The organism is Paenibacillus sp. JT31N11 (genome assembly GCF_056269285.1).
The window spans coordinates 863,412-978,754 of the sequence record NZ_JBWDNQ010000002.1 but is presented as its reverse complement, the minus strand read 5'-3'; the positions used below and the strand labels follow the sequence as shown (position 1 = coordinate 978,754).

Annotated in this window: 77 protein-coding genes and 1 pseudogene (2 of these 78 cut by a window edge); 58 read left to right on the top strand and 20 right to left on the bottom strand. The window is 51.3% G+C overall.

What is annotated here, in order from left to right:
* The 3 genes in view from AC0YNV_RS12340 to AC0YNV_RS12330 are tightly spaced (at most 30 nt apart) and all read left to right on the top strand, a layout consistent with a single transcriptional unit that may run on beyond the window.
* A protein-coding gene (locus AC0YNV_RS12340) for a type 2 periplasmic-binding domain-containing protein (RefSeq protein ID WP_475768357.1) crosses the window boundary here: on the top strand, positions 1-932 show its 3' portion. 667 nt of this gene lie to the left of the window's left edge; only the last 932 of its 1,599 coding nucleotides appear in the window; its start codon lies off the left edge, out of view; it ends in the stop codon at positions 930-932.
* A 30-nt stretch (positions 933-962) separates the two neighbouring features.
* A complete protein-coding gene (locus AC0YNV_RS12335) occupies positions 963-1,919 on the top strand; it encodes an ABC transporter permease (RefSeq protein ID WP_475768356.1) in 957 nt (318 codons plus the stop codon).
* 12 nt (positions 1,920-1,931) lie between these two features.
* Complete coding sequence (locus AC0YNV_RS12330) at positions 1,932-2,822, top strand: carbohydrate ABC transporter permease (protein WP_210037903.1); 891 nt, start codon at positions 1,932-1,934, stop codon at positions 2,820-2,822.
* Positions 2,823-2,881: 59 nt separating this feature from the next.
* Here AC0YNV_RS12330 and AC0YNV_RS12325 read toward each other — a convergent pair whose 3' ends face one another.
* The gene (locus tag AC0YNV_RS12325; protein WP_475768355.1) at positions 2,882-4,261 is read right to left on the bottom strand and encodes an extracellular solute-binding protein; all 1,380 of its coding nucleotides are present in this window, start codon (positions 4,259-4,261) and stop codon (positions 2,882-2,884) included.
* 216 nt (positions 4,262-4,477) lie between these two features.
* On the opposite strand from AC0YNV_RS12325, the gene AC0YNV_RS12320 reads away from it, so the two are divergent.
* The 3 genes from AC0YNV_RS12320 to AC0YNV_RS12310 are packed head-to-tail and all read left to right on the top strand — an operon-like array spanning position 4,478 to position 10,883.
* A complete protein-coding gene (locus AC0YNV_RS12320) occupies positions 4,478-5,683 on the top strand; it encodes a DegT/DnrJ/EryC1/StrS family aminotransferase (protein ID WP_475768354.1) in 1,206 nt (401 codons plus the stop codon).
* Positions 5,676-6,971, top strand: a complete 1,296-nt coding sequence (locus AC0YNV_RS12315; protein ID WP_475768353.1) for a hypothetical protein — start codon at positions 5,676-5,678, stop codon at positions 6,969-6,971. Before AC0YNV_RS12320 ends, AC0YNV_RS12315 begins: the two co-directional genes overlap by 8 nt.
* A gap of 48 nt (positions 6,972-7,019) precedes the next feature.
* On the top strand, positions 7,020-10,883 hold the full coding sequence (locus tag AC0YNV_RS12310; RefSeq protein WP_475768352.1) for a heparinase II/III domain-containing protein: 3,864 nt from the start codon (positions 7,020-7,022) through the stop codon (positions 10,881-10,883).
* 134 nt (positions 10,884-11,017) lie between these two features.
* Here AC0YNV_RS12310 and AC0YNV_RS12305 read toward each other — a convergent pair whose 3' ends face one another.
* Positions 11,018-11,683, bottom strand: coding sequence for a FadR/GntR family transcriptional regulator (locus tag AC0YNV_RS12305; RefSeq protein ID WP_475768351.1), 666 nt, complete (start codon positions 11,681-11,683; stop codon positions 11,018-11,020).
* A 371-nt stretch (positions 11,684-12,054) separates the two neighbouring features.
* On the opposite strand from AC0YNV_RS12305, the gene AC0YNV_RS12300 reads away from it, so the two are divergent.
* The 8 genes from AC0YNV_RS12300 (at position 12,055) to AC0YNV_RS12265 (ending at position 23,284) form a co-directional block, all read left to right on the top strand.
* Entirely contained in the window at positions 12,055-12,699 is a 645-nt protein-coding gene (locus AC0YNV_RS12300; RefSeq protein ID WP_475768350.1) for a bifunctional 4-hydroxy-2-oxoglutarate aldolase/2-dehydro-3-deoxy-phosphogluconate aldolase, read from the top strand.
* A gap of 13 nt (positions 12,700-12,712) precedes the next feature.
* Complete coding sequence (dgoD, locus tag AC0YNV_RS12295) at positions 12,713-13,864, top strand: galactonate dehydratase (RefSeq protein ID WP_475768349.1); 1,152 nt, start codon at positions 12,713-12,715, stop codon at positions 13,862-13,864.
* A 131-nt stretch (positions 13,865-13,995) separates the two neighbouring features.
* Complete coding sequence (locus AC0YNV_RS12290; RefSeq protein ID WP_475768348.1) at positions 13,996-17,010, top strand: glycoside hydrolase family 2 TIM barrel-domain containing protein; 3,015 nt, start codon at positions 13,996-13,998, stop codon at positions 17,008-17,010.
* 133 nt (positions 17,011-17,143) lie between these two features.
* Complete coding sequence (locus AC0YNV_RS12285) at positions 17,144-18,853, top strand: sensor histidine kinase (protein WP_475768347.1); 1,710 nt, start codon at positions 17,144-17,146, stop codon at positions 18,851-18,853.
* Entirely contained in the window at positions 18,811-20,013 is a 1,203-nt protein-coding gene (locus AC0YNV_RS12280; RefSeq protein ID WP_475768346.1) for a response regulator transcription factor, read from the top strand. Before AC0YNV_RS12285 ends, AC0YNV_RS12280 begins: the two co-directional genes overlap by 43 nt.
* Positions 20,014-20,170: 157 nt before the next feature.
* Positions 20,171-21,493: an ABC transporter substrate-binding protein gene (locus AC0YNV_RS12275; RefSeq protein ID WP_475768345.1), complete on the top strand. Its 1,323-nt coding sequence runs from the start codon at positions 20,171-20,173 to the stop codon at positions 21,491-21,493.
* A gap of 23 nt (positions 21,494-21,516) precedes the next feature.
* Positions 21,517-22,401 carry a carbohydrate ABC transporter permease gene (locus AC0YNV_RS12270; protein ID WP_475768344.1) on the top strand — a complete coding sequence of 295 codons (885 nt, stop codon included), beginning with the start codon at positions 21,517-21,519 and terminating at the stop codon, positions 22,399-22,401.
* Positions 22,402-22,417: 16 nt separating this feature from the next.
* The gene (locus AC0YNV_RS12265) at positions 22,418-23,284 is read left to right on the top strand and encodes a carbohydrate ABC transporter permease (RefSeq protein ID WP_475768343.1); all 867 of its coding nucleotides are present in this window, start codon (positions 22,418-22,420) and stop codon (positions 23,282-23,284) included.
* Between the two features lie 115 nt (positions 23,285-23,399).
* On the opposite strand, the gene AC0YNV_RS12260 is transcribed toward AC0YNV_RS12265, so the two are convergent.
* The 4 genes from AC0YNV_RS12260 to AC0YNV_RS12245 all read right to left on the bottom strand — a co-directional run bounded on the left by AC0YNV_RS12260 (position 23,400) and on the right by AC0YNV_RS12245 (position 27,896).
* On the bottom strand, positions 23,400-25,034 hold the full coding sequence (locus tag AC0YNV_RS12260; protein ID WP_475768342.1) for an extracellular solute-binding protein: 1,635 nt from the start codon (positions 25,032-25,034) through the stop codon (positions 23,400-23,402).
* A 47-nt stretch (positions 25,035-25,081) separates the two neighbouring features.
* A complete protein-coding gene (locus AC0YNV_RS12255; protein WP_210037888.1) occupies positions 25,082-25,975 on the bottom strand; it encodes a carbohydrate ABC transporter permease in 894 nt (297 codons plus the stop codon).
* Between the two features lie 21 nt (positions 25,976-25,996).
* Positions 25,997-26,920 (bottom strand): ABC transporter permease, encoded by a 924-nt coding sequence (locus AC0YNV_RS12250; protein ID WP_475768341.1) that lies wholly within the window; start codon positions 26,918-26,920, stop codon positions 25,997-25,999.
* Positions 26,921-27,005: 85 nt separating this feature from the next.
* Complete coding sequence (locus AC0YNV_RS12245; RefSeq protein WP_475768340.1) at positions 27,006-27,896, bottom strand: helix-turn-helix domain-containing protein; 891 nt, start codon at positions 27,894-27,896, stop codon at positions 27,006-27,008.
* Positions 27,897-28,245: 349 nt separating this feature from the next.
* Here AC0YNV_RS12245 and AC0YNV_RS12240 point away from each other — a divergent pair, with 349 nt between their 5' ends.
* Positions 28,246-28,545, top strand: coding sequence for a MazG-like family protein (locus tag AC0YNV_RS12240; protein WP_210037885.1), 300 nt, complete (start codon positions 28,246-28,248; stop codon positions 28,543-28,545).
* 14 nt (positions 28,546-28,559) lie between these two features.
* On the opposite strand, the gene AC0YNV_RS12235 is transcribed toward AC0YNV_RS12240, so the two are convergent.
* The gene (locus tag AC0YNV_RS12235; RefSeq protein ID WP_475768339.1) at positions 28,560-28,982 is read right to left on the bottom strand and encodes a DUF1801 domain-containing protein; all 423 of its coding nucleotides are present in this window, start codon (positions 28,980-28,982) and stop codon (positions 28,560-28,562) included.
* A gap of 234 nt (positions 28,983-29,216) precedes the next feature.
* Here AC0YNV_RS12235 and AC0YNV_RS12230 point away from each other — a divergent pair.
* From AC0YNV_RS12230 to AC0YNV_RS12200, 7 genes and pseudogenes are all read left to right on the top strand, one after another.
* Positions 29,217-31,132 (top strand): annotated as a pseudogene (locus AC0YNV_RS12230) (rhamnogalacturonan lyase); the annotation flags it as partial.
* A 537-nt stretch (positions 31,133-31,669) separates the two neighbouring features.
* Positions 31,670-33,448: a sensor histidine kinase gene (locus AC0YNV_RS12225; RefSeq protein ID WP_475768338.1), complete on the top strand. Its 1,779-nt coding sequence runs from the start codon at positions 31,670-31,672 to the stop codon at positions 33,446-33,448.
* 27 nt (positions 33,449-33,475) lie between these two features.
* Positions 33,476-34,492 carry a response regulator transcription factor gene (locus AC0YNV_RS12220; RefSeq protein WP_475768337.1) on the top strand — a complete coding sequence of 339 codons (1,017 nt, stop codon included), beginning with the start codon at positions 33,476-33,478 and terminating at the stop codon, positions 34,490-34,492.
* Positions 34,493-34,745: 253 nt separating this feature from the next.
* Positions 34,746-36,044: an ABC transporter substrate-binding protein gene (locus AC0YNV_RS12215; RefSeq protein WP_475768336.1), complete on the top strand. Its 1,299-nt coding sequence runs from the start codon at positions 34,746-34,748 to the stop codon at positions 36,042-36,044.
* An 88-nt stretch (positions 36,045-36,132) separates the two neighbouring features.
* Positions 36,133-37,002, top strand: a complete 870-nt coding sequence (locus tag AC0YNV_RS12210) for a carbohydrate ABC transporter permease (protein ID WP_475768335.1) — start codon at positions 36,133-36,135, stop codon at positions 37,000-37,002.
* A 64-nt stretch (positions 37,003-37,066) separates the two neighbouring features.
* The gene (locus AC0YNV_RS12205; RefSeq protein ID WP_475768334.1) at positions 37,067-37,933 is read left to right on the top strand and encodes a carbohydrate ABC transporter permease; all 867 of its coding nucleotides are present in this window, start codon (positions 37,067-37,069) and stop codon (positions 37,931-37,933) included.
* 31 nt (positions 37,934-37,964) lie between these two features.
* Positions 37,965-41,405 (top strand): glycoside hydrolase family 2 TIM barrel-domain containing protein, encoded by a 3,441-nt coding sequence (locus AC0YNV_RS12200; protein WP_475768333.1) that lies wholly within the window; start codon positions 37,965-37,967, stop codon positions 41,403-41,405.
* A gap of 228 nt (positions 41,406-41,633) precedes the next feature.
* Here the strand turns inward: AC0YNV_RS12200 and AC0YNV_RS12195 are convergent, their stop codons facing one another.
* Together AC0YNV_RS12195 and AC0YNV_RS12190 are read right to left on the bottom strand one after the other, a co-directional pair.
* On the bottom strand, positions 41,634-43,940 hold the full coding sequence (locus tag AC0YNV_RS12195) for a serine hydrolase (RefSeq protein ID WP_475768332.1): 2,307 nt from the start codon (positions 43,938-43,940) through the stop codon (positions 41,634-41,636).
* A gap of 72 nt (positions 43,941-44,012) precedes the next feature.
* Positions 44,013-45,611, bottom strand: a complete 1,599-nt coding sequence (locus tag AC0YNV_RS12190) for an amidase family protein (RefSeq protein ID WP_475768331.1) — start codon at positions 45,609-45,611, stop codon at positions 44,013-44,015.
* 386 nt (positions 45,612-45,997) lie between these two features.
* On the opposite strand from AC0YNV_RS12190, the gene AC0YNV_RS12185 reads away from it, so the two are divergent.
* The 6 genes from AC0YNV_RS12185 (at position 45,998) to AC0YNV_RS12160 (ending at position 59,445) form a co-directional block, all read left to right on the top strand.
* Positions 45,998-47,596, top strand: coding sequence for an amidase family protein (locus AC0YNV_RS12185; protein ID WP_475768330.1), 1,599 nt, complete (start codon positions 45,998-46,000; stop codon positions 47,594-47,596).
* 215 nt (positions 47,597-47,811) lie between these two features.
* Positions 47,812-49,032, top strand: a complete 1,221-nt coding sequence (locus AC0YNV_RS12180) for a threonine synthase (protein ID WP_475768329.1) — start codon at positions 47,812-47,814, stop codon at positions 49,030-49,032.
* Positions 49,033-49,327: 295 nt separating this feature from the next.
* Positions 49,328-51,022 carry a M3 family oligoendopeptidase gene (locus tag AC0YNV_RS12175; protein ID WP_475768328.1) on the top strand — a complete coding sequence of 565 codons (1,695 nt, stop codon included), beginning with the start codon at positions 49,328-49,330 and terminating at the stop codon, positions 51,020-51,022.
* Between the two features lie 232 nt (positions 51,023-51,254).
* A complete protein-coding gene (locus AC0YNV_RS12170; protein WP_475768327.1) occupies positions 51,255-55,319 on the top strand; it encodes a bifunctional 2',3'-cyclic-nucleotide 2'-phosphodiesterase/3'-nucleotidase in 4,065 nt (1,354 codons plus the stop codon).
* A gap of 320 nt (positions 55,320-55,639) precedes the next feature.
* Positions 55,640-57,355, top strand: coding sequence for an extracellular solute-binding protein (locus AC0YNV_RS12165; protein ID WP_475768326.1), 1,716 nt, complete (start codon positions 55,640-55,642; stop codon positions 57,353-57,355).
* A gap of 113 nt (positions 57,356-57,468) precedes the next feature.
* Complete coding sequence (locus AC0YNV_RS12160; RefSeq protein ID WP_475768325.1) at positions 57,469-59,445, top strand: beta-galactosidase; 1,977 nt, start codon at positions 57,469-57,471, stop codon at positions 59,443-59,445.
* A gap of 61 nt (positions 59,446-59,506) precedes the next feature.
* Here AC0YNV_RS12160 and AC0YNV_RS12155 read toward each other — a convergent pair whose 3' ends face one another.
* A complete protein-coding gene (locus AC0YNV_RS12155; RefSeq protein ID WP_475768324.1) occupies positions 59,507-60,385 on the bottom strand; it encodes a carbohydrate ABC transporter permease in 879 nt (292 codons plus the stop codon).
* Between the two features lie 36 nt (positions 60,386-60,421).
* A complete protein-coding gene (locus AC0YNV_RS12150; protein ID WP_379114116.1) occupies positions 60,422-61,279 on the bottom strand; it encodes an ABC transporter permease in 858 nt (285 codons plus the stop codon).
* A gap of 262 nt (positions 61,280-61,541) precedes the next feature.
* Here AC0YNV_RS12150 and AC0YNV_RS12145 point away from each other — a divergent pair, with 262 nt between their 5' ends.
* The 3 genes from AC0YNV_RS12145 to AC0YNV_RS12135 all read left to right on the top strand — a co-directional run bounded on the left by AC0YNV_RS12145 (position 61,542) and on the right by AC0YNV_RS12135 (position 66,898).
* A complete protein-coding gene (locus tag AC0YNV_RS12145) occupies positions 61,542-63,263 on the top strand; it encodes a sensor histidine kinase (RefSeq protein WP_475768323.1) in 1,722 nt (573 codons plus the stop codon).
* Positions 63,264-63,284: 21 nt separating this feature from the next.
* Complete coding sequence (locus AC0YNV_RS12140) at positions 63,285-64,895, top strand: response regulator transcription factor (RefSeq protein ID WP_475768322.1); 1,611 nt, start codon at positions 63,285-63,287, stop codon at positions 64,893-64,895.
* 281 nt (positions 64,896-65,176) lie between these two features.
* Positions 65,177-66,898, top strand: a complete 1,722-nt coding sequence (locus AC0YNV_RS12135; RefSeq protein WP_475768321.1) for a cellulase family glycosylhydrolase — start codon at positions 65,177-65,179, stop codon at positions 66,896-66,898.
* 159 nt (positions 66,899-67,057) lie between these two features.
* On the opposite strand, the gene AC0YNV_RS12130 is transcribed toward AC0YNV_RS12135, so the two are convergent.
* Complete coding sequence (locus AC0YNV_RS12130; protein ID WP_475768320.1) at positions 67,058-68,140, bottom strand: threonine aldolase family protein; 1,083 nt, start codon at positions 68,138-68,140, stop codon at positions 67,058-67,060.
* A 274-nt stretch (positions 68,141-68,414) separates the two neighbouring features.
* On the opposite strand from AC0YNV_RS12130, the gene AC0YNV_RS12125 reads away from it, so the two are divergent.
* The 8 genes from AC0YNV_RS12125 to AC0YNV_RS12090 all read left to right on the top strand — a co-directional run bounded on the left by AC0YNV_RS12125 (position 68,415) and on the right by AC0YNV_RS12090 (position 80,202).
* Positions 68,415-68,891, top strand: a complete 477-nt coding sequence (locus AC0YNV_RS12125) for a MurR/RpiR family transcriptional regulator (RefSeq protein ID WP_475768319.1) — start codon at positions 68,415-68,417, stop codon at positions 68,889-68,891.
* A gap of 155 nt (positions 68,892-69,046) precedes the next feature.
* On the top strand, positions 69,047-69,373 hold the full coding sequence (locus AC0YNV_RS12120) for an iron chaperone (RefSeq protein WP_475768318.1): 327 nt from the start codon (positions 69,047-69,049) through the stop codon (positions 69,371-69,373).
* A 213-nt stretch (positions 69,374-69,586) separates the two neighbouring features.
* Positions 69,587-70,447 (top strand): AraC family transcriptional regulator, encoded by an 861-nt coding sequence (locus tag AC0YNV_RS12115; RefSeq protein ID WP_475768317.1) that lies wholly within the window; start codon positions 69,587-69,589, stop codon positions 70,445-70,447.
* Between the two features lie 80 nt (positions 70,448-70,527).
* A complete protein-coding gene (locus tag AC0YNV_RS12110; RefSeq protein ID WP_475768316.1) occupies positions 70,528-71,952 on the top strand; it encodes an apolipoprotein N-acyltransferase in 1,425 nt (474 codons plus the stop codon).
* A 223-nt stretch (positions 71,953-72,175) separates the two neighbouring features.
* Positions 72,176-73,093, top strand: coding sequence for an NAD(P)/FAD-dependent oxidoreductase (locus AC0YNV_RS12105; RefSeq protein WP_475768315.1), 918 nt, complete (start codon positions 72,176-72,178; stop codon positions 73,091-73,093).
* A gap of 364 nt (positions 73,094-73,457) precedes the next feature.
* Positions 73,458-74,633, top strand: coding sequence for an MGH1-like glycoside hydrolase domain-containing protein (locus tag AC0YNV_RS12100; protein ID WP_475768314.1), 1,176 nt, complete (start codon positions 73,458-73,460; stop codon positions 74,631-74,633).
* A 171-nt stretch (positions 74,634-74,804) separates the two neighbouring features.
* Positions 74,805-74,969 carry a hypothetical protein gene (locus tag AC0YNV_RS12095; protein WP_475768313.1) on the top strand — a complete coding sequence of 55 codons (165 nt, stop codon included), beginning with the start codon at positions 74,805-74,807 and terminating at the stop codon, positions 74,967-74,969.
* Positions 74,970-75,177: 208 nt separating this feature from the next.
* On the top strand, positions 75,178-80,202 hold the full coding sequence (locus AC0YNV_RS12090; RefSeq protein WP_475768312.1) for an InlB B-repeat-containing protein: 5,025 nt from the start codon (positions 75,178-75,180) through the stop codon (positions 80,200-80,202).
* A 165-nt stretch (positions 80,203-80,367) separates the two neighbouring features.
* Here the strand turns inward: AC0YNV_RS12090 and AC0YNV_RS12085 are convergent, their stop codons facing one another.
* Positions 80,368-80,541, bottom strand: a complete 174-nt coding sequence (locus AC0YNV_RS12085; RefSeq protein WP_475768311.1) for a hypothetical protein — start codon at positions 80,539-80,541, stop codon at positions 80,368-80,370.
* A 288-nt stretch (positions 80,542-80,829) separates the two neighbouring features.
* Between AC0YNV_RS12085 and AC0YNV_RS12080 the strand changes: the two genes are divergently transcribed.
* From AC0YNV_RS12080 to AC0YNV_RS12070, 3 genes are all read left to right on the top strand, one after another.
* Positions 80,830-81,351, top strand: a complete 522-nt coding sequence (locus AC0YNV_RS12080; RefSeq protein ID WP_475768310.1) for a DoxX family protein — start codon at positions 80,830-80,832, stop codon at positions 81,349-81,351.
* Between the two features lie 164 nt (positions 81,352-81,515).
* On the top strand, positions 81,516-81,695 hold the full coding sequence (locus tag AC0YNV_RS12075; protein ID WP_475768424.1) for a twin-arginine translocase subunit TatC: 180 nt from the start codon (positions 81,516-81,518) through the stop codon (positions 81,693-81,695).
* A gap of 34 nt (positions 81,696-81,729) precedes the next feature.
* A complete protein-coding gene (locus tag AC0YNV_RS12070; RefSeq protein WP_475768309.1) occupies positions 81,730-81,825 on the top strand; it encodes a hypothetical protein in 96 nt (31 codons plus the stop codon).
* Between the two features lie 280 nt (positions 81,826-82,105).
* Here AC0YNV_RS12070 and AC0YNV_RS12065 read toward each other — a convergent pair whose 3' ends face one another.
* Positions 82,106-83,269: a glycosyltransferase family 4 protein gene (locus AC0YNV_RS12065; protein ID WP_475768308.1), complete on the bottom strand. Its 1,164-nt coding sequence runs from the start codon at positions 83,267-83,269 to the stop codon at positions 82,106-82,108.
* A gap of 19 nt (positions 83,270-83,288) precedes the next feature.
* Positions 83,289-84,437 (bottom strand): NAD-dependent epimerase/dehydratase family protein, encoded by a 1,149-nt coding sequence (locus AC0YNV_RS12060; protein WP_475768307.1) that lies wholly within the window; start codon positions 84,435-84,437, stop codon positions 83,289-83,291.
* Positions 84,438-84,706: 269 nt separating this feature from the next.
* Here AC0YNV_RS12060 and AC0YNV_RS12055 point away from each other — a divergent pair, with 269 nt between their 5' ends.
* The 3 genes from AC0YNV_RS12055 (at position 84,707) to AC0YNV_RS12045 (ending at position 87,393) form a co-directional block, all read left to right on the top strand.
* On the top strand, positions 84,707-85,720 hold the full coding sequence (locus AC0YNV_RS12055; RefSeq protein ID WP_475768306.1) for a serine hydrolase domain-containing protein: 1,014 nt from the start codon (positions 84,707-84,709) through the stop codon (positions 85,718-85,720).
* 265 nt (positions 85,721-85,985) lie between these two features.
* Positions 85,986-86,939, top strand: coding sequence for a cation diffusion facilitator family transporter (locus AC0YNV_RS12050; RefSeq protein WP_475768305.1), 954 nt, complete (start codon positions 85,986-85,988; stop codon positions 86,937-86,939).
* A gap of 61 nt (positions 86,940-87,000) precedes the next feature.
* A complete protein-coding gene (locus AC0YNV_RS12045) occupies positions 87,001-87,393 on the top strand; it encodes a MerR family transcriptional regulator (protein ID WP_210037842.1) in 393 nt (130 codons plus the stop codon).
* Positions 87,394-87,444: 51 nt separating this feature from the next.
* On the opposite strand, the gene AC0YNV_RS12040 is transcribed toward AC0YNV_RS12045, so the two are convergent.
* A complete protein-coding gene (locus tag AC0YNV_RS12040; RefSeq protein WP_475768304.1) occupies positions 87,445-88,386 on the bottom strand; it encodes an NAD(P)-dependent oxidoreductase in 942 nt (313 codons plus the stop codon).
* A 152-nt stretch (positions 88,387-88,538) separates the two neighbouring features.
* Here AC0YNV_RS12040 and AC0YNV_RS12035 point away from each other — a divergent pair, with 152 nt between their 5' ends.
* The 3 genes from AC0YNV_RS12035 (at position 88,539) to AC0YNV_RS12025 (ending at position 91,734) form a co-directional block, all read left to right on the top strand.
* Positions 88,539-89,282, top strand: coding sequence for an MBL fold metallo-hydrolase (locus tag AC0YNV_RS12035; RefSeq protein ID WP_475768303.1), 744 nt, complete (start codon positions 88,539-88,541; stop codon positions 89,280-89,282).
* A 226-nt stretch (positions 89,283-89,508) separates the two neighbouring features.
* Complete coding sequence (locus AC0YNV_RS12030) at positions 89,509-90,567, top strand: hypothetical protein (RefSeq protein ID WP_475768302.1); 1,059 nt, start codon at positions 89,509-89,511, stop codon at positions 90,565-90,567.
* 210 nt (positions 90,568-90,777) lie between these two features.
* Positions 90,778-91,734 carry an NAD-dependent epimerase/dehydratase family protein gene (locus tag AC0YNV_RS12025; RefSeq protein ID WP_475768301.1) on the top strand — a complete coding sequence of 319 codons (957 nt, stop codon included), beginning with the start codon at positions 90,778-90,780 and terminating at the stop codon, positions 91,732-91,734.
* A gap of 227 nt (positions 91,735-91,961) precedes the next feature.
* Here AC0YNV_RS12025 and AC0YNV_RS12020 read toward each other — a convergent pair whose 3' ends face one another.
* Positions 91,962-92,933: an aldo/keto reductase gene (locus AC0YNV_RS12020; RefSeq protein WP_475768300.1), complete on the bottom strand. Its 972-nt coding sequence runs from the start codon at positions 92,931-92,933 to the stop codon at positions 91,962-91,964.
* 164 nt (positions 92,934-93,097) lie between these two features.
* Between AC0YNV_RS12020 and AC0YNV_RS12015 the strand changes: the two genes are divergently transcribed.
* The 9 genes from AC0YNV_RS12015 to nfsA all read left to right on the top strand — a co-directional run bounded on the left by AC0YNV_RS12015 (position 93,098) and on the right by nfsA (position 109,954).
* Entirely contained in the window at positions 93,098-93,775 is a 678-nt protein-coding gene (locus AC0YNV_RS12015; RefSeq protein WP_475768299.1) for a TetR/AcrR family transcriptional regulator, read from the top strand.
* 303 nt (positions 93,776-94,078) lie between these two features.
* Positions 94,079-97,156, top strand: coding sequence for a hypothetical protein (locus AC0YNV_RS12010; protein ID WP_475768298.1), 3,078 nt, complete (start codon positions 94,079-94,081; stop codon positions 97,154-97,156).
* 50 nt (positions 97,157-97,206) lie between these two features.
* Positions 97,207-101,256 (top strand): fibronectin type III domain-containing protein, encoded by a 4,050-nt coding sequence (locus tag AC0YNV_RS12005; RefSeq protein WP_475768297.1) that lies wholly within the window; start codon positions 97,207-97,209, stop codon positions 101,254-101,256.
* Positions 101,257-101,334: 78 nt separating this feature from the next.
* Positions 101,335-103,410, top strand: a complete 2,076-nt coding sequence (locus AC0YNV_RS12000; RefSeq protein WP_475768296.1) for an S-layer homology domain-containing protein — start codon at positions 101,335-101,337, stop codon at positions 103,408-103,410.
* Positions 103,411-103,817: 407 nt separating this feature from the next.
* The gene (locus AC0YNV_RS11995) at positions 103,818-105,221 is read left to right on the top strand and encodes an ABC transporter substrate-binding protein (protein ID WP_475768295.1); all 1,404 of its coding nucleotides are present in this window, start codon (positions 103,818-103,820) and stop codon (positions 105,219-105,221) included.
* Positions 105,222-105,249: 28 nt separating this feature from the next.
* Entirely contained in the window at positions 105,250-106,581 is a 1,332-nt protein-coding gene (locus tag AC0YNV_RS11990) for an LLM class flavin-dependent oxidoreductase (protein ID WP_475768294.1), read from the top strand.
* Complete coding sequence (locus tag AC0YNV_RS11985; protein ID WP_475768293.1) at positions 106,578-107,918, top strand: LLM class flavin-dependent oxidoreductase; 1,341 nt, start codon at positions 106,578-106,580, stop codon at positions 107,916-107,918. Before AC0YNV_RS11990 ends, AC0YNV_RS11985 begins: the two co-directional genes overlap by 4 nt.
* A gap of 311 nt (positions 107,919-108,229) precedes the next feature.
* On the top strand, positions 108,230-108,919 hold the full coding sequence (locus AC0YNV_RS11980) for an HAD family hydrolase (protein WP_475768292.1): 690 nt from the start codon (positions 108,230-108,232) through the stop codon (positions 108,917-108,919).
* A 285-nt stretch (positions 108,920-109,204) separates the two neighbouring features.
* On the top strand, positions 109,205-109,954 hold the full coding sequence (gene nfsA, locus AC0YNV_RS11975; RefSeq protein WP_475768291.1) for an oxygen-insensitive NADPH nitroreductase: 750 nt from the start codon (positions 109,205-109,207) through the stop codon (positions 109,952-109,954).
* Between the two features lie 460 nt (positions 109,955-110,414).
* Here nfsA and AC0YNV_RS11970 read toward each other — a convergent pair whose 3' ends face one another.
* From AC0YNV_RS11970 to AC0YNV_RS11960, 3 genes are read right to left on the bottom strand one after another with little or no spacing between them, the layout of a single operon-like run.
* The gene (locus AC0YNV_RS11970; protein ID WP_475768290.1) at positions 110,415-111,551 is read right to left on the bottom strand and encodes an NAD(P)-binding domain-containing protein; all 1,137 of its coding nucleotides are present in this window, start codon (positions 111,549-111,551) and stop codon (positions 110,415-110,417) included.
* A gap of 7 nt (positions 111,552-111,558) precedes the next feature.
* Complete coding sequence (locus AC0YNV_RS11965; RefSeq protein WP_475768289.1) at positions 111,559-112,785, bottom strand: LLM class flavin-dependent oxidoreductase; 1,227 nt, start codon at positions 112,783-112,785, stop codon at positions 111,559-111,561.
* Positions 112,786-112,821: 36 nt separating this feature from the next.
* The gene (locus AC0YNV_RS11960; protein ID WP_475768288.1) at positions 112,822-114,162 is read right to left on the bottom strand and encodes an LLM class flavin-dependent oxidoreductase; all 1,341 of its coding nucleotides are present in this window, start codon (positions 114,160-114,162) and stop codon (positions 112,822-112,824) included.
* 490 nt (positions 114,163-114,652) lie between these two features.
* Between AC0YNV_RS11960 and AC0YNV_RS11955 the strand changes: the two genes are divergently transcribed.
* Positions 114,653-115,343 carry the 5' portion of an ABC transporter ATP-binding protein gene (locus AC0YNV_RS11955; protein ID WP_475768287.1) on the top strand. 416 nt of this gene lie beyond the right edge of the window, so the window shows 691 of its 1,107 coding nt (coding positions 1-691); it begins with the start codon at positions 114,653-114,655; its stop codon lies off the right edge, out of view.

Sequence of the window (115,343 nt, the reverse complement as noted above, 5' to 3'; positions counted from 1 at the left end):
GGAACGGCACATCTCTCTCCTTTGATTTCCCCCAATGGATCGAGAACGGATTGATCGGAGCGCTTATGGTTCGGGACAACAAATATGTTGACGTTCAAAGCGATCTGGCTGTTGAGCAGGTGCTGCAGGGTGTGAAGGACATGATGAAGGAAGGCACGGTGGATCCGGACTGGTTCCTGCTCAAGGGTACCGAGAATGTGGATAAGGCTGTCGGCGGCAAAGCAGGTATTATTGTCGGAGGCAGCAAATCATTCGCTTATGACAGCGAGCCGACGAGTATCCAGAACAAAACGTTAGCCTTAAACCCCAAGGCTAATTGGATGCCGTTCCATCCTTTTGCCCAAACCGGCACATGGACGGAGAACCTGCCTGACCAGCCGTTTATGTTCTCCCGCGAAACAGCAGAGAAAGACCCTGCGAAGATCGACCGGATGGTGCAAATTCTGGACTGGATGGCAAGTGAGGAAGGCTTCCTGCTGATCAATTACGGGATTGAGGGCAAACATTATACGCGTGCCGGCAATACGATTACCGTGACGCAGTCTGACCTGGATGCGTACAGCAAGGATGTCATTGAACAGGGTAATTTCCAGGAGGTATACCGTTTCTTCTACTCGCATAACCCGGAATATGAGCCGCTTGGACTTGAAGTCGTCGATGAGAGACTGTCGGACCGCGACCGTGAAATCGGCAAAACGATTCAGTCGTATAAGCTGTATCCTTCAATCGGAACGAATGTTGCTCCGCCAGTTGGCTTCAACCTTGCCGATTTCCGCAAAAAAATGAGGGAATACCAGGTACAAGTGCTGTTCGATGAGCCGGATGCGTCCAACTGGCCGAAATACGAGGAAGAGCTGATGACAAAGTACGGCGGTCAACAAATGATCGATACCTACACCGAACAGATCAAAAAGGCCGGAGTCATCAAGTAAATCACGCAAGCGCAGAGGGGGAATACACGGATGAAGCAAAACGCGGCTCTCGGGCGTTCCCCGGCGGGCAGTGAACCTATTCGCCATCGGATTGCAAGAGCCTTATACCGATACCGCTGGTTTTATCTGATGATGGTTCCAGGCTTGCTCTATTATGCGGTTTATCACTACGTCCCGATGGCAGGCATGATTATTGCGTTCAAGGATTACAGCCTGGGTAAAGGGATCCTGGGCAGCGAGTGGGTGGGCCTGGACAATTTCAGAATCATATTCCATACACCTGATTTCTACGAACTGCTTCGCAATACACTGCTGATCAGCTGCTACAGGATCCTGTTCAATATGCTGCCTGACGTCTTGCTGGCCCTCATGCTGAATGAGGTACGCATCCTCTGGTTTAAGCGGCTCATCCAAACCGTTACTTACGGCCCTTATTTTCTGTCCTGGGTAATCGTATACGGATTGGCTGTTGCTTTCCTGGCCCAGGATTCCGGGATTGTGAATTACTATACCCGCGAGCTGGGCGGGAACGCGGTCAATTACCTGGCAAGCAACGAATATTTCCGGCCAATCATTCTGCTTACCGACATCTGGAAAAATACGGGCTTCGGAGCGATCATCTATCTTGCCGCGCTGGCCACGATTAATCAGGAGCTTTATGAAGCCGCGGTTGTGGACGGCGCAGGAAGATGGCGGCAGATGTGGCATGTCACGCTTCCGGGAATCCGGGACGTATTCGTGCTGCTGCTGATTCTGAGGATCGGCCATATCATGGATGCCGGCTTTGAACAAATTTATATTTTTCTGAATGCGCGCGTATACGAGGTTGGAGACATTATCGATACATGGGTATTCCGCCGTGGGCTCGAGGAGCTTGAGTTCAGCATTGCCATCGCAACGAATTTGTTCAAATCCGTGATCGGCTTCATCCTTATTATCGGAGCCAACAGGATGGCCAAAAAACTTGGTGGATCGGGAATCTGGTAGGAGGTCGAACGTATGTCCCATTCTCTGTATAAATCGAAATCGGATCGGATCGTAGATGCCGGGATCTACGCGCTGCTTGGCATCTTCGGCTTCCTTACCCTTTTTCCGCTGTACTATGTGTTTATCGTATCGATTACCCCTTACTCGGAAGTGCTGCGAAACGGCGGCTTTATCATCCTGCCGTCCTCGCTTACGCTGGAGGCCTTTCAGGCGATTTTCTCAAGCCGGACCGTTCCGCAGGCACTTAAAATTACGATATTCATCACGTTAGTCGGGACCTTCCTCAATCTTGCCGTAACGACCCTGCTGGCGTATCCGTTATCCAAGAAATTTATTCCCGGCCGGAATGTCGTCCTCATAGTCATTGTGTTTACGATGCTGTTCTCCGGCGGCCTCATTCCGCTGTACCTGGTCGTAAGGGCAACAGGCCTGATGAATACGGTCTGGGCGCTCATCATCCCCGGTCTGGTCTCTACCTTTAATATGCTGATCATGAAAACCTATTTTGAGAATTTGCCCGCCGAAGTGGAAGAAGCGGCCAAGGTGGACGGCTGCGGCGATGTCGGAACCTTATTTCGTATCGTACTGCCTCTGTCAGCCCCTATTATGGCGACGATCGGGTTATTCTACGGAGTTGGCCATTGGAACGCATATTTCCAGGGGATTATGTATCTGAACGACAAGGCGCTGTATCCGATACAGGTTGTCCTGCGGAATATGATCCAGACGCCCAACGTGAGTCAGGAGCTTGCGATATCCAATCCCATGCTGCTGCAAACGCTGCCCCCGGAGACAATCAAGATGGCAACGGTCGTGGTCGCTATCATTCCAGTATTGGTGATTTATCCGTTCCTGCAGCGGTATTTCGTTAAAGGGATGCTGCTGGGTTCGATTAAGGGATAAGAAAAAGACTGTCATCAGGAGCGGCAGAATTTCTCCGGAGCTGTCGGATCCGTATGGAATTATGGCTTCGTTAAAATAAGCTTCATCCTCTCAGCCAATTCCGAAGCGGACTCCATACCGGCCCAGAACAGGGTCATTTCGGCTTCCAGCTCATCGACGAGATGCGCATCTTCAAAGATTTCATACAGAAAAAGGCTGTTCTCGATCGTGTCGTCATAGATATGGAGCGACTCCAGTCCAGGTTGGCTCCATATCGCTTCATTAATCTGATTGCGGACTGAAATAAAGCCCGTTGTCGCACTCAACTGCTCCTGCACTTCCGGACTTACCGCTGTTTGCAGAAACTGCAGAGCCAACTCCGGTTCTTCGCTGTTCTTGGGCAGCATGAGAACATTGGCGATAAGCATGGTCTTCTTTTGCTTCCCGAATGGCAGCGGGGCAATCTTAGGAGTGAAAGGCATCGTCTGATGCTTCCAGCCGGCAAGCTCTATCGAGGTTGTCAGGACCATCGCCGCCTTCTCCCGCGTGAACGATTCGGAGTTGAGCGCATTTCTGGGTGAGAGTGCCGCAGAGCGATGCTTGTATAACAGGTGATGAAGGAATTTCAGAGTATTCAGGATCGGGTCCGTGCTGTCAATCGCCTTAAAATTCACGCCATTCTGCAGTGCAATGACGGGCCAGCGGCTGAGGGATGACGATAAGGACAAACCGTATACGTCGTTAATGCCATCGCCGTTCAAGTCCATAGTCAGCTGCCCGGCGGCTTCCAGGAAATCATCACGGGTCCAGGATGGGGAAGGTTCGGTTACGCCATACCGCTGAAATAAATCCGGATTATAGGCAAGATACACGGTGGAAAAAGTAACGGGCAGCGCCTTTAACCTGCCCGAATCGCTGAAAGATTGCCATAATCTCGGGTAAATGGCTTCCCGGCTGCCGCCAAGCTTGTCCTGTAGATCCGTAAATTGTTCCAAATTTTCCGCTTCGCCGAACTGGCGGTCTGATACGAGTATAAGATCAGGCTTTAAGCCCAGATCCATGCTTGTATTGATAGAGTCCCAGAAATCACCGCCAGAGAAGCTCATGCACTTGACTTCCACATTCGGATTTCTCTTCTGAAACGCCTCAATGAGCAGGGGCATGCATAGATCATAGAAGTTGGAGGGCGAGGTGGTGAAAATGCGCAGAACTTTATTGGGCGATGCCTCCACAACGAGGTCAGGGGAGACGATGGTGCCTTGTCCGACCTTCTTGACAATCAGCTTCTCCAGCAGAAGCTGATCCAGCGATTTGCGCACAGAGGTTCTGCTCATGCCGTAATGCTTGCAAAGCTCATTCTCGGATAAAAGAAATTCTCCTGGCTTGATAAAGCCGGAATGGATTTGCTCACGAAGAATATTGGCTAATGTTAAATATCGGAATTCATTCTCTCTTCTCAATGTAATGACTCCTATCCCTGTCTAAACTGCTTATTACTTCAATATTGTAATGCAACGAAAAAAAGAATACAAGTGAAATACAGATGTAAGATTGTTGTTAATAAACCGGTCATAAATCCTACAAATATCGGTCACGAAGAACGGTCTGTTTTGCGCATGCACATAGAATACAGGTATGATACGTATATTTAAATGGTAAGGAAAGGGGACTTGGAAATGGAGACATTAGCATTCAAAGGTGGAAGCCCTGTTCGAACAACGCCGTTCCCGGAATGGCCCATCTACGGAGAACAGGAGGAGCGCCATCTCCTGGAAGTTCTGCACTCGGGAAAATGGGGCGGTGTCGGGCGCATCAAGCTGCCTGAATTTGAGGAACAGTTCGCCGCTTATCATGGGGCATCGCATGCAGTTACTGTCGTGAACGGTACGATCGGCATTACGATTGCCCTGCAGGCTGCCGGGGTTCAGCCTGGCGACGAAGTGATTATGCCGCCATACACGTTTATTGCAACGGCAACCTCCGCCTTGATGTTTGGCGCTATCCCTGTATTTGCCGATGTAGAGCCGGATTCGCTGCTGCTTGATCCGGAAAGGGTAGAAGAGGCGATTACGCCGAAAACAAAAGCGATCCTGACCGTTCATCTCGCGGGGGCACCCTCGGACATGACGCGGCTGCGGGAAATTGCGGACCGTCATGGGATACGTCTGATCGAGGATTCGGCGCAAGCCGTCGGTGCGCAGTGGGAGGGGAACAGTGTCGGGACCATCGGAGATATGGGGACGTTCAGCTTTCAGTCAAGTAAAAACATTAATGCCGGAGAGGGCGGTATTATCCTGACGAATAACAAGGCACTTGCCGATCAGGCATGGTCGCTGACCAATGTCGGCCGGATTCGCGAGGGCGCCTGGTACCAGCATGAGCATATCGGCTGGAACCTGAGAATGACCGAGTTTCAAGCTGCCGTGCTGCTTGGACAAATGACGAGACTCGACGAACAGATGGCAAAGCGGGAGCGCAACGGAAAGCTGTTGACGGAATTGCTTGACGAGATAGAGGGCATTCGCACGATTCGAAGGGATCCGCGGATCACCCGCCACGCCAATCATTTATACATGTTCAAGCTGGAACCTGCGATTACGATGGATAAGAGCCTGATAATCAGGCATATCAACTCTGAGGGGATACCGGTCGGTTACGGCTATATTTCCTTGAACCGCAATGAGGCGGTTATCCGCGAGATTGAGAAGTGGACCGGCGAGCACCGCATCAAGCCTTGTCCGGTAAGCGAAAGAGCGAGCGAGAAGGAAGTACTCTGGCTGCACCAGAACGTTCTGCTGGCGGAGGAACAGGATATGTACGATATTGCAAAGGCGGTTAAGAAGGTGACGAATTCCATACTGGCCGGGAGGGAACATGCTTAGGCTGGGCGTCGTAACGGTTGATATTACACCGGAAAGACCGCTGCCGCTGGCCGGGTTCGCGCACCGGCATTCCGTATTCGAATCCATTGACCGCCCCTTGTTCGCCAAGGTTTGGCTGTTCGAAAACGGGGGTGCCGCCGGTCTTGAACCGGAGCGGGCACTGGTCGTTCAAGCCGATTTGATCTGGTGGGGCTCCGAACGGGTAACCAAGCTCGCTCTGGCCATACGGGAGCGTTGGGGCTTGCCGGAATCGTCCGTCATTCTGCATGCAAGCCATACCCACTTCGGTCCGCAAACGAGCTGCCTTTTCACACCATCGCTCGGTCTTCCCGATGTCCGGTATATACGCTTGCTGGAAATGAAGCTCATGGACGGCATTGCAGAAGCCTTCGGACGGTTGGAGCCCGTGACCATCGAGCGCGGGAGCGGGGAGTGCCGCATCGGTATCCATCGCCGGCGGCGGAACGGAGTGAAGATGATGATGGCGCCAAACCCGGAAGGACCTTCCGATCCGGAAGTCGTTGTGATCCGGTTTCGTGCATCTTCAGGGAAGGTGGCAGGGGTATGGTTCCATTACGCATGCCATCCTACCACTACGGGAGACAACAGCGTCACCTCCGAGTTTCCCGGTGTTGCTATGGAGATAGTGGAACGCGCAATCGGAGAAGGGGCCGCCGCCTCTTTCCTGCAGGGCTGCTGCGGCGATATTCGTCCGGCACTCATTCGTGACGCCCAATTTTACCGGGGAGACACGACAGACATATTGGAGCTGGGCCGCACGCTGGCTGATGAGGTGATACATGTTCTTCAATCCCCGATGGAAGTGCTGCCATGCTCATCCATTCGTTCGGAGCGCCTGGCAATTGCGCTGCCGTTTCAGCGCGTGCCCGGTATCGAAGATTTGCAAAACGAGGCAGCCCGTGGAGGCATATCCGGAGAATGGAGCAGGCTGCTTCTGTCTTATCCGGAACGGCTTCTGCCTTCTATAACATTAGAGCTCAGTTGCCTGAATCTCGCCCAGGGATTGTCTCTGCTCGCCATTAATGCCGAAACCGTCGTCGAATACGGATTATTCGCTAAATCACTTGCCGGCGGAGTTCTGCCGCTGCCGTACAGCAACGGCATGATCGGCTATTTGCCTACAGAGAGTCAGCTCAGAGAAGGCGGATACGAGTCCGAGGAATCCGGCTATTACTTCGGATTGCCATCGCCTTTCGCGCATTCCGTGGAGCAATTGGTCAAGGGGGGTGCTGCTTTACTGCTGCAAAGGGGAATATCACAATTATAGGAGGAACCTTGATGCGTAAATCGTTTCCAAAACCGAGGAGGGATATGAATGATTGTACAGATTCGCAGGCGGCTATCAACGGTGCTGTGCTGTTTGATTATGCTTTCGTTATTTCCATTAGCAGAACCGCGCATCTCCAATGCGTCGGATGAGACAGAGGAATTCATTATGCCGGACACAACCGTGTACCACTTCGGAACAGAGCCTGCTTCCGGCACTGCCGTTGCGCTTGTCGGCGATCCGAATGCTGCGCCCCGGGTAACGTCTGCCGCCAGCGGAGTGCAGATTCATTCGACCCTGGCCGAGCCGTCGCGGACGTTCGAGTTCATGGTGGCGCAAGCCGGTCGTTACAGCGTGAAGCTGGGCGGAATGACCGCTTCGGACGGCGGCACGGCTGATCTGAGCATAGACGGGGTCCGTCAGGGCCAGTACAGTTTCTACAGTGTAACGGGTCAATATCCCAGAGCGGATCTGTATATTGACCAGCTGCAGTTAGCAGAGGGCAAGCATACCTTCCAGATCACGGTGAAATCAAAGGGCAGCGGGATGGGAAACGGCGAAGGGACATTCATGTATCCCTCACGGCTTGTCTTGACCGATCTGGACGCTGTCACAAGCAGCAAGACGCGCAGCACCCTTTACAACCAGATTAAACTCGACGCCGCGAGAAATAATGTCCGGCAGTTCGACTGGGCGGCATCGCTCCTGAACACCGTGAAGATGAAGGCGGACACTTATGCGGCATTGGGTTATGAGGAATTGTGGAGCCTTGTGCCGACGCAGGCTGTCCCGCGCAGCTATAACACGAATCAGCTGACGGGGAATTTCAGCCCGGTGTCGGGTGATCTGAAGTCCTACGGGAATTATCCCTGGAAGGCGGACCCTCTTACCGAGCCGTGGAAAATCACGGACCCGGCTAGCGGGTATAAATTTCCCACCAATGACTTCGGCGCCTATTATCGCAGCGGCTTGGATGAACATAACAATTTCGATCCTTCTATGGCCGATCGCAGTCTGCTCGTAAACACGCTTTATCCCGAGAAAGGTTCGGATTGGGGAGTTGACGACGGTTACGGTTGGGTCGATCCGGCAACGAATAAACGGTATACGTTTATCGCCTATTACGCCCACTGGTTCGCCTGGTATGGAGGTCCGGCAAATATTCAGGGCGGTTTGAATGCGCTTCGGGATGCTTACATCTATACAGGGGACATGAAATATGCGCGTGCGGGAGCCATTCTGCTCAATCGGATCGCCGATGTCTACCCCTCATTGGATGTCGCTCAATTCAGCAATGCCATCTATGTGAATTCGCATGGCGGAACGGGCGACGGCAAAGCAGTTGGCTCGATCTGGGAAAGCGGACTTGTCAAATCGTTTATCACCGCTTATGACGTCTTTTTCCCTGTATACGACGACCCAGAAGTTGTCCAATTCCTGAGATCCAAGGGAGAGCAATTCGATCTGCCTTTTAAAGAAAACGGTACCGGGCTCCGCCGCAGCATCGAGGATAATATTTTGCGCCAGGTGCAGCCAGGCGTTTATTGGGATCAGCTCCGGGGCAATAACGGTTTCCATCAAAGCGCTGTCGCCATGGCGGCCGTCGTTCACGATACGCTGCCCGAAACCAAGTTGTGGCTGGATTATACTTTCCAGGCAGGCGGCTTTATTAACGAAATCCCCCGCCGTGTGACGGGCGGGAACGTGCTGTACAGCCTGGTGAACGATGTTGACCGGGACGGGCATGGCAATGAAGCGGGCCCGGGTTATAACCGCTTATGGCTGAGCACCTATCTTGAAGCGGCTAATGCCCTCGAGGGTTACGACAAATATCCGGCGGCCGACTTGTACGAGAACGTCAAGTTCCAAAAGATGTTCCAGGCGATGTATCCGCTCCTGATGCTTGACAAATATACGCCTTCCATCGGCGACAGCGGAACGACGGGTCAACCCGGCATCCTGGTCGACAAGTCCCAATCCATACGAGCCTTCGAGAAGTTCAACGACCCTGTTTACGCCCAACTGGCTTACATGCTTAATGGCGGCAGCACAGAGGGGATTCACTCGGATGTTTACACTCCCGAACCTGATAAGGTGGCAAGCAGCATTGAGTCGGTAATAGAGACACAAGGCCCGCTTAAGCTCGGGAGCAGCAATTTGACCGGATATGGGTTTACGGGCTTGCGCGATGGAGCGAGTCCGGATACGGACCGCGCCGCATGGCTCTACTACGGACGAAGCGGCGGACACGGGCACAGGGATACGCTGAACCTGGGGTTATATGGCTTCGGGCTGGATCTTGCACCGGATCTGGGCTATCCCGAGCAGGCGAACGCAACCGATGTGAACCGGTTCGAATGGGTTCAAAACACGATCAGCCATAATACAGTGCTTGTCGACAAGCAGAAACAACAACCGCAATGGGACGGTACGCCCAAGCTGTACGATAACAGCTCCATGGTGAAGCTGATGGATGTCGAAGCACCTGAGCCTTATCCTCAGACACAATTATATAAGCGTACGACAGCGATGGTCCGCGTGGATGAAACCAATTCTTACCTCGTCGACTTCTTCCGGGTCAAGGGCGGCAGCGAGCATCACTTCAGCTTTCATGCTGCGGAAGGTCCGGTTACGGCAGTCGGGCTGAACTTGACGCCGCAGGCAGCGGGGACGTATGCAGGTCCGGATATTGCGTTTGGCCAGCGTCCTCCGGACGACAGCGTCTCCGGCGCCGGATATTCGGGTGCGGGCTTCCACTGGCTTAAAAATGTGGAGCGCGACGACAATCCGGCAGATTCATTCAGCGTCGATTATGATGTGATGGACACATGGAAGGTGCTGCCTCAGCCGGAGGATCTGCATGTGAGGCTGACCATGGTTGGGGATGTGGATGATGTCGCGCTTGCCGACGGAGTTCCGCCTCAAAACAAGCCGGGAAATCCGCAGAGCATTAAATACCTGATCGCCCATCGCAGCGGAACAAATCTGCAAAGCACGTTCACATCGGTCATCGAGCCTTATAAGGAGCAGCGCTTCATCCGCAGCATTTCCCCGGCGGCGGTAGTATCGGAAGAGGACTCCGTGATTGAGGGCTTGAAGGATGTTCGTGCCGTCAAAGTCGAATTGATGGATGGCCGGATCGATTATATCGTCAGTTCCTTGAACCGGGACGCCGTTTATACGATTGACGGATCAATTCGATTCCAGGGCACGTTTGGGATTTATTCGGAAAAAGACGGTCAGCCTCTTTATTCCTATGTCAATGACGGTGCTTATATAGGCAAGGTAGGAATGCAGGGGACATCTTTTGCCAATGCAGGCATAAGCAGGCTTCAAGGCACTGTCGTTGATTTCACGAAAGACCTTTCCCGGCAGAACCGGATGACGGTGCAGCTCGATTTGCAGGGATTGAATCCAGACAGCTTGCCCGGGACCATGATTTACGTTCAGAACGATGGAGTGCGCAGCGCGGCTTATATGATCCGCGGGATTAAGGCGCTGAGTGAAGGACTGTACGTCCTCGATATAGGCGACACAACGTTCGTCCGTTCTTACGCCGATTCGACGGATATGTCGCAGGGTTTCCTCTACGACTTGGCCGCAGGCAACGCATTTACCATTCCACTGGCCAGACAGAAGCGGTGGCTCTCGGAGGTAAAGATCATAGCCGACAAGACGCAATTATTCAGAAACGAATCAGTCAAGCTGGAGGTCAAGGGGTTTTACCCGGATGGCACCAATGTAGATTTGTCCGGTTATGATGCGAAGTATAAAAGCAGTCACAATCAGGTCGCTAGCGTCAACGGGCAGGATGTCTTGAAGGCGCATAACAAAGGCACCGCTGTCATTGGCACGACCGTAGAGTCAGGCGGTATACGCATTGCGGGTACGCTGCAAATTGTAGTGAACTGAATAGGCGAGAGGTGTATATGGATCGAGGGGATACATCTCAGGGAGGGCAACAAAGTCTTTCATGACTTTGTTACCCTCCCTTTTTATTTGCCAATCTGCAATTGACCATTTCGGGATATCGTTTACCCCCATTGTTATTTCTTTAATGCCTCAAGCATGTCGTAGATATGACTATGCATAAGCTGCCTTGCCTGCTCACTGTGTCGTTCCTCAATGGCAATCGCAATTAAGATGTGATAATTGGATGCCTTGGTACGCATATGAGGCAAGGTGTTAGTTTGCTTCCGACCTTCGGAGAGAAGTGGATAGATTGACTCCATCATGCGAAATAGGACAGGGTGTTGTGCTGACTCTGCAATGAGATGATGGAAGGAAAGATCGGTATCCAGAAATGGACCCCCTTCTTCCATCTGGTTAATCATAGAGTCAGCCAGCGTACGCAGCTGCTTGACTTGGGAGCGCGTGGCATGCTCTGCGCTTAGGGCAGCCAGTTTGGGCTCAATGAGCAATCTGGCTTCCAGCAATTTGACAAGAGAAATATCCCCCAATTCCTTAAGATCTGCTGTAGGATCTTCCAACAATAATGGATCGTTGCGTACATACATTCCCCGTCCATGCTCGATACTGACGTTTCCTTGGCTTTCCAGAGTCCGCAGCGCTTCTCTTATAGTAGATACGCTAACTGCCAGATCTTTGGAGATTTCTTGCAAGGTTGGAATGCGTGATCCAGGCGGCCATTCCCCACTTCTAATTTTCTGCTCAAGCACATCAACTGTCATTGCGAATGTCGTTTTTTTCATCGTAACAATCCCCTGTATACCTTCATATTAGGTTTATACTAACACAATCGTATAAGCTTCTCCTAATAATAAAACGTATTGACATCTAGAAATAAAGATACTATGATACCTTCATAAAGATCCGATCTATAAACAATGTGTTATGATTTTTTCAGTTATTATAGTTGTAAATCGCTATTATAGACCGGATTTATATACATGTTTAATAGATCAATTAAATATAGATACGATCTATATTGCCTGCCGTTGTGGCGGAGGAGGAGGATAGGAGGTTGATCCGGTGGATGCGGGAGACGGCTTCGCCGCCGGATTTATGAATAGATTGATACAGGATGAACAAAAAATGCGACACGTTAAGAGGTGGAATTATCATGAACAAAACGGAGCAGCTGCAGCAGTTAAAGGATTCCGGCATCGTTGCAGTTATTCGACGACCCCCGTATAACAAGGTTATCCCTATTACGGATGCACTGGTGGCAGGCGGCGTAGAAGCGCTGGAGGTTACGGTTGATACAGACCGGGCATATGAAATTATTGCCTGCTTGAAAGAGAGATACGAAGGGAAGGTCCTGGTTGGCGCAGGTACCGTATTAGACGAACAAACAGCGAAGACAGCGATCGAAGCAGGCGCTGATTTTATATTCTCTCCGATCCTGGATGAAGCTACGATCCGTCTAACCAATCAATATGGCAGGATCTCGATTCCAGGAGTTATGACGCCGACCGAGATCGTGAAGGGATATCAATATGGTGCGGACATGCTCAAAATTTTTCCGGGCTCCTCACTGGGCATCAATTATATAAAAGAGCTGTCGGCTCCATTAGGACATATACCGATGATGCCAACAGGTGGAGTTACCTTGGACAATGCGGGCCAATTTATTCGTGCAGGCGCTGTGGCCGTCGGCATCGGGAGTTCTTTAACGAACAAGAGTGCGATTGAAGAGGAACGGTACGATGAGCTTACAGATTTAGCTCGGCAATTCAAATTGGAAATCCAAAAAGCGAGAGAATAGGGAGAGGTTAAATTTGAAAATTACAAAGTTTGAAACTTTTATCGTACCGCCCCGGTGGCTGTTCTTGAAAATTGAAACGGATGAAGGAATAGTTGGATGGGGAGAGCCCGTAATCGAAGGCAAGGCTCATACGGTGCAAGCGGCTGTAGATGAACTCATGGATCATCTGATCGGGAAAGATCCGCTTCGCATTGAGGATCATTGGCAAGTCATGTACCGCGGCAGCTTCTACCGCGGCGGCCCCATACTGATGAGCGCGATCGCCGGAATTGACCAGGCGTTGTGGGATATCAAGGGGAAATATTACAATGCTCCAATATATCAGCTGCTTGGCGGGGCATGCCGGGATTCGATGCGTGTCTATTCCTGGATCGGCGGGGATCGACCGAGTGATGTTGGACAAGCGGCGTTGGACAAACAGCATGCAGGCTTTACAGCAATCAAGATGAACGCTACGGAAGAGATGCAGTATATCGATAGCTATCACAAGGTGGATCAGGTCGTGGAACGGGTAGCAGCGATCCGCGCTGCCACCGGTCCGGACTTTGGCATCGGCGTAGACTTTCACGGCCGTATTCATAAACCCATGGCAAAGGTGCTTGCCCAGTCACTCGAGCCTTACAGGCTGATGTTTATCGAAGAACCTGTGCTTCCGGAGAATAACGAGGCACTCCGGGATATTGCCAGTCATACAAGTACGCCGATTGCGACGGGAGAGAGAATGTTCTCTCGCTGGGACTTCAAATCATTGCTGGAAGACGGTTACGTGGATATCATTCAACCGGATTTATCGCATGCAGGCGGAATTACAGAGTGCAAGAAAATCTTCGCGATGGCGGAAGCTTACGATGTTGCAGTAGCCCCTCATTGTCCACTGGGCCCGATTGCACTTGCTGCCTGTCTGCAGGTTGACGCAACCGCTCATAATGCAATCATTCAGGAACAGAGCCTCGGGATACATTACAACCAGGGAAATGATCTGCTGGATTATGTAACGGACCCCGGCGTATTCTCCTATGAGGATGGTTTTGTGAAGATTCCGCAGGGTCCGGGTCTCGGTATTACAGTTAATGAGGAGTATGTCCGCAAGATGGCGTCGGAATCTCCGCACAGGTGGAGAAATCCGATATGGAGACATAAGGACGGGTCGGTCGCCGAGTGGTAGGATGAAAAGACCATCACTTCAAACAAAATGACACTGCAATCAAACAAGTGTCGGTATGAGAGCCCTTTACTATCGATTACAATGGATGGTGCGTATACCTAACCTAATTCGATGTTATGAGGAGAAAAGGCATGATTAATGTACCGAAGTATTGGGAAGATTTGAGCGTGCTGCAGAAGAGCAGAGAAGCGGCAAGAGCTTATTATATACCTTACGGGGATGCGGAATCCGCTTTGAGACAAAAGCGGGGAAAGTCTCCATTTTACCGTACACTTAATGGCAGCTGGAAATTTAAATATCATGAGTCGGTTCAACATGTAGAGAATGGATTCTATCAGATGGATGCAGATGTCAGCAGTTGGGATGACCTGATTGTCCCTTCATGCTGGCAGGTCAAAGGGTATGACCAGCTTCACTATACGAACGTGAACTATCCGTTTCCTTGTGATCCGCCGTATGTACCGAATGCTAACCCGGCAGGTTTATACGTAAGGGATTTTAATCTGTCAAGCGATTGGGATGGCAAACAAAAGTATATCGTGTTCGAAGGTGTGAATTCCTGTTTTTACCTCTGGATCAACGGAAAATGGGTGGGGTATAGTCAGGGTAGCCGCATGCCTGCGGAGTTTGATATTTCACCCTATGTGCAAGCTGGAACTAACAAGATTGCTGTGATGGTCTTGAAATGGTGTGACGGCTCTTATATCGAGGATCAGGATTTGTGGAGATTCTCAGGGATTTTTCGGGATGTCTATTTGCTGGCACGCAATCAGACCCATATTCGGGACCTGTTCAATCGTATGGAATTGGCAAGCGATTATCAAGTTGGAACAATAACCTGTGAGCTGGATACGATCGGTGCGCTGGAAGCTCAAGTGAAGCTTACTGACAGAGAAGGCCATGTCCAGGCATCGGGAGCGGTTACCGTAGATGGCAAGAGGAGCATCGAACTCCAGATAGACAAGCCTAAGCTGTGGTCTGCCGAAACCCCATATTTGTATCAATTATATATTTATGCTGCAGACGAAGTGCTTCATTTTGCAATCGGCTTCAGACGGGTGGAGATTATTGACGGGGTATTCAAGATTAATGGCATGGCTGTGAAGCTAAAGGGAGTAAATCGTCATGATTCTCACCCGCAGCTGGGACAAACGATACCGGTCAATCATATGATTCGAGACTTGAAGCTGATGAAATCCCACAATATTAATACGATAAGAGCGTCACATTACCCGAATGATTCACGCTTTCTGCAGCTCTGCAATGAATATGGCTTCTATGTGATAGATGAAGCGGATTTGGAGTGTCACGGGGTGTTTCATGCAGTAGGCAATTTCAATATGCTGACGCGTTTGCCGGAATGGGAACATGTATTTGTCGAACGGGCAGAGCGTATGATAGAGCGTGATAAAAACCATCCTTCTGTCGTGATCTGGTCCATGGGTAATGAATCCGGGTACGGCGCCAATCATATGTCGATGGCTAAATGGACGAAGGCAAGAGACAATTCCAGACCTGTTCATTATGAAGGCTCCGACCCGAGACATTTGGGAAGTCCCGATACGGCTGTGCTGGATATGGAGAGCCGAATGTATTCCTCCCCGGCTTATATTGAGGCCTACGCCAAGGATGAGAACAGTACGAAGCCGATGTTCATGTGTGAATACAGCCATGCTATGGGAAATGGTCCCGGCGATTTAAAGGATTATTGGGATGTCATCTATAAATATCCAAAGCTGATGGGCGGTTGTGTATGGGAATGGTCCGATCACGGTATTTTGACAACCAATAATGATGGAACGCGTTATTTCGCCTATGGCGGTAATTTTGGAGATCAGCCCAATGACGGCAATTTTTGTATTGATGGGCTTGTCTCACCCGATCGAATCCCTCACACCGGTCTTCTCGAATTGAAGAAGGTGATAGCCCCGATTCGACTGGAAGCGGGGAACCTGGAGGAAGGCTGCGTCCAGGTAACGAACTTATATGATTTTATTGATCTTTCTCACTTGACTCTGTATTGGAAGACGGAGAAAGATGGAGAACTCGCCGAGCAAGGCCAGCTGGAGCTGGAGCTGATCGCTCCGCATACCTCGAAGGCAGTGAGGCTGGACTATTCATGGCCAGAGGCATCCAATGAAACCTATCTGCTGACCTTGTCCTGTCGGTTGAAGCAGGATACGGTCTGGGCGAGTGCGGGTCATGAAGTGACTTTTGAACAGTTTGAGCTGCCCGTTGAAAGGCTGGCGCTGCCGGTACCTGCGGTTAATTATCCGCCAATCAAGTTGATGGAAGCCGATCAACAATTGATCATCGAAGGCTTTGATTTCCGTCATGTGTTTGATTTATACAATGGGACCTTCATCTCCGTGTCCAGGCATGGCGTAGATATGATCAAGAAGCCGCTGAGCTTCAACATTTGGAGAGCTCCAATTGATAATGACCGTAAGATTAAGGCAAAGTGGCTGGAAGAAGGCTATGATCGCGCACATATGCATATATACGAGGCAAGTGTGACAGATCAGGGGGCGTCATCTGTAGATATTAAAGTTAACTTCTCTTTGGGCGGTCACACTAAACCGCCTGTGCTGAACGGATTAGCATACTGGCGTGTGACCGGCAATGGCGAGATCAAGATGAAGGTTGAAGCTCAAGTTCGGGAGGATCTCTTATTCTTTCCCCGATTCGGAGTGCAGCTGACGATGCCGGCAGGAACCGAGGAAGTGGAGTATTTCGGAAATGGTCCTCATGAGAGCTATATCGATAAACAGCAAAGCACGCGAAAAGGGAAATATTTAACGTCAGTTGACGATTTGTTTACGCCATACATTATGCCGCAAGAGAACGGATCCCATAATGGCACCGACTGGGTGACCGTATCCAATGAGCAGGGGATGGGGTTGAAGTTCTCGGGAGCTAAACCATTCTCATTTAATGCTTCCCACTATACTCCGGAGGATCTGACCCATGCGATGCATGCCTATGAACTCGTCCGCCGTGACGAGACCATCGTTCACCTGGACTATAAAATGAGCGGTGCAGGCTCCAACTCCTGCGGTCCGGAGCTTCTGGAAGTCTACCGGCTGGACGAGAAGCAGTTTACATTTGAGATTAGTATTATGCCTGTATTTAAGGAAGATGAATAAGCACGAGATAGAAGGTGTCCCCGAAGCGAAAACTTTAGGGACACCATTTGTTCAAATTAAAGGTGTTTTTTGATATACTGTGATGGTTCAATATTCAGCATATAAAATGACTAGCTAGAAGAGGGTATTGATTATGAGCGGCTTTAAGGGAAGATTGTCTTGGATCAGGATGGCTGGAAATGTCCGAACTAAGCTTCTGCTCATCTTTTTCATTGTTGCTGTACTGCCGTTGGGCACGCTTGGCTATTTTTCTTATCATAAATCGTCCAAAGTCGTTAATTCACAGTTTGGCAGCTATGGCATGTATGCAGTGGAGCAGCTAAAGCTGCATTTTGATTCCAATATCAAGCAGATGGATCAAATTACAGGCAATATCTTAGCTTATATGATTGCCTCATCCATATTCATTGGTGACAAGCCTCCAACAACCTATGCACAATACGTTGAAGAAAGAGATTTTCAAAACTATCTGTCCTCTATTGAAAGTACCAACATTTTCAAAGTGGCGGTTATTACTCCTTCGGGAAGAGTCATCGGAAATAGCTCAGTGAGTATGGATAACCTGGCAAGTTCGTCCTTTTGGTCGTATGTATCCGCTTACAATAATAGACATGTTGTGATCCATATTCCGGATTACTATTCGCCGCCTAATGATGATTATGCGATCAGCCTGATCGTGCCGCTTAAGAATGGTCTTGGATTTCCCAGCGGGAGCCGGATATTGATTGATATGAAAGCGGATACGATACTGAGCTTGATCAGAGCTTTTGAGAAGGATATGCAGTCCCATTTGCTGATCATGGATGCGTCGGGGGAGATTCTGCTGCAGACGTCCTCCGATTATGTGAATAAGGATGATGATATTGTCTGGTCCCGCTCCTTGGATACGGAAGACTGGATTGTGGAAGCGAGAATTCCTTATGCCACTTTCTACGAATCCTCCACAGTTATTTTGCGATACTCGCTATTTATTGCTGTATTGGCTGTCATCGCGGGGGTTATAATGGCAGGCTTCTTCTCGTTCCGATTTACAAGGCCGATTATGAAGCTGGCCCAATCGATGCGTAGATTTGGTGATGGAGATCTGTTGATACGCACACCGGTGATGTCATCGGATGAGCTTGGTTATCTAAGTGAAACCTTCAACAGGATGACCGGCCAGATACAAGGCCTGGTTCACGAGATTAGCCGGACGGAGAAGCTGAAAAGCGACGCAGAGCTCAGGGCGCTGCATTACCAGATCAATCCGCATCTCTTATTCAATACATTGAATTCTATACAGTGGAAAGCAAAGTTAGCCCATCAGCCGGAAATCCTTAAAATGCTGCAGCATTTAATCGTGGTTCTGGACGGAAGCTTTAACTTCAAACAGACGCTTGTCCCTCTTCACAAGGAACTGGAGATCGCCCGCCATTTCATAGAGATTCAGCGGTTCCGGTACGAAGATGTTTTCACCTGCGTGTTTGACATACAACCGGGGCTTGACGATTGTCTGGTTCCCCGGATGGTGTTTCAGCCATTACTTGAAAATATATTTTTCCATGGATTTCGGGATGGTCTTGGTCGCATTAACATGAGAATTTTCACTGTCAATTGTGAATTATATATGGAGCTTGAGGATGATGGGGTCGGGGTCAAGCTGGAGCATATGGAGTTCATAAGTTCCGGGATGAAGATTCCGGGTAAGCAGGGCGGGTTGGGTCTAAGAAATGTGGATGAACGGTTTAAACTTCATTTCGGTAATGCATACGGCCTAACGTTGGAATCAAACAGAAATATAGGAACGAAGGTGACGTTGGCATGGCCAATAACGAGAGAGCTCAATCCCCACTCAAAGTATTAATTGTAGACGATGAACAACTCGTGCGTAAAGGCCTGCGCATGACCATTGATTGGGAGAAGCATCGGATGACCGTTGTAGACGATGCGCCAAATGGGAGCCTCGGCTGGCAGAAATTTTTGAAGTATCGTCCCCAGCTGGTGATTACCGATATTGTCATGCCGGAGATGGATGGAATAGAGCTGGCCCAGAAGATAAAAGAAGAAGCGCCAGAGACTGCCATTCTGTTTCTGAGCTGTCATCGGGATTTTGCGTATGCCAGGCATGGGATTCAAATTGGGGTGAGCGATTACATTGTTAAGACGGATATGGACGATGAGCATATTGATAACTCCCTGAACCGTGTACGCATAGAGATTGAGAAGATGACCGCGAAGCAGCAGACCTCTCTGTCTGTGGTGAAGAATCAACAGGATCAGTCTGCAGAAGCTCTGGGTACATGGCTTCATCATCGCGGTCATGCGTCAAAAGAGCATCTTATGCAGCATCTTCGGCTGCAGTGGAATTGGATGCTGTCCGGGGCTTATATCTTTCACCTATACATCCCCAAGGAGAAAGAAACCGTTAATCGATCCTATCAGAAACAATGGAAGGACCTGTCTATGGCTCACCAGGATCAATTGAAGACGTTAGAAATAGACGCCTATACGGACCTCATTGTGTGTGATCAACAATTACTGGGTATCGTACAATCCAAACTGGTAGAAATGAAATTTCAGGACAATACGATCGAGTGGCGGCAGGCAGGTCCCATTACAAGCGTGGAGGTCTGGTTCACTGCCGTAAGCAAGTTGTATCGGTTATGGGAAGTGGAGTGTCATAACAAGCTGTTAAGTACGGCGCATAAGGAAGATATTATTGAAGCTATCGACTATATTGACCAGCATCTGGATTCAGACCTTCGAGCTGCGGATGTGGCGACATATATCGGAGTTAGCCGGAGTTATTTCAGCACGATATTCAAGGAAGCTACAGGCTGCAGTATTATATCCTTTATTTCTGAGCGCAAGCTGGAGAAAGCCAAGGAACTTCTGACGGCTACCACCATTCGGACAGAGGAAGTGGCGGAGAAGATAGGTATTAACGATGTTAAATATTTCTCGAAATGGTTTAAGAAGCGTGCTGAGCTTACGCCAGGGCAATATCGGACACTAACAAAATGACGATTCATTCAAACAAATAGACGATAATGGCCTGGGTTCTCCGGGCTTTTTTTTATTTATCGGAAAAGATCACACTAATATCAAACGTCTGTCGGTATGAAATCCCTTACAAAATATTTATGATAAGAATGAAGAAATGACTAGGGGGTTACGACTTATGAAAAGAAAAAGTACGCTGTATGTACTCATTGCTTGTCTCATGATTTCTTTACTGGCCAGCGCTTGCTCCAGCTCCACCAAGCAGGCTGCATCGAATGATCCGGGAACAAGCGATGAGAAGGTCAAGCTGGTTGTATGGATTTGGGAAACGGCAAAAGATGGATTGGATCTGAATATGGAAGCTTTCAAAGCCAAGTATCCGAATATCGAGATTGAGTTTCAAACCATGAAGTCTACCGACTTGTACTCCAAATATTTAATTACTTCAAGTACGGAAGATGAGGTACCGGATATTGTAGCTGTGGAGTCCACCAATCTATCTCAAATCGTACAAATCGATTCCTTGCTGGACATTACCTCGCGCGTGGAGCCTTACAAGGATAAGATGAGTGCTTATAAATGGGAAGATGCCACTCGGGATGGAAAAATATACGCAATGCCCTGGGATAGCGGTCCAGTCGTGATGTTCTATCGTAATGATCTGTTTGCCCAAGCTGGTCTTCCTACCGATCCCGAAGAGGTCGCCAAGAAGATTCAGACCTGGGATGACTATTATGAGGCTGCCAAGCTGGTCAAAGAGAAAACAGGAGCTTTCATGTACGGGGATTCCAAGACAAATTCCAGCAGCCGGATGTTTGAATCGATGCTGTGGCAGCGTGGCTTGTGGTACTTCGATGACCAGGGGAAGGTAGCCGTGGATTCTCCGGAAGTGAAGGAATCGGCAGACTTCCTGATCAAGATGCAGAAAGATGGGCTTGTTTTCGATGCTCGTGCGAACACCGATCAATGGGGTAACGGTATTCGTGATGGGAAGATCGCTACGGTTGTTGGGGGCTCATGGCATGATGCGATAATCGAGAATCAGTATTCTCCGTCTGACAAGGGGAAATGGTCCGTAACGATGATGCCGAAATGGTCGAAGGATGACACCTATACGGGTGCTAACCAGGGTGGAGCGAATCTGGCAATCAACAAAAACTCCAAGCATCCCGAAGAGGCTTGGGATTTCATTGAATTCATGCTTAGCAATGAAGAATCGCAAGTGAAAATGATGACGGGTGCAGGCCTGTTTCCGGCTCTGATGGTGGATGATGATGCATCAATGGAAGAAACGTCAGCCTACTTCAATAATCAAGCGATTCGTAAAGTGTACGCCCAATCTCTCGCAAATACGTATCCGCTCGCATATACGTCCGATTTTCCAATGGCAAACAAGCTGATGACTGATGTATGGGCTAAAGTATTTCTCAATAATGTTAGCTCTGAGCAGGCGCTGAAAGAAATGGCGGATGAGCTTCGCAGCAAGACGAAGAGAAATTAATTAACATGTCAGGAGGGGACGATATGAAGACTTCCAAATGGAACAAGCAGTTATTGTTTGCTCCCTATATATACATATCACCCTATTTCATATTGTTTTTCATCTTCTCTTTGTATCCCATTCTGTATTCGTTCTATATCAGCTTTACGGACTGGAATGGTTCTGGCGAGAAGACGATGATCGGATTTGATAATTATATTGAGCTGTTCGGGGATAAGAACTTTTGGTTATCCCTCTGGAACAGCTCGATTATCTTCTTGATGTACGTGCCGATAATGCTGTTTCTTGGACTTATCTTTGCTTCCATTCTGAATTCCAATTGGATGGTTGGAAAAGGCTTTTTTCGGATGGCTCTGTTTGTGCCCAACTTTGTATCGGTAGTGGCTGTATCATTCGTGTTCGTCTTGCTGTTTAATACCCAGGATGGTTTGATCAACACTGTACTTGACAATATGGGGCTGATCGATAGTCCGATACCTTGGCTGGAATCCCCCTGGTGGGCCCGCATTTCCGTAGCGGTGATGGTGTTGTACCGTTGGATTGGCTACAATATGCTCCTGCTTATGACGGGGCTGCAGAGCATATCTAAGGATTTGTATGAAGCGGCTTATGTGGATGGATCAACCAAATTGAAGAGCTTTTTTCTTATCACGATTCCTTTGGTCAAAAAAATGCTCCTGTTCTGTACCGTGCTCTCTACGATTGGAACGTTCTCGCTGTTTACAGAGCCGTTTATCCTGACTCAGGGCGGGCCGCTTAATTCGACATTGACCCCAATTCTAATGCTGTATAATGAGAGTTTCCAAAACTTTAATTTCGGATACGCATCTTCGATTGCCGTCTGCTTTTTTATTCTGATGATGGCGATTTCATTAATACAGATGCGCGTATTCGATGATAAAGATTAGGAATGGGGGAAAATTCATGGAAAAAACGGTGACAATGCGTCGAGCAGCTGCCGCATCCAGTACGAAGCGGGGCTGGACATCGACGCTGGCCTTCATACTGATGACCTTAATTTCACTGGCAACACTATTTCCGCTGTTCTGGCTGTTCAGTTCTTCACTTAAGGACATCAGTGAAATATTTGTGAATCCGCCGATCTGGATTCCATTAACACTACACTGGGAGAATTTCACGGAGCTATTTGTAAATCGGAAATTCGGCATCATCACATGGAACAGCTTCTTGCTGTCTTCGACTTCGACGCTGATTGCATTACTGTTCTGCGGTTTGGGTGGTTTTGCCTTCGCGAAGTATCATTTCAAAGGTAAGAAGATTTTGTTTATATTCGTACTTGCCTCTCTTATGATTCCTCACGAGGCTACGATGGTCCCGTTATTCTCAATATATAAAGGCTTACATTTAATAGATAACATCTGGGGAGTAATTTTACCCGACCTGGCAAACGCTTTCGGTATATTTTTCATGCGTCAATATTGTACATCGCTTCCGGATGAGATGCTGGAAGCAGCACGTATTGACGGCTGCAGTGAATTCAAGCTTTTCCGTCGAATTGTATTGCCGAATTTAAAATCGGGCTTTGCGGGATTAGGCATTATCCTGTTCGTCAAGCAGTGGAACAACTTTCTGTGGCCTTCCGTTATCTTGAGATCTCAAGAGCATATGACATTATCTGTTGCGCTCAAGGCACTGGAAGATAGTAATAATACGCCCTACCATCTCATCATGGCCGGTTCGGTCATAAGCGTGCTTCCCCTGTTGATCATTGTCTTGATCTTTCAGAAGCAATTGATTGCAGGAATGATTGAGGGAGCCGTAAAGGGCTAGTTAAAGCGGAGCGTGGAGATCAAGAATACTTTGGACTAAATAAGTTGAACGAACTGGACCCCATTCGCTTTGCAAAAGTCGCACAAAGGTGCGACTTTTGCACCATGGAGATTACTTATTCAAGCTTGCTCTTGTTTTCCTGCCATTTTTCCGTCTTATACTGCAGAAGCTTCCCGTAGCCCGCTTGCTGCGCATCGGCTTCGGCCTGATCCAGGACGGCGGATACTTCCTCGTCGGTTTTCGCATTCATGATGGCACTTGCTCTCGCTTTTTCATAAATGTCGAATACGCTTTGCTGGGCAATGCCTTCTTCCGTATCGCCTGCCGGAGTCAGGTTTACAAATTCCGTTGTATTAAACTGGGTTTTCCACGTTATTTCTGACTGCCAGTACGTATCCCAGCTGCGCTTTTCAGGCGGAAGGGTGGACTCGAATTTCATTTTGGATTTATCGACATATACGGTGTTGCCGTTCCATTGAAAGTTCACAATAGCAGACATTAATTTCTCGCGATCAGCCGCTTTCGTTACAAACGCATCGTTGAAGAGAGGATATTCATTCTCATCCGTGCCTTCCCAGTATAAGCCTTCAGGTCCCCACATAATGATGCGCTGGCCTTCAGGGCCGGTAAACCAGTCGAGGAATGCGAAGATGGCCTCCGGATCTTTGGCCGCTTTTGTTATGACGCTGACGTTCCAGCCCAGCTGTGTGTAGTCGCCAGGGAAAATCTTGTTGCGGTCAAGACCCTCCTTATGCACCGGCCAAACCATAATGTAACCGGCGTCAGGGTCCTGCTCCTTCAGGAGCGTGTTGCCAATTGATCCGAATTCGGTTGGACTGGATGCGATGAACACTGCGATTTTGCCGGTCAGCACCTTTTGCTCGACCTGCTCCAGCTTTTGCGTGAAGGAGTCCTGTGAAATCAGCCCTTCCCGGTACAGCCTGCTGGCAAATTGGATGAATTCCCGGTAGACCGGATCGGTGAAAAGGGAAGTCAGCTTATCGCCGGACGGTACCGCCATCATAGCGTTGAATGTAGGTGGGCGGTTTTCCGCGAAGGCCGATACCAGAATGTCGATACCCGAAGCGCTCTGCCCGACTTCAAGCGGTACGACATCCGGATACTTTTCCTTAACCAGCTTCAGATAATCAAACAGCTCATCGGTCGTTTCCAGGCTGGGGGAACCAAGCTCCTCATAAATTTTCTTGTTTACCACATAGCCTGCATTGCCGTTAGGCTGCGTCGTATACCAGTTCGGGAATTGATAAAGCTTGCCGTCTGGGGACCGCAGCATGTCAATCGCATCTTCTCCGGCCCATTTTTTCAAATTGGGGTATTTCTCCAGGTACTCATCGAACGGCACGAGCATACCCTCGGAACGAAGCTTCTCGACATCGGCATCGCGTTCCATCCAGATGACGTCGGGCAGCTCGCCCGAAACGATCATCGTATTGAACTTTTGCTGGGCGTTGCCGCCCGAGCTGATCGGGGTAATGTTGATTTTTTTGTTGTCCTGGATCCACTTGGTAGCGGAATCCTCGCCCCAATTCGGCATCGTATACCAGTCATAATGCCCATAGAAGGAAAAATCGAGCGGCGTCTCGCCTAACACAAAGGAAGTTTCCGCAGGGGGATCCCCTTCGTTTGTCCCCGGGGACGGCTCGTTGCTGCCGGAGCATCCCGTTATAACCATTGCGGCAGCGAGTACGGATGACAAGGCGGCTTGATACGTTCTTTTGATTTTTTGCATCTCCAAACTCCCTCCCCTTGATTACTGGCAATAATCGTTAACCTCGCTTATTCTTTCAAAGAGCCGATAAGAACACCCTTCACAAAGTATTTCTGCACTAAAGGATAGACGCATAGAATCGGTACGGTCGCGACCATCATTGTAGCCATCGACAAGGATTTGGTCGTTACGGCCTTCATCGAGTTTAACCGGCCCTGCGCCGCTGAATCCATCTGGGCCATCTGCTCCGCCATAATATTGGAGTTCAGAATTTGCTGAAGCTTCGTTTGAATAGGGAGAAGATCCACATTCGATATATACAAGCCTGGCGTAAACCAGTCATTCCAGTGATACACGGCTGTGAACAGCGATAATGTCGCAATGACCGGGCCGGATAAGGGGAAGATGATGCGAAACAGGATGCCCCAGTTGGAGGAGCCGTCAATTTGCGCCGATTCCTCCAGACCGCTTGGAATGCCCGCAAAAAATGTACGGAAAATAATCATGTTCCAGACGCTGATAATGCCCGGGATGACCATGACCCAGAAGGTGTTCATTAATTCCAGCTCACGGATGAGCAAATAGCTCGGAATCAGGCCACCGCTGAAGTACATCGTGACAATACACATAATCATGTAATATTTGCGTCCTATCAGCTGCTTTTTGGTCATGCCGTAGGCGAATATGGCGGTGGCGGAAATCGACAAGGCCGTTCCGACCGCCGTGCGGAGCACGGAAATGATAAAGCCATTGACCAGCCGTTCGTCCTTGAATACGACCTCGTAATTTTGCAGGGAGAACACACGGGGCCAGAACGTAATGCCGCCGAGCATGGTATCTGTACCGGAGTTGAATGAAATAACGGCAGCGTTCCAGAATGGATAAAAGGAGGAAAAGCCAAGCAGCGTCAGCAAAAAATAATTGATTCCGACGAATGTTTTGTCGCCTAATGACAGTTTCATAGCTTTACCCTCTCTTTCCCGCTACCATAAGCTGTTGCCTGACTTTCGGGCCAGATAGTTAGCGCCTGCCAAAAGTCCGACACTGATAACGGCTTTGAAGAGCCCGGCGGCCGTTGCATACGAGAACCTGGAATTGTTAATGCCGACGCGGTATACGTAAGTTTCAATGACATCGCTGACGTCGCGGAGCACAGGGTTTGCGGCTAACAGGAGAATGTCCTCGAAGCCGGCGTTCAACAGATTGCCGATTGCCAGAATCGAGAATACGATAATGACCGGCATAATTGAAGGGAGGGTGATGGCATAGATCTGCCTGATCCTGCTGGCTCCGTCTATAGCGGCGGCCTCGTATAAATGAGGGTTTATGCCTGCAATCGCGGCTAAATAAACGATAGAGGCAAAACCGATTTCCTTCCATACTCCTGTCGCCACGAGAATGGCCCAGAAGTATTCGGGAATCGACAGGAAATTCAGCGGCTCATCAATAATGTGAAGCGCCTGCAGCAGGATGTTGATACTCCCATTGTCCGTAGACAGCATGGAAATGACGAATCCGGACACGATCACCCATGACAGGAAGTGGGGCAAATAGCTGATGGTTTGCACGATGCGCTTGAAGGTGCGGTGACCGACTTCGTTCAGAATTAATGCCAATAGAATGGGGGCCGGGAAACCGATGCCAAGCTTCAGCATGCTGATGACTAATGTGTTGCGCATGATGGTCCAGAACTCAGGTGCCTGAAAAAACATCTCAAAGTGCTTAAAGCCTACCCAGGGGCTGTTCAGAAAACCTTTGAAGATGCTGTAGTCCTGAAAGGCCATTAATACTCCGTACATGGGGATGTAACTGAACACAAATATGAAAAGCAATGCCGGCACTACCATGAGTTGAATATCCCATTGCCGCCACAAACGTGTCAGTCTGGAGGTTTTCGTCTGCAGCATCTGATTCCCCCTTAAATATTCCTTATTTCCTTATTATAGAGGGACAAATGCCGTTATTCTCCATCAAATCGCTTATAAAGCAACACTATCTTACTGTTTGTTTCCACTCTTGGTTCTTGAGTTTTTTAGGCGAGGCTCCGATATGCTTCTTAAACAGGCGATTGAAATTGGATAAACTGCGGAAGCCGCATTCATGGGCAACATCCATAATTTTCATCGTATTGCTTTCAAGCAGCTCAATAGCGCGTTCCAGGCGGATATGAATCAAATAAAGCAAAGGCGGAGTGTCGACCGCGTACCGGAATAGATCGCTGAAGCGGGAGGGGCTGAGGTAAACGAGCGAGGCAAGCTCTTCCAGCGTCCATGCATGGGTATAATTTTCCTCCATCGCATGAATGACGTTGCGTATTTTCTCTAATTGCTGGGCGTTGATGGCCTGTTTGGCGCGGTTCATGCTTGTATTGCGGAAGTGTCTGTTAACGGTAGCCAGGAAACGGAGCATAATGGAGTAAACGATGGATTCATAGGAGCTTTCTTTGCGGTTATGCTCATCCTGAATTTCCAGCAGAAGCGAGCGAAGCATCCCGATTTGCTGATTATTCCGGTCGAGCAGATTCGTAAAACTAACCCCCATCTCCTTAAATGGCGACAGGATGACGGGATCGTACCGGAGGCTGCTCATAAACCAGGAAGCATCGAACGATATGACCTGCATGACCAGATCTTTTGTCTCGTAAGCGCGGTGAAGATCATTTGAATTAATGAGCAAAATATCTCCCTGCTGAAATTCAAACGTCTGTCCGTTAATGATGTAATAGCCTGTCCCGGCTTTAATGAAGTTGATTTCCAATATATCATGCCAATGAAGCCTCTGATAGTGGGCGTTGACGCCAATCGTGTCGACAACCTGAACAGGATATTTTTTAGCTAATATCAGTTTTTCCTTCGGGATTTCCGCAGAATACGCTTGTGCCATGCCCATCGCTCCTTACTATTTATTCAAATTTGTTGAATAATAAGGTTCTCCCATAATGGAGCAGTCTTTACAGCTTTTTTATATTTAGAGTATACCATTGTTAACCATATTTGGTTTCTGTAAATAAGCGGGCTAATAATGGCTTCCATTCTGTTGATCTATTCAACTAACACGGCGTTAATAGTATAATGTATCGTGTGTTTCTACAATAAATGGGATAGAGCTTTAAGAGGCAGCCCGACAGAAAAAAAGCGAGGCCGCTCCTTATAATGGAGTGCCTCACTTTATCAACGGGTTAAATTTCAGTGCTTCATGCATAAATAATGATGATAAGGAAGGTTGTTCAATCATGCAAATATCCGAGATGCAAAAACATACCAAAGAATTCAGTATCGAGAAGGGATTCGACAAGTCTACCATTGAACAAAGATCGCTTTTTCTGGTTACCGAAGTAGGAGAGATGGTTAGGGAGCTATTGCATATTTCCTATCATCCGGATCATGAGAAGATGGAAGAAATCAAAGATCGTCTTGGTCTGGAAATGTACGATATAGTGTGGAATATCTGCGACCTTGCCAATAAGCTGGATATCGACCTGGAACAGTCTTTTCAGAAAAAGACAGAGATCAATAAGACCAGAACATGGTAATGTGATAGATCACTTTATTGTTTTGGGTAGGTCTCATTCAGAAACTTTACAGATTGGTTAATCAATGCCTTCAAAACTTCATGATTAATGTCATCTGCTTTGTTAATGTAGACGCAGGCTTTCCCTGATGTATGTTTTCCGAGCTTCTGCAATAGCGCCTCCCGCTCCGTGTCGCCTGTCGCAAAATACAGGCTGATCTTGGCTTTTCGGGGTGAAAAGCCAACGAGCGGGGCATCACCCTCGTGACCAGAATCGTATTTGTAGTGATACGAACCAAACCCAATGATACTGGGTCCCCACATTTTCGCAGGATAACCAGTCGTTTCTGTAAATATATCCAGCAGCTTATAGGCGTCTTCACGTTTCTTAAGATTCTCGACAGATTCAATAAACTCAATAACAGAGTTGTCGGTTTCTTTTGTTTTCTGTTCATACATAGCAGGATCTCTCCCTTACTTTACACAGTGCTAGACTTAAAGTTACAGTATCATGTACGCAGACAGGCTGTCAAAATCGGAAATGCTGATGCCGAAAATTTAACTTGAACTATTCTATTGAATTAATACTATCTTGTTTGCAAAAAAATCCTATTGCTGTAAAACTGCCAATGAATTAGGTTTAAGGAGTCACAATAATTGTGATAAATAACCAATTATAGGAGGCTCTAGTTAATGGGAAACGTACGGAACTGGAAGCGATCTATGAAGAAAACCGGATTGTGCTTGCTTGGCTCCATTCAAATTGCGGCTGTTTGCTCACCTTTGCAAACGGTTACAGCAAATCCCGCGGATGCTGTAACCGGGCAAGCGCAAGAGAAGAGACAGATGGAATATTTGGACCGCGGACTGGTGGCGGTTAAAACCGATGGGGGGGTCTTCGTCAGCTGGCGGCTGCTGGGTACAGAACCGTCTGATATTTCATTTAATCTTTACCGTAACGGAAAAAAAGTGAATAACACTCCGATCTTCACCAGCACCAACTATCTGGATGCATCAGGAACGACAAGTGCCGCATACACGGTTCGAGCCGTCTTGAACGGCAGGCAGCAGCCAGCGTCTGATGAAGTGAGCGTTTGGGGTGGATCATATCTCGATGTTCCCCTGCAAAAGCCGCTGACGGGACCAATCAGGATGGCTCTGTGTACACGTATAACGCTAACGATGCAAGTGTCGGAGATGTGGATGGGGACGGTCAATACGAGCTTATTCTGAAATGGGATCCTTCCAATTCCAAGGACAATTCGCAAAGCGGTGTAACCGGTGAAGTATATATCGACAGCTATAAGCTGGACGGTACCTTTCTGTGGAGAATATCACTCGGCCGCAACATTCGCGCCGGAGCTCATTACACGCAGTTTATGGTTTATGATTTGGATGGTGACGGTAAATCGGAAGTGGCCATGAGAACGGCTGACGGTGCCGTAGACGGCACGGGAAAAGTCATAGGCGACCCGAACGCGGACTTCCGGACTGCTGAAGGTTACGTGTTATCCGGTCCGGAATATCTCACCTTGTTTGAAGGCGCAACCGGGAAAGAAATGATTTCCGTACCCTTTGAACCAGCGCGGGGAAATGTCACCGATTGGGGTGATGATTACGGCAATCGTGTCGACCGTTTTCTTGCAACTATCGCCTACCTCGACGGCAAAAGACCGAGTCTGGTCATGGCTCGCGGCTACTACGCTAAAACCTCATTGGCAGCCTACAATTGGAGAGACGGCAAGCTCACCAAACAATGGTCCTTTAACAGCAACGGCAATCCCGCCTATGAAGCCCAGGGAAATCATAATTTGACTGCGGCCGATGTGGATGGCGACGGGAGGGATGAAATTGTTTACGGTGCCATGACCTTTAGCGAGGACGGTCAAGTTCTGTATGGCACAGGGTTGGGTCATGGCGATGCGCTTCATGTAGGGGATCTGGATCCCGACAGGCCGGGTCTGGAAGTATTTAAAGTCATGGAGCATAAGGATTCCCCTTATGGCGCAGCGGTTTGGGATGCCTCTACGGGCCAAACCATCTGGGGGATATATACAGGTACAGATACGGGCAGGGGGATGTCGGCCGATATCGATCCTACCTATTTGGGCGAAGAACAATGGGCCGGCTCCGGCGTTGGCCTAAATACCGTAAAAGGCCAAAAAATAAGCAGCTCTACGCCATCTTCTACTAACTTCGGCATCTGGTGGGATGGTGATCTGCTTCGTGAGCTTCTGGATCATAATTACAATTCGGCCATAGGAGCAGGTCCCGGCAAGATTGACAAATGGGATTATGTAAATGTCAAGACCAACAACCTATTGACTGCGGAAGGGACGCTGTCCAATAATTCTACGAAAGGCACTCCAAACCTGCAGGCCGATATTCTGGGCGACTGGCGGGAAGAAGCGATCTGGAGAACAGCCGACAGCAGCGCGCTGCGAATTTATACGACGACAGCGATTACGGAGCATCGCCTTCCTACGCTCATGCACGACCCGCTTTACCGTCTGGACGTGGCTTGGCAGAATGTAGCTTACAACCAGCCTCCGCATACCAGCTATTATTTGGGAGAAGGTATGATACAGCCTCCAGCGCCTGACATTTATGTAACGTATATTGCGGATGTAAACGTAAATCCCGGCTCGCTGAATCTGAAGAGCCATGGAGGAGATCATTCTGTGACGGTTCATATAAATATCCCGGAATATGATAGATACTCCAATATAAGCTTGTCATCCGTTTCCATGAGCGTGAATGGCGGCACTTTGCAAGGGGGAGATGCCAAAGGGGATAGTTCCAAGGGATTTACGGTTAAATTTGACCGGCAACAGCTGATTAACCTCCTTTCGGGGCAAACCGGCGAGGTCCAAGTGAAGGTTAACGGAGTGCTGGAGGATGGAAACCATTTTACCGGCAGTGACAGCATTAAGGTACACTAATCATATCTTGCAACCGGTTGGCTCGCCCTTGTGCTTGCCGAGTGCTCTTCTTAGATCGAATCCCCTGCGGCTTATGGCCGGCAGGGGATTTTGTCTTTTCCATCCTGTACATATCCCTAAGCTGCAATTACAATGACTATTGAAGATTATTCATTATGAACTCAGACAGCACAGAGCCGTTTGGTACAACATGGAGGTGTCAGCTTGCCAGCGCTAAAAAATTATTGGGAAACCCGTACGTTTAAAAAAAAGTTGATTATTACCTTTATGCCTCTGGTCCTTATTCCGATGATATTCCTGACCGTGCTGTCAAGCTGGATCTATAGCAATCAAATTACCAAGAGCATGGATAACAATGTGGTCAATACTGTAAATCTGGTCAATGAACATTTGGACACCTATCTGGATGAGCTTACCAGGCTGTCGGTTCTCCCCTATTATAACAGCCAAATTTTGAATATTATGCAGCAAACCGGGAATATCGGCGATTCGGATTTTAAACAAATTCAAGGGCTTCTATCGCAGGCGATCCGCAACCCCAGGGAGGACCTGCAAAGCGTATCCATTTACAGGAGAGACGGACAGATTTTTTCAAGCTCCATCTATGATGCAGCCATTAATTATCAGTATGACTTCAAAAGCTCGCCCTGGTACAAGAAAGCGATTGCATCGAATGGAAAGGTCGTTTTCACCGGAAAAGTCAATGATTCACGTATTATTAACCGTCCGGAGCCCGCTTTTTCAGTCGTCAGAGCGATCAAGATCTATAATGGGCCGATCCTTGGCGTTATTATCATCGATGTGAACTTTACCGGTCTGGAAAGTATTTTCAAGCCTGTGGATCTGGGCAAGGATTCGAATATTATTGTACTGGATGACCACCATCAGACCATCTACAGCAAAAATAACCGTTATATGGAAGCGCTGCCGAATATCGATGCCTCGAATGACAGGATACAGGATATTAAGACGGCCAGCGATAAACTGATTGTTCATCATATCGATTCTGCGGATACGGGGTGGAAGATCGTCGGAATGGTGTCCGAATCCGAGATGAATCAAGGGAAAGCCATATTATATAAAACCATTCTCACGGTAATGGCCCTTATTGTTCTGGTCATCGTCATTGTTTCGGTGTTATTGTCCGATACGATCACGAAGCCTTTAAAGACGCTCCGCATGCTGATGGGCAAGGTGGAGAAGGGTGATTTCAACGTGGCCTATCATTCCTTGAACGGTAATTTGGAAATCAGCCTGGTCGGAAGAGCGTTCAATAAAATGAATCAGAAAATTGATGAGCTGATCAACCAGGTGCTTGAAATTCGTTTTAAGCAAAAGGAAGCGGAGCTCAATAATCTCAAGCTTCAAATCCGGCCTCATTTTTTGTTTAATAACCTTGAGGCGATCCGGGCTTTGGCGGAAATCGGTGACCGGGAGGGGATCGTGGAGATTACCTCAGCCCTCGGCGGCATGCTTCGTTACAGTCTGAATAAACAAGATTCGAAGGTCGAGCTTCGCGACGAGATTCATCAGATCCGGAATTATCTCAAAATAGAGCAGATTCGTTCGGGAAATTCCCTGATCGTCGACTATGACCTGGAACAAGAGCTTTTGAACTGCATGACGATCCCTATTCTGCTGCAGCCCGTGGTCGAAAATTGCATTCATCACGGGTTTGATCAAGTGAACGGACCGAAAAAAATCAAGATTGCGGTTCAGCCGTATGAAAGCGGTATATTCATCATGGTGCAGGATAACGGAACGGGCATGACGGCCAGCGATCAAATGGAATTGAACGCCTATCTGGCCGCTGAGGCAGCTGAGCTGACGTTTGGCAGCTCGGGAATCGGCCTTAAAAACCTGCATTCAAGAATTCAGCTGGAGTACGGGCCGCAGTTCGGTTTATCCATAATCAGCGAGTACGGGGAGGGGATGACCGTTCAAATCAAAATCCCCAGAGTCGAGCTCCGAACACGGATTTGATGGATCAAGGGAAGGGAGGAAACGGATATGCATCGTTTATTGGTGGTCGATGATGAATGGCTGATTCGTACGGGTATCGTTCGAATGGTAGAGAGGCTGAGTCCCGAATGGTTGGTCGAACAAGCGGCAAACGGTATAGAAGCGATAGAGCGGATCAAGCAAGCTTCCTATGATTTGATCTTTTGCGATATCAAGATGCCCGGATTGGACGGCATTGAAACATTGGATGAATTAACCCGGAAGGGCTATCGGATTCCGGTTGTCTTTCTGACCGGGTACGATGAGTTTGCCCTCATGCAGAGCGCGCTCCGTTTAAGGGCTTATGATTATCTATTAAAGCCCATTCATGACCAGGACATACTGGCCGTTTTCACAAGCTTCAAGAAGGATTTTTTAAGCATCAACATGCGTTCCGATGTACAGCAGGCCAATCTTCAGCAGTTTGAGTTCCAGCTTCTGAATGCGCTGGATTCGTTTGACGCCGACCGTGTTTTTGGCGCAATAGAGGAAGGACAGGCTTTGTTAAGCGGTCAGATGACCATCACGGAGTATGTGGATGAAATCCTGCGGATTACAAATCATTTTTTCAGTAAGTACCGCATCCAGGGCTTCGATAAGGATTTACCTATTACATCGAATGATCTGAGCAATCTATCCCATATCCGGCATGCGATCCAAATCCGGTTTTCCTATATCAAGCAGATCGAAGGAAACGAGAAAGGCGAGCATAAGATCATTAAATTGGTCAAGGAATTCATCAATACTCATCTGCAGAAGCAGCTGACGCTTGCCGAGGTCGCGGATTATGTTCATTTTAACCCTACTTATTTCAGTGAATACTTTAAGGAAAAAAGCGGGGAAACCTTCATACAATACGTAACCCGCATAAAAATCGAAAAAGCCAAAACCATGCTGATGGACCCAACCATAAAGATTAACGACATATCTGAATATCTGGGTTATAAGGATCCGAGATCCTTTAGTAAAATGTTCAAGAGTTTTCTGGGAATGACGCCGACGGAATACCGCAGTATTCAAAGTTGATAGTCAACACGGGGCATCCCGGCCTTCCAATGTGATTGGAGGGTTATTCTTTTTTTCCTGAATTTTCCAAAAGGAGTTGGATCATAAAATGCTCTGGCAGCGAATCGGCGGGTTGTTCGCCAGGTGCGGAAAGACCTGAAGAATTGTTCCTTATTCCGAATGTTAACACGTTTCCATAGGAAATTAAAACGGTTACAATTATCGCAGATGGTCGCGACATCAAGATTATAGGATCGAAAGATGGGGGTTTAATATGAAACGGCTTACATTATCGTTGTTGGTTGGCCTTATGGTCGTTGGTACCGGTTTGTTAAGCGCTTGCTCGTCAGATAAGCCGGACTCGGCTGCGTCCGATTCTGCCGCAGCCGGCGATAAACAGATTACGCTTAATTACTATGATTGGACCGATGAGCAGCCTTATATGGATCAAGTTATAAGCGCTTTCGAGAAGAAATATCCAACTATTAAAGTCAATGCCAGCTATGTGCCAAGCAACGATTATATCCAGAAAATTCTTGTGAATTTGTCGACGGGCGGCGGGGATATGGATGTATTCGCTACCCAAAGCACGTCAAATCTCGCTGAATACATCTCCAAGCAGGTGCTTGAGCCGCTGGACGATCTGGCAGGCTCGCCGGAACTGGTCGGAATTGCCGACCCGATCAGCCAGGTTAAATACGACGACCACATCTACGGCCTTCCCTATCGGACCAGCAAGTGGGTGCTCTACTACAACAAGGATCTCTTCGACAAGGCGGGCGTCCCGTATCCCGACGGAACATGGACATGGGATCAATATGAAGAGGCTGCCAAGAAGCTGACAAGCGGAAGCGGTCAGAATAAAACTTACGGTTCCATGAGTTATCAGTCCGACAACACCTGGTGGAGGGTTCTGGCTAACATCGAAGGGGCGAATAACCCGCTAAACCCCGAAGAACTGCCGAAATTCAAGCAGGTGCTGGAGTATTATTATAACCTGACCTATACGGACGGAGCACAGCAGCCGTTCGGCGAGCTGGTCGGCAATGCGGGCGCCGATTTTGCGGGACGCTTCCTTCAGGGAAGCGCAGCCATGATGTGGAACGGCGACTGGGCTGTACAGATGCTGAACGACGCCATTCAGCAGAAAGGCGTGAAGCTGAACTACGATGTCGCTCCGCTGCCGCATTGGAAAGACTCGGAGCCGGCTACGACAGGTTCGTTCGCCGCCGTCATGGTGAACAAGCAGACGAATCATATGGATGAGGCGAAGAAGCTCTCTGAATTTATCGCTTCGGAGGAAGCGGCGAAAATCATGGCCGGCAACGGATTATTGACGGTCTGGAGCACCGATGCCGTGAAGCAGGCGTATCTGACCAAGGTGACGACGCCGGAGCATGTCAGCGTTTTCTCGGACAACACCAAGGTTCTGAGTCAAGTGCCGATGGATCCGCTGTACAATCAAGGAATCAACATTGTAAAAGAAGAGTCTTCTCTCTATCTGTTAAAGACGCAGTCGCTGGATCAAACCATGAAGAACATCCAGGACCGCATCAAAAAAGAAGTCAAATGATAAACTGAATTGCCGCAACCGCTTTCTGCCCGTCCGCGGGCAGAAGGCGCTGCCAAAGCCGCAACTTTACAGCAAAGAGGGGGAAGACATGCTCCGCTTTAAACAATACAGTATCGCGTACTTGTTCCTGGCGCCAAGTCTGATCGGCTTGCTCGTGTTTATTTTATACCCGGTTCTGGATTCGCTTTATTTGAGCTTTACGAAATGGGACGGATTAACGCCGATCCAATTTATTGGACTGGATAACTATCGGGATTTGTTGACAGACCAGACCTTCGGCATTTCATTGCGGAATAATATCTATTACACGGTCGTTACCGTGCCGGTCACCATTGCGCTATCCATTCTGCTCGCGCTTGCAATGAATGTGAAGGTTCGGGGAATAAAAGTGTTCCGTGTACTCTACTTCTTTCCGAATATTACGGCTTCCATCGCTGTCGGCATTATCTGGGCGGCGATGTTTACGCAATACGGGCCGATTAATACGATTCTGCGGTTTGTCGGCGTCAGCAATCCGCCAAGCTGGCTCGCTTCGACCTCCCTGGCGCTGCCGGCCGTCATGCTGGTCAGCATCTGGAAAAGCGTCGGCTATAACGCCGTCATTTTATTTGCCGGCCTGCAGGGCGTGCCCCGCCAGCTGTACGAAGCGGCCGAGCTGGACGGAGCGAACCGGTTCAAGCAATTTTTGCATGTAACGCTTCCAGGCTTGTCGCCGGTTATTTTCTTTAGCGCCGTGACAGGGGTCATCGGCTCGTTCCAGGTCTTTGATACCGTGATGGCCATGACGCAGGGCGGTCCGGGAAGATCGACGAACGTTCTCGTCTATTACATTTACAATTCGGCCTTCCTGAACTATCGCTTCGGCGCCGCCTCGGCGATGTCCTACGTCTTGTTCGTCATCATCCTGATCCTGACGCTCATTCAGTTAAGGGTTCAAAAACGTTGGGTCACCTATTAAAAGATAACCCCACAAAGTGGCTTTTGCATAAAGATTCTTGATCGAATAGAAAGGAGCGCGGATTGTGGAACTGACAGCGGGCGAAAGCCCAAAGAGATTGGGTCTTGGCAAGAAACAGGTCCTTCGGACCGTTCCGACCTATATCCTGCTTCTGGTTGTATGCATTGTGACCGTCCTGCCGTTCATATGGATGCTGTCCGGCTCGCTTAAAAATCAGGCGACGATTTTCCAGCATTCCATGCAGCTTATTCCCACGCAGCCATTATGGTCAAATTACAGCGATGTATGGAGTAAAATTCCGTTCGGCACTTTTTATTGGAACACCGTTAAAGTCTCGGTAATATCGACAGCCGGTTCGCTGATCTCGGCATCGCTTGCCGCCTATGCCTTTGCCAAGCTGAAATTCCCAGGAAACAGCAAATTGTTTTTGCTCTACTTGGCGACGATGATGATTCCCGGCCAGGCGATTATGATACCGCAATTTACCATTATGAAGAATCTGGACCTCGTCAATACCCATTGGGCGTTAATCCTGCTCCATTTGTTCAGTCCGTATGGCGTTTTCCTGCTCCGGCAATTTTTCATTCAACTGCCGCATGATTTGAACGAGTCCGCCCGCATCGACGGTTGTTCGGAATTCGGCATATTCTTTCGGATTGTACTGCCTTTGGCCAAGCCGGCGCTTGTGACGTTAGGCATATTCAATTTGCTGGGATCATGGAATGATTTTCTTCAGCCCTTGATTTACCTGAGCAAAGAAAATCTGTACACGATCCAGATGGGGATTCGATATTTTCAACAGGTGAACGGTGCTGACTATCCGCTTATTTTGGCTGCCACCACCATGTCCCTGGTTCCGATTATTATCATCTATTTGTTCGCCCAGCGGTATTTTATTGAAGGAATTGCGGTTACGGGGACCAAGGGATAAATTCAGAGATCGGAAAGGAAGCCATGAAACTGTGAATAAGAAGACATTGTTTAACGATGGATGGGAATTTGCCAAAAGCAGCCTGGAAGCTGCGGATAGTGCGGATTTGAAGTTCGAGCCTGTCGATCTCCCCCACGATTGGCTGATCTACGATACGTTAAATCTATATGAAAATAGTATAGGCTGGTACCGCAAAAAATTTACCTCTGCCCATCGCGCAGACCGGATCCTGTTAAGCTTCGATGGCGTGTATATGGACTCTACCCTCTATGTGAATGGTCAATTTGCAGGAGAATGGAAATACGGATATTCGTCATTCGAACATGAGATCACGGATGCGGTCGCAGACGGGGATAACGAAATCCTGGTGAAGGTCGTGCACCAAAGTCCGAACAGCAGATGGTACTCCGGTGCCGGCATCTACCGGAATGTGTGGCTGAAGACAAGAGACCGCAATCATCTTGTTACAGATGGGATTTATATAACCACCAACCGCGATGGCGATAACTGGCAGGTTGAAGTGGAAACCGAAATGAATCTTGATCAGGACGCGGAGCTCTCGCATACGATTCTGTACAAGGGCGAAGTGATTGCTTCCGCCTCCGATAGAATTGCGGCTGGCAGTGTTCCTGCCGCACATCATTGGGTAAGGCTGCCGGTAAATAAACCGCTGTTGTGGAGCACGGATGAGCCTCATTTATACCAATTGAAAACCGAATTGCACCTGGCTGCAGCGGATGGGGACGCGAATCAACAGACGGAAATGATCGAAACCGTCACACAGAATATCGGGTTTCGGGAAATAGCACTCAGTTCCGATCAAGGTCTTCAGATAAACGGCAGAAAAATGAAATTAAACGGGGTTTGCGAGCATCATGATCTGGGAGCCTTAGGGGCGGCTTTTAATATAAACGCCCTCAGAAGAAGGTTTAACATTTTGAAGGATATGGGCGTTAACGCGATCCGTACAGCCCACAATATGCCTGCAGTCGAGCTTATGGAATTGGCGGACGAGATGGGGCTGCTGGTCGTCTCGGAGGCCTTCGATATGTGGGAGAGACCGAAAACGACTTATGATTACGCGAGATTCTTCAAGGATTGGGCCTGTATCGATGTGAAAAGCTGGGTCATGCGCGACCGCAATCATCCGAGCCTGCTGATGTGGAGCATCGGCAATGAAATTTACGATACCCACGCCGATCCAAAAGGGCAGGATGTAACGAGGATGCTTATGGATGAAGTGCTTCGGTATGATCCGAAAGGCAACGCCACCGTTACGATCGGCTCGAATTATATGCCCTGGGAGAATGCCCAAAAATGCGCGGATATCGTGAAGGCTGCGGGATACAATTACGCAGAGAAGTATTATCAAAGCCATCATGCGGAGCATCCGGACTGGATTATATACGGCAGCGAGACAGCCTCCGTTGTCCAAAGCAGAGGCATCTATCACTTCCCGTTCGAGAGATCGATTCTTGCCGACGACGACGAGCAGTGCTCCGCATTAGGAAACAGCTCAACAAGCTGGGGCGCAAAGTCCGCAGAGGCCTGCATTCTTGCAGAAAGGGATACCCCCTTTTCCCTTGGCCAGTTTATATGGACCGGATTTGACTATATCGGCGAGCCGACCCCTTACCATACGAAGAACTCTTATTTCGGGCAGATCGATACGGCTACCTTCAAGAAGGATTCCTATTACATCTATCAAGCGGCCTGGACGGATTACAAGACAAGACCAATGGTCCATCTCTTTCCTTATTGGGATTTCAATAACGGTCAAATGATTGATGTCCGCGTATGCTCGAATGCGCCCAGGGTCGAATTGCAGTGCAACGGCGTTACAATCGGAACCTATGATATTGATCATGAGCATGGAACGCAGCTTGCCGGCTGGTGGAAGATTCCTTATGAAGAAGGGGAAATCAAAGCGATCGCTTATGATGAAGCCGGCCATGTCATTGCGACGGATGTCAGAAGATCCCCTCGCGATGCGAGGAAGATTGGTTTGCATGCGGATAAGGAGACCCTTATTGCGGATGGGACCGACTTGATATTTGTGGAAATAACCATGGAGGATGAGGACGGCAATCCGGTGGAGAACGCGAACAATCGTGTGCATGTACAGGTAACGGGAGCAGGCCGCCTGATCGGTCTGGATAACGGAGACAGTACGGACTATGATCCCTATAAAGGGATAAGCAGAAGGCTGTTCAGCGGAAAACTGATGGCCATCATCGCGGCTTCGCTGGAGCCTGGCAGGATTCGTATCGAGGTTTCTTCGGCCGGTCTGGAAAGCGGCGCTGCAGAGTTTGAGTCGCTTCCGGCGATGGATGGAGCGTTGGAGGGGATTTCCGCAGCCATGAGAAATCAGGATCTGCCCTGTGTCATGGGAAGCATGGAAGAAGTCCCGCTGCGCAAAATTGAAATTGTAAGCGATTCGGGACAGCTGTTTAACGAATCAAGACAAGAGGCAGTTGTGCGGGCAAATCTGTATCCTGAACACACTTCTTATCAAGAGGTGGAATGGAGCGTAGTGAACGAGGCGGGGATCGTATCCAACCTTGCCCGCATAGAAGCTTCCGGTCGTGAAGCGAAGATCACGGCGCTGGGTGACGGGGAGTTTCGGGTCCGCTGCATGAGCAGGAACGGCAGCGACAAGACCAAGCTTATTTCCCAGCTGGAATTTAAGGCCTCCGGTCTGGGCACAGCGTACAAAGATCCTTACGGCTTCATATCGGCGGGACTTTACGATTTCAGTAAGGGCGAAGTGGGAAACGGGAATGAAAGAGGGGTAGCGACCAGCAGAGACGGAGAAACCCGGGTAGGCTTCGGCAATATTGACTTTGGCCCCTATGGCTCTGATCTGATCACCATGCCAATTTTTGCCTTGAACAGCGACGCGTATGAACTGCAAATCTGGGAGGGAAATCCCGAGGCAGAGGGCAGTGAATTACTGGCCGATGTCATATATCAAAAAGCATCCAGGTGGAATGTGTATCAAGAGGCGACATACCGCTTGTCCAAAAGACTTACGGGTATCACTTCGATTTGTTTTGTCCTTCAGAAGAAAGTGCATATCAAGGGCTTTACATTTGATAAAAGGAATCGCGCCTTTGAGCGGAATAACGCTGCGGAATGCGACCGTATCTATGGTGATACCTTCACCATTACGGATAATGGCGTTGAAGGCATAGGGAATAATGTTTCCCTGGAGTTTGAACAAATGGATTTTGCAAGCGAAGGCGCAGCGAAGCTTGTCGTCTATGGCCAATCGCCTATTGATAAAAATACCATTCATATCCGGTTCGCAAACGAGGATGGCGAAAGCAATCAACTCATCGAATTCACGCATTCCGGTGGATATGAAGAGCGGGTATATGACTTGGAGAAAATAACGGGCAGCCAAAAAGTAACCTTTATCTTTTTGCCGGGAAGCCATTTCGATTTCGGCTGGTTCCAATTTACGAAATAAGCCGGAGAACGGCAATCCGAAATAATCTGCTTAAAACGAAAAATGGCCTTGTTCGCAAATATGCGGGCACGGCCTTTTTTCATTTGCAGGTGCACGGGATGACAAATTTGCTGAGCCATCATTCCGCCCGGGAAAAAGACTGTATGTTCTTTTTCCAGTGGGGAGCCATCTCCGCTTGTATATCCTCATGCATTTCCTGATGCGCGGTCATTGTCTGTTGCTTCAGTCTTATTTAATCCGGGAATAAACAAGGGATTTAACGGCTTCGGCACGGGTAACATTGCCGCTCGGCCGGAAAGTGCCGTCCTCATATCCATTAATGAGCCCCAGATACTGTGTTTTTAGCACGGCGTTTTTTGACCATGCCGGAATATGATTTATATCCTTGTACGGCAAATTCTCCAAAAAGCCCGTAACAGGCCCATTCTCATATTCATATGCACGGATGATCATCGATACCATTTCAGTACGGCTTATGGGGGCTGAAGGATTGAAAACATGGTCCGTCTGGCCGTTTGCGATTCCAGTTTCCTGAGCTGCCGCAACATCGGCAGCAAACCAGCTGTCAGCCGCGACATCGACAAATGTTGGAAGGGCATTGGGTGGCTTCAGTCCAAATGCCCGGACGAGCATGGAGACGAATTCCGCACGCGTAACCAGGCGTTCAGGACTGAAGGTGCTTTCCGATGTTCCATTGACAAGGGAAGCTGCGGCAGCCGCTTCAATATAGCTTCTCGCCCAGTGGCCCGCATTAACGTCCGTATATACGGAGTCGAATGCTATCGTATGATAGACGGCTCTGGCAATCTCCTGAACGACCGGATTCCCTATGGTTTGTGCTTCGTCGAAGCTGCTGGTGGTGGTCACTTCGGTCATGACGGCAATCGCAACTTCCCTTCCTGGAATCAGGAAATAGCCGGAATCATGAGTAACGTTCCCATTCTCTCCGGTTTTGTGGGCGATCGGCAAGCCTGACAGAGCGGCACCAAATTTGGTTTTGACCTCCTGGGCTTTCATCCAGGTGATGATCTGATCGCGGGACTTCCCGGAGAGGAAGTCTCCTTTATAAATCTTCTCAAGCAGAGCTGCAAGATCGGATGCGTCGATATAGTTGTCTTGAGCCGGCGTTGGTGCGGCTGCGAACATTTTGCGCCCGAGATGCATCACTTTCAGGCCCAACTGGTTCATTAAAGCGTCAACCTTGTCGAGTCCGACCGCATCGATCAGAACATTGGTAGCCGTATTATCCGATTGCGTGATCATCAAACGGGCCAAACGTTCAATAGTCACGTCCTGCGGAAACTTCTCATTCTGGAGAGAGCCTGTCCCACCTACGACGTCTTCGGGATCAACGGTTACTTTCTGATCCAGCGACAATTGGCCGTCATCGACTTCCTGCATTAACGCGGACACAAGTGCCATTTTGATTGTGCTTGCCGGCGCGTAGGATTGATGGGAGCCGAGCAGCAGCTCCCGGCTGCCCTGTGATGTGCTGAGATCCTTAAGTCCGACGGATACACGGATCCCGTTCTTCGCTGCCGCTTCAATGATCGGGCTTACAGTTAGTATAAGGGCGGGCCAAGAGTCCGGAGACGGAGCAGGGGACGGGTTGTCCAATAGATAGTTATAAACTGCCCTGGCAACCCGCTGTACAATCGGATTGCCGAGTTCTTGCGCTTTTCCGGCATCTTCCGGTTTAGTAATCTTCGTAAGCACGACAATGGCGATTTCCTTGCCCGGCTCCAGAAAATACCCGATGTCATGGCTAACGTCACCCAACTCGCCTGTTTTATGAGCGATGGGCTTGCCAGGCAGGGCGGCGCCGAATTTGGTTTTAACCTCCTGGCCCTTCATCCACGTGATGATTTGTTCGCGGGACTTGTCGGAAACCAAACTGCCGCTGTATAGCATATCCAGCAGCGCCAACAGTTCGGCCGCATTGACATAGTTATCTTCAGCAGGGGATTTCGCGGGAGTCAGCATTTTCCGTCCCAACTGCATGACATCGAACCCCAAATTGTCAATCAAGGCATTAATTTTTTCAAAAGTAAGCAGATCGATGAGTACATTCGTTGCCGTATTGTCCGACTGGACGATCATTAGACGCGCCAAGCGCTCGATGGCAATATCCTGAGGAAATTTCTCATTCTTCAGCGTCCCAGATCCCCCGACAACGACATCGGAATTGACCGTAAGCTTATCTTCCAGACGTAATCGGCCAGCTTCCACCTCTTGCATCAGAAGAGCAACAATTGCCATTTTGATCGTGCTCGCGGCGTAATACTTATCCGGCGAGCCGAGCAGGATTTCCTGATTGTCGTAAGTGCCGCTCAAATCTTTTACGCCTACCGAAACTTGAATCCCCTGTTTGGCAGCGGAATCGATAATGGGTTGCAGAACGGTTTTCAGGCTTGGCCATAACGGGGTTTGAGCTTCTGCCGAAACTTGCAGAGGCGATATTTGGGCAAGCAATAAAGTTGCGGCCAAAAAAACGGACAAACAAATTTTGAACACAGGGAATTTAAAAGTGCGCATAATTGACCCTCCTTGATCAAATGAACCTTCGGCACAACCGTCTGGTAAGCACAAACGTTGGCTGTTTATGCCTTACTTGAGAGCTGGAGTACTGAGTGGGGCTTTGCGCGTCTTTGCTGCCTGCTCGAAAGAATAAGCGAGCGAGAGCAGCAGCGGCTCGCTGTAATCGAGGCCGAGCAGTTCTGCGCCGACTGGGATCCCGAGCGGTGCGCTTGCCGTCTTGGTGCTGAAGCCGCCCGGAAACGTAACGGCCGGGAAGCCGGTGCCATTAGACAATGTACCGTTTCGCTCCGGCTGATCCGGTTGGCCTGCCGGTGCGACAAGCACCTTCTGCAGCGGGTACAGGATTGCGTCAAGCTTATGCGAGGCCATTTTGGAAGAAACGGCCAAGCGCAGTTTGTCACGGTTTAGCGTGCGATCCTTATACGTTTGATTGTTCAGACCGTCTTGTACGGCAATCTCAGATTCCAGCGTCTTCTGGATATCCGGTGATGCTGTTTTGGAATCTACCAGTTGTTTGAAGCTTTTCACAGGAGCGTCATTGCCAAGTTCGGAAAAGTAATGTTCCATTGCAGAGTTGGCCTCCCACTGGGAGGTGCCGACGATCGGTGACAACGTGTCATATTCAGGCAGTGTGAAACGGATAATGGTCGCGCCTTTTGCTTCCATCGTTTTGATCGCTTGCTCCATGATTTTATTAACCTCTGCGTGACGCTCCTCTTTGCCATACAGATTAGTCATGACGCCGATGCGCGCGCCTTTCAAAGCATTCGCCTTCAATCCTGCCGCATAGCTGGAGGGAGTTTTACCAACACCAAATGAGGTTATTGGATCGTTGGGATCGTAGCCAACCATGACGTCGAGCAGTTTTGCCGCGTCCTTCACTGTACGGGCAATCGGACCAATTTCGTCCTGCGTGAAGCTGTTCGGAATGACGCCGCCGCGGCTGATTAACCCTCTCGTCGGTCGTACTCCCACAAGACTGTTAGCGGAAGCCGGCGAACGGATCGATTGTCCGGTATCACTGCCCGTCCCCAGCACACCGAAGTTGGCCGCGATTGCAGCGCCGGTTCCGCCGCTGGAACCGCCGGGAGTGCGGGTCAGATCATATGGATTGAGAACCTGACCGCCGAGGCTGCTGATGGATACGCCGCCACGCGCGAACTCTTGCAGGTTGGATTTTGCAAGGATGATGGCGCCGGCTTTGCGCATTTTGTCGACGGTGAAAGCGTCGGATGTCGGTACCGAATCTTTCATGGCTACATTGCCGCCGGTAGTTGGCATATCATACGTGTTGAAGTTGTCCTTTAGAATGATGGGGATACAATGCAGCGAGCCGACTCGGCCTTTACTGTTTTTGTATTGTTTATCCAGCTGTGCCGCAATGCTCAGGGCAATGGGGTTGACCGTAATGATCGAGTGAAGGGCAGGCCCTTGCTGGTCATAGGCTTTAATGCGATCAAGGTAACTTTTAACCAGAGTTGCGCAAGTGAGCGTTTTATTGGCAAATGCCGCATGGATGCTTTCTACGGTGGCTTCCTCGAGGATAAAAGGTTTGGCTTTCTGCAGGCTTACATTTGAGTTCTTGCCGTAAACGGGCAGCTGCATAACTCCAAAAAACAGACAGGCGGTCAAGAAAAGAAGTGCACTCTTTTTGATGAGTGGTTTCATTCGATTTCCTCCCATATACGTAAGGTTATATAACATTACATCAATTAGTATAGACGCAACTCTTGTAATTAAGCAATATTTAACATGGCTAAACCTGATAAAAATATATATATCTGGGAGCGTGAGAGAACAAAGAAGAACAGCCAATCATACCACATAGTGATGAAGAGGTGCTGCTCATTCCGCTCGTTCACGGGATATATCTTGATTCTCGTTTTATCTGATGCGCATAGTTGGAGGAATGACTTCACAGTATTGCAAATTAATAGGATATTCTTTAGTATGGAAATTGCTATTATTTATGTTACTTTAATTAACATTGAGAGGAGTGATAACGTATTCAAGGTGCAGTGTCAGAATGATTATCTATGAGGGAGATGATTGGAATGTTGAACAGTTTGCGAATAGCCTTCTTATTCTTGCTTATGCTTGCTGTGGTTGTTCCTGCTTCTATAATTGCCGAAGGGAGCTCCCCGGCCAAAAAAACGTTTGTCATCGAGGAGACCACGATTGAAGACATTCAGAAAGCATTAGCTTCGGGACAACTTACCTCGGAAGCTCTTGTAAACTTGTATCTGAAAAGAATCGGTGAAATCGATAAAGCAGGTCCTCATTTAAATTCCATTATTACGGTGAACCCGCATGCGCTGGAAACTGCTATTGCATTAGACAAGGAGCGGAAAACCAAGGGGCCCAGAGGACCGCTGCACGGGGTTCCTGTCATATTGAAAGACAACTATGATACCGCGGATATACCGACAACAGGCGGATCAGCTTCTCTTAAAGACACACTCCCCCTTAAGGATGCGTTTATGGTGAAAAAACTTCGTGACGCCGGGGCGATTATTCTGGCCAAAGGGAACCTGGATGAATGGGCGCATGGTGGCGCTGCGGGCGGGGGATATAGTTCGCTTGGCGGGCAAACATTGAATCCTTATAAACTGAATCGCGGTCCTTCCGGGTCCAGCTCCGGTCCCGGTGCGGCTGTGGCCGCAAATTTGGCTGCGGTCGGCATGGGCACGGACACGCTCGGTTCCATACGTGGACCGGTTGCAAGCAACGCACTCGTGGGCATAAAACCGACTTTGGGGCTTACCAGCCGTTCCGGAATTATTCCCTTTTCCTTGACGTTTGATGTCGGCGGACCTATGACCCGCTCCGTCGCGGATGCGGCTATCGTCCTCGGCGTTGTGGCAGGAGCCGACCCTGACGACCCGGCGACTTACCAAAGTATTGGAAAATCTTATAAAGACTACACGCCATTCTTGAAAAAGAACGGGCTAAAGGGAGCACGAATCGGAGTTTTACGCAATTATTTCGGAGCCAATCCGGAAGTGGACCAATCGGTGAATGCCGCCATCAAAGATATGCAAAAACAAGGGGCCGTAATTGTGGATTCCTTGAAAATCCCGCAGGACCTGATTGACGTGTCCGGTAAAATCTACAGCACCATTTCAGATTTGGAATTTAAATGGCAGCTTGAAGATTATTTTAAAACCAGGGGCAATGCTTTACCGTTCAAAACATTGTCCGACATCATTTCGGATGCAGAAAAAAATAATCTGCCTCTAAATGCTAACGTGCTTGGACGGCTGGAGACAGCAGAGGCTGCAGGGGGACTTCAGGATCCTTATTACCAGGCCACATTGAAGTATGGTCCGGAATCGTTCCGTAGAGTCATTGATCAACTATTGAAAGATAATGATCTGGATGCCGTTGTATTTCCGACAAGCGGTTGTACCGCTCAGCCCCTTCCGGGAGTAAATGACGCAAGCTATAAATGCGGGCAGGCGCCTGGCAGCAGCAATTTGGCCAGTTTATCCGGCTATCCGTCTATTTCGGTACCGACGGGGTTTGGATCGGATGGGCTGCCAATAAGTATTTCATTCTTATCCGAAGCATTCAGTGAGCCGATTCTTATTAAATTAGCGTATTCCTATGAGCAAGCGACCCATCACCGGAAGCCTCCAAAGTTTTTAAAATAATCAGGGAATTGTGCTGATCGTTCCACTCAACCGCAGCCTAAGCTCGGATACCGTAAAGGTACTAAGAGCACAGGCTGCGGTACATTCAATAGCGGCAGTCCGATTAATTAATTTTAATTCCATAAAAGTAATTCATCCTGTACTCTTAAATTAATAAACCATTCGTACAGAATGGTTCTACTACGATGAATGACTTGAAAATGGAGGCAAGATAAATGAAGTTTAGCTATGTTTCCCACCTTAACTGTCCCAAGTGTAATAAAATCTACAATTTGCATGAGAAACATCAACTGTGTATATGCGGTTCGCCTTTACTGGTCAGCTATGATCTGGATGAATTGAAAAAGGAGTTTAAACCAAAGGATTTATTGGGAAGACCAGCTGATCTTTGGAGGTATCACGAATTACTCCCGGTGCTAAAAGAAGAGAACGTTGTGTCATTGGGAGAAGGAATGACGCCATTAATTCCAATGCGGAATTTTGGTAAATCTGTTTCTATTCCCAACCTGTTTATGAAGGATGAGGGTATTATACCAACCGGAACCTTCAAAGCAAGAGGGGCTGCTGTCGGTGTTTCTAAAGCAAAGGAACTGGGAATTAAAGAGCTGGCTATGCCAACGAATGGAAATGCCGGTGCCGCATGGGCGCTGTATGCAGCGAGAGCGGGCATTAAATCAATCATTGTGATGCCTCTCGATGCCCCTAGGATCACAAGAAACGAGTGCGCGGTTTCAGGAGCAAATTTATATCTGGTCAATGGGTTAATTAGCGACGCTGGCAGGATTGTAGGACAGGCTGTCAAGGATTTTAATTTATTTGATGCATCGACTTTAAAAGAACCTTACCGTATTGAAGGCAAGAAAACGATGGGACTTGAAATAGCTGAACAAATAGGATGGAAAATGCCTGACGTCATTCTTTATCCAACCGGCGGTGGAGTAGGTATTATTGGTATATATAAAGCATTGATGGAATTGCTGGCCTTAGGCTGGATTGAGGGTCCGCTCCCTCGTCTGGTCGCTGTTCAGGCAGCCGGGTGTGCGCCTATTGTCAAAGCCTGGGAAGAAAGAAAGGCCGTATCGGAATTTTGGCCGAATTCAACTACTGCAGCATTCGGAATCAATGTACCGAAAGCCCTTGGTGATTTTTTAGTATTGGATGCGGTCTATAAGACGGATGGTTGCGCTATTGCTGTTGATGATCCAAGTATCTTGCAAGAGCAGCGGCGAATAGCCTCAATGGAAGGCGCATTTATTTGCCCGGAAGGCGCTGCTGTTTTTGCAGCCGCAAGAATTTTGAGAAAGAACGGATGGATCAGGGAAGAAGAGACCGTTGTTGCTTTAAACACCGGAGCTGGAGTGAAGTATCCGGATACGGTCCAGGTTGAAGTTCCTGAGCTGCAAAGGGATGAATATATCAGGGAGGGTAGAAGGTAATCATTCGCCTGTCCTTTCTGCAGATCGCGCCAATCCATTTCGTCCCGGATTTCTCCTTAAATGTCGAATTAAGGATCCTTGGGACTTCGAAACCGGTTATATTGGCACTTTTCAGAAAATGATAGATTGCTATTATTTGAACTACCAAACGTTTCTGGACAGTCGTTCAAGATCCCGATAAAGGAGCGGTTCTGTGGGGCAATCCAGGCCGATTCGACATGGAAAAATGTTTTTCGGTTGGGGTATGATGAGTAATAGTCAATAAAAGGCACGAACAGAGAGGATGGTCGGATTCATGACATTCAATGAGTATCAATATGAACGTCCTGATGTGAAGAAGATTGAACAGCGTTTTAAGGAACTGCTCGCATCATTCAACCAGGCTGAAGGCGCAGCACAACAAAACCAGGTGATGGAGTCCATCAATCAATTGCGCAACGAGTACAACACACAGGAGACGCTGGTCTCCATTCGCCATTCCGTAGATACAAGAGACGAATTTTATAAGGCCGAGCAAGATTATTTCGATGAAATTAATCCCGTTATCCAAGAGTACATAACGGATTACTATCGTGCGTTAACCCAGTCGAAATTCCGTCAGGAGCTCGAAGCCAAATGGGGCACGCAGCTGTTCCGTCTGGCGGAAATGTCGCTCAAGACATTCAGCCCTGAAATTATTGAAGACCTGCAGCAGGAGAACAAATTATCCACGGAGTACAGCCAGCTCATCGCATCCGCGAAAATCCCGTTCGAAGGAGAAGAACGGACGCTGGCTCAGTTAACGCCGTTTGAATTGTCAACGGACAGGGATATGAGGCACCGGGCATCGGACGCCAAATATCAATTCATGGCGGACCATGAACAGGTATTGGACCGCATTTATGACGATCTGGTCAAAGTGCGTACCAAAATCGCCAGGAAGCTGGGCTACCGCAATTTCGTCGAGCTCGGATATGCACGGATGAGCCGAACGGATTACAATGCGGGGATGGTTCAAAATTTCCGCGATCAAGTGGCCCAATATATGGTGCCGGTGACCACTAAGCTCAAAGAGCGTCAACTCCGCCGGATCGGCGTTGACCAGCTGCAATATTACGATGAAGGATTCAGCTTCAAAACCGGTAATGCTAAGCCCAAAGGCGATCCCGACTGGATCGTGGAGAACGGCCGGAAGATGTACCGGGAGCTTTCTCCGGAAACCGACAAATTCTTCACCTTCATGCTGGATAACGGGCTGATGGATCTGGTCAGCAAGAAAGGCAAGCAAAGCGGCGGCTATTGCACGTATTTGCCGGATTACAAAGCTCCTTTCATCTTCTCCAATTTCAACGGTACCTCAGGAGATATCGACGTGTTGACGCATGAAGTAGGGCATGCCTTCCAGGTGTTTGAGAGCCGCCACTACGAGGTGCCGGAATACGGATTTCCAACTTATGAGGCGTGCGAAATTCATTCGATGAGCATGGAGTTTTTCACTTGGCCGTGGATGGAGCTGTTCTTCAAGGAGGATACGGATAAATACCGTTTCGATCATCTGGCGAGCTCGCTGCAATTCATTCCGTACGGCGTTTCGGTGGATGAATTCCAGCATTTCGTTTATGAAAATCCGGATGCGACGCCGGACGAGCGCAAAGCGGCATGGCGCAAAATTGAGAAGAAATACCTGCCGCACCGCAAATACGATGAAAACGACTATCTGGAACGAGGAGGTTTTTGGCAGAAGCAGCAGCATATTTTCCGCTCGCCATTTTATTATATCGATTACACCCTTGCGCAAATCTGTGCGTTCCAATTCTGGAAGCGGATGAACGAAGACTATAAAGCCGCTTGGGCCGATTACCTGAAATTGTGCCAGCAGGGCGGAAGCAAGTCGTTCCTGGAGCTCGTCAAGGTGGCCGGTCTCATATCCCCGTTCGAAGACGGCTGTGTCGTATCGGTCATGGGGGACATCGACAATTGGCTGAGCGGTGTTGATGACAAAAAGCTGTAATTGCAGCTAAGTTGTTCACTAAAAATATAAAGACGGCCGCGAGTCCTCGACTGAGGGTTCCCGGCCGTCTTTGTGCTTGAGCTGCGTTTCGGAGTGTATGCAATTCGTATTGGTCTGATATCGTTTATATTTATTTTTTAATAGTTTTAAAAACTTAATTCTAGTAATCCATCCACCTTTTCCCTTATGATAAAAATGTTAGCATGCATAACATGAGAGGATGAGGCAGCATATGAAAAACCGGATCAAGAGGAGGAAATTAAGCAGATTCATTATTTCATCTTTGACGGTGAGCCTGATCGCCCTTCCATTTAATGGGATTGTGGCAGCAGCTGACCCGGGCACCGCGGCTTTAAAGCTGAGAATCATGGAAACGACGGACATTCATACGAATATTCTCTCTTACGATTATTACAAGGACGCCCCCTCAGACACGGTAGGCTTGGCCAAAACGGCCCAATTGGTCAAAACCGCCCGCCAGGAAGCAAAAAATACGTTTTTGGTCGATAACGGCGACCTGATTCAAGGAACCCCGCTCGGTACCTACAAGGCGCTTGTCGCTCCGCTGAAAACAGGCGAAGTCCATACCGTATACAAAGCAATGAACCTTATGGGGTATGATGCCGCCACACTGGGCAATCATGAATTCAACTATGGACTCGATTATTTGGATGAAGCCGTGAAGGGCGCCAACTTTCCTTATGTTAACGCGAACGTGTATATGGACGACAAAGACGGCAATCCGGACAATGACGTCAATCGTTTTGATCCCTATGAAATTATTACCAAAACATTGGTAGACGAATCCGGACAGGAGCAATCCCTGAAAATCGGCGTGATCGGCTTCGTTCCGCCGCAAATTACCCAATGGGACAAATCATGGCTCGAAGGCCATGTTGCGGCCCGGGACATTGTCGCGACGGCCGAGAAATTCATCCCGAAGATGCGCGCTGAAGGAGCCGATCTTATCATCGCCCTGGCGCACACGGGCTTCAACGGATCCGCCAAAGCATATGCGGATGCCGAGGATGCTGTGCTGCCCTTGAGCAAAGTGGCGGGTATCGACGCCATTACGTTCTCCCACACCCACAAGATTTTTCCTGCGGTGGACGATAAATCGCTCGACCCGCTATTCAAGGACACGGATGGCAGCGTGTTACCGGGCGTTGACAACGCCAAAGGAACGATCAACGGAGTGCCTGCGGTGCAAGCGGAATACGGCGGGAACAACCTCGGCATCATCGATTTGACGCTGGAAAAGGAGGCCGGCAAGTGGAAGGTGGCCGCTTCCCAATCGTCCACAAAAGCGATTTACGATACTGCGGCCCAAAAGCCGCTGGTTGAAGCAGAGCCTGCTGTCGTTGAAGCGGTGAAAGCCGACCATGAAGCGGCAATTCAATATGCGAACAGCCCGATCGGGACGACGACCGCGCCGATTCACAGCTTCTTCTCCCTGGTGCAGGACGACCCTTCCATCCAAATCGTAACGAATGCGCAAAAGTGGTACGTCGAGAATTATGTGCAGAAAAACCTGCCCCAGTATAAAAACACACCGATCCTGTCCGTGGGCGCACCTTTTAAAGCGGGACGCAACGGTCCGGACGAGTTTACGGAAATTAAAGCCGGCCCTCTCGCGATCAAGAGCGCAGGCGACCTTTACCTGTATGACAACACGTTAAAAGTGATTTTGGTGAAAGGCTCAGCCGTCAAGGAATGGCTCGAAATGTCCGCGGGCAAATTCAATCAGATCGATCCGGACAAGAAAGAAGAGCAACCGCTCCTCAACCCAACATTTCCGGTCTATAACTTCGACGTCATCGACGGTGTGACGTACCAGATCGACGTAACGAAGCCGGCCAAATATAAACCGGACGGCACGATCAACGACGCCAATTCCAGCCGGATCGTCCAATTAAACTATAACGGCAAACCTATCGACCCGAATCAGGATTTCCTTGTCGCGACTAACAACTACCGTGCTGGAGGCGGCGGCAGCTTCCCTGGCGTGAAAGGAAGCAGATACGTCATCGACTCGCCCGATGAGAACCGTCAAATTTTGATGGATTATATTTCATCGCAGAAATCGATTGATCCCTCGAGTGATAACAACTGGTCGATTGCGCCGATTTTCGGAGAAGTGAACGTAACGATTACGTCTTCCCCGAAAGCGGCCGAGTACGTAAAATCGTCGCCCAACATCCGTTATTTGAACAAGACGGATGACAAAGGCTTCGGCCTCTTTTCCCTGGATGTAAGCAAAACGTTCAAGGACGTACCTTCATCGCACTGGGCGTATTCCGCGATTAACGAGCTTGCTTCCAAACAAATCGTCTCGGGCTCAAGCAGCGCGGAATTCGATCCGAATGCCAAGGTAACCCGGGCGCAGTTTGCATCCATGCTGGTTAAAGCGTTGAAATTGACCGCCAAAAGTAAAACGAAATTCAAGGATGTCCTTGCATCAGCCTGGTATGCCGGCGCGGTGGCGGCCGCCTCGGAGAACGGTCTTGTCAGCGGCATTACCAAAGACCGGTTCGCCCCGGATCAAACCATTACCCGCGAGCAAATGGCCATTATGATCAGCAGGGCATTGAATCTGAAGGCAGGGAAGCCCCTTAAAGCGGAAAGCGAAGCGAAATTCACGGACGGTTCGGCCATCAGTGCCGGGGCAAGCGCAAGCGTCGACATAACCGTCGAACGCGGCGTGATGAGCGGCAGCAGCGGCAAGTTTAACCCCAAAGCGGCGGCCACGCGTGCCGAAGCGGCCAAAGTGATCAGCCTTCTGACCAGCAACGTCTCCGTCCAACTGCTCGGCATAAACGATTTCCATGGCCAGTTGGATTATAGCAAGACAGTGAAGGATGCCAGCGGGAACGTTACCGCTACGCTCGGCGGAGCCGATTACCTGGCCGCCTATCTGAAGCAGCGCGAAGCGGCTAACCCGAACACCCTGCTCGTGCATGCTGGCGACGCGGTAGGCGCAAGCGCTCCGGTTTCCGCTTTGCTGCAGGACGAACCGACCATCGATTTCCTGAATCGACTGGGTTTCGATGCCGGTACGGTGGGCAACCACGAATTCGACAGGGGCGCAGAGGAAGCGCTGCGTTTGATCAACGGGGGCAAGAATCCGGTATCCGGCAAAGATTTTGCCGGAGCGGACTTTCCTTACGTGGCGGCCAATGTCATGGATAAGGATGGTAAACCGCTCCTTGACGCCTATGTCATCAAACAAGTCGGCGGGGTCAAAATCGGTTTTATCGGCGTCGTAACAAACATCACGCCTACGATTGTCAAAGCATCCAGCATCGAAGGCTTGACCTTCATCGAACAGGCCCCGGCGGTCAATAAGGCCGTTGCGGAATTAAAGGCTAAAGGCATTGAAGCGATTGTCATTCTGGCACATGATCCCTTCGAGGCCAGCGCCGACGCGCCGACCGGTGAAGTCGTCGATTTGGCCAACAATGTGGACGACGAAGTGGACGTCATCTTCGCAGGCCACAACCATGGCGGGTTGAACAAAGTGATCGACGGCAAGCTGGTCATCGAGGCTTACTCTTACGGCACAGCCTTCTCCGACATCGATCTGGAGATCGACCGCGCCACGCATGATATCGTGCTGGCCAAAGGCGAGGTTGTTGATGTCAAACGAGAGGGCATCGAACCGGATACCGAAATCGCGAAAATGATCAAGGACTACCAGGAATTGAACGCGCCGGTCATGAATGCGCCGGTCGGCAAAACGGACGCAGCCATCACCCGCACCGCGGCAGCATCCGGCGAATCCGCGCTCGGCAACTTGATTGCGGACGGCATGCGCGAGGCGATGAAGACGGATTTCGCGTTTATGAACTCCGGAGGCATCCGCAGCGACATGCCGGAAGGTGCCGTTACGTACGGCAGTATGTTCAGCATCCAGCCTTTCGGCAATGTGCTTGTGAAAATGACGCTGTCCGGAAGCCAGATGAAAGAACTGCTGAATCAGCAGTGGGGTGAGACCGGAACAAAGATCGGCCAAGTATCCGGGTTCACGTACTCTTATGATGACAGCAAGCCGGACGGCCAGAAGATTATCGAGATCAAAAAAGCGGACGGTACCCCGCTGGAGGACGCGGCTTTCTATACAATCGTCGTGAACGACTTTATGGCAACCGGGGGCGACAGCTATACGCTGCTCGTCAAAGGAACGAACCGCGAGGCGGGTCCTGTCGACCTGGATGCGACGATCACATACGTGAAAACGAAATTCCCGAGCGGGCTGATTACCGCCAAAACCGAGAATCGCATTACCAAAGTGAATTGATTTATCTGAACTGGGCGCTTTGACACATGAACAAACCCCTCCAAGCAGACCGCGACTCGCAAGAGCGCTCTCTGGAGGGGTTTGTCTTGTAACGGGAGCGAAGATTGAATCTATTCGCCCGTTCACCCTTATCCACGCGCCGGCCTTTGACGCCAATATCCATGTTTTTAACAGATAATATAATGATCTGCTTTTTAAATGGAAGTGCTTTCAAGAAGTTAACAAAGTTGTATGGATGTTAATACCTTTTTCTGTCCGCCCTTTACGAAATCGCTTACAATTTGATTGTTATCATTAATTTCGTTATAGGAGGAACCACGATGAGAAAGCTGCGCAAATCTATTGCTCTTGTACTGGTTACCGTGCTGATCGGCATTTTGGCCGCTTGCACGGGCGGCAATAACGACTCTCCAAACAACAACGGCTCTTCCGGCAGCGGGGGAAGTACGGGCAACGCGGATACGGATCCGGCCAAGAGCGGTGCACCGATAAAAGACGGGAAGTTCGATCCGCCGGTAACCATTACGGTGGTGCGGGGCATCGGTGCCGAGGTGAAGTTCAAAGACGGCGAGTCGATGGAGAACAACGTTCACACTAAATGGGCGAAAGAGAAGCTCGGCATCGAGCTGAAGTATCTGTGGACTGTAGTGGATACGAACGATGCGTTCAAGACAAAGCTCCGTCTGGCGCTGTCCGCCAACCAGGAGTTCCCGGATATTTTGCCGCTGCGCACTACAGCAGACGTGGTCGACGACCTCATAGATTCCGGCCGATTCCAGGATGCGGGCGAGCTGTTTGACAAGTATGCCTCCCAGACCTGGAAGGACGCTATGAACGAGGATCCTACTGTATGGTACCCGTATATGCGCGATGGCAAGCGGGTGGGCCTTCCGATCCTGGACTATGCATACAACGGCGACCCGGTGCTCTGGATCCGTGAGGACTGGATGAAAAAGCTGAATCTGCAGGCGCCGAAGACGATTGAGGACCTTGAACAGATCCTGGAAGCTTTCACGAACAATGATCCGGACGGCAACGGCAAGAAGGATACCTTCGGCCTGACGATCGGCTTCAAGAATTGGTTGAATACATGGATGGGCGATGCGGGCTGGGTTTTCGGCGCTTACGGCACAATGCCGAACCAGTGGAACTCCGACGGTCAGGGCGGTATCTCGTACGGCTCGATCAATCCTGCCATGAAGGATGGTCTGACGAAATTAAGCGACTGGATGAAGAAGGGCTACATTCCGAAGGAAGCCGGACTATGGGACGAAACGAAGTCGACCGAAGCATTCACCTCCGGCAAAGCAGGTATCGTAGCAGGTCCGCACTGGATGCCTTCGTGGCCGCTTGAAGATGTGAAGAAGAATGTAAAAGGTGCGGAATATAAGGCGTATGCGATCCCGGCCGGACCGGATGGCAAAGCCGGGCGCCACGGTACGCCAAACAACAACGGCGTGGTGTTGATCAACAAGGATATGAAGAATCCGGAAGTGTTCTTCACATACCAGAACTATCTGTTCGACAACTACGCCAACCCGAAAGAAGGCAGCGAGTTCGAATACGGCTTGTCGAAGGGCTATGACTGGGATGAGAAAGACGGCAAGAAAGTGGTTCTGAAGGAAGGGGAAAACGGCTTCGCAACCAATAAATATACGCTTACGTTCGACGGAGCGCGGATTCCTTCGCTCTCCATGAATGCGCTGGCGAAGATCGCCTCGGGCGAAGAGCCTTCAACGACGTTCGAGAAGCTGCAGAAGGAAATGGCGCCGGAAGCCGTCCTCGAGGCAGCCAAGATCGTCGTCGACCAGAAGGATATCGCCATGAAGAATATGTTTACGGGTTCCGCGACGCCTACAATGAAGGATAAACGCGAATTCCTGGAGAAGCTTGAGAAGGAAATCTTCAGCAAGATCGTCTACGGGGAGCTTGGCATCGATGCGTTCGATAAGTTCGTTGAGGATTACAACAAGAACGGCGGCGACAAAATATACACCGAAGCCAACGAGTGGTATAAAGCCGTAGGCGGCAAGTAACCAGCAAATGCGGCGGACAGCAAGCCCGGTCATTCCAATGGCCGGGTCTTTATGGTACCAAAGACTGCAATTGCGGTATATGTGAAATTCATAAACCCGGGAGGCGAAGCGAAATGGGCAGCAGAGAAAATGGCCCGCTTGCAGGCGACCAGGAATTTACAATCGGCCCCGCAGGCGGGCGGAAATTATTCCCCGTCGCGAACAGCGGCCGCAAGCTTTGGGAGATGGCGCCTTATCTTGTTGTGGATGTGTATCACGAGCAGGATGAAGTGCTTGGGCTCGGGCTTGAATTTTATAAACGCATAGACGGGGAGCCGTCGCTGCAATCTTTCACGGGCGTGCTGCCGGGTGTGCTGACGCGCATCGCATTCCCGCTGGACGCGCTCGATTCGCAAGCCGTGTTCCTGCCGCGGACGCCGGGCAAGCTGAAGACGCTTGTCTCGGGTGAAGGCTTGAAGCGCTCTGAGGTCGCAGCATTTGCAATCGGCACGCTCGCTTCCGCCAAGGGCTGGACGTTTAACGTGTCGAACGTCCATCTATCTATGGCGGAGCCTGATTATACGCTGCAGCCAATCAGCCTTGCGGACGAATTGGGACAGTATTCGCGCAAGAGCTGGCCTGGGAAAACCGCGGATTCGGTTGAACTCGCCACTTATCTGCGGGGCGAACGGGAAAGCAGTTCAGCCAGCATAGCTGCGGAGAGAAGCCGGTTCGGCGGCTGGAAGGGCAAGATGTTCGCGGCGTCCGGCTATTTCCGGACGGAGCATGACGGCAGGAGGTGGTGGCTGGTCGATCCGGACGGCTCCGCATTCTACAGCCTCGGCATGGACTGCGTCAATCCCGGCGAGTCCATGAAGGTCGACGGCATGGAGCCGCTGCTTAGCCGGCTGCCGCCGCAGGACGGTGATTATGCGGAGGCATGGAGTGTGACCGACGGGAGGGGCGATCTGATGAACGGCCGCTATTTCAACTATGCCGTCGCCAATTTGATCCGCTCCTTCGGGCGCACATGGTACGAGGATTGGGCGCTTATCACCCGCAATCGGCTGCTGGGATGGGGCTTTAATACGGTGGGCAATTGGTCCGATCCGGGGTTCATCCGGGGGGCGGCGATGCCGTATGTGCTGCCGCTGGAGCATTTTCCGATGACGCAGCGGTCGATCTTTCGCGACTTTCCGGATGTATTCAGCGAGGAGTTCCGCGCTGGGGCTGAGCAGTTTGCAGAGCAGCTGAAAGCATACGCGGACGATCCGTATCTGATCGGATATTTCCTGCGTAACGAACCGCTCTGGGCATTCGCAGGCGATGTTAATCTGGCGGCGAAGCTGCTGGAACTGGATGCTGCCTTCGAAAGCAAGCGGGAGATGATCCGGTTCCTGTCGGAACGTTATGAAGGTGAGATCAGCCGGCTCAATGAGGCATGGGGAACGGCACTCATGTCGTTCGACGGGCTGCTGCAGCCGTTCGAAGCTGATTCAGTCATTGCATCGGCAGCCGCAGCTGAGGATCTCGATCTGTTTACGGAGCTCATGATCGAAGAATATAATGCCATCCCGTCCATGGCATGCCGCCAAGCGGATCCGAACCATTTGAACCTCGGCATGCGCTACGCATGGATTTCATCCCCGAAGTTGTTCAAGGGAAGCCATCATTTCGACGTGTTTTCGATAAACTGCTACAAAATGAAGCCCGATGCAGACGAAATTCACGAGATCGCAACGCTTACCGGTCTGCCTGTCATGATTGGTGAATTTCACTTCGGAGCGCCTGACGCCGGCCTGCTGGCAACAGGTCTTCGCGGCGTAACGACGCAAGAGGAGCGCGGCAAGGCATACAGCCATTATGTGGAGCATGCGGCCGCGTTGACGGATCTCGTCGGGGTACATTATTTTATCCTCAATGACCAGGCTTTGCTGGGCCGCTTCGATGGAGAGAACTTCCAGATTGGCGCCGTCGATGTCTGCCATCGGCCTTATCAGCCGTTTACCGACCGGGTCGCCGCAACCCATGGACGCATTTACGGGATTGCGGACGGCCGGCTGGAGCCAACCCGCGAAGAAGCCCGGGAAATTCCGCGGATCGGGTTTTAAGCCTATACACAACAAAAACCGCTTGCCTGCATGCAGCAGGCCGGCGGTTTCCATCGCCATTCTATTCCTTAACCGCGCCGAGCACGATCCCTTTGACAAAGTACCGCTGCAGGAACGGATACACCAGCAGGATCGGCAGTGCGCCGATGAAAATCTGCGCCGCTTTAACGGTACGCTGGGCAATATTCTCAAGATCCTCAGGCCGGACGTTGACCTTGCTGAGGTCCTGCTGTACGATGATCGTCTGCAAGAACGTCGCGAGCGGGTATTTGTCATACTCCGTTATATAAAGCATACCGTCAAACCAGGAGTTCCAGTGGCCCACCATGTTGAACAGCGAGAGCGTTGCGATCGCAGGCAGCGAAATCGGCAGATATACGCTGACGAGCGTCCGTAGATGGCTGGCCCCGTCGATGAGCGCCGCTTCCTCCAGTTCCTTGGGAACGGTACGGAAGAAGTTCAACATCAGAATCAGCAGCCACACATTGACCGCGGTCGGCAGAACGAGCGCCCACATCGTGTTCATCATATGAAGCTTCTGGATGAGAATATAGGATGGCACCATTCCGCCGCTGAACAGCATGGTGAATACGAAAAACCAGGCATAGACGGATCGGCCGCGGAAGAACGAATCCTCCTTCGAGAGCGGATAGGCGGTCAGGAAGATGACCACCATGCTGATTCCGGTACCGAGCGCCGTCCGCTCCACTGCCAGCCAGAGCGCGCGAAGGAAGTTATCGTTGACGAGTGTCTTCTCATAGGCATCGAACGTGAACTGGATGGGCCACAAGCCGACGAGGTTGGCGCTTGCCGGCGCCTTGCCGCTTAAGGAAACGGCCAGAATATGAATGAGCGGCATGATGCAGAGCAGACTGACGACAAGCAGAAGAGCATAGTTGAAGCCGGAGAAAATCCGGTAAGAAACGGACTGGCGGCGCATATGACGACCTCCTTCCTATACATGCAAACAGGTAATTCAGAAAATCCGGTAATTCGCGAATTTGTAAGCCAGCCGGTAAGCGAAGATGATCAGAACCATGCCGATGACCGATTTGAACAGGCCGACGGCTGTGCCGAAGCTCATTTCGCCGTTCAGGATGGCCATCCGGTAGACGAAAGTATCAATAATATCGCCTTTGCTGTAGACAAGGGCGTTATACAGATTGAAAATTTGATCAAATCCCGCATTCAGAATATTGCCCAGTGACAGCGTTCCGAGCACAATGGTAATCGGGATCAGCGCAGGAATCGTGATATATACCGTCTGCTTCCAGCGCCCGGCGCCGTCCACTTCGGCGGCTTCGTAGAGCGAAGGATTGATGCCGGCGAGCGAAGCCAGGAAAACGATTGTGCCATATCCGAATTCTTTCCAGACATCGCTGACGACGACAGTGAAGCGGAACCAGTCGCCGTTGCCGAGGAAGAACACCGGATCGATACCGAAAACGCCGAGTGCCCGGTTGACAAGACCGCCTTCAGGGGAAAGCATGTCAAGCAGGATGCCGCCGAGGATAACCCAGGACAAGAAGTGAGGCAGGTAGACCAGGGTCTGTACGGAGCGCTTGAAGCCCATCGCGCGTACCTCGTTCAGCAGCAGGGCGAAGATCAAGGGGGTAATGAGCTGGAAGACGATCTTGAGTGACGCGATGATGAGCGTATTCATAATGACCTGCACGCTGTCGGGACGCTGGAACATATAGCGGAAATGCTCCATGCCAACCCATTCGGATTTGAAGAAGCCGAGCCAAGGCTTAAAGTCCTGAAACGCCATCACGATGCCGCCCATCGGGAGGTACGCGAAGATAAGGGTGAAGATCACGCCGGGCACCATCATGAAATGCAGCGGCCATGTCCGTTTGAAGTTCCACCTGTTCCTGACCTTGGCAGCTTTTCTCGCCGCTGGCGCCTTAATCGGTTGCGGGTTGCCTGTGCTTGCTTGCATGGGAGGTCGCTCCTTTAGAGGGATGAATGGCCGCAGTGAAAGCGGTCTATGCCGATTACTTCCATTGTAATAAGATAGCGCTTTCATAATCCAGAACAACCTGTGAAGAATGATGTTACTTTGTTAACCGATTGCAGGGAATGGAGAGACCGTGATGGGAAACGTGCGTTTGACCGTCTATAAGAAATTGATGCTGCTCATATTGCTGCTGCTGACCCCGATCGTGGTGCTCTACACGTATGCCAACCAGAAGACGGTAGGTGTGGTGAAAGCGGAGATTTACCAGTCAAACAAGAACCAACTGATCTTCTTTGCCAGTCAGATGGATAAGAAGATCGAAGAGATCGCTACATATTCCATTATGTTGATCCGGGATCGTTCATTAAACGATTACCGGTATATCGATCTTTATCCCAACTATACGGATGTCATCCGGGTCAAAAATACGGTTCTTGACCGGATCAGCCTCCAACAGGCCATGAGCGGATGGATCAACCGGATTTCGGTGTACGCTCCGCAGATCAAGGATGTCATATCGACGGACAATACGGTGAGCTATGAATCCGGATACCTGGAACGAAATGTCGGACGGGGCTGGAAATACGAGAAAGAGCGGCAGGAGTTTGTCTGGTACGCAGCTGAGCCGCAGGGGGGCTCGGACAATCCGCTGAAAGCCAAGCTGATTATCGAGACCCGGTTCCCGGCGGAGCGGATCATGGATATGCTCGGTGCTTATGAAACGGACGGCGAGCGGCACCCATTCCTTTACCGTCACGGCGGAGACGTGATCAGGTTCGGCGCATACAAGGACGATACGCTCGTCGAGCTTAGCCGGATGCTGGATTCAGACCGTACGCAGCCAGCGTTTAACCGGTTGAAGAAGGTCAGGGGTGAGCAGTATGTAGTGAATATGGTTGCGCTGGACAGCGTGGGCTGGTATCTGGTCGATTATGTGCCGCTCGAGAAAATTTTGTCGCCCATCACGAAGAGCCGGAATTCCTTCTACATCGTCCTGACGCTGCTGCTTCTGCTCGGGCTTGGGGCAGCGCTCATGCTGTACCGCAATGTCCAAGTGCCGGTCAGGCAGCTGCTTCTCAACATGCAGCGGCTCCGGATCGGCGACTTTTCTGCGCGGATCACGCACAGGCCGCGGAGTGAATTTGGCATCCTGTACGAGCGCTTCAACGCGATGGCGCGGCAGATCCAGGAGCTGATCGAGAAGGTCTATACCGAGAAGCTGCGTTCCCGCGAAGCGACGCTCAAACAGCTCCAGGCGCAGATTAATCCGCATTTTCTATATAATTGCCTTTACTATATCAAGAATATGACGCGGCTCGGCGAGGGAGTGGCAGTGGAAACAATGGCGCTTAATCTCGGCGAATACTATCGCTATATGACCCGGCACGAGAAGCAGACGCCGCGTCTGGAGGAAGAAATAAGCCTTCTTCGGAACTACCTCGAAATCCAGAATCTGCGCATGAAGCGGATCCGTTACGAAATCGATGTGCCGGATTCGATGTTTCCGATCGTGATACCAAGGCTGCTGCTGCAGCCGCTCGTCGAGAACGCCATCGTTCACGGCATCGAGCCCAAGGTAGGTGAAGGCCGGATCCGGATCGCAGGGCGAGAGTCAGAGGCGTACTACGAAGTTCAGGTGGAGGATAATGGCGTTGGCCTTCCGGCAAAGGAGCTGGAGCTGCTGCGAAGAAAAATCAGTCAGCCTCTTGATGAAGAGATGGGCTGCGGCATGTGGAACGTGAACCAGCGGCTCGTCTATCAATATGGCCAGGAGGCGGCACTATCGATCAGGCCATCCGCAGATGGCGGACTTACGGTGAGCTTTCGCTGGCCGAAGATGGACGCAAGAATAGCATGATTTTACCGGAGGTGCAGGTGTATGTATGAGCTGATGATTGTCGACGACGAACAGTCCGTGGTGGACGGGATTGCGGGCACGCTTCCCTGGGAGGAGATGCAGATCGACAAGGTGCATAAGGCATATTCCGGACAGAAGGCAATCGACATTCTGTCAGGCAGGACTGTTGATATCGTGATAACCGACATCCGGATGCCCGGCATTACGGGCATTGATCTGATCAAGCGGATCCGGCAGGATTGGCCGCGGACGAGAACCATTCTTTTGTCTGGATACTCCGAATTCGATTATGCGAAGGAAGCGCTGCTCCAGTGTGCGTCGGATTACCTGTTGAAACCGGTGCGGGACGAAGACCTGCGGGCTTCCGTCGAGGGTGCGATCGAGCAGATCAGGACCGAGTGGGCGGCGATCAGCTCGTATGAACGGGCCGTCGGTGCACTGCGTGCTAATCTGCCGCTTATGCGCGCACATCTGCTGCGTGAACTGCTGGAGGGTAGAGAATACGCTTCACATGTATTGGAAGAAAAGCTTCAGCTCCTTGAATTGCCCTATACAGTGGGGGATGAAACCGCAGTGCTCTTGATCCGTCTCGAAGACGAATTCGCACAGTTCGATCCGCGAAGCCTGTCCCTCTTCGAGTTTGCAATCGGCAACATGGCGGAGGAGATGTTCGGGAACGATTTCCGCCTGTGGACCGCAAAGGACCGGAATGAAAATTTAGTAATGGTCGTGAAAGCAAGGGGTGACCGGAATCAACAGCATGCGCAGATCGCACACATCGCCGCCCAGTTCCAAAAGGTTGTCAGCTTGTATTTGAAAGGCACGATTAGCCTGGTAGCCAGCGCATGGGGACGGTTTCCGGCGCAGTTAGGCGGTCAGTACGCATCCGCTGTCGCGTCGCTGCGCCGGAGAGTCGGTTCGGAAAGGGGGTTCTTCCTGGCGCTGAGGGAAGGCGAGGATGATTCCGGCACGGTCCATACGCTCAAGAGCCTGTATGAACCGCCAGCGCTCATCCATTTGTTCGAAGCCGGAAGGTGGGAAGCGGCGGAAGAGAAGCTTGGCCACATTTTTGAGGAGCTGCAGGAGAGGTTCGATGGCTCGCTAGAGCATCTGGTGGAAACGTTCTTCGCCATCGCGGCGGTGCTCTCCCATATTGCTCACAAGAACGGCCGCAAGCTGGAAAACCTGATCGGGCAAGAGTTCGAAATGTTCGCGGGGGGCGGTTCACCACGCTCCGTGGCTCAGCTGCAGGAATGGACCCGAACATCGGTCGAGCGCATCCGGACCGACATGGAGAACGAGGTTAAGAATACACGCAGCAGTGTCGTTAAGCAGGTGCACGAGTATATTGAAGACCATCTCGCTGGCGACCTGTCGCTGCAGGCGATCGCGGTCCATGTTCATCTGCATCCGGTCTATTTGTCCCGTGTTTATAAGCTGGAGACCGGCAGCATGCTGAGCGACTACCTGTTACGGTACCGGATGGAGAGAGCCGCGTACCTGCTGAAAAACACCGGCTGCAGAATTTATCAGATTGCCGAGCAGACCGGCTACACGAACCCGCCGTATTTCATTAAGGTGTTCAAAAAGGAATTCGGCATTACGCCGCAGGATTACAGAGACCGCAGCTAGCATGGGCAAGATTTCCCTATATAAGAAGACCGGCGTCCAGAAAGCTGACGACCAGGCAAGTAATCGATTAATGCCCCTCTGCCGCTAACACATAAGTCTCGATTTTCATCTGATTTATCCACTAATTATCGGGGTTTCTCCAAAACCCATAATCCGGTAAAATCATCACTGCCACTGCTTTTTGATAACGTTTTCATAAAAGGAGGAACACGTCAGGGCAACTGATCAACCTGACCCGCATTTTGTTTCAGAACATAATCCAGGAGGAGGTATTCAGAATTATGTTTTCATCCAGCAAGCTCATTCGTATATTGCTGACGGTATCGGTTTTGTTGACCATGCTCGTTCCTTCTTTCGCCAGCGCGGCCACGCAGGAGCGGCCAGCGATCCCCGTTCCGAAGAGCAAGATTCAATCGTATGTCGAAGCCATGCAGCCCGGTTGGAATCTTGGCAACACGTTCGACGCAACCGGAGCAGACGAGACGTCCTGGGGCAATCCGCGTGTGACGAAGCAGCTCATCAAGCATATCGCTTCGCAAGGATACAACAGCATCCGCATCCCGATCACATGGGATCAGCGGATGGGCGAGGCGCCGGACTACATGATTGAACCAGCATTCCTGGACCGCGTTGAAGAGGTCGTGAACTGGTCTCTGGACGCCGGACTGTACGTCATGATCAATCTGCACCACGATTCCTGGCTGTGGGTTAACCGGATGGGGACGGAGCATGACGTTGTGCTTGCCCGTTATAATGCAGCATGGGAGCAAATCGCAGAGCGGTTCAAAAACTATTCGAAGAAGCTGTCGTTCGAGAGCATCAATGAACCTCGTTTCACTGACGGCTGGGGTGAAAGCGACGAAGCCCATTTCGCGATGCTGCAAGAATTGAATGCATCCTTCCATGAGATTGTGCGCGCCTCCGGCGGCAACAACTCCGAGCGCCCGCTCGTACTGCCTACGCTCGAGACGAACGCGAATCAGGACCGGCTCGACGCACTGGTGGACACGTTCGACGCGCTGGACGACCCGAACCTGATTGCAACCGTTCACTATTACGGCTTTTGGCCGTTCAGCGTCAACATTGCCGGCTTCACCCGATTCAACGAAGAAACGAAAAACGACATTGTCCAAACGTTCGACCGCGTCTATAATTCGCTGGTGGCTAAGGGTATTCCCGTCATTCTAGGCGAATACGGTTTGCTCGGCTTCGACAAAAATACGGGTACGATCGAACAAGGGGAGAAGCTTAAATTTTTCGAATTCTTGCTTCATTACGTTCAAGAAAGAGGCATTACCCATATGCTGTGGGACAACGGGCAGCATCTCGACCGCAATGCGCTGCAATGGAACGATCCGCAGCTATATGGCATGTTGAAAGCCAGTTGGAAGGGCCGCTCCGCAGCCGCGGAAACCGATTTGATTTATTTGGCCAAAGGCGCGGAAGCGCAGGACGCTGTTATCCGGCTCGAATTGAACGGCAATCGGCTGACGGCTCTTCGCCATGATGGCAGGCCGCTTCGCAAAGGCAGCGACTATTCGCTGGAAGGGGACCTCTTGACGGTGAAGGCCAGCTTACTCTCCAGGCTGACGGCGTCCGGCGCCTACGGCGAGAACGCGGAGATCACTGCGGATTTCAATAAGGGTGAGGACTGGACGTTTGACGTAATCGTCTACGATACACCAGTGCTGCAGAACGCTGCCGGAACAACGAACGAGTTCTCGATCCCGACTGCGTTCAACGGCGACCGGCTCGCTACGATGGAAGCCGTGTACGCTGCCGGAGGCAACGCAGGCCCGCAGAACTGGACGTCTTTCAAGGAATTCGCGTACGCCTTCTCGCCTTCGTACGACACGAACGGGATAAAGCTCACGCAAGACTTCTTCAACGAAGTGAATGACGGTGAAGTCGTGCTGACTTTCCACTTTTGGAGCGGCAAAACCGTTGAATACACGATAACGAAAACTGGAAATGCCATCGTCGGTTTCGCCGCGGAGCTTTGACGCTGTTTCCTGTATATCGAATTCAGTCTTTGTTGAAGTGCAGCATTCCGTGCACCTGGGGACTTCGCTTCTCACGCGAATAACCGGGTCCGATTAGAGAGGAGCCTCCTTTAGGGAAGCTCCTCTTTTCCATTATGCAACACAGCAGGGAATCACGAATTATTGCTTCATTTTTTCATCAAGCACCTGGAATGCCTTGATGACGGCTTCTCTTGGCAGTTCCGCATACAAATCCCCCAAACTGATTTCGCAGGAACAGGTATGTTCATCGATTTCTGTCAAATAGCTCGTGATGCCAACACCCGTGGCTTGCTGAACCTCTGCCAGAACAGAGGCCGCTTGCTCTTTGGCCAGATGGAAATGGACGTGAAACATATTCGAAACGGGCATAAGCGGCAGCGTCGAAACGCCGTGGCAGGAATTGAACAGGGCGGCAAGCTCCTTTGCTGCTTCAAAATACTGCCCCATTTTGGGTGAGCGTAGATTATAATAATAATCCGCAGAGACGATATACGGATACAAGCTAATCAAATCGCCGCCGTGGCGCCGTTTCCAAACCTTGGATTTCGCTATAAAGGCTTGATCTCCTGCCAGAATCGCTCCTGCAATCCCGCCGATTCCTTTATATAACGAGATATAGACACTGTCAAAAAGAGCGCAAACCTCAGCGGCCGACCTTTGATAAAAGGGGAGGATTTCCAAAAGGCGTGCCCCATCCAGATGCAGCTTAATGGCTTTGTCGCGGCAATATTCCGAAATCTGCTGAAGCGTTTCAAAGCTTGGCAACTGGCCGCCGATTTCGCGCTGAGGCAGCTCCAGCAGGACACATGCTATGCCCTCCTCCATATTCACGACATCTTCCAGCCCGATGACGCGGCTTTTGTCAGCCAGCAGAACCGTTTTGATGTGATGCAGCTCCTTCAAGCCGTCTTCTTCATGAATTTCCAGATGGCTCAGCGGATGATAGGCAACTTTCCTGAAGCCTTGTTCATCGCACCAAATGCGCAGAGCGATCTGCTGGGCCATCGTTCCGCTCGGGAAGAAGACGGCATGCTCTTTTCCCAGTAAAGCCGCCATCTTCGCTTGAAAATCCTCAATGATCTTTCCCGTGCCATATCTGTCGCTTTCCAACTGCCCTTCAATATCTTGAAAGGCCTCTTTTAATACCCGGATATCGCGTTTGCCGTGATTGCCCAATTTATAGTTGGTCTGGTTATAGGCTGCTGTTAAGGATTCAGTCATGTATGAAAACTCCTTTAACTTTAAGTCAGAGGCTTTTCCAGCCTGCCTGCACCGATTACTATATCACACTTCCATTCTCTTGATGATGAGACAATGCAACGAGATTAACGAGAATGCCCGGTCATGTTACAGAAGATGATCATTGAAAAATCATATACAGACAGCCCGGTTCATTTCAACCGGCTTTCGTCTGTTCCACGCCTATGGATATACAACAAAAATCTGATCCTGCCAGCTGCTGTCGCGCGAGGATTTCCAGTTTGCCGTCGACAGCATGATCGGGGCCAGGCAGATATTCGTGTATGGCTCGGGACCTTCCCATTCGCTCTGCGAGCTGCTTTATTATAGGCTGAACCGGTTCGGGTACCGGGTGAATCATATTTCCCGCGGCGGGTCTGAATTGTTCGAATGGGCCGGCCAGCTTGGCGCATCCGATGTCCTCATCGTGTTTGGCTTCGCCAATACTCCCCCGGAAGCGAAGGTGCTGCTGGAACTGGCGCGGCAGGCGAACTGCCCCTCCGTCCTTGTGACGGATGCGATGGTGTCCGAGCTGGTGGATCTGGCCGACGCTGTTCTTTATACCTGCCGGGGGGAGAGCGGAGAGTTTCATTCGATGGTGGCGCCCGTTGCGCTGGTCGATTCGTTAACCGTCGCTATGGCCAAGCAGGATGAGGAGCGGGCACTCGCCAGCCTTCATCGGCTCTATGATTTAAGACAGCGCATGGCGCCGTCGATGCAATACAAACGCTAGAGCGCGCTGAGCGCACTTGAAGCAAATAGAGGGCTGCATACAGCAGCCCTTTATTCCATTTACGGATAAACAGCAATCTGGAAGCAATCGAAACTGGTTCATTATGCTATAATTTACCTGTGTTTTTCAATCCTTTACTGCGCGAGGAGGCAAATATGTCATCCACCAAAAAAAGCAATTTTCAAACGGTAGACGAATATTTCGGCAGCTTTCAAAAGGAGATTCAAGACTCGCTGGAACAAATCAGGCAAACCATTAAAAATGTCGTGCCTGAAGCGGAGGAAGTGATAAGCTATCAACTGCCGGCATTTAAATATCATGGGATGCTGATCTATTCTCCGCCTATAAAGATCATTATTCGTTGTCATTTCCGCCGCCTTTTACAGTATTTGAAGTTTTCAAACAAGAATTGTCGCCCTACGAGGTATCCAAAACCACGATTAAATTTCCTGCAGATAAACCGATCCCGTTGGAATTGGTAAGCGAGCTTGCCAAGTATCGAGCAAAAGAAAATTTGGAAGGCAAACAGAAAAAACGATAGGGCTGAAACCGGGAGGGGGTGTGGTCTGTAGTTTGTCGTTTGCAGACCTCGTATTTAGCTCCGGGCCCGGGGGCATTCAGCAGGACATTCTCCGCTTTCGTGAAGCAGCCCTTCCCGCATGTATTTCAAAGTCGCAAAGCCGGAGGTGTGCCAGATGAGCTATATTAACATGATCCAGAGGTCCATTCTATTTATCGAAGATAATCTGTTTAACCCATTATCGCTGAAAGCTGCAGCTGGGCATGTACATATCTCCCCCTGGCATTTCCACAGGCTCTTTCGTATGGTGGCAGGGGAGCCAGCGGCCATGTATATCCGGAAACGCCGGTTTTCCATAGCGGCCATGGAATTGCTGGAATCGAAAAAAAGGATCATTGAAATTGCGGTGGAGCTGGGTTTTGCAAGTCATGAAGCGTTTACGCGTTCCTTCAAGCAGGTGACCGGAATAACGCCGGAGCAATACCGGATTCGTGGATTGTCAACCTTTCATTACCCCATGCTCTCCTTCACAGATAACGAATTGTTTTCCACAGCTTCCTTCCCCGCAACTCCCGATGTCCGCATCATCTCCCTGAATTCACTGCAAGTCACCGGTTTACGCCTGAAGGGTCTGAATATATCTGCGTCAATCAGCATGGAGCACAATCAAAAAGAAATCGAATGCTTATGGAGGTCCATTCATCCTGCGGTAGAGTTTCACCAGGAGCAGGCCGGAGTCATTATTCCGACAGGCGGAACACGCTTCGATTATTTGGCAGGTCTATTGACGGATCTGGCGCATCCACACTGCTTACCCGGTAATTGGGAAGTGTTCAGCATACCTAAACGAACCTATGCCGTTTGTTCCCACCGGGGCTCTCTTGCGGATCTGCCGCATTTGTTTAAGTACATGGTCGGAAATTGGCTTTCGGAGGCCGAGTTTGAGCTTGTATATGGGCCGGAACTGGAGCTTTATCGGTTTGATCCTGAGGGTGGACGGGTCATTGATATCCATATTCCTGTCCAAAAAAGGTAAAATTCCAAGGCTTACATTAGCAAGAATTGTCAAGTGAACAGTATCCGGTTCCTCTAAGCTGTAAAGCAAGGAGTGAGACTATGTATAAACCTGTGTATCTGTTGCTTGCATTTTTGTTGTCCGCAGTGTGCTTCTATTTTTCAGGAGATTACGGCTGGCTGGCCTGGTTTGCCCCGCTTCCCATTATGGTGATCGGTCCCGGATTGTCCGGCAGATTCTTGTTCATGGGTTCGGTGCTGAGTTATTGGTCAGGAAGCATGAGCTGGTGGAAGGCAGAGAGCTTTGTTGTGTCGGTTCCGTTTTTCCTGGGATATCATCTGCTGTTTGCCTTGGTTTTTGCCCTGATCATGGTCTGGGTGCGCAAAACGACGATTGTTTGGCTATTTCCCATAGGCTGGACGGCGTTCGAGTTCGTGGTTGCGCTGTTTTCTCCCCAAGGTACTTGGGGCAGCTTGGCTTATACCCAAACGGATTATCTGTTCCTGATGCAGAATGCGTCGATATCCGGCATATATGGCATCGTATTTCTTGTTTGTCTATTTCCAGCCTGCATCGCTTACCTTCTAAGGCAAAGAAATTGGAATCGGGCCAGGTCGATGAGAGCATCTATTCTTATTCTGAGCATCCTGGCAGCTGCGGGGTGGGGGACTTTCCGTATTCAGACTCCGCATGCCGAAGAAGCCGTGAGGGTAGGGTTGACGGCTTCCAATTATACGGTTCCCTTCGAGGAATCGCTAGATTCAGGCAAGAATATCGCATTTATAAAGGAATATGTAAACCATGCTGCGCAATTGGCGGATCAGGGCGCTAAAATCGTTGTTCTTCCCGAGAAGTTGGTTTTTGTTGCATCTGCCGATCAGCAAGTGATCGAGGGAATATTCTCCAAATCGGCGTCGGATAACCAGGTTTTCCTGGAAGTCGGCGTAAAGCTGAAGCAAGAGGATGGCGTCTATAATAAAGCGTGGATCTTCTCCCCTGACGGCAAAAAGATTGTGGACTACGACAAAATTCATTTGGTTCCCGGGTTGGAAGACGGGTTCGTTGCCGGGCATGAAACGGCGTGGTTTAACGGGTTTAACCGGAGAATAGGAACAGTCATCTGCAAGGACATGGATTTCCCGGGAACGATTAGAGAGTATGGAAGAGAGAATGTCGGAATGCTCTTGGTGCCGGCATGGGATTGGGAAGGATCCGAGCGGATTCATTCCCGGATGGCCATCGTTCGGGGGATAGAAAATGGCTTCGCCGTAGCCCGCCCGTCCAAGGAGGGGCTGGTAACGGTATCGGACAGGTACGGCCGGATATTGGCGGAGCAATCAACTTTTGATTATAAGGATGCCTCCATCGTTGCCGACGTTCCTGTTTCGCCGCTTAAGACGATATACAGCAGATGGGGAGACTGGTTCGGCTGGTTGATTCTAGGAGGCGCAATAATAGCGGTTTTTATTACTTTTTTAAAAAGATTTGCCCCGAACAGAGCAAGACTTGACGAAGATGCTTATTAGATCTATTATAGATACGTAAAATCTATAAATGCCGAAGCGAAATGATTGAATCGTTTCGGCCAAAGAAAATAACATTGCAGTTATAAGCAATGATTATTTTTTTGAAGCCAATATAGATATTATAGATATTTTAAATCTGTATATGAGCGGGAAGTTAATAGTGGGACTTTCTGCTGCAGGTGAATCGTATTACGGATCATAAAGATCTCAAAGGGAGGCTATCATGGAGAAGCTTATCGATGTAGGGATTATTGGCGGCGGGCCTGCCGGGTTAAGCGCAGCACTTGTGCTTGGAAGGGCAAGAAAAAGCGCGGTGGTTATTGATGAGGGACGGCCGCGCAATCGGGTTACCCGCGAGATTCATGGTTTCCTAACCAGGGATGGCATCCGTCCGGACGAATTCCGGCAAATTGCGAAGGAGCAGATCAGCGTCTATCCCTCCGTCCACTTCGTGGAGGATACAGCGGTAACGATCACGGGAATGGATGGGTACTTTCATATCGCAACGGCCCAGGGAGCAGCTTATCGGAGCAAAAAACTGCTTTTTGCCTCAGGCATGAAGGACCTCCCTCCCGAAATTGACGGATTAACAGAGGTATATGGCAAAAGTGCCTTTGTCTGCCCTTATTGCGATGGTTGGGAATTGCGAGACCAGCCGCTTGCGCTGATTGTCAAGGGTGCCAGGGCGCTGCATTCGGCTAAAATGTTATCGGGATGGACGAATCAATTTTCAATTTGCACCAATGGACCTCATGAATGGACGGATGAACAACGCGAGGAGCTTAAGCAGCATCAAATTCCCGTATTTGACTCGCCGATCAAGCATATCGAATCCAGCGATGGTATGGTGAAGCGGGTCATGCTGGAGGATGGCAATGACGTTCCATGCAAAGGAATATTCTTTGCGCCTGTGCTTGTTCCCGGATCCGACTTGCCGCAAGCATTGGGTTGTCAGGCCACGGAAGCGGGGACGATCATCGTCGATGCCTCAGGCAAAACAAACGTGCCGGGTGTCTATAGTGCCGGCGACGCGGCTACGGAGATGTATCAGGCGATTACGGCGGCATCAATGGGATCATTGGCCGCTGCGGGCATAAACGGCGAACTGCTTTCAGAGGCCTGGAGATTGAAAGGAAATTGAACGCACAGAAGCTCTGCAAGGGGAGGCTGTTCCAGTGTCTTGGGGAACGGTGTTTTTTGAAAAAGGGACTTTAAACAGGAATTGAACCAACGGCTGAACTTTTGTTCAGTCGTATTTTTTTATTGACAAGCCTTGAATACACCAACTGGGCCATGATGGCTCGGCCCCCGTTTTCAATTTATATAGATATGTATCAAAAATGCTTATATCAATCACCATCTGTTTGAATCAACTGTCATACTTACCATAATCTTTCGATGGATATTTGAATTGAATGGATAATCTGCTGGAATTAAAATTTTAATAGATAGGGAACAAAGCCAACTGCTGAAGAAAGTAACCTCTGAAGGAGGCACCGGTATCCGTGAATTATTATGACAGGTACGTCATAAGTGAGCTGGTCAATGAAAATCGGTTTCTGCGGATGAGGTTGGAGCACAGTGAACTTCCCTCATTCACGGATTCAGCCTCCAAACTGCCCCAGCCATTCTGGGAAGGACATGAGGACGCAATCAGGATGTATTGGAAAGCCTGGGAACTCGCGTTCGGGCATCTCCGTCAGGCGAATGAGGACAACGGATTCCTAGCGAATTATATCGATACCGCATTTAATGATGATCTGTTTATGTACGACAGCAGCTTTATTGTCCTATTTGCTGCTTACGGGCGGCGCGTGTTTGACTTTCAGCGTACCCTGGACAACTTCTATGCCAAGCAGCATCCTGACGGTTTCATCTGCAGGCAAATTCGGGAGAAGGATGGAACGGACGTATTTCACCGCTTCGATCCGTCCAGCACGGGACCTAATGTCATGCCCTGGGCCGAGTGGGAATATTTTCGGACTACGTCGGATGTTGAACGCCTGGCTGCTGTATTTCCCGTTCTGGTCGCTTATCACCGCTGGCTGAGAAATTACCGGACCTGGCCCGACGGCACTTATTGGGCCAATGGCTGGTCGGGGTCCGCCGACAATTTGCCAAGACTCCCGGGGAGCGCAAGTCTGGAGAAGGACAACTTCTTCCACTACCATCTGGTCTGGTGCGACAGCTGCCTGTTTCAGCTTTTTGCCGCGAAGCTGCTGATATCCATGGCGTCTGTACTTGGAAGAAAACAGGACATTCAGGACATAGCCGGTGAGTCGGTTCGTTTGGCCGATTTTGTCAATGATTGCTTGTGGGATGAGAGCACCGCATATTATTACGACAAACAGCCGGATGGGAAGCTCACCGGCTTGAAAAACATCGGCGCGTATTGGGCGCTGCTGGCCGAAATCGTCCCGCTTAACAGACTGGATCGTTTTATCCGGCATCTTGCCGATCCTCTTGCGTTCAACCGGCCGCACCGTGTGCCTTCATTGTCAGCGGATCATCCGGCGTACAATCCGGCCGGCAATTACTGGGTGGGAGCCGTATGGACGCCGACGAATTATATGGTGCTGCGGGGCCTTCGCCAATCCGGCTATGAGACGCTTGCGCAGGAGATCGCCCGGAACCATCTCGATCAGGTCGTGGACGTATTCAACACGACAGGAACCTTATAGGAAAATTATGCGCCTGAGCAAGCGGCGCCGGGAAATCCGGCAAAACCGGATTTCGTTGGATGGGGAGGGCTGCCGCCTATCGCCGGCCTGTTTGAATATATTTTTGGCCTCCAGCCCGATGCCGGCCAAGCCAGACTCGTGTGGGACATCCGGTTGCTGGAGGCTCACGGCGTGTCGCAATATCCCTTCGGGTCCGAGGGTCTGATTGATTTGTCCTGTTCGAAACGCTCCTCGGGATCGGAGCGGCCTCAATTTACGGCAGCCGTCAATGTTGCTCTGGAGCTTGTGGTGAAATGGGATGGAGGGCAGGAGACCGTCTATATCCATCCCAAATAACCGGAATTCTCCCTGCCGGGGAGGATATTCATGGAACAGATTACTCGCAGGGGAGGTGATGAAGAACGCCCTATCATCGTTGAATCGTAAGGTCGCTTGTTCATGTTTAGGCAGCGGAGTTACAGCAGACAGCGTAAGAAGAGGGTTTGCAGCGAAGAGGGAAGAGCCGGCTGCCGTGGCACTATATTGAAGGAGGGAAACTTATATTATGTATCCGTTAATGCGCAGAAGGTACAAGCGGTTATTGGTAATCCTTACCCTGATTGCGGTCTTTTCATCGGCAATGGCCGGTCAGGCATTCGCATTGAACGAACGCGGTATGGTGGAGAAGGTGCTGACCGCCGCGCAGGCAAGCGTCGTCGATTCAGGCTGGATACAGCTTTATTTGCGTGAGAAGCCATACAATGTGAGCCATGTTTCGAATACGGGCCATTATTCCATTACGAGCAGCGACGATCCGGATTTTTCCGTTCCGGTTGCACCGATTCTTGTCAACAACAGATATTTTCCGGAGGACGGCCCATACAGCGACTCGCTCGGCAGCTCCAATGTCGCTCACCTGAACGAGATTTACCGGATCTATCTGAAGCTCCCTGCTTCCAAAAAGCTGAAGGAAGGCAAGACCTACACGGTAACGGTCAATCCGGCCGTAGTCGATGTTGATCCCATGACGACAACCTTCGATCCTTCCGTGCCTAATGACGTCATTCATGTGAACCAGGTCGGATATATCACGGACGGCCCGAAGGTGGCGTATCTGTCCTGGTGGACGGGACAAGGCTCAATCAGCTTCGCGGACACGCCGGCGTTCCAGGTGATCGACGAAAGCACTGGCGCTGCGGTCTACACCGGGAGCGTTCATTTCGACGAAGCGGGAGCGGATGAGAAATGGGGAAAAAGCGATCTCTATTCGCTCGATTTTTCTTCCTTCAATGCGGAAGGCCAATACCATTTGTATATCCCGGGCGTCGGCAGCTCCTATTCCTTTAAGATCGGCAGCTCGATTTACAAGGATGCCATCGGCTATACACTGACGCGCGGCATTACGATGCAGCGCGACGGCGATCACGGCCTGGACGACCCGAACGTCACGCATTGGAACCGCCCCGCCGCACATCTGGACGATGCTATCGACGAAGCGACAGGGCAGCATGTCGACTTGACAGGCGGACATATGGATGCCGGAGACAGAGGCAAATATCCGTGGAATGTAGCCGCTACGGTCAGCACCATGCTCTCGTCGGCTAATCTGTTCCCCGATCAGATTGAGGCGCAGGGGGAATCTCTGGAAATTCCCGAGTCAGGCAACGGAATCCCCGATTATCTGGACGAACTGGTCTACGAGCTGGATTTTCTGGACAAAGCGGTGATGAACACAGCCAAGGACGGCGCTCTTGCCGCGTATATCCATCCGGCGAGCGACGGTTACGAGCAGGGAACGCCGCCTGAAGGCCAGACAGGCCGAATCTTCTTCGATGTGACCCACGGTCCGCTGAAGGCGGAGACGCTTTATGGTGCGGGCGCTCTGGCGATGGCCTACAATTCGCCGCTCATGCAGCAGTATTTCCCTGACAGGATGGAAGGCTACAAGCAGGCGGCCCTTCGGGCGTTCAATGCGTTCGAAACCCATAAGGACGACGCGAGCTTCTGGAAGCCGGAGGATGATCATTTTACGGACGAAGGTCCGCATACCTGGTCGGACGAAATGCTGATTGCGGCAGCCAACCTGCACATAATTACGGGAGAGTCCAAGTATCTGGACTGGATTACGAGCGAGATGCCTGCTTCCCCGCTCGGCTCGGCCCAGAAGAAGTGGGGCTGGGTCAATGAAGGACCGTGGATGGAAGTGTTCCTTTCCCTCTACGAGGATACGAATCTGAGCGCGACGGTCCGGCAGAACGCGTACAACGCGATTCTGGACTGGGCGGATACGGCGATGAGCGCGTCGCATGATCAGCCGTACGGCGTGCCGATGGTCGACGATACGTATTCACAGGTCGGCTGGTATTTCTCGGGCAGCCAGATTGCCTTCCCGATGATGATGGCATACGGCGTAAGCCATGATGACAAATACCGGGATCAGATCGTCAAGACCTGGAACTACCTGCTCGGTTCCAACCCGCTCAGCAACTCTTACATCAGCGGGCTCGGCAATCCGCAGCGCAGCCCGCACTGGCTGACGCATGAAATTTCGCAATATGAGTGGACGCAGTATAAGGCGGGCAATGACGGCTGGAAGGAGATGGTTCCAGGAATTCCGAACGCCGATCTGCAGGACGGCAAATTCCCGAGCTACTTCAACGATGCCTGGAACAGCGCGCGGGTGAACAACCAGTACCCCGCTCTGTCCGATTATCCGGCCCTGTACCGCTACACCGACACCTGGAATACGACCAATGAATTTGTCACCCTTATTGCGACGCGGAATGCGGCATCGATTCTGCCTCTCATTCCCACGACGCTGCACACGCTGACGACGGCGGCGAAACACGGCAGGATCAGCCCATCCGGTGGATCGTACGTGGAAGGAACTCCGCTCAGACTGAGCGCTGCGCCGGACCTTGGCTACAAATTTACCGGCTGGAGCGGGGACGCGGCGGGCACGGCCAACCCGCTGTCAGTCACCATGGATGCGGATAAAATGATTACGGCGGAATTTACCGCGGTGCCGACTCATACGCTTGCCGGCGGCGGCGATCATGGCACCCTCATTTTTGACCCTCCGGGGGGCGTTTATAACGAGGGCGCAGCGGTAACGGTTCGCGCAGTTCCGGACAGCGGCTACCGCTTCATGGGCTGGAGCGGCGGTCTTGACGGATCGGACAATCCGGCTGTCCTTACGATGGATGGGGACAAGTCGGTCACGGCTCATTACGAAGCAGCCCCGACCTATACGCTTGATGTGGATGCAAGCGGCGGGCAGGTGCTGCAAAGCCCCCAGAAAGCGGCCTACGAGCAAGGGGAACAGGTAACCCTGGAGGCTTTGCCTGACAGCGGTTATGTATTCGACGGCTGGAGCGGCGATCTGACGGGAATGCAAAATCCGGCGACGGTTGGGATGGACGGGAACAAAACGATCACGGCCAATTTCTCTCTAATCCCGACCCATACGCTTACGCTGAACGCGACCGAAGGCGGCATCGCGGATCCGGCAACGGGCAATTACACGGAAGGCAGTACCGTCACGCTGACGGCAACCGCCCAAACCGGCTATATTTTCACCGGGTGGACCGGCGACTTGACGGGAACGGCGAATCCGGCCGATATTACAATGGATGCGGACAAGACGATTACCGCGAACTTCCAGTCGGCATCGGGTATTATCAGTCAGGATATATTAACCGCGAATGCGGGCAGTACGACGGTTGACAGCAGCGGCGTATATACGCTAAGAGGCTCGGGCTACAATTTCTGGTCGGCGCCGGACGCGATGCGCTATACGTACGAAATGGGGCTGAAGGGCAATTTCTCAATCGTGGCCAAGCTGGATTCGATGACGGTGGAGAATCCGAACGGCATGGCCGGTATCCAGATTCGGACGAGCACGGCCCTGAATGCCGCTTACGCCAATATTTTCGTGCAGGACGGCCAGCTGGTGGGACGTTTCCGCAAGGGCGGCGACTATTCCGACAATGTTGCCTCACAGCCGGTAACTCTACCGGTATGGATGAAAATAACAAGAGGACCGAGTCCATGGAGCATCGCCGCCTATTCCTCTGAAGACGGCGCGAACTGGAAGCCATTCACGCAAGGAGACTTCTGGGGCTGGGCGGACGCCGGTTCGCCGGAGCTGACGGCAGGCTTGTTTGCCGTCGGAGGTACCGACGATCAGTATAACAAGTACACCACCGCGCAGTTTAGCCATGTAACATGGCCTGTTGACCCGGCAGACGCGGCGATTCCGGTTATTACGCTCGATCAGGCGGATGGGACTGTTACTCACAATTCCTATACGATTTCGGGCAGCGTTACCCATGCGCAATCGGTGCAGCTTCAAGTGAATGGAGGCGCAGCGCTTACGGAGGCTGTCAGCGAGGGCAAATTCAGCGCACAGGTGACACTCGCTCCCGGCAACAATGAAATATCTGTTGCTGCGGACGACGGCAGCGGACACACCGACTCCAAGCTCCTGCATGTTGCGTACAACGAGCCGCTGCAGACTTCCGCGCACCGGACGTCGTCGGCGCCGGAACTGGACGGGAAGCTGGATGATGCGAGCTGGGCGGGCGCGCTGACTGACAGCGTAACCCGGTCCATTCATGACGCTACCCTGCCCGGAGATTCGAATAATACGCTGAAGTATGGTCTGCTGTGGGACGATCAGTACCTGTATGTCGGAGTTGATGTAACGGATGCCAGCGTTATTTCCGGTCAGGATGCCTTCGGCAACGACGGCGTGGAGGTTTACGTGGACATGGCCAACGGGAGAAACGGCTGGGACAACGCCAAGGACAGTCAATTGGCCATCGGACCCGGGGACACGACGGTTACCTCGTGGAGAATCAGCGATGGCGTAATAGCGAAGTCCAGCATCACGGATACGGGCTATACCGCCGAAATGGCGATCCCGTGGAGCACCTTCGGCGTGACGCCGGGTGCGAATATGAAAATAGGCTTTGATATCGGTGCGAATGACGACGATTCAGGCAGCGGCCGCACCGGCGTTCTCATGTGGAGCGGCACGATGGATAACTGGAAGCAGGCCGACAGCTATGGGGAAGCGAGCTTATCCGCGGAAGTGATCCAGGATACGACTCCCCCGGCAATCCAGGTAACGGAGCCGGAAAGCAAAGTTTACGCCGATTCAGCCGGGCTGACGCCGCAATTTAATGTGACCGATGCGTTGGCCGGGGTTGATACCACCCTTACGACAGTTACGGTGGATGGTCAAACTGTATTGCAGGAAACGCCGATTCAACTGTACACGCTGCCGCTTGGCGCGCACACTATGACTGTAACGGCAACCGATCTGGCCGGCAATACATCGCATGCAACGGTCGAGTTCCAGACGGCCGCCAGCATCGCCTCCATGAAAGAGCTGGTGACGCGATTCGCCGATACCGGATGGATTAACAATGGCGGCATCGAAAACAGTTTGCTGAAGCAGCTGGAGCACAGTTCTCTCGACAGCTTCATCTCACATGTTCAAGCGCAAAAAAACAAGCATATTACCGTCGATGCGGCCAATGTATTGCTTCGCGACGCAAATGCCCTGATGAATCAGGATCAATAAGACAGTACTCCAATTCATAATGGCAAGTCGAATCCAACGATCCGGCTTGTCATTTTTTTTGTCCCAATATAGATACTTTACGAGAATTCGGTTAACGAAAAAGCAAAGGCGAACAGCCAAGCCGCTGTTCGCCGGAATGTCGACAAAGCGTTTCCGTTTACGGTTTCAGATGCCCGGATTCTGATAGGTTGTCGCATGAAGCTTTGCCGCCGCCGAACGCGCATCCTTCTGAACCTGCTCCTTGTCCAGCGGTACCCATTCATCCCTGCCATTCCTGTTCTTGCCTTTTTTGGTGCTTCGCAAAGCATAAAGTTGTCCAGCGGAAAGATCTCCTGCCACTCCATTAAACTCATTTTGATCATCTCTTACATCGGCGGATGGAATCAATTTAACGTTAATAATTGGTAAAATTGTGATAAAACGGGTCTTATTATTCACGAAGAAATGGAGTGTTTACCAGGAATAATGGAATAACAATCCCCTTTGCTTAAAATAGGGGAGTTTTCACCCGATCAAACCGCTTTTGTATTTATGTCGTTTACCTAGATAAGGGCTGCATAACGGGTCGACTTAACGCGGTATGCGCAGGGAACAGCCAATTATGATAACATGCGAGGAGGTTTTGGTATGATTATTAAATTTTGGAGAGAAAGTGTTACTGCTTCCTGTCTTTTGACCATTATTCGAATATATCTTGGCTGGCAGTGGTTAGCTTCCGGATGGGACAAGATCTCCGGCGGGAAATTTGACGCAACCGGCTTTCTAAGAGCCGCCGTCAATCATTCGAACGGTGAAAACCCCGCCGTACAGCCATGGTGGGCTGACTTTCTGAATTATTTTGCAATCCCGAATGCGGGTCTATTTAATCTTCTGGTTCCTTGGGGAGAATTTTTAGTCGGGCTTGGATTAATAATTGGCATGTTTACTTCAATTGCCGCGTTGATGGGGATAGTTATGAACTTCTCTTATCTGTTTTCGGGAACTACAAGCACAGGGCCGCAAATGGTTCTATTGGAAATCCTGATTCTTGCGGCGTCTTCGAACGCGGCAAAGCTCGGATTCGACCGGTGGGTGATTCCCTTCCTTCGGGCAAAAATCACCAATAAATATCCGATGAGGTCCGTTCATAAAGCTTATAAAATCGAGTGAATAATGTATAGAATACGCCCTTGAGGACCGCTGGTGGATTTTAACGCCAGTGGTTTTTAAATATACAAAAAAACTGGGTTTATCTGATGATTACAGGCGTTGCAGCCATTGCTGTCACCCTGCCTGCAGCCGCCTACCAGACCTGGAAATTTCTCTAGCCCGCGATCCCGCCCAATATCCAGCGCGCAACATTATGGTTTATTCCGGGCATCAGCCTGCTGTTTATCATTGGTCTTAGCTTCGGGTATTTCATTTTGTTTCCCATGGTGCTGCATTTCATGAATGAAATGGCTAAGGCGGATTTGACACCATGTATACGGCTGAGAAATATTTCAGGTTTATGATCCATATGACTCTTCCATTCGCCTGCTCTTTGAGATGCCGGCAGCTGTGATGTTTCTGACCAAGCTCGGCATCCTTAATCCCGAGCGCTTGGCCAAGACCAGAAAGATGGCCTACTTTATTCTCTCTTGATCGTGGGCGTTACCATCACCCCTCCCGATATCCTGTCGGATATTATCGTAATTATCCCTCTATTCCTGCTGTATGAAATCAGCATAACAATTTCGAGGGTTGTCTACAGGAAACAGCTTAATCTGCAGAATGCGGTGAGCTGAATTTAAGTAAAAAACAGAGCAAGCCGGATTTTGGCTGCTCTGTTTCTTGTGTGCGGCGTGCCGCAGAGATGATTCCGGCTGAACACGCTGTATCTGCAAAAGGCATTTAGAAGATCAGACTGCCATTGCACTCAGCGCTAGGCATCCTCATCGGCAAGCTCCCTGCGGCCGGCACCTACGGCTGTTTCTTTCTGCTCTTTCAAGACATGCTGATAATAATTCAACAGCTGAGCAGAAGGCTCGGACCAGCCGAAACGGCGCGCCGCATTGCGGGCGCTGCCGGAGATCCGTTCGCGAAGTTCCGGGTCCGCCGCTCTGGATACCGCTTCAGTGAGCCCTCCCGGACGCCCGGTATCGTAGAGCAGTCCTGTCACCCCATCCTCGATCTGTTCGCATGTCGGTCCGCTAATTCCTGCGATAACCGGCAGTCCGGAAGCCATGGCCTCCAGAATCACAAGTCCCAGCGTCTCGGTTGTGGATGGGAAGATGAACATATCTGAAGAGGCATAAGCCTGAGACAGTTGCTCACCATGCATGAATCCTGTAAAGGTCGTATTCGTTCCCTGAAAATAAGCTTCCAGAGAAGCCCGGTGGGGGCCGTCTCCGACGAGAGCCAGGCAATACCGGGGTGAAGATTCCAGAACCTCCCGAATGCGCTCGATCTCTTTCTCCGCCGCGAGACGTCCTACATACAGCAGGATGGTCTTTCCGGGCTGTCCATTCGATAATAAATCCCGCATATCGTGATTACGGTGGTCAGGGCCGAATTCATCCGAGCTGACGCCGCGCTTCCACAGCTGAACGCTGCGGAAGCCTTTGGCGGTCAGCTCGTCCAGCACGGATTGCGAGGTGCACAGATTGAGATGGGCACGGTTATGAAGCGTCCGGAACCACCACCATAAGACGGGCTTCAAGAAAGGCAGACGGTAGTAATCCGCGTATTTCGGAATTTGAGTATGATAGGAGGCAATCATAGGCAGACGATGCCGGCGGCCGTAATAAATTCCCGCTACGCCCAGCACGGCGGGATTGACCACATGGACCAGATCCGGCTGAAGCTCGCGTAGAAGACGGCCTACCTTGCGGTTTGGCATCGCCAATTTTTTACTCCGGTAGAGAAAGAAATATCGCGCCGGAATCCCTTCCACGCGGACTCCTTCAAAATCATAGACGCCCAGGTCCGGCGCTATAACGGTGATGTCATGCCCGTTTTCCCGCAGCCAGCGGATCGTCGCGCACAAGCGGGTAACGATTCCGTCCGTAGAGGGAAGAAACGTTTCGGTAATGATGACGATTTTCATCGGCATAGACTCCCTATCTTTAGTTCCAGGTCACCTTCGGCAGAATATGATCGACCAGAATGCGGTCCTTATGCTCCAAGGCGGTCCTCAGAATTCCCCGCAGCACTTCATCCGACAGCAGATGCGGCTCCAGTCCCAAATCCTTCAGCCTGGTGTTCTTCGCGAAATAGTAGTGATCTTCCTTCTCGACGCGGGGGTTCATAAGATGCGCGACCTGAACATGGATTCCTTCGTCATGCGCAACTCTGCGGACCATCTCGGCAAGCTCCAGGACGGAGAATTCCTCCGTGAATTGATTGAATACCCGGAACTCCCCGGTATCGGCCGGATTCTCCGCGGCAAGCTCAATGCATCGAACGGTATCCCTGATGTTGAGGAATCCCCGCGTCTGGCCGCCTTTTCCGTATACGGTCAGATTGTGCCCGATGGACGCTTGAATCAGAAAACGGTTAAGGGCCGTGCCGAATACCCCGTCATAATCCAGGCGGTTGGCAAGCAGCGGATCAAGCAGGGTCTCATCGGTATGCAGACCGTATACGACGCCCTGATTCAGATCGGTGGCCCGCAGCCCCCACACTTTGCAGGCAAACATAAGGTTGTGGCTGTCATGGACCTTGGAGAGATGGTACATGGAGCCGGGCTGCTTCGGATAAGGAAGAAGATCCTCACGCCCGTTATGGGAAATCTTGATGTAGCCTTCCTCGATATCGATGTTCGGCGTTCCGTATTCTCCCATCGTGCCTAATTTAATAATATGACAATCCGGTACTATTTCTTTAATCGCATAAATCACATTTAAGGTGCCCACTACATTGTTCACCTGGGTGAACACCGCATGTTCCCGGTCAATCATGGAATAGGGGGCGGAACGCTGCTCCGCAAAATGAACGAAAGCGTCAGGCCTCGTCTGAAGCAGCACTGTTCTGAGAAAATCGTAATGATTCAAATCGCCGACATAAAGCCCGATCGAACGGCCCGTCAGCTCTTCCCAACGGGCAATACGCTTCTCGATCGGTGCAATCGGCGTCAGCGAATCTACGCGAAGCTCCTCGTCCCATTTGCGGCGGCTCAGATTGTCGATGATCGTAACCTCGTGCCCCTTGGCCGATAGATAAAGGGCCGTCGGCCATCCGCAAAATCCGTCTCCGCCTGCTACAACGATTTTCATGATCAATGATTCCTCCTTGGTATTTTACAATTATCAGGTGGTGACGGCATCACTTTACAGTAAGAGTGTAACATTGAAATATTAAATATAAATAAAAAAATTGGCACTCAGCCGTTTAAAAATCGATTTATGCCGGGAAGCCGGGCCTTACTCAATTATAATTCATATTTACCAATTTGTGGGCAGCCAGATTATAATGAAAAGTATGATAGATGGACTGGTTTGTCCTGCAGATGTGTGAGCAGCACATAAATGAAAGGAGAGGTTCCATGAATTTTTCGAAAATAGAAGAAATTCTGAAGAAGCATAATGAAACCCTGCCATTCTCAGGAACAGTATTGGTCCTGGATAAAACAAACATCTTTGAACAGCGATTTGGATATGCGAACCGGTCCGAGCAAATCCAAAATACAATGAATACAAGGTTCGGGATGGCATCAGGGTGTAAAATTTTTACTGCTGTAGCGATTTGTCAGCTTGTCCAGGATGGAGTTTTATCTTTTGATTCACATTTGAGAGATTGCATTCATATCCCTTTTCCAAATTTTGATCCGAACATTACCATACACCATTTATTAACCCATACTTCAGGAATACCGGATTATTTCGATGAAGAGGTTATGAATGATTATGAGGAATTGTGGAAGGTATTACCGATGTACAGCATTCAATCGCCTCAGGATTTTTTGCCTTTGTTCCAGAATGGACCCATGAAGTTTTCTTCTGGCGATCACTTTTCATATAGTAATGCAGGATATATATTATTAGGTCTGGTTGTTGAGAACATGACGGGGATGGATTTTACAACGTATGTTGAGAAGAATATATTTCAACAGTGCGGGATGCTGGACTCGGGATATTTTAGAATGGATCAGCTCCCTGAACGAACGGCAATCGGGTATATAGATTATAATCAAACATGGAGGACTAATATGTATTCAGTTCCAGTTAAAGGCGGACCTGATGGGGGAGCATTTACGACGGTTTATGATTTGGTCAGGTTTTGGGAGGCATTGATGAATAATCAGCTTCTATCCTCTGAATATACTCCTATATTACTGACGCCTCATGTAAAAGAAGACGAGCACACGTATTATGGATATGGTGTATGGATATCAATATATGATAATGCTGTTTTCAAATATTATGTTATGGGCAGCGATCCTGGAGTCATCATGCAATCATCCGTGTATGCAAAAGAAAAAATACATGCTCATATAATCGGCAATATCGGTAAAGGTGCTGGAATGATAGCACGTAAAATTGATGAAATCCTATTATAAAGCCTATAATAAAGCCTTTTAAAGCATATCGGTGACGATAATGAGTACCGCCCTGAAAAGACATCGCGACGGCGGTGTTTTTTGCTTATATTGCTGAAGCATATGCGGTGCCGCCATAAGACGGCTGCTGCTGTTTCCTCTAAATATACAGTACTTGACACACTGAGGGAAATAATAGCATAATATTACATGAATACATGCTCATATATAATAAGTAATAAAAGCAACTGCGATCATTTGAACATTTACAAAGGAGACGACAGCCATGCACAGCCATTCCCACCATGCGCACGATCATCATGGCCATGACCATGACCATGGACATCACGGCCACCATCACAACCACGCCAGAGCGGGCAATAAAAAAGGACTTGCGATCGCGCTGTCCATTACGGTCGGCATCATGTTTTTGGAGTTTTTCGGGGGACTTGTTACGAACAGCCTGGCGCTTTTGTCCGATTCAGGTCATATGCTCAGCGATGCCAGTGCCCTTGCGTTAAGCCTGGTTGCGCTGTGGTTTGCCGCGAGACCCTCGTCTTCGAAGCGGACATTTGGCTTCCACCGTTTTGAAATACTGGCTGCACTTTTCAATGGTGTTGCACTGTTTGTCATTGCGGCCTTTATCGTATGGGAAGCTATCCAGCGCTTTGGCAGCCCGCCGACGGTGGCAAGCGGGTCCATGATGCTTATCGCGGCAATCGGGCTCCTCGCGAATGTCGGAAGCGCCTTTGCGCTGATGCGTTCAGGCGATGTGAAGAACAACGTCAATCTCCGCAGCGCTTATATCCATGTGCTCGGCGATGCTTTGGGCTCCGTGGGCGCGATTATGGCGGGAGTTCTGATGATGGCATTCAAGTGGTACATTGCAGATCCGATCATATCAATTCTTGTCGCCGTGCTGATCCTGAAAAGCGCATGGGGGGTTATCAGCCATACGCTTCACATATTAATGGAAGGAACCCCGGCTGCTATTGATCAATCCGAAGTTAGAGAAACGCTGCTCGCAATCGATGGGGTTAAGGATGTGCATGATCTCCACATCTGGACCATTACTTCCGGTTTTGATTCGCTGAGCTGCCATGTTCTGATTGAGGACCGGAAGGACAGTCAGGACATTTTGCAAAATGCCATCCATGTGTTGGAGGATAAATTTCATATTGAACACACTACGATCCAGGTGGAGACGGCAAATATTCATCACGGGAAACTGAAGTGCTGATGTCAGAAGCAGAGCTTTGATTCGATTTATTATTTCAGGCGAAGTAGAAGGAGGCCGTTAAGTGAAAATTAGCGAATTGTCTGAAAGGACAGGTGCAAGCACCCGATCCATCAGGCATTATGAGAAGAAAAAATTAATCGCCGCTGCCCGTCTTGACAATGATTATCGGGAGTTCGACGAATCTGCCATTGAGCGTATACGAATCATCCAGCTCTATTTGGGTCTGGGGCTGACAACGGAGCAAATCGAGGATATATTGAAAGGTGAGGTCAGCACTCCTGACGATTACGAATTTTGTGAAGAGATGCTGGACGCCTATCAAACGAAGCTGGATCAAATCAACAGACAAATTAGCGGATTGGAAGTCGTGAAAGAGCGGCTGGAAAGACAAACCTCAAAAATGCGGGAAAAACAAAGATTGAACTTAATGGAGCATATGGGAGCTTCAAAATAATGACAGGCTCCGGTCCATATGAAGGACTGGAGCCTGTTTTTCAGCGGCCGGCTACACAGACGGTTTCCGTAACAGTTCCGTCAAGCGCGAGAAATCGTCAGCTCCGTAGCCAGCATCGACGGCCCGCAGCGCAACGGCCCTGGCAGCGCTCAGAACGCTGATATCCATCCCGTGATGCTGCGCCGCATGGATAATATGCTCCATACCTGCCGCGGCCGATGCGATGTTCGACTTGTCGCCCGGATAGTGTCCTTCTTCTACATGTTTTGCCGAGTAATTCATTATATCAGGCATAATGGCCATGATTCCCTGGGCATAAGCCGCAAATTCTCCAGGGGCAATGTTCTCGGCGCCGGCCAGGGTGAGCGCATGGGCATAGCCGGCCATGGTTGTCCAGAAGAAGTCGAGCAGGGCTACATCGTATGCCGCTGCCCGGCTAGGATCTGCGCCAAGATAAGAGGCCGTGCCGCCCAAGCTCGCCAGCAAGGGTTGATGGGTTTGATAGACGGACTCTGGTCCGCTGTACAGAATAACGGCAGCTGGCGTACCAATGGTCGGCGTTGGAGTCATGATCGCTCCGTCAAGATAGCTGATTCCATGCTCGGCAGCCCAGGCGGCCATTTGGCGTGATCGTTCAGGTGAATCGGCAGTAAGGTTTACCAGAGTCCGTCCCTTCAGGACATTTTCAGCGGGGCTGAGAATCGTGTGCACCGCGTTGTAGTCCAGCACACAGATGATGACAAGCGGGCTCACAGCGATAGCGTCATGAACGGTATCTGCCAGCACAGCACCCTGTATAACAAGACGGTCTGCCTTCCCGGCTGTCCGGTTCCATATGGTCACAGGATGGCCGTCTTTTAGAAAGGCCTGGGTCAACGCCTGCCCCATCGGACCCAAGCCGATAATCGTAACCGGTGTGCGTTCGTTGCCTTCAGTCCTGACGGTTCCTTCACTCCAGCTGTTTCTTTCCCCGCTTTGTTCATTTCTTTTCATTGAAAATGCCTCCTGTCAAATAGGTTCGTTCCATGCATATTCTAAAGTTTGACACTAGTGTTAATGTCAAGACCTGTTTAAGCATACGAATTGTGGCTCTTCCATCTTCCGTTTATAATAAAGAAGCAAGCTACCCCCGAGGAGGAAAATCGATGAAAATTGCCGAAGGAATCGCTGCCCTGCCGATTGAGATGAATTTTATGGGAAACTCGAGCGTCATCTATCCGACGCTCTTATGGGACGAGGATAATATCGTCCTGGTCGACACGGGCACGCCCGGAATGCTCCCTGGCATCCGAACGGAGATCGGTCGGGCAGGTGTCGATTTCGACAAGCTGAACACGGTTATTTTGACTCATCAGGACATCGACCATATTGGCAGCATGCCCGAAATCGCGGCTGCCGCCAAACAGCCTCTGCTCGTGCTTGCCCATGAGGAGGACAGAAGCAGTATTGAAGGAGACCGTCCCTTCGTCAAATTCAATCGCGAACGATTCGGACCGCGCCTGGCAGCCGCTCAGGAAGCGGCACGCAAGCGGCTTGAGTATTTGCTCGACAATCCCCCTACATCCAAAATAAGCCGGATCGTCTCAGACGGCGAGCTGCTTCCGTATGCCGGAGGCGTAACGGTTATTTTCACGCCGGGGCACACCCCCGGTCATATATGCCTCTATCATCACGCCAGCCAAACACTGATCGCCGCCGACGAGCTCAACATTGCGGACGGCCGTCTGACTGGGCCGAGTCCGGGCGCCACTCCGGATATGGAAACTGCCCTCCGTTCGCTTGCCAAGCTGGCATCCTTCGAGATCCGCACGATTATCAGCTATCACGGAGGGGTTCTAAGCGACAACGCGGGCGGCCAATTAACCGATCTCATTGCATCCCACGCCTGAACGGGCATTGCGGAACTAGCCAAGAACAAGAAGCCTTCGAGCCGCGATTGAGCGGGGAAGGCTTCTTTCATGATGTCTAAATATATAAACCTATTACTATTTTTTGAGATTTACAATTGGCAGCTGCCTATTAATCTGCCTATTTTTCATAGTCAAGATGTTAGCATAGAGCATGTTTGGCCACCTCTCATATTATGTTGTCATCCAAGCTTGAGGAGTGGTCCAATTGAGTTCAACCCCAGAGAGAAAAGATTGTAAAAATACAAAGAAAATGAAGCGAGCATCTGTTGTAAACGGAAAAAAACGCAAATATGTTATAGTAAGCCGCTGCTGCAAAAAAAAGAAAAATTGTAAAAATGTATTAACTACAAAAGAAATTCAGCTGCTTTCAGATATTTTGAAGCAAAAAGCAGAAATTATTCCGCCCGTCATTATGGATCAAGATGAGGAAAGCATACGCCGATTAAGATTTCAAATGCGACGATTAAATAGACTTGTAAGAAGATCAAAGATTTGCAAAAAAACACGACTTCTTGTCATTTTGGAGTTGTCCTTATCTATTCTGAGGCCGGGTCCACCACCGCCTATGAATCTCATCGTACATCTCGAGCAAATGGTGATAGAACTAAGCAATATCGTGAACATTTTGGAGAACCCACAACAAGAGATTGCTCCAGTCAGTGTACAAATCCAAAACATTGAAAATATCATTAACAATATCATGGGAACACCAGGCGCTCCTGGTGCTCCAGGCGAGCAGGGAATTCCTGGACCTCAAGGCCCTCAGGGGGTTCCCGGTACTTTTTCTCCCGTTTATGCCAATATTTTCGATACTAATGATCAGTGTCTTGAGCCTAACCAGCCAGTACGATTTAATCAATTTGATCAGCCTGGCTCCATATTGTTCGGGGGAATTACGGCTACCCAAACTTCCCTGACCGTTCCGGTCGCCGGGGATTATGCGATATTGTGGGAAATCGTTTTCCTGCCGGTTCCCAGCCAAACCCACTGTGCATTTGGAGTGTTTGTCAATGGCATTCTTCAAAATTCTACCCGGTCAGGTACAGCAGCATTTCAAGACCAGGAGTTTGATAACACGGGTTCAGTAGCGATTTTGCGCTTAAATGCCGGTGATGTGATTGAGCTCCGGGCTCTGATTCCTCCAGGCAGTTCGCAAACAGACATACAGCTGAGCTCACTGATACAATACCCGCCTTTTGGCGGTACTGCTGATCAACCTATAAATAGTGCATCGCTGCGGACGTTTAAGCTGGGTCCGTCATAGCTTTGATATATAATCATGCTGCTTCCAATGGATAACCTCCAATAGGAAGCTTTTTCTTTCAATTGGCAGGTCGCATCCATAAAGATGGCATCAAATATCAACTTGAAAGCGTTCTCTGTAAACCGTCTCGATGAAGTGGTATACTGGGCTGGAAAAGGCGGGAAAGCGCCAGCCACCAAAATTATATATTACATAGTAAAGGAGTTCATTATGCGATACGTTGTTATTGGAGGTAGCGGCCATGTCGGGACATACATGATCCCGCAATTGGTGCGTCTAGGCCATGAGGTTGTTCATATCAGCAGAGGGACAAGCGAGCCTTATCGTCCCGACATGGCCTGGAAGGAAGTCCGGCATGTGTCCGCTGACCGGTCAGCGGAGGAGAAGGACGGGACATTCGGGCGAAAAATAGCCGGGCTTCAGCCCGATGTCGTCATTGACATGATTTGCTTCAAGCCGGAGAGCGCGCGGCAGATCGTGGAAGCGCTGAAAGGGGAGATCCAGCATTATATCTCCTGCGGGACCATTTGGGTACACGGTCCGAGCGTATCGGTGCCGACTGGCGAGGAAGCGCCGCGCAGGCCGTTTGGCGAATATGGTATTCTGAAAGCAGAGATTGAGAGCTTCCTGCTGGAGCAGGCGAGAAGAGCAGGCTTCCCTGCCACAGTGCTCCATCCTGGGCATATCGTCGGACCAGGCTGGGCGCCGCTCAATCCGGCTGGTCATTTCAACCCGCAGGTGTTTTCCCGGCTCGCCAGGGGGGAGGAAGTTGCCATCCCAAACCTGGGCCTCGAAACGGTTCATCATGTTCATGCGGAGGATGTATCACAAGCATTCATTAAAGTCTCCCAGTGCTGGAACGCAGCGGTTGGCAACAGCTTCCATGTTGTATCTCCGGCCGCCTTGACCCTAAGAGGCTATGCGGAGACCGTCGCATCGTGGTTCGGCAGGGAAGCGAATCTGAAATTCGAGCCGTTCGAGACACTGAGCGGCAAGCTCACCGAACAGGAAGCGCGCAGCACCTGGGACCATATCGCCCACAGTCCGAACTGCAGCATCGACAAGGCACAGAGCCTGATCGGCTATGCCCCGCGCTATACATCTCTTGAGGCGGTCAAAGAATCGGTCGAATGGATGATTGAACGGCAATTAATCGAAATCACATAAAGACAGAAACCCTGAATGGAATAAGGATATTGAATAGGGCTGAAGTTCTCAGGTGGGGATGATTAAGAAGCCGCCGCCTGGAAGGCGGAGCGGCAGGAACATACTTGTATGATTGAATATGAAAGCCAAAGACCGGAGCAGCTTTAAGCAGCGTCCGGTCTTTTAATTGATATTTAACGAACGAATGGGCAAATTATTCAAGCGGCCAACATTTAATAAGGTTGAAGTTATAGATTAACGGCCTGCATTCCCATGTCGTCCATACGGCCGCCGTATGCGGCATCCTTTGGACTAACCGCTTCAATACGGGACAAATCTTCGGAAGTGAGTTCGATATCAAGCGCACCTATATTTTCTTCTAAATATTTTTGGCGCTTCGTGCCGGGAATCGGCAATGCGCCGTTTGCAATTGTCCATGCCAATGCCAATTGGGAGGGCGTAATATTCTTCTCTGCCGCAATTTTTTTTACTTCATCCACCAGCTCGAGGTTTTTTTGGAAGTTTTCGCCTTGAAAACGCGGGAAAAATCTGCGGATATCATCTGCAGCAAAATCTTCAAACTTGCGCAGTTCTCCTGAAATAAAACCCCTGCTTAAGGGACTGTAAGCGACATGAGAAATTCCGAGCTCTCTTATGACAGGCAGTATCTCATCTTCGATTTCCCGGCTCCAGAGTGAATATTCGGTCTGCAAGGCAGAGATGGGATGAATGGCGTGAGCACGGCGAATGGTATCGGTACCCGCTTCGGACAAGCCCAGATAACGCACTTTTCCCGCTTTCACCTGATCTGACATCGCCCCGACAGTTTCCTCAATAGGCACGTTCGGATCGACCCGATGCTGGTAATAAAGATCGATGTAGTCCACATCCAACCGTCGAAGACTCTCATCGACTGCTTTCTTTACATAATCGGGCTGTCCGTTTACTGTTGCAAAATTAGGTCCGAAAGCGAATTTTGTCGCAATGACGGCCTGTTCCCGACGTCCTTTCAACGCTTTTCCAAGGAGTTCTTCGTTATGACCGTTGCCATATACATCTGCCGTATCCAATAAGGTAACACCCAGTTCCAGGGCGCGGTGGATGGTACGGATGGAGTCGTCATCATTTGTTTCTCCGTACATCCCAGGTGACATACCCATTAAGCCGAGACCCATAGAAGAAACAATTAAATCACTGTTGCCCAGTTGTCTGGTTTTCATTTTGTGAACCTCACCTTCTTAGATTGGATTACGAGAGTAAGCATAACACAGGGAATTATATAAAACAAACGAAAAGAGTAAAAAACGTTTAATTAGTATTTATTGTGTATTATTATCGAGTTTTTATGTATACTATATAGAGGCAGAGAGGAGACGGCTAAAATATGAATTCCAATACAAAGAGCGATAACAATCCTCAAAAAGAGATGAGAAACAAATTAGTCAACAAAGTTTTTCCCATTATCATGAAAAATGGCTTTCAATCCCTGCGGATGGAAGAAATCTCGAAATATATGGATGTAAGCAAAGCAACAATGTATAAATACTTTACTTCGAAAGAAGAAGTTATCGAGAGTACCGTGGCAGCTCTTATTGAATATATCAATGAATTGGTTTTGGAATTCCGTGATTACAGCCAGTCGCACGGAACGGGGTTTCAGCAGCTGTTCGAACAATCGGTCTTGCTCGCAGCATACATTTCTGATGGTTTCCTGACAGAGCTGCAGTCGATTTATCCGGAGCTGCACAATCGTCTAAGAGATGCGATGAAGCTGCGCGAGAAAGGAATTTTGGAATTTTACCAGGAGGGGAAGAGCAAGAGCATATTTAATGATATCAATGTAAATCTGATCTTCCTGCAGGACCATGTCCTCGTTCGGGCCATGCTGGATATCAAATTTTTGATGACCTCTCATTTAACCCTTAACCAGGTGCTTTTTGATTATTATCATTTGATGAAGCATCAGCTGTTCAGAACTGAACTGCTTCCCGTTATCGACGACTCCAATATGACAAGCAGAATTGATTATATGGCTAATAAGATTACCCGTGATTTGTTATAAAGCAGCAGAGCGTCATATTTGACGGAAATATTGACCGATTGGAGTCCGCTTAACAAGGCGGGCTTTTTGTTTTGCGGTTATATCTTCAGCATTGCGGGCGGAATGATCTTGCATGAAAAAACGGGAGACAGAATTCGCACGGGGCCAATACCATTTTCGCTACCTGATGGATCTCATAATTGATTATGATGGTTTCGCTGATACGAAATGTATACCCCGCAAGCAAAATGTGAAGGGGGGATGCCCGGAACAGTTGAACCGGAAAGGAACCGCCCAAATTATAACAATGAAGGAGATGCGCATGTGAAAAGGAATAGAAGGACATCGCTCATCTTGACCCTGGTGCTGTCCATGCTGGCAACTTCGGGCATTTTCTCAGGGGGAACCCGCCAGGCTGAAGCCGCCGGATTTGCCGAACGGGTTGCCATTGAGGATGTTGGCATCGACGCGGAAGGCGTCATTCACGGCAAGCTGGTCAATAAAACGGCCGGACCGCTTCAAGGAACGTTGATTGCCGCACTCTATAATGAACAGAATACGATCGACAGCTCCGACATTCAGCAGATATCGTTCACCGCTGCTGGCGAAGCTTCTGCATTCAGTGCACAGTTCGATCAACCGATCGTTCCAAAAAAACATACAATCAAGCTGTTCGTATGGGATAGCCTGACAAGCAAGAAGCCGCTGTCCAACGTCATGGAGGTCAGTCCGTACGGACTGACGGAGACCACGGAAAGCAAAATCAATCCGTATGCGTTTTATGTCGGCCGGGTAGCACGGACGTATTCGGAGTCGGAAAACAAGGCGCTCACCGCCGACCTGGACACGTACATCGACACAACCAACAAGCGGATCAAAAGCGTTACGGATGAACTGGATTGGGATTACGGGCAAGGCGTCATCCGCCTGAATACACCGAAAAGCCAGGGGGCTACGGGCATTTTGAATGCCGTAAGCAGCGTTGAGCTCGATAATGTCGTCATCGAGTCCGGCAATGCTTTTGGCACTGTCATGGTCATCTCGCTGGACGATCTGCCGATCGCCTCATCGAAGAAGCTGCTGATCCAGGCGGTGACGGAAGACAAATCGTACGGCTTCGAGTCGGAGACGGTGACGGAAGACGGCGTGGCGAAGCAGAAAATCGTTTCACTCGGCGAAGGGCCGATGAACGTCCGCGATATCGACGCTTCCGTATTGCTCAAAGGTATGACAGACATTAACAGGATTTACGCGCTGGACCCGAACGGCTATGTGAAGGAGGAGGTTCAGGGCACGGCTGCTGCAGGCGGTTTTCAAATTCCGCTCAGGCCCGATGCGCTGTATACTCTCGTCGAGCGCGAAGGGCTGACAGACCCCTACGTACCAGGCACACAGCCTGAGGAAGATCCCGTCTACGTATGGTGGGAGGGGGAGGACGCGGTGGAAACGAACTTCCCTGCAACCGCGGACTTCTCGGCGGATACGTTCCCTCAGACCCGTCATCTGCTGTCCGGCAGCGACTGGCTGGCGATCTCGAACGTAGCGGTAGACCCGGATAATCCGCCGTTTGCCAATTATGAAGTTGAAGTACCCGAAGACGCGGCTTATACGTTTTTTGTCCGCAAATTCTGGCTGCACGGTCCTTTCGACTACCGATGGGACGGCGGGGAGTGGAAATCCATCGGCCGTGATATCACGCTTCTGGATTCTGTCAGTTTCCGGCAATTCACAGAGGCGAACTGGATATCCGCCGGCAGCGAAACATTGACGAAAGGCAAGCATTTGCTTGAAATCAAGCTCCAGCAGGAAGCGGAGAATTCCAACGCCGCGTTCGACAGCTTCATTCTGTCCAAACAGCCGTTTATGCCAAGCGGCCTGCTGCGTCCAGGCGAGAAGCTGAACCGCGCGGAAGAAGGATTCTGGGCATTCGAGCCGGATATCGATCCGTTCAACGACAATGCTGCGCTTGATCTGCGTTACTTGAACGAAGATACGGCAGGCCAATCCGGTTATGTCCAGCGGCAAAAAGACAAGCTGCTGCTTGGCGACGGTCAGGAAGCCCGTTTCTGGGCCGTTAATGCGGGAGCGGAAACGATCAATCTGGAAAAAGGCGACGTTGATTATTTTGCCAAGCAGCTGGCGAAGCGCGGCGTCAATATGGTGCGGATACACGGCATGATATTTGATGAGAACGGCGAAATTACCGACAAAGCGCTTGACCGCTATCAATATTTTGTACACGCGATGAAGCAGGAAGGCATCTATGTCAACCTGAGCTATTACTTCGTGCTTTGGTGGGATATGACCAAAGCCGAGGCCTTTAAACAGCCTGGCGACGAGTTTTTCGATTGGAACAAGCAGCCGTTCGGTCTTCTGTTCTTTGATAAAACGCAGCAGGAGCTGTACAAAAAAGGAGTCCGGAAGCTTCTGCTGACGCCGAATCCCTATGAGAACGGGCTTCCGCTCGGCAAGGATCCGGCGGTTGCGATCATCGAGACCCAGAACGAGGACAGCTATTTCTTCTTTACCTTCTCGGACTGGAAGTTCCCCGACAATATCAGGCGCGAGCTGTCCAAAATGTTCGGCGGTTGGCTGAAGGACGAATATGGCAGCCTGGATGCCGCTTATGACGCCTGGGGACCGCTCAGCAAGGTCTGGAATGACGAGCCGGAGAATGGATTGATGGAGGTTGAAGGCGCTTCCAATCTTCCGTGGGCGACAGGAAACGGAGGAGACGATAAGCGCAGGCGGGACATTCTTCGTTTTCTCACCGAGGAACAGCGGTTGTTCTACGAGGATATGAACCGTTTCTACAAGGAAGATATCGGCACGCAAAGCATAATTACGGCCAGCAACTGGATCACGGCAGATCCGGCCAAGATGGAGGCTCTGGAACGTTATACGTATGCGGCCACCGACATGGTCGACCGGCATGCCTATACCGAGCCAAGCCATACTGCGTTCAACAATGAAAACTGGACGCTTCACGCAGGCGATACTTATATTCCAACTCCTATTGTCCAGCATCCCGACATGAACCCTGTGAAGGTTGTCCATAACGATGACCAGCCGTCGATGATTTCGGAGATTACCTGGACGAATCCGACTCCTTACGGTGCGGAAGGACCATTCATGATATCCGCCTACTCCTCGCTGCAGGGAATCGATGTACTGGATATGTTTGCGACAGGCGGACCCTCGTGGCCGACGAAATGGCAAAAATGGCCGATCATGTCACCGACGATGGCCGGCCAATTCCCGGGATTCTCGCTCATGTACCGCAGAGGAGACGTAACGGAAGCAAAGAACGTCGTATTGGAATCAAGCACGCTGGATTCCCTGCTCAATCTTCAAGGCTCGAAAATTTATGAAAGTCTGAACATCGACGATATCCGCGGATAAGACCGGAACAGGCAAACCCACCATTTCAATAAAAGAAGGGATATGTGGCGATGAAGCGATCGTTTCGAATCGCACTGGTTTATGTGACGTTAGTTGCTCTGATGTTCTCGATGTTCGGCGGAGCCGTGACTGCCGATGGGGGGACCGCAGCCGGAGCGCCGGTCCCGGGTGACGTCGTCACTGGGATACCATCCAAGGACGAAGATGTGCCGGACACCGAAGCGCCGGCAGCGCCTGCAGGTCTGCATGTGGCGGGGACGACAAGCACGAGCGTCAGCTTGTCCTGGAACGCTCCGGACGCCAATTCGGACACGGTCACGTATGCGGTTTATAATGGCGGCGCCTCCGCGGGGACGACGGGCCATACCCAATTTGTTGTGACGGGCTTGCTGCCGTCCACGTCCTATGTCTTCAGCGTCGCTGCACTCGATGCCGAAGGCCGTACCTCGCCGGCAAGCGGGGCGGTTGAAGCCGTAACGGAGGCAGATGGCTCTGCTGACAGCACCGGGGTGGAAGTCGTAACCCCGGCAGCAGCAGATACAGGGCCAGGTATCATTCTTGCGCGGGATTCCTTCGAATCCGCGGAAGGCGTGCTGCATGGAGCCGGCGGCGGCAAAGGCTGGTCGAAGGGCTGGGAGGTGCAAAACGGCAATTCCGATGAGCCGGGATACAATGTGCGCGGCGATAACCCGCTGGTGTATGACGGTTTGTATCAAACCGGCAGCTATGCAATCGGCGGCAAGGCGTACCTGACTGCGGTCCGGGGGCTGAGCCTCAGTGCCGACGGACCGTTCGCACCTTATCTGGAGAACGGCAAAATCGGGAAGCCTGGCACGGTTATTTGGATGAGCGCTCTTATGCGCAAAGACAACCTGACAGACAGCTCGCTTGCAATAGGCACGGATTGGCCGTCGACGAAGCTCGAAACGGGTTTCTTCGGAAGCGAATCCACGGACAATAATATACGTTATTGGTCCTTGAAGGTGAACGGAACCGTTTACCGCTCCGCTGTGCCTTTGGAAGTCGGGAAAGCGGCTCTGCTTGTCATGAAGCTCGAATTCGGCGCCGAGAACCGGATCAGCTTATATGTCAATCCGGCGGAACCGGGCGGGGATGCACCAGCTGCCCCGGATGTTCAGGCTGCGACGGACGCATATCTTGGATTTGGCATGATTTCAACGACGAGCGCAAGCGGAGGAACGGAAGATTATTCGATCGACGAAATCCGGATCGGCACAACGTTCGGTGCCGTCACGCCCGCTTTCTTCGACAATGAGGCCCCGTCGGCTCCGGCAGGCGTAGAGGTCGTGAAGAAAACCGATTCCGCCGTGACATTGGGCTGGGAGCCCGCGGCCGACAATGTCGGCGTCGTCGGCTATGACGTGTTTCAGGGCGGGACGCCTGCGGGAACGACCTCTAGCACGACTTTCACCGTGAAGGGCCTTGCGCGGGGGACCGGCTACACCTTCACCGTCAAAGCCAGGGACGCGGAAGGGAATGTTTCTCCGGCGAGCGCGCCTGTCGACGTAACGACAGATGCGCAGCCGGTCGACAACTCGCTCTACAATTTTGAAAATGAAGATCTGCAGGGAATGAGGCTGCTCGACGGACAAAATGCGGCGATCGCTATCGATGGCACGCACACATTTGCCGGCGAAGGGGCTGCCAAGATCACATTGTCCGGCGGAGGAACAGCACAGACAATCGGCTGGGACGTTCCGGACCCCAGAATCAAGCCCGGGAAGACCGTTTCCTTCCGCTTCTATGTTCCATCCGGACAGGATGACATTGTCATTCAGCCGATGGTGTTCGGAGCAGGCTGGGCTTATAACGGCGGCTTCTACGAAACAAAAAATCTGGAGAAAGACAAATGGATTACACTTGACGTGAAATTCGAGACCGGCGATGTTCCGAGCCCCCGGGTAGGGATCGCTTTTACCGCGAATGCTCCCGCCGTCGTCTGGATGGACAGCATAACCTTCAATGGTTACGGCGAAGCCGACACGGAAGCTCCCACTGTACCTGGCAATCTGCGTGCCACTTCCGCAACAGACAATGTGGTGTCGCTCGCTTGGACCGCATCTACGGATAACGAAGATACGACGGTCGAGTACGTCATTTACAAGGGTGATGAGGCAGCAGGAACGACAACCGGCGCAGCCTCATTCACAGTTGCAGGTCTTGACGCATCAACGCCTTATACGTTCACTGTGCGGGCGAAGGATACAGCCGGCAACCTCTCGGAGCCATCGAATGGGGTGCTGATCACGACGGATGCCGCCCACATGAAGCTGTCGGGCACCCCTTACGGATCTGCCTCGCGCGGTGACAGCGGGACCGTTTCGTTCGACAAGGCGTTTGACGGCAGCGCGGACAGCTATTTTGATGCAGCGGCTGCAAATGGAAGCTATGCCGGCCTTGATCTCGGAGAAGGGACCGCCAAGCGCGTAACAAAGCTGAAATTCCATCCGAGAAAGGACTATCCGGACCGGATGACAGGGGGCAAATTTCAAGGCTCGTTGACTCGGGACGGTGGATATACGACCATCCTCACGATCCGGGGCGTTCCGGAGGATGGCTGGAACGAAGTCAAAATCAGTGATCCGCACGCGTTCCGGTTCCTGCGCTACCTTGGACCGGACGGCAGCTCCGCCAATGTCGCCGAGCTGGAATTTTACGGCATCGAAGGCGACATCGCGGTTCCTTCGGCACCGGCATCGCTGCAGGTTGCAGGGGTAACCGAGACAACGGTCAGTTTGTCCTGGTCGCCTTCGACCGATAACGATACGGTTACCGGCTATACCGTCTACGCGGACGGAAAAGCGGCGGGCACGACGGCGGATACTTCCTTCACCGTCCGCGGCCTGGAACCGGACCGGTCTTATGTCTTTACGGTTACGGCCAAGGACAGCGTAAACAATATTTCGGCTCCGAGCAGTCCTGTCGAAGCCATGACGCCGCCGGCAACGGTTGTGCTGGAAACTACGGTTAACAATACGAACGGCAAAGTTGTAGTCCGGGGCGAAGTCTCCTCGGGGGCGAATCAGGAAGTGACCGTGGACGTGAAGGATTCTGAAGGCCGCCTTGTATTCGCCGACCAGGTGACAAGCGGCTTCGGGGGCACATTCCTGCTGACCTTCACAATTGATGGAGACGGAACGTATACGGTAACGGCAGGCGGGCTCGGGGTAGCCGAACCTTATGCTTCCGTCATTATCATCGGAGAACCGGGTGAAGACACCACGCCGCCTGCGGCGCCTGCCGGACTTGCCGCCGTATCGGCAACCGCCCGGAGCATCGCGCTTGAATGGCAGGCTGCAGCCGATAACACAGGCGTGACAGGCTATGTGATCTACCAAAACGGCGAGCAGGCCGGCATAACAGCCGATACACATGCAGCAGTCACCGGACTTGAGCCGGCTACAACCTACACCTTCACCGTAAAAGCGAAGGATGCGGCAGGCAATCTGTCCGCAGCGTCGAATGCCCTGCAGGCGACAACAGAACCTGCGCCTTCGCAAGGTCTTGTGATGGAAGTGACCCCAACCAAAGATATTGTGGAGCATGGCGAAGGTTTTGATCTGGTAATCTCCGCGATGGAGGTATCCGGGCTGTACGGATATGACTTGTCCGTAACGTTCGATCCTGAGGCGTATGAAATTGTATCGATCGCGCCGACAGCTGAATTCAAAGGGAACTCCACGCCTTATTTCAATCAGACGGTAAGCGGCGGCAGGATCCGCATCGTGTCCACGCTGCTTGGCGAGCAGGAAGGCAGAACCGGCGATGTTCCGCTGGTTGCCATCACGTTCAAAGCGAAGGATGTCCATGCGAAGAATGCCTTCACGCTGAAGAAGGGCTCGACAATTGCTGATGAGAATGATCAATTGTTAGCGCTGGGTGAAGACGTTGCGTCCTACAATGTCATTGTCTCCGCCGATGTCATCGGCAATGACGGCGTGCAGATCAACGATTTGACCATCGTAGCCAAAGCATTCGGAGATCCTGCGAAATATGATCCGAAATACGATATGAATCTGGACGGACTGATCGATATTTACGATATAGCCTACGTGGCTGACAAGTTACTCGCAAGATAGCTGGAGAACAGGGGGATCGCCAGCCGATCCCCCATTCTTTACAGGATCCGTGCAGCGAACCATCCTTGGAAGAAAGTGGTGAATTCATTGAGGAAGCTGATGAAGACAGCGGCTATTGCCGCGCTGCTCCTGTCCTTTCTGCCGCAAGCACGGCTTCATGCCGCGGAGGCCGTCAAGACGGAAATTGCGATGACCGTGGACAAGACCTCGGTTCAATCGGGCGATACATTTATCGTCACCGTCTACGCCGGGCAGGCAGTCAATCTGTTTGGTTTGCAGTATACCGTTGAATATAACGCCGATCTGGCGGAGATGAGCATGGATGACATTCGCTATTACGGCGCTTTTACCTATATGCAAAACGATTACGCCGAGCCTTCCGGCCGCAAATCGTTCCCGCTGATTAACGAGGAGCCGGCTGATGGCCTGGTTGCCTATCAGCCGATTGCCGACATTCCGTTCAAGGCCCTCGGTGAAGGGGACGTCGTGCTCAAGCTGAGCGGGATTAAAGCGGTCAACCGGCATTCGCCGCCGCAGGAAATTCAGGGCCATACGACAACGCAGCCGGTAACCGTTTCAATCGAAGCGGCGGACAGTCCAGTGGACAGCATTCCCCCTTCGGCGCCGGAAATCAGGCTAGCCGCAAAAACGTCTTCAACCGTCCGGTTGGAATGGGAGCCTGCCGCCGATAACGTCGGCGTTGCCGGCTATCTGGTTTTCCGGGACGGCCTGCTCTACAGAACGCTTCCCGGGACCGCAGCCGCAGCGGAGATTACGGAATTGTCCCCATCGACAGCGTATTCGTTTACCGTCAAGGCCAAGGATGCCGCAGGCAACGAGTCTGCTCCCAGCAATGAGCTTCGGGTGATCCTGGACCCTTCAAACGGCAGCGGCGGAGATGGTAATAGCGGTGAAGGCGGCGGAAACGGAACTGGTGAAGAAAATGGAAATGGTACTGAGACGGTACCTGGTACAGTCAACGGGGTAAATTCAAATGCCGCTGCCGCTGATCAACGATTCCAGATTGTCGATGAAACGGATCTGCAAAATGCCCTGGATGACAAAGTTACTTTGCGCCCCGGCAGCGGAATAATTGGACTGACGCTTCCTGCCGATTCGGGACTGCTCCTTGGGCAGAACAGTCTGGAGATCCTGTTCAAAGGAATAACCCTCATTATCCCGCCTGAGGTATTCACAGAATTAATCAAGGCTGCTCCAAAATCCTTCGTGACGCCGGCTGCACGCATCTCCCTTCAGGTGCAGGAGGCCGATCGCGAATTGCCGGGCATTACCGTGTCCAGCCCGGGAGCCGGTTACCGCGCTGCCGGACATCTGTACCGGCTGGAGCTCGCCCTGCTGCCTGAAACCGGGGAACCATTCATGCTTGAGCAGTTTCCCAAGCCGGTTCAGGCTTCATTCCATTATGAAGCCGGACGGATGGACAGGGAATACACCGGGGTTTACCGTTTTAACGAAGAGACGGGCAAATGGGAATATGCCGGAGGGAGGGTTAACGATGTCAATGATACTGTGACTGTGCAGCTGCAGCATTTCAGCGTTTATGGAGCGATGGAGTACCGGCCATCGTTCATAGATGTGCCGGCTGGAGCCTGGTTCGCCAAGCCTGTTGGCGTGCTCGCCTCCAAGCAAATTGTACAGGGTGTGGACGGGGATCATTTTCAGCCGGGCCGTCAGGTCACCAGAGCCGAGTTCGTCAGGATGATTGCCGGAGCCGTTCCTTTGACTTCCCTGCACAGCCCGAACGCAGCGATGGACCTGCCTTTCACCGATATTCCCGCTTCCGCCTGGTATAGAAACGCTGCTGCGGCGGCCTATGCGGCGAGGATCATCACAGGCAGCGATAAGGGACGCTTTGAGCCGGACCGGGCGATCACCCGCGAAGAGATGACGGCGATTCTCGTACGGACATCGATTTTTACATCCGGGGCAGCCTGGCAGCCGGAGAGTACATGGACAGCGGCATTCAGGGACTTCGGTGCGGTCTCCGCCTGGGCCAAACCGTATATTGCCTTCGCAGCGGATCAAGGATTAATAAAAGGAGGGACAAACGGCGCATTTTCGCCAAAAGCACTGACAACCCGCGCCGAAGCAGCCGCAGCCGTTTACAATCTTGTGCTGCAGGAAGAAGATTAAGCTCGGTCTTTAGGAAGTGTCGGCAGCCGAGCAAAGCATAATCCAAACATTGTCAATGGAAACTTGGATAATTATGGGTTGACATCTTGAAGCAATGATGTTAAATTCACTAATACCAGTTGGAATAGTTGGATTAAAATATCCACCGGAAAGCCGGAGATTGCCCCCCAGGGCGTCTCCGGTTTTTTTGACTTTATAGCATTTATAAGCTTCACATTATAAATGTCTATAAGGATGGAGGGAAGAAGCTTGCTATGCCGCCAAAGGATGGCGAGGGCCGTTTCTTCCTGGTTGAAACTTAGAACGGGGGAAAGGAGATCAAGGCAAAGGTCAGCCCACCGGGGCGCCCAGACCATGCAGGCAGGCTGCGGAATTTTAAATTTAAAAAAGACAAGGCGGAGATGGATATGAAAAAGATCCTTACGGGCGTCCAGGTTCTTATAATCCTCATTCTGCTGGCGGCCTGCTCGTCAGGCAATCAGCCGGCAGGCGGGGGCAATATTGCGGATTCAGACAAGACGGACGCAGATAAAACGGTCACTGCCGGATCAGGCGCGAAGGCAGAGCCGGCAGGAGATTTTAAGAAGCTGGGCGATGAGCCGCTTACGCTGAGCTTCGTCAGTCTGGGGGCGACATTCACGGACGTCGAATTCCAGATCATGATTGCCGATCCGATCAGGAAAAAATATCCGAATGTGACGATCGAGCGGATCAAGCCTGTGGAAGGAAGCGCCATAGAAGAGGTATTGTCCACGTACACGCCGGACATCCTCTTCAGCAGCGTGTCGCAGCGGATTGTCCGGACCGGCGCATTCGAGGATTTGCGGGAGCTGATCAAACGGCATCATTTTGATGAAAGCCGGTTGAAGCCGGTCGCGTACAACTACATCAAGGAAGTGACCAGAGGGAAGGGCGAAGAAATATTCGCATTGCCCTTCAACGTCAACCAGCATGTGCTGTATTACAACAAAGACATTTTTGACCATTTTGGAGAGCCTTACCCGACGGAGAAGCAGTTGACCTGGGACGAGGCGCTGGAGATCGGAGCGCGTCTGACGAGGACCGATAACGGCAAGCATTATATCGGTCTGACTGGCGACAACCTGACGGGCCTCGCCAAATCGCTGGCTCTGCCGTATTTGGACCGGGAAACCGGCAATGCCGCGCTGGACACGCCGGAATGGCGCCGCATTTTCGAACTGCAGAAGAAGATCTATGAAATACCGGGCTATATTGCGCAGGATAAAGTATGGGCCTGGACCCGCGATCATTTCATGAAGGACCAGACCATTGCGATGAGGGCGGCCTGGCTCGCCAATATGGTAGGTCCGCTGGAAGAACTGCGCCAGCAGGGGGTGGATTTCAACTGGGATATCGTACCGGTGCCGAACTTCGACGACCAGCTAGGCAAGACGCGCGAGGCGCAGATTCATTCCGTCTCCATCAACAGCCAGAGCAAGCACAAGGATGAGGCGTTCCAGGTGCTGGAGGAGCTGTTGTCCGACGAAGGGCAGCGTATTATTGCCCGCAACGGCCGTGTACCGGCGATCCTAAATCCCGGGCTGGAGAAGGAATATGGGCTCGATATCCCCGTTCTAGAAGGCAAGTCGGTACAGAACGTGTTCATCGGGCAGCCGCTGCAGGAGCATTACGCGCATCCTTACGAATCTGAAATCAGCGTCAGGCTGACGGAAGCGGCAGAGGATCTTGCAATCAACGGGCTGGACGTCAACTCGGCGATCCGCAAGGCGGAGGAAGCCATCAATAAGGATGTCGGGACGCTGCGGACAACATTGGGAGACTTGAAATAATAAATTGAAGGAAAGGCGGCGGGGTCCGATGAGTGAAGCGGGACGCAAGCTGAATTTGAACGCATTTTTGTATAATACCGGGCATCACGAGGCTTCGTGGCGGCTACCGGAGGCGCAGCCGGAGAAGAATCTGGATATCAGGCATTTTCGTAAAATCGCCGAAACGGCCGAGCGCGGGCTGCTGGATTCGTTGTTTCTTGCGGACGGCTATGCGGGGCGAATGAACAAGCTGGAGCCGTTCACCATGCTCTCGGCGATTGCGGCGGTCACCAAGCATATCGGGCTGATCGCCACAGTAGGCACCACATATAACGAACCGTTCCATGTGGCGAGGAAGTTTGCTTCTCTGGACCATATAAGCAAAGGGCGCGCGGGCTGGAATATCGTGACGGGGGCAGGTCCTGCGGCCCTTAACTTCAGCCGCGACGAGCATCCGGAGCATTCGGAACGCTACGCCAACGCCGAGGAATTCGTCGAGATCGTCAAGCAGCTGTGGGACAGCTGGGAGGACGACGCATTCGTGAACGACAAGGCGGCGGGAATCCACATCGACCCGTCAAAAGTGCACGATATCAACTACACCGGGCAGCGCCATTCCGTGAAAGGCCCGCTCAACATTGCCCGTCCCCCGCAGGGTTATCCCGTGCTCGTGCAGGCCGGCTCCTCCGAAACGGGGCGCGAGTTCGCGGCAAGGTATGCGGAGGTGATTTTCACCGCTCATCAGGCGCTCGGAGAAGCGCAATCCTTTTATTCGGATTTGAAGACGAGGCTGCTGAAGTACGGCCGGAGCCCGGAACAGCTGAAAATACTGCCGGGCATCAGTCCGATTCTGGCCGATACCGAAGCGGAAGCCCGCGACATCGAGAATGAGCTGTTCGAGCTGATCGACAAGAAAAATGCGATCCAGCGGTTGTCCGAGCGGTTCGGCTTCGACTTAACCCATCACCCGCTGGATCAGCCGCTGGATATTCACGAGGCCCGCACAACAGACGAGGTCAATGGCAACAAAAGCCGTCATCAGCTGGTGCTTGATCTTGTTTCCCGCGAGAACTTGACGCTGCGCCAGCTCATCAACCGGCTGGCCGGGGCGCGGGGCCACTTCACGTTCACCGGTACGTCGCTGCAGCTTGCCGATGTAATCGAGCATTGGTTCAAGAATGGCGCAGCCGACGGCTTCAACGTAATGCCGCAGGTGTACCCGAGCGGTCTGGAGCGTTTTGTCGACAAGGTCGTGCCGGAGCTGCAGAACCGGGGTTTGTTCCGCACCGCTTATGAAGGCGCGACGCTGCGGGAGAATCTCGGTCTTGCCTATCCGGCGAACACCCGCCATCAATCGGGGAAAGGGGTGCAGGCAATATGAGCGGCAAGCCGCAGCGGAACGTGCATCTGAATGTTTTTTTGCGGGCGACCGGTCATCATGCGGGAGCCTGGCGCCATCCGGATTCACATCCGGAGCTGGAGCACGATATCGAGTATTTGGCCCATCTGACACGGATTGCCGAACGCGGCAAGCTGGATTCCGTCTTTCTGGCAGACGGCTATGCCGGCCGGGGGAGCAAGCTGGAGCCTTTTACGCAGCTGTCGGCGCTGGCAGCCCTTACCGATCATATCGGATTTATCGCGACAGTGGGGACCGTCTATAACGAACCGTTCCATGTGGCGCGCCAGTTTGCTTCGCTTGACCATATCAGCGGCGGCCGGGCCGGGTGGAACATCGTGACAGGGGCGGGCTCGGCCGCCCATAATTTCAGCCGGGATGAGCATCCCGAGCATGCGCAGCGGTATGAATCGGGCGAGGAATTCGTGGAGGTCGTCAAGCAGCTGTGGGACAGCTGGGAGGACGACGCACTGGTCTTCGACAAGGCGCGCGGAGTCCAGATCGCGCCGGACCGCGTCCATGAAATCAATTTCAAGGGCCATACCTACTCCGTGAAGGGACCGATCAATATCCCGAGGCCACCGCAAGGATACCCGGTGCTGGTGCAGGCGGGTTCGTCCGAGGCGGGAAGGGAGCTTGCGGCGAAGACGGCGGAGGTCATCTTCACAGCCCAGCAAACATTCGAAGCAGGTCAGGAATTTTATGCGGACGTCAAAAGCAGGCTGGCGAAGTATGGCCGTACGGCGGATCAGCTCGTCATTCTGCCGGGCTTCGCGCCAATCGTTGCCGATACGGAGGCGGAGGCGCGGGATATTGAGCAGGAGCTGCACAGCTATGTGGATACGAAGCGCGCGTTGAACGAATTGTCGGAACGGTTCGAGGTCAACCTGAACGATTACGATTTGGATGATCCGGTGCCGGTGGATAGGGCAAAGGCAGCGGAGGCGTTCAACGGAATACGGAGCCGGCAGGAGGTGGTCATTGACGCGGCGCGGAGGGGAAATTTCACGATCCGGCAGCTGCTGCACCGCAGCAATGGCGGTCACGGGCATATCACGTTCACGGGCTCGGTGCTGCAGGCGGCCGATTTCATCGAGCAGTGGTTCCGGAACTATGCGGCGGACGGCTTCAATGTGCTGCCGCAGCTATTCCCGACCGGTCTAGAGACCTTCGTCGACAAGGTCGTGCCGGAGCTGCAGAACCGGGGCTTGTTCCGCACGGAATATGAGGGGACAACGCTGCGGGAAAATCTTGGCCTGGCTCGTCCGGCCAACACGCGGCATCATTCGTCTGCGGCGGCGGATAGACCCACCGGTTAATACTCCTTGGATGCTGCGTATGAAGGTGGATTGCGCGTTTCACCTGATTGAGGAGCGATAGGCAGGATCAGTATAAATGCGGCGGCAGTCCGGGACATTATTCTCATGTTTCTGACTGCCGCTGCGCGTAGTAGGGGGATGCTTGCCGGCTATTTCTTTTTAGAAACGGTTTGAAATTACATATACTCCGAGTATAATACTAAACGATATACATCTCTCATCATTCTATCGAAACGTAATGACGGTCGGCCTGAATTGAAAGAACCAGGCAGCCCGGCAGCGGCAGGCGTGATCGGAAAGGAATGGGTTTAATGACGGACATACAGCCCTGGCTGAGGGGAATTGAGTGGATATTCTTCGATCTTGGAGAAACGCTGATCGACGAATCGCCAGCTATTAATGAAAGCATACGGCAGTTCATATCCGCAGCAGGCGAATTGGATTTCGATTTTTCTGCGGAACAGGTAAGGCTGGCGATCCGAGAGGCTTACCGGCAGTTCGCAGACTTTCCCATGCGCAGTGTAATGGAGCAGTGGGTGCCAATCGCCGAGCAGCGCACGCAGATCCGCCAGGGCATGAAATACCGCAAGGATCTGGAACGCCCTTTTGCGGCAGCGATTCCGCTGCTGGAGGCGCTCTCCAGCCGCTATCGGCTCGGCATTATCGCCAATCAGGGCCCCGGCACGCAGGAGAGGATCGGGAAATACGGCTTCTCGCCGTACTTTGACGTATGCTGCGCATCTGCCGAGGCGGGACTGGCGAAGCCGGACGAACGTTTTTTTCTTCTTGCGCTGGAGCAGGCAGGCTGCCTGCCGGAGCATGCGGTCATGATCGGCGACCGCATCGACAACGATGTTATTCCGGCCAAACGGCTGGGTATGAAAGCGATTCTGGTTCGACAAGGCGACGCCTGCGAACAGCCTCTGCCTGAAGGCGCTGATAGGCCTGATGTGGTTGTGGACCGGATTGACGAGCTTCTTCCGCTGCTGCTCGGTAATTGAAATGCTTTTGGCCGTGGTCATGAGGCAGCTAAGCGGGCTATTGGCAGCCTAAGACGCATGCCTCTTTTTTAGTGGTGCGCCTTCAAGGTGGCATGACGGCGGCCGGTCAGAATGATCGGTGCATGGAGGCTTTGGGATCTTGACGGGTTGCGGAAATGATGATAGCATAAAACCGATTATACCTGTTGGAATAATTGCATAGTTGACCAGACTGCTGGAGACACAAGAGACGCTTGTGCTCTTTTTTTGCGTTGGCGTTATTCATTCTGTAGGGGAGGAATTTTTTTGAACGACATTATTAAGCAGCTGCAGGCACATCGCTCCATCCGCAAATTCAAGCCGGATCCGGTGACAGAGGAACAGCTGGCTCTGATTCTCGCTTCCGCCCAGGCTGTATCCACCTCATCCAATATTCAGGCTTACAGCGTCGTCGGCGTGCGCCGGGAGGACACAAAGCGGCAGTTTGCCGAGCTGGCCGGAGGCCAGAAGCATATTGAGGAGGCGCCGTTGTTCCTTGTCTGGTGTGCGGACTTGAACCGGGTTCAGACGGCTGTCCGGCTGCACGAAGGCACGGAGGATTTTGTACCCGAGCAGAATGTGGAGACGTTCCTGCTGGCGACAATCGATGCTACGCTTGCTGCGCAGAACGCAACAGTGGCGGCAGAGTCGCTGGGACTTGGCATGGTATACATCGGCGGTATCCGCAATAATCCCAAACGCGCGGCAGAGCTGCTGAAGCTCCCGAAGCTGGTCTATCCGGTATTCGGCATGTGTGTAGGCGTGCCCGATCAGGAGCCCGATACCCGGCCGAGGCTGCCGAAAGCCGCCATTTACCATGAGGAAGTATATGATGATGCGGCGTTCGCGGACAGCATTCGAATCTACGATGAGACAACCGAGAAGTATTACGCCTCCCGTGCCGGGGGGAGCAAGGCTACGTATTGGTCCAAGGAGATGTCGTCGCGTTTCCGCAAAGAACGGCTGCGGCAGCATCTGCACGGCTTTATTGAAGGCCAGGGGTTCCGCTTCAAATAAGCGAAGTAAACGAGGCCCGACGTTTAATCTGTGGTAGATATTTATCGCCCATCTGGAAAAGTTGGTGTTAAACCTGCTGATCAGCATTTCGATCGGGCATCATCGTCTTTTTCTATGTGATCGCATAATGTTATTGCTCTATGTCAGTCCAATCCCGCTTAGAGGCCTAATGTTTACCTCATCTCGTTGATGCGTTCGAACAGCCGTTTTAAAAAAAAGCAGCAACACAGCATAATGCTCAATAAACAACAAGCAGCGCCCTTCTTAACGGGGCGCTGCTTGCATTGTCATAAATAGTTGTGCATGGAGGGCTCATGTCTCCTGCTGTGGATTGCGTTCTAAGATGCGCAGCATGGTGGAATAGCATATCTTGTTCGGCGGCATGGACAACAAGCAGAGACAGCGCCCTTTCTAAACGGGCGCTGTCTGCATTGTAAGAAAATCCCTGTTCATCGAAGTGTCATATCGCCTTCCCGGAATCCCGCTCCAGGATGCGCAGCATGATGGAATGGCATGTCTTATCCAGGCCGGCAATAAAGCGGTGTGCCGGGCCGTGGCTGTGCGAAGCGAGTGGTCCGGTACAAAACAAGCCGGGCAGGCTGCTCTCGAAATGGCGGTCGAGCAGCGGGAAGAGACCATAACCCGACTCCTCGACCGCAATGTCCTGCAGCAGATCTTCTTGCAGGAAAGGGAGTTTTCGAATGTCGATGCGGTAGCCGGTCGCGGCGATCAGATGAGCCACAATCCGTTCCTCGCCGCTTGAAAGTCGAAGCAGGAGCCGCCGGTCGCGGGTCTGTCCCGCAGAGGAGATCATCACGCCGGCGTTTTCCTTTATTTTGCCGTCGACGTAAGGGCGCAGGAAGGAGGCGATGCTGCCGGAGGGCTTCTTCCAGCGTTCCTGTTTCTCTTCGAGCGGCAGGTCGTAGAACGATTCGGCAAGCGCGATCAGATTCGCGCCGGAGCCGTGATTGTCCGCAGGACTGTAATGCGGCTCATCCCGGCGGTAAATCAACTCCACATGACTTCCGGCAAGGTGAAGCAGAGCGGCTGCCTCCCAGCTGCTCTGGCCGCTGCCGAGCACAGCCACTCTCTTTCCGCTGAAGATACTGTAGTCCGAATAGCCGATCGGATGAGAGATCAGGGAGGCCGGCAGACCGGCAAGCTCATCCGGAATATGCTCAAAATGCTGCAGGCCCGTTGCGATGATAACGCGGCGCGCATAGCTGGCGGAGCCATCGCCTGTCAGAAGCTTATATCCGCCTGTACTGCGCCGCAGCTGCGCAATAAGCTGGTGTTCGAATACGATATGGGTCTTCTTTGCAAACCACATGGCGTATTGGACGAAAACAGGGCGGGGAAGCGGCTGTCCAAGCTCCGTGCCCGTCTCTTCCGCAAAATGCTCCAGCGTAAAGCGGCCCTTTGCGTCCGACAAATTCACATACGCGGGATTGGTGCGGATGAACATATTCTGCGGCATCCGCTCCCGCCAGAAGTGCATCGGAGGGCCGAACAGCCGGTAGTCCAGCCCGCGTGCTGCGGCATGGGCGGCGAGAGAGATGCCGTAGGGACCGGCGCCGATAATGGCAAGATCAATCATCGGCCGGTCACGGCGCAGCGGTCAGGCTGGCGCTGCCGTCATGCTCTCCCAGCCGCCGGGCGTACTTGCGGCGGAAAGCCGGAATCAGCTTTGTCCCGGATATCGTGGCTTCCTCCAGATTCGGATAACCGGAGAGAATGAACGAGGTGATGCCGATATCGACATATTCCAGCAGCCTGTCGGCGACCTGATCGGGCGTGCCGACGAATGCCATGGCACCGCCCCCGCGGATAGCGGACAGGCCCGCCCAGAAGTTCGGCCCGATGACGTAATCATTCGCTTTGGCGAGAGCGCGCACCTGATTCTGGCGCTGCTGGCCTTCCGATTGGGAGCCGGCGAACTGGATTTCCGTCGCATCCAAGTCGCTCTGGTCGACTTTGCTGATGATGAGGCGGGCAGCCGCCCAGGCCTCCTCTTCCGTGTCGCGGATGACGACCTGCGCCCGCAGCCCGTAGCGGATGCTGCGGTTGATCCCATCGCGTGCCAGCAGCTGCCCGCGGTGATGCTCGACCTCTGCGATCTGTTCCTTGATCCAGTCGATCGGCTCCGCCCACATCAGATAGACGTCGGCGATTTCGGCTGCCGTTTTCTTCGCTCCCGGCGAGCTGCCGCCGAAGTAGAAGGGCGGATGGGGGCGCTGCACCGGCGGCGGATAGCTCTTGCCGCCTTCGATCGTGAAGTATTTGCCCTCAAAGTCGAACGTTTGCGCGGCGCCCTCCGGATTGCCCGCAGCAAGATTGCCGCCGGCAAGGAATTGCCGGCCTTCTGCGCCGTGCGAGCGGATCCACAGCTCGCGCACGATTTTGATGTATTCCAACGTCCGCTCATAACGGGCATCCTTGTCGTAGGCGAGGGGATCGCCCATCGCCTTCATATCCTCCGGCGAGCTGCCGGTCACGATGTTGATGAGGGCGCGCCCGCCCGTTACCTCGTCGAGCGTAGCGCCGATCCGCGCAGCTAACGCGGGTGCTATAAGTCCTGGCCGCATCGCAACGAGCGGCTTGAAAATGCGCGTATGGGCGGCGAGCGTCGCCCCCATAATCCAGGCGTCGCTGCAGGTGCCGCCCGTCGGGATAAGGGCGAACGTATAGCCGGCGTCTTCTACCGCCTTCGCGACACGGATCATATAGGGCGTATCGACCACACGCTCCGATTTGACCCCGATATAAGGACCGTCGCCCCTGGTCGGCATATACCAGCCGAATTCGACTTCCGTTCCATTGATGGCTTCCATTTGGTGAACCCCTCCGTTTCGTAGAATGGCCGGTGTTTATTCCGCGACTTTGCTCAGCGCCCAGATCTGCTTATGCGCGTTGGCCGGACGGGCAAGGCCAAGATTTTCACGCAGCGTCGCGCCTTCATATTCCGTGCGGAAAAGCCCTCTGTTCTGCAGCTCCGGTACGACCTTGTCGACGAAGGTGTCGAGGCCGGACGGGAAGAGGGGAGGCAGGATGTTGAAGCCGTCTGCTCCGCCTTCCGCCAGCCACTTCTCGATAAAATCGGCTGCCTGGATAACCGAACCGGTGAATGAAACATGTCCGTGTCCGGCATAGCTCCGGCTCAGAAACTGGCGGATTGTCATGTTGTCGCGGCGCGCAGCGTCGACGACCACCTCATGGCGGCTGGTTATGCCGCTGCTCGAGAAATCGTAAGGCTTCGATTTGTCGACCGGAACCAGTGCGTCAAGCGGATATTCGGAAAGATCGACTGTAAAATAATTCGATAACCGCTTCAAAGCCTTGCCGGAATCGACCAAATCGAACAGCTCCGCTTCCAGATCCTTCGCCTCGGCCTCCGTGTCGGCGATGATCGGACTAAGACCCGGCATGATAAGCAGCTGGTCGGGCGTCCTTCCATAACGGACCAGGCGGGACTTCACATCGGTGTAAAATTCCTGAGCCGCCCCGAGCGTCTGCTGCGCGGTGAAAATAACCTCCGCCGTACGGGCGGCAAGCTCCTTGCCATTCTCGGACGACCCGGCTTGCACGAGCACGGGATAGCCCTGCGGCGGACGCGGAATGTTGAGCGGTCCCTTGACGTTGAAATATTTGCCTTTGAAATCGATGTCGTATACTTTATCCCGGTCCAGCGTTACATCGGTATCCCTGTCATAGACGAGCGCATCTTCTTCCCAGCTGTCCCACAATTGCTTGGTCACCTCGACGAACTCGGTGCCGATATCGTAGCGCGTCGCCGGCTCGGGATGGCCAGGCTTGCCGAAATTGTCGGCATCCGCCTGCGAATGTCCGGTCACGATATTCCATGCCGAGCGGCCTTTGCTGATATGGTCAAGCGAAGCGAATTTACGGGCGACATGAAACGGATCATTGTACGTCGTGCTTACGGTCGCGATAAATCCGACATGCTTGGTCAGCGCCGCGAGTGCGGACAGCAGAGTGAATGGCTCCAGTCTTCTGCCCAGGCCGGAGTAGTTGTCCGCGGTGAATAATGAATCAAACAAGCCGCGCTCGGCAATTTTGGCCAGGCCCGCGTAATAGTCCAGATCCAAATCGGCCTTCGGATCGCTGAGCGGATGCTTCCATGCCCCCGCATGATGGCCGGCCCCACGGATAAAAACATTAAAATGTGCCTTCTTCTTCGATTGTCCCATGCCTCTCACCTCTGTCGTTGATGGCCCCTTGTGCATGAAGCCGGACTGGGACGAAACAGCTGCGTTTGGCGGCAGCGCTGGTTTCTTCCCTCAACCCTTATAGTGTAAAAGTGAAGCTTTTACCTTCTATAAGGCGCAAAAAACCGGATCCGCGGCTAAAAAGCCATGGATCCGGTTGACCGGTCTCTAATCATAAGGTAATCCCATCGATTTACTAGAATATTATATGATCTTGTAAGACTCGTCAATGCATACTGGAAAAAATGGGCGGGATTCGGTGTTGACAAAAGCTAAAGGCCGTTGATATAGTAAAAACCAAGTTGATTCAAATCAAACCAAGTTCATCGGATTTATCGGCTATTACACGTACAATCAAATGATCGACCGTTCAAACGGAGGTGTCTGATCAGGTTTCTTTCTGGAAACTTGAATGGATAACCTCTTTTTTTCGTGGAAAAAAAAGCGGGCGAAAAGGACAGGGGGGTTCGAAGTGGCGGGCTTGCAAATCAATCATCTCTATAAGCGCTACGGAAAAGACAAACACCCGGTCGTGAAGGATTTTCACATGACGATCCGGGACAAGGAATTCATTGTGTTTGTCGGTCCGTCCGGCTGCGGCAAGTCAACGACACTGCGTATGATTGCCGGCCTGGAGGACATATCGGAAGGGGAGATCTTCATCGACGATCAGCTGGTCAACCATCTGCCGCCGAAGGATCGCGACATCTCGATGGTGTTTCAGAATTATGCGCTGTACCCGAATTTAAGCGTCTATGAGAATATCGCGTTCGGCCTGCGGATGCGCAAGCTGCCGAAGCATGAGATCGATATCGCCGTGAAGAAGGCTTCCCGCATTCTGGAAATCGATCCGTATCTGAACCGCAAGCCCAGGCATCTGTCCGGCGGACAGCGGCAGCGCGTCGCTCTCGGCCGGGCGATTGTCCGCAATCCGAAGCTGTTTCTGATGGATGAGCCGCTGTCGAACCTGGACGCCAAGCTCCGCGTATCGATGAGGATGGAAATTATCAAGCTGCACCAGAATTTGGGGACCACGTTCATCTATGTCACCCATGATCAGGCGGAAGCAATGACGATGGCTGACCGGATTGTCGTGATGCGTGACGGGATCATCCAGCAGATCGACACGCCGGAGCGGATCTATTCCATGCCGGCCAATACAT

Excerpts from the sequence above, each read along its gene's own strand:
- AC0YNV_RS12335 (WP_475768356.1), top strand. The coding sequence starts at position 963 with ATGAAGCAAAACGCGGCTCTCGGGCGTTCCCCGGCGGGCAGTGAACCT.
- AC0YNV_RS12330 (WP_210037903.1), top strand. The coding sequence starts at position 1,932 with ATGTCCCATTCTCTGTATAAATCGAAATCGGATCGGATCGTAGATGCC.
- AC0YNV_RS12320 (WP_475768354.1), top strand. The coding sequence starts at position 4,478 with ATGGAGACATTAGCATTCAAAGGTGGAAGCCCTGTTCGAACAACGCCG.
- AC0YNV_RS12315 (WP_475768353.1), top strand. The coding sequence starts at position 5,676 with ATGCTTAGGCTGGGCGTCGTAACGGTTGATATTACACCGGAAAGACCG.
- AC0YNV_RS12310 (WP_475768352.1), top strand. The coding sequence starts at position 7,020 with ATGATTGTACAGATTCGCAGGCGGCTATCAACGGTGCTGTGCTGTTTG.
- AC0YNV_RS12305 (WP_475768351.1), bottom strand. The coding sequence starts at position 11,683 with ATGAAAAAAACGACATTCGCAATGACAGTTGATGTGCTTGAGCAGAAA.
- AC0YNV_RS12300 (WP_475768350.1), top strand. The coding sequence starts at position 12,055 with ATGAACAAAACGGAGCAGCTGCAGCAGTTAAAGGATTCCGGCATCGTT.
- AC0YNV_RS12290 (WP_475768348.1), top strand. The coding sequence starts at position 13,996 with ATGATTAATGTACCGAAGTATTGGGAAGATTTGAGCGTGCTGCAGAAG.
- AC0YNV_RS12285 (WP_475768347.1), top strand. The coding sequence starts at position 17,144 with ATGAGCGGCTTTAAGGGAAGATTGTCTTGGATCAGGATGGCTGGAAAT.
- AC0YNV_RS12280 (WP_475768346.1), top strand. The coding sequence starts at position 18,811 with ATGGCCAATAACGAGAGAGCTCAATCCCCACTCAAAGTATTAATTGTA.
- AC0YNV_RS12275 (WP_475768345.1), top strand. The coding sequence starts at position 20,171 with ATGAAAAGAAAAAGTACGCTGTATGTACTCATTGCTTGTCTCATGATT.
- AC0YNV_RS12270 (WP_475768344.1), top strand. The coding sequence starts at position 21,517 with ATGAAGACTTCCAAATGGAACAAGCAGTTATTGTTTGCTCCCTATATA.
- AC0YNV_RS12265 (WP_475768343.1), top strand. The coding sequence starts at position 22,418 with ATGGAAAAAACGGTGACAATGCGTCGAGCAGCTGCCGCATCCAGTACG.
- AC0YNV_RS12260 (WP_475768342.1), bottom strand. The coding sequence starts at position 25,034 with ATGCAAAAAATCAAAAGAACGTATCAAGCCGCCTTGTCATCCGTACTC.
- AC0YNV_RS12255 (WP_210037888.1), bottom strand. The coding sequence starts at position 25,975 with ATGAAACTGTCATTAGGCGACAAAACATTCGTCGGAATCAATTATTTT.
- AC0YNV_RS12250 (WP_475768341.1), bottom strand. The coding sequence starts at position 26,920 with ATGCTGCAGACGAAAACCTCCAGACTGACACGTTTGTGGCGGCAATGG.
- AC0YNV_RS12245 (WP_475768340.1), bottom strand. The coding sequence starts at position 27,896 with ATGGCACAAGCGTATTCTGCGGAAATCCCGAAGGAAAAACTGATATTA.
- AC0YNV_RS12240 (WP_210037885.1), top strand. The coding sequence starts at position 28,246 with ATGCAAATATCCGAGATGCAAAAACATACCAAAGAATTCAGTATCGAG.
- AC0YNV_RS12235 (WP_475768339.1), bottom strand. The coding sequence starts at position 28,982 with ATGTATGAACAGAAAACAAAAGAAACCGACAACTCTGTTATTGAGTTT.
- AC0YNV_RS12220 (WP_475768337.1), top strand. The coding sequence starts at position 33,476 with ATGCATCGTTTATTGGTGGTCGATGATGAATGGCTGATTCGTACGGGT.
- AC0YNV_RS12215 (WP_475768336.1), top strand. The coding sequence starts at position 34,746 with ATGAAACGGCTTACATTATCGTTGTTGGTTGGCCTTATGGTCGTTGGT.
- AC0YNV_RS12210 (WP_475768335.1), top strand. The coding sequence starts at position 36,133 with ATGCTCCGCTTTAAACAATACAGTATCGCGTACTTGTTCCTGGCGCCA.
- AC0YNV_RS12195 (WP_475768332.1), bottom strand. The coding sequence starts at position 43,940 with ATGCGCACTTTTAAATTCCCTGTGTTCAAAATTTGTTTGTCCGTTTTT.
- AC0YNV_RS12190 (WP_475768331.1), bottom strand. The coding sequence starts at position 45,611 with ATGAAACCACTCATCAAAAAGAGTGCACTTCTTTTCTTGACCGCCTGT.
- AC0YNV_RS12185 (WP_475768330.1), top strand. The coding sequence starts at position 45,998 with ATGTTGAACAGTTTGCGAATAGCCTTCTTATTCTTGCTTATGCTTGCT.
- AC0YNV_RS12180 (WP_475768329.1), top strand. The coding sequence starts at position 47,812 with ATGAAGTTTAGCTATGTTTCCCACCTTAACTGTCCCAAGTGTAATAAA.
- AC0YNV_RS12175 (WP_475768328.1), top strand. The coding sequence starts at position 49,328 with ATGACATTCAATGAGTATCAATATGAACGTCCTGATGTGAAGAAGATT.
- AC0YNV_RS12170 (WP_475768327.1), top strand. The coding sequence starts at position 51,255 with ATGAAAAACCGGATCAAGAGGAGGAAATTAAGCAGATTCATTATTTCA.
- AC0YNV_RS12165 (WP_475768326.1), top strand. The coding sequence starts at position 55,640 with ATGAGAAAGCTGCGCAAATCTATTGCTCTTGTACTGGTTACCGTGCTG.
- AC0YNV_RS12160 (WP_475768325.1), top strand. The coding sequence starts at position 57,469 with ATGGGCAGCAGAGAAAATGGCCCGCTTGCAGGCGACCAGGAATTTACA.
- AC0YNV_RS12155 (WP_475768324.1), bottom strand. The coding sequence starts at position 60,385 with ATGCGCCGCCAGTCCGTTTCTTACCGGATTTTCTCCGGCTTCAACTAT.
- AC0YNV_RS12150 (WP_379114116.1), bottom strand. The coding sequence starts at position 61,279 with ATGATGGTGCCCGGCGTGATCTTCACCCTTATCTTCGCGTACCTCCCG.
- AC0YNV_RS12145 (WP_475768323.1), top strand. The coding sequence starts at position 61,542 with ATGGGAAACGTGCGTTTGACCGTCTATAAGAAATTGATGCTGCTCATA.
- AC0YNV_RS12140 (WP_475768322.1), top strand. The coding sequence starts at position 63,285 with ATGTATGAGCTGATGATTGTCGACGACGAACAGTCCGTGGTGGACGGG.
- AC0YNV_RS12135 (WP_475768321.1), top strand. The coding sequence starts at position 65,177 with ATGTTTTCATCCAGCAAGCTCATTCGTATATTGCTGACGGTATCGGTT.
- AC0YNV_RS12130 (WP_475768320.1), bottom strand. The coding sequence starts at position 68,140 with ATGACTGAATCCTTAACAGCAGCCTATAACCAGACCAACTATAAATTG.
- AC0YNV_RS12125 (WP_475768319.1), top strand. The coding sequence starts at position 68,415 with ATGATCGGGGCCAGGCAGATATTCGTGTATGGCTCGGGACCTTCCCAT.
- AC0YNV_RS12120 (WP_475768318.1), top strand. The coding sequence starts at position 69,047 with ATGTCATCCACCAAAAAAAGCAATTTTCAAACGGTAGACGAATATTTC.
- AC0YNV_RS12115 (WP_475768317.1), top strand. The coding sequence starts at position 69,587 with ATGAGCTATATTAACATGATCCAGAGGTCCATTCTATTTATCGAAGAT.
- AC0YNV_RS12110 (WP_475768316.1), top strand. The coding sequence starts at position 70,528 with ATGTATAAACCTGTGTATCTGTTGCTTGCATTTTTGTTGTCCGCAGTG.
- AC0YNV_RS12105 (WP_475768315.1), top strand. The coding sequence starts at position 72,176 with ATGGAGAAGCTTATCGATGTAGGGATTATTGGCGGCGGGCCTGCCGGG.
- AC0YNV_RS12090 (WP_475768312.1), top strand. The coding sequence starts at position 75,178 with ATGTATCCGTTAATGCGCAGAAGGTACAAGCGGTTATTGGTAATCCTT.
- AC0YNV_RS12080 (WP_475768310.1), top strand. The coding sequence starts at position 80,830 with ATGATTATTAAATTTTGGAGAGAAAGTGTTACTGCTTCCTGTCTTTTG.
- AC0YNV_RS12070 (WP_475768309.1), top strand. The coding sequence starts at position 81,730 with ATGCCGGCAGCTGTGATGTTTCTGACCAAGCTCGGCATCCTTAATCCC.
- AC0YNV_RS12065 (WP_475768308.1), bottom strand. The coding sequence starts at position 83,269 with ATGAAAATCGTCATCATTACCGAAACGTTTCTTCCCTCTACGGACGGA.
- AC0YNV_RS12060 (WP_475768307.1), bottom strand. The coding sequence starts at position 84,437 with ATGAAAATCGTTGTAGCAGGCGGAGACGGATTTTGCGGATGGCCGACG.
- AC0YNV_RS12055 (WP_475768306.1), top strand. The coding sequence starts at position 84,707 with ATGAATTTTTCGAAAATAGAAGAAATTCTGAAGAAGCATAATGAAACC.
- AC0YNV_RS12050 (WP_475768305.1), top strand. The coding sequence starts at position 85,986 with ATGCACAGCCATTCCCACCATGCGCACGATCATCATGGCCATGACCAT.
- AC0YNV_RS12040 (WP_475768304.1), bottom strand. The coding sequence starts at position 88,386 with ATGAAAAGAAATGAACAAAGCGGGGAAAGAAACAGCTGGAGTGAAGGA.
- AC0YNV_RS12035 (WP_475768303.1), top strand. The coding sequence starts at position 88,539 with ATGAAAATTGCCGAAGGAATCGCTGCCCTGCCGATTGAGATGAATTTT.
- AC0YNV_RS12025 (WP_475768301.1), top strand. The coding sequence starts at position 90,778 with ATGCGATACGTTGTTATTGGAGGTAGCGGCCATGTCGGGACATACATG.
- AC0YNV_RS12020 (WP_475768300.1), bottom strand. The coding sequence starts at position 92,933 with ATGAAAACCAGACAACTGGGCAACAGTGATTTAATTGTTTCTTCTATG.
- AC0YNV_RS12015 (WP_475768299.1), top strand. The coding sequence starts at position 93,098 with ATGAATTCCAATACAAAGAGCGATAACAATCCTCAAAAAGAGATGAGA.
- AC0YNV_RS12005 (WP_475768297.1), top strand. The coding sequence starts at position 97,207 with ATGAAGCGATCGTTTCGAATCGCACTGGTTTATGTGACGTTAGTTGCT.
- AC0YNV_RS11995 (WP_475768295.1), top strand. The coding sequence starts at position 103,818 with ATGAAAAAGATCCTTACGGGCGTCCAGGTTCTTATAATCCTCATTCTG.
- AC0YNV_RS11990 (WP_475768294.1), top strand. The coding sequence starts at position 105,250 with ATGAGTGAAGCGGGACGCAAGCTGAATTTGAACGCATTTTTGTATAAT.
- AC0YNV_RS11985 (WP_475768293.1), top strand. The coding sequence starts at position 106,578 with ATGAGCGGCAAGCCGCAGCGGAACGTGCATCTGAATGTTTTTTTGCGG.
- AC0YNV_RS11980 (WP_475768292.1), top strand. The coding sequence starts at position 108,230 with ATGACGGACATACAGCCCTGGCTGAGGGGAATTGAGTGGATATTCTTC.
- AC0YNV_RS11970 (WP_475768290.1), bottom strand. The coding sequence starts at position 111,551 with ATGATTGATCTTGCCATTATCGGCGCCGGTCCCTACGGCATCTCTCTC.
- AC0YNV_RS11965 (WP_475768289.1), bottom strand. The coding sequence starts at position 112,785 with ATGGAAGCCATCAATGGAACGGAAGTCGAATTCGGCTGGTATATGCCG.
- AC0YNV_RS11960 (WP_475768288.1), bottom strand. The coding sequence starts at position 114,162 with ATGGGACAATCGAAGAAGAAGGCACATTTTAATGTTTTTATCCGTGGG.